Here is a 112,392-nt window from a genome sequence, read left to right as displayed (position 1 = left end):
ACCACTGCGTCAGCTCCTTGCGCTCGACCGTGGCGCCGGACCGCCAGCCCTTGCCGTCGATCACCTGCTCGTTGGCGAGCACGGTCATGTCCACCGGGTCCCAGTTCACCTGCGCCGACTTGCGGGTGATCAACCCGGCGTCCAGCATGTCCAGGAACAGCGCCTGCTGCTGGGCGACATAGGCGTCGTCGCAGGTGGCGAACTCACGGCTCCAGTCGATGGACAGGCCCAAGGGCTTCAACTGGCCGCGCATTGTGGCGATATTGCCGTAGGTCCAGTCGCGCGGATGGCCGCCCTGCTCCATCGCCGCGTTCTCGGCCGGCATGCCGAAGGCGTCCCAGCCCATCGGATGCAGCACGGAAAAGCCCTGCGCGCGCTTGAACCGCGCCACCACGTCGCCCATCGTGTAGTTGCGCACATGGCCCATGTGGATGCGCCCCGAGGGATAGGGGAACATTTCCAGGACGTAATACTTGGGCCGCTCGTCCCGCACCGCGCGGAAGGTCTCCGCGTCGTCCCACGCCTTTTGCCAGCGCGGCTCGCTGATTGCGGGATCATAGGGCATGGAAACCTCCGGGCGTCAGATTGCCCGCAGGGTTTAGCCGCTTGCCCGATGCAGGTCCAGAAGGCTTAAAGCTTGCCGTCCCGCACGCGCATCTGGCGGGCGCGGGTCAGGATCGCGTCCTCGACCGCGCGCACGGTGTCGGGGGCGACCGCCGCGCCGCCGGCGCCCTGCAGCGACAGCTTCAGCGCGCGGGCGTCCAGCGCCGGGTCGGTGATGTTGACCGTGGCGCGATAGGACCGCCCGCCGCCCGGGGGCGTGCCGTAGCCGGTGACGATGACGCCGGTGAACGGGTCGATGGACTGGATCGGCAGGAAGTTCAGCACTTCCAGGCTGGCGTTCCACAGATATTTGTTCACCGCCACCGTGTCGTTCGGGTTGCGGCGATTCGAGAACAGGTCCCAGATCGTCGATCGCTGCTGCGGCTGGCTGGTCTGGGTCGGTCTGTTGCCGCCGCCCATGCCGGAGCTGGCCGAGCCGGCGGACCCGGCCGAGCCCGAGCCGCCGCCCGAACATGCGGCAAGCCCGGCCGAGATAAGCAGGGCGGCGGTCAGCCGTGCGGCGCGTCTGGTCATTTGTCGTCCCCCGGATCGTCCTTGCGCGAGCCATAGCGCAATTCCGCCCCTTGCCACAAGAGAGGGCTGAACCCGGCCGCATCGCTTGCCAGGCGTTTCGCGAAGGTCATATGGCTCGCGCGCGCAAGGCGGGAACGGGGCGCTCAGCGGCCGCGTCGGGCGGGCGCGCCGGGCCTGCAACGCGGGTGTGGCCCATGTGCATCACAGCAACCCCGAAACGGGCTAACCCGATGCGATCCCGTTGCAATGCGAGGGGTAAAGCGCGACACAACATCCATACCCCGGACGGTTTTCTGGCTGGGGCACACGAGAGAGACAAGAGGGAAAACCATGAAAAAGGTTCTTTTCGCCACCAGCGCCCTGGTCCTGACGGCCGGCGTCGCTGCAGCCGAAGTCGCCGTGTCGGGCGACGGCCGCATGGGTGTGATCTATGACGGCGACGACGCGCAGTTCTCGAGCCGCGCCCGCGTGAAATTTACCCTGACCGGTGAATCGGACGCTGGCCTGTCGTTCGGTGGTTCGTTCCGCGTCGACCAGGAAAACTACAACGCCAACGCCTACCGTTCGGCCGCTCGCGGTACCGCTGGCGCCGTCTGGATCTCGGGCACCTACGGCAAGCTCTCGATGGGCGACGTGGTCTCGGCTTCGGAAGCTGCGATCGGTGACCTGTACGAAATCGGCTACACCGAAGGCCAGTTCGCCAACGACATCGAAGAAATCACCTATCTGACCGGTGACGGTGCGAACCTCGACCAGGGTCCGAGCATCCTGTACGAATACACCGTCAACAACATCTCGCTGTATGCTTCGGCTTCGGACGGCGTGAACACCGTGTGGTACACCACCCCGGGCACCAATGCTCACGGTGACGATACCGGCGACACCGCCTACTCGCTGGCCGCCAAATACGACGGCAGCACTTGGTGGGCCGCTCTGTCCTATGCCAAGCATGGCGATGCGAGCGAAATCGGTCTGGGCGCCGAAGGCAAGTTCAACAACTTCGCCGTCAAAGGTGTCTATATGTCCTACGATGACCGTTTCGACGGTCTGGACGAGTGGAAATACACCGCTGGTCTCGCCGCTTCGTATCAAGCCGACGCGGTTCTCGTGAAAGGCTTCTGGCGTCAGGACAAGTTCGACCTGTTCGGCGGCGGCACCGAGAAATACGACTCGTTCGGCATCGGTGCCGACTACGACCTGGGCGGCGGCGCCGTTCTGGCCGGTGGCATCATCGACACCGACTACCTGGACGACACCGTCGTCGACATGGGCATCAAGTTCTCGTTCTGATCCGTCAGAACAACGAACCGGAAAGAGCGGGCCTTGCGCCCGCTCTTTTCTTTTGGGAATCATGCTGACATGGGACTGGATGACATCAAGCGCCGCATCGCCGCGGCCGAGGCGGCCTCGGGCCGCGCAGCCGGCGCGGTCACGCTGATCGCCGTCAGCAAGGTGCAGCCGCAGGGCCGGGTCGAGGCGGTGCTGGACGCGGGCCACCGCACCTTCGGCGAGAATTACGTGCAGGAGGCCGCCGCCAAATGGCCGGCCTGGCGCGACCGCTTTCCGGGCGTCGAGCTGCACATGATCGGCCCGTTGCAGACCAACAAGCTGAAGCCCGCGCTGGAGCTCTTCGACGCCATCCACACCCTGGACCGGCCGTCGCTGGCCCAGAAACTGGCGCGCCAGGTCCAGCAGCGCGGCACCTGCCCGCAGCTTTTCGTGCAGGTGAACATCGGGGCCGAGCCGCAGAAGGCCGGCATCCTGCCCGGCGATGCCGACGCTTTCGTCGCCGATTGCCAAGCGCTGGACCTGACGATCCGGGGGCTGATGTGCATCCCGCCCGAAGACGCCGACCCCGTCCCGCATTTCCGCGCCCTGCGCGGGATCGCCGCCCGCAACGGGCTCGCCGGCCTGTCGATGGGTATGAGCGCCGATTTCGAAACCGCGATCGCCGAGGGCGCCACCCATATCCGCGTCGGCAGCGCGATCTTCGGTGCCCGCGACTACGGCTGACGCCCCTAAATCCAAAGGCCGGCCGCCGAGTCCAAGGTATTCCATCTTCGGTTGAGGGGGCCGGCATCGGGCCGCGTTGCAATTCGGAGTCACGCGCGAAACCGGTATTAACCCTCTCTTAACAAACAGGATGCGCAGTCAGGCGCCAGCGGCTATCGTGCCCGTAAAGGTTGTGCGATTCGTTTATGGTGTCATCATGTTGCTCTTGGGGAGCCTGATCAGTCTGCTGTTTGTCGGTTTGGCTGTCGATGTCACCGCCATGACCCGACCCGACCCCGAGGAAGAGGATCCGGACAACCCGGATCCGACCGATTCCGACCCGGATGGACCCGAGGGGCTGACCGCGGAGGGCACCGAGGGTGCGGACTGGCTGGCGGGCGGCGACGGCGACGACCTGCTGACTGGCCACGGCGGCAATGACGACCTGCATGGCGGCCTTGGCAACGACACGCTGCTTGGCGGCGACGGCACCGACTGGATCTATGGCGACGGCGATTACGGCCCGGGCGGCGACGACTCGATCGAGGGCGGCGCGGGCGACGACTACCTCTCCGGGCAAGGCGGCAACGACACCGTCCACGGCGGCGACGGCGACGACACCATTTTCGGCGGCGAGGGCGACGACTACCTGACCGGCGGTGCCGGCGACGACTGGATCACCGGCAACGCCGGCAACGACACGCTGGTCGCCGGTCGCGGCACCGACGATCTGGACGGCGGCGACGGCGACGACCTGCTGATCGGCTCGGCGCATCCCGATGCGGCCTGGCTGCACGGCGGTGCCGGCAACGACACGCTGATGCCGGGCGCCGGCGATTTCGCCGAGGGCGGCGAGGGCGAGGATCTGTTCGTTCTGGGCGCCCCCGATCCGGCGCTGGAGGATCCGGGCGAACATGTGCCGGTGATCGGCGACTTCAACCTGATCGAGGACCGGCTGGAGCTGCGCTACGAGGATCCGGGCGATGGCACCGTTCCCGAGGTGACGCTGGACCTGCATGCCGACGGCTCGACCCTGATCCGCATGGACGGGCTGGCGGTCGGGCGGTTGCTGGGCGTGCAGGGCCTGCGGGTGGGCGACATCGCGCTGACAGCGATGCAGCCGCGCGCCTGATCCGGCGACGGCAAGAAAAACCTTTTCTTTCCGGCGGATTCCGCCTATACGCCCGCATCCGCCGGATCGAATCCGGCGGTTCTCTCCACGGGCCTGCGCTGGACGACATCCCGGCCGGAGCCATAACCCTTTGACATTGAAGGAGACCCCGATGTCGATCACCGTCGAAGAAAAGAACCGCGTGATGGCTGAATTCGCGACCAAGAAAGGCGACACCGGTTCGCCCGAGGTCCAGGTCGCGATCCTGTCCTCGCGCATTGCCACTCTGACCGAGCACTTCAAGACCCACAAGAAGGACAACCATTCGCGTCGGGGTCTGCTGAAGCTGGTCGCGCAGCGCCGCAAGCTGCTGGACTATCTGAAGCGCAAGGAAGAAGCCCGCTACACCGACCTGATCGGCAAGCTGGGTCTGCGCCGCTGAGGCGCCAGCCTTCTTGCAGCGAACGGACGCCCGGGCCATCGGCCGCGGGCGTTTTTCGTTGCGCAGGGCGTGGCACGGAGTCGCTAAAATACCCGGTAGAGTCTTAATGAACCCTTGATGCAGCTCATTTATTCTGGGGAGGTCCAGGAAAAAGGAGACGCAAAAATGCTACTAGGTTCCATTCTGAACGCGACCGGCTCGCTGTTGGGGGTGGGTGGTTCCGGCGCGGTGACCAAGCCCGCCGCGGCACAATCCACGCAGCCGACGCCGCCCCCCGCAACCCCGCCTGCCGAAAGCGGCGGCGTGACCTTCGACTTCTCCAAGGCCGTGCTTGACGACCTTGCCCCGGCAGCCGATGCCGGGACCGAGGCGGCGCCAGCCGCCGCCTCATCGACCAACACGCCTGAGACGGCCGCCCCGCCGGTCGAGACCCCCGCAGATGGCGCAGCGGCCGCCGCCGGCGCCAGCGTGGCCGCCCCCGTCGTCCAAGGCAGCGCGACCGGACGCGGCGCCGCTGCCGCCCCTGCGACGGAAGCCGCAAGCGACACCTCTCTGCGCCGCACGGCATCCGTCGGAAACGCTTCCGATGAAGAGCGCATCCGGGCTTGGGCCATCGGCATGTTGGCGCGCGAGCGGTTGGGCAGTCTGCCGCTGACTCCGGCCAAGGCTTCGACCACGACCGCGGCGCTGCAGGCCCAACCGGCCAAGTCCCTGGCCGGCGAAAGCGCCAACCTGAACGCCGCGCCGTCGCCCCGGACGCTTGCCCGGACGTGAGGCGGGCGCGAAACGGGTCCCGGCGACCGGCCGGCCTCTGGTGCCGACCACGGAAGCCCGCCGTCCAGCGGGCTTTCACCCTTTTTCAAACACCGTTCCGGCGCTGTTTCCGGGTCCCGACCGCAGGCTTTGTGCGCGGCTCGGGCGAAGACTCCGCTTTGCAAGCGCCTTGTTTTGCGGTATGCGCCGGCCATCTGTGACGTGCCGCCCCCAGCCCTGGGGCACATGCAAAGGATAGGGGCGGCGGCAATGGGGCCGCCATATGACACGGGGCGCGACCGGAAGGGCCGGCGCGTCGCCAGAGGAAATCAGATGCATTTTGACGAAGTCAAGAAATCCATCCAGTGGGGCCAGGAAACGCTCACGCTGGAAACGGGCAAGGTTGCCCGTCAGGCCGACGGCTCGGTCATCGCCACTCTGGGCGAGACCAGCGTCATGGCCAACGTGACCTTCGCGAAGGAACCGAAACCCGGGCAGGATTTCTTCCCGCTGACGGTGCACTACCAGGAAAAATACTACGCCGCCGGCAAAATCCCGGGCGGCTTTTTCAAGCGCGAGGCGCGCCCGAGCGAGAAAGAGACGCTGACCGCGCGTCTGATCGACCGCCCCTGCCGCCCGCTGTTCGCCCCCGGCTTCAAGAACGAAGTGCTGGTGATGTGCACCGTGCTGTCGCATGACCTGGTCAACGACCCGGACATCGTGGCCATGATCGCTGCCTCGGCCGCGCTGACCATCTCGGGCGTGCCGTTCATGGGCCCGATCGGCGCCGCGCGCGTCGGCTTCTCGAACGGCGAATATGTGCTGAACCCCGAGGTTCAGGACATGGACCACCTGCGCTCGAACCCCGAGCAGCGCCTGGACCTGGTCGTCGCCGGCACCAAAGACGCCGTGATGATGGTCGAATCCGAAGCCTATGAGCTTACCGAAGAAGAGATGCTGGGCGCCGTGAAATTCGGCCATGAGCAGATGCAGCCGGTCATCGACCTGATCATCTCGCTGGCCGAGGTCGCCGCGAAAGAGCCCTTCGACTTCCAGTCGCCGGATTACAGCGCGCTTTACGCCCGCGTGCAGGCGCTGGGCGAGGCCGGTATGCGCGCCGCCTATGCCCTGCGCGACAAGGGCGAGCGTCACGACGCCATCGAGGCCACCAAGGCCGCGATCAAGGCCGGCCTTTCGGACGAGGAACTGCTGGACCCGAACCTGGGCTCGGCGCTGAAGAAGCTGGAATCGGGCATCCTGCGCGGTGACATCATCAACGGCGGCGCCCGCATCGACGGCCGCGACAACAAGACCGTCCGCGCCATCGACAGCGAAGTCGGCATCCTGCCGCGCACCCATGGCTCGGCGCTGTTCACCCGCGGCGAAACCCAGGCGCTGGTCGTGACGACGCTGGGCACCGGCGACGACGAGCAGATCATCGACGCGCTGCACGGCAATTCGCGCTCGAACTTCCTGCTGCACTACAACTTCCCGCCCTATTCGGTCGGCGAGGTTGGCCGCGTGGGTTCGCCCGGCCGTCGCGAGATCGGCCACGGCAAGCTGGCATGGCGCGCGCTGCAGGCGGTGCTGCCGGCCGCGACCGACTTCCCCTACACCATCCGCGTGGTCAGTGAGATCACCGAGTCGAACGGTTCGTCCTCGATGGCCTCGGTCTGCGGCGGTTCGCTGTCGATGATGGATGCGGGCGTGCCGCTGAAGGCGCCGGTCGCCGGCGTCGCCATGGGCCTGATCCTGGAAGGCGACAAATGGGCGGTCCTGACCGACATCCTGGGTGACGAGGATCACCTGGGCGACATGGACTTCAAGGTTGCAGGCACTGAAAACGGCATCACTTCGCTGCAGATGGACATCAAGGTCGCGGGCATCACCCCGGCGATCATGGAGCAGGCCCTGGCGCAAGCCAAGGACGGCCGGATGCACATCCTGGGCGAGATGTCCCACGCCCTGACCGAAGGCCGGCGCGAGTTCAGCGCCCATGCCCCGCGCATCGAGACCATGACCATCCCGACCGACAAGATCCGCGAAGTGATCGGCTCGGGCGGCAAAGTCATCCGCGAGATCGTCGAGGTTTCCGGCGCCAAGGTCGACATCAACGACGACGGCGTGATCAAAATCGCCTCGGCCAACGCCGATTCGATCAAGAAGGCCTATGACATGATCTATTCGATCGTGGCCGAGCCGGAAGAGGGCAAGATCTACACCGGCAAGGTTGTCAAGCTGGTCGATTTCGGCGCCTTCGTGAACTTCTTCGGCAAGCGCGACGGTCTGGTCCACGTGTCCCAGATCGCCTCGAAGCGCTTGAACCATCCGAACGAGATCCTGAAGGAAGGCCAAGAGGTCAAGGTCAAGCTTCTGGGCTTTGACGACCGCGGCAAGGTCCGCCTGGGCATGAAGATGGTCGATCAGGAGACCGGCGAGGAAATCGCCCCCGAGAAGAAAGAGGACGCGCAGGCCGAGTGATCCTGGCTTGACTTCAAACTACAATGGGCGCCACTGGCGCCCATTTTAATTCGGTGAGTCTGATATGCGTGACGCTGCCTTCTTTCTGATTGTGGACGACCATTATCTGGGGTTGGGCCGAGCGGTAGCACGGCGGCTGGTGCGTCTGTGGCAGATCGACTGCCATGTCTTCCTGGAAAACGGCGGGCCGCGACAACAGGATGATCTAGGCGAGGACGGGGTCTTTCTGCAACGAAACCTTTTGAAAGGGTTGCGGCCGGAAGGGCTGCCGTCGACCCGTAACTGGCCACCCATCGTCTACGACCGAATTTTCGCACCGGCATTTCTGACCGGCTATCGGCGACTGATCTATCTGGATGCGGATATTTATCCCTGCTTTGCCATGCCCGAATTGTTGAAGATCCCTCTGCCTGGGGGAATCGGCGCCGTCCAGGATACGGCCGCCATCACCGCTCCGCCGCATCTGGCTCGCATGGACGCAGAGACATGGCGGCGTTCCATTGGCCTTGAATCAGGGCGATATTTCAATTCGGGAATGCTGTTGATTGACCCGGAAATCTGGCAACGCACGGACTATGCCGCTGAATTGCGCAGCTATATGGCCATATACGGGGCGGGTGTAAGGATGCCGGACCAGGACTTCCTAAACGCACATTTCCAGGGGCGCTGGACGGAATTGAGCCCGCGCTGCAACTTCCAGAAAGCCCTGTTCAACTATGGCTACGAAAAGGTTTTTCCGCCAGTCTTCCTGCACTTTTCGAGCTTTCAGAAACCGTGGCTTAAACCTGACCACATCGACAGCCCGCATGGGCAGTTTTTTTCCGTCTATCAGGAAATGTTCGCCCAAGCGGGTGTCGATCACTGCTTGTATTTACAGAAGAACCCTGAAAGCGCCCTGCGGAAATGGCGCACCAGCACACGCCACACCTTGTCGCGATGGGGTGTCGTCACCGGAAAGGAGAAGCGCCAGCGTCGAGAATGGGACGAGAAAGCGGCCCTCATGTTCCAAAGCTTCGCCGAGGACGGTGTTGCGCACCATTATGCCGACATGGACTTCCAGCTTGTGGAAATGCCCAGGCCCCGGATTTCCTTCGACGGCCGTTACCTGCGCCGCGCGCTTGAGGTCAGCTATGACCGTATCTGACCGGGGCGGGCCATCGCGGTCCACCCCGTTTGCGCAAGCTTACGCCGGATCCTTCGCGAAGCGCAGATAGGGCAGCTTCTTGTTCAGCGCGCCGTATTTCGCCTCGGCCGCCGCGTCGTCCAGCGCCAGCGCCACGATCACGTCCTGGCCGGGCACCCAGTCGGCGGGCGTCGCCAGCGGCACGCCGTCGGTCTTTTGCACCGCGTCCAGCGCCCGCAGGATCTCGGCGAAGTTGCGGCCCACCGACATCGGATAGGTCATCGTCAGCCGCACCTTCTTGTCCGGCCCGATGATGAACACCGTCCGCACCGTGGCCGAATTCGCGGGCGTGCGCCCCTCGGTCGGCAGGTAGTAGTCGGCGGGCAGCATGTCATAGGCCTTCGCCACCGCAAGCCCGGTGTCGTCGATGATGGCGAAATCGGCCGGGCAGCCGGCGACCGTCTCGATGTCGCGCTTCCATTTGCCGTGATCCTCGACCGAATCGACCGAGACGCCCAGGACCTTGGTGCCGCGCTTCTCGAACTCCGGGACCAGCTGCGCCACGGCGCCGAATTCGGTGGTGCAGACCGGCGTGAAGTCGCGCGGATGCGAGAACAGGATGGCGTAGCTGTCGCCGATCCAGTCGTGGAAGCGGATCTGCCCTTCGGTCGATTCGGCGGTGAAATCGGGGGCGATGTCGTTGATGCGCAGGGACATTCCCGGTCCTTTCGATTGCTTTGCGCCCGCAGCATAGAGCCGGGGCCGCCGCTTGGAAAGCCGGGCGGCGCTTGCAGTCGCGACCCTCCGGTGCCACGCTGCGGCCGAAAAACCGAAAGGAGCCGCTCATGGGCGCACTGGCAGACAAGCGGAGTTTCTATATCGACGGCGCCTGGGTCGCCCCGGCCCGGCCGCGCGACCTGGAGGTGATCGACCCCTCGACCGAAGAGCCGGTGGCGGTGATCTCGCTGGGGGATCAGGCCGACACCGATGCGGCGGTCGCGGCCGCCAAGGCGGCTTTCCCGGCCTGGTCCGCCACCCCGCCGGCCGAGCGGCTGGCCCATGTCGAACGCATCCTGGAAATCTACAACCGCCGCGCCCCCGACATGGCCGCCGCCATCACCGCCGAGATGGGTGCGCCGCAGGACATGTCGCTGGGCGATCAGGTCGCGGCCGGCACGTATCACATCGAGAATTTCATCACCGCCTTCCGCGACTTCCAGTTCATCCGCCCGCTGGGCCCGCATGCGCCGGGCAGCATGGTGGCATGGGAGCCGGTGGGCGTGGTCGGTGCGATCACGCCCTGGAACTGGCCGATGAACCAGGTGACGCTGAAGGTGATCCCGGCGATCCTGGCCGGCAATACCGTGGTGCTGAAGCCCAGCGAGATCGCGCCGCTCAGCTCGGTGGTCTGGACCGAGATCATCGACGAGGCCGGCTTGCCCAAGGGCGTCTACAACATGGTGAACGGCGACGGCGTCGGCGTCGGCACCCAGCTGTCGGTGCATCCCGACGTGGACATGATCAGCTTCACCGGCTCGACCCGCGCCGGCATCGCCATCACCAAGGCCGCCGCCGATACGGTCAAGAAGGTGGTGCTGGAGCTGGGCGGCAAGGGCGCGAACCTGGTCTTTGCCGATGCCGACGACAAGGCGGTGGCGCGCGGCGCGCGGCATTGCTTCTACAATTCGGGCCAAAGCTGCAATGCGCCGACGCGGATGCTGGTCGAGCGCAGCTTCTACGACACCGCCGTCGAGCAGGCCCGCAAGGTGGCCGAGGAAACCGCCGTCGCGACCGCGCACCAGCCCGGGCCGCATATCGGCCCGGTGGTCAGCAAGCAGCAATGGGACAAGATCCAGGACCTGATCCAGAAGGGCATCGACGAGGGCGCGCGCCTAGTCGCCGGCGGTCCCGGCCTGCCCGAGGGCGTCAATCGCGGCTATTTCGTGCGCCCGACGGTCTTTGCCGACGTCAACAACGACATGACCATCGCCCGGCAAGAGATCTTTGGCCCGGTGCTGTCGATCATCCCCTTCGACAGCGAAGAGGAAGCTGTCGCCATCGCCAACGACACCATCTACGGCCTGACCGATTACGTGCAAAGCCAGGACGGCGCCCGGCGCAACCGGCTGGCGCGGCAATTGCGCGCCGGCATGGTCGAGATGAACGGCCAGTCGCGCGGCCGCGGCTCGGCCTTCGGCGGGGTCAAGGCCTCGGGGCGCGCGCGCGAGGGCGGCGTCTGGGGGCTTGAGGAGTTCATGGACAGCAAGCAGATCAGCGGCTGGGACCCCGAGGCCTGACCGGGCTTTCCCTTGGCCGGGGCGGGCGCTAGCATCCGCGCCGGAACGGGGGGAACGATGAAGACCATCCTGATCACCGGCGGCGGCAGCGGCATCGGCCGGCTGACCGCGCGGCGTTTTCTCGATGCCGGCTGGCGCGTGGGCCTGGTCGGCCGGCGCGCGGCGGCGCTGGCCGAGACGGCGCAGGGCCATCCGCAGGCGCTGGTGCTGCCCGGCGACGTGACCGACCCGCAGGCGGTCGATGCGGCTTTTGCCCGTGCCGCCGCCGAATGGGGCCGGCTCGACGTGCTGTTCAACAATGCCGGCGCGCTGCTGATCTCGCGTCTGATCGACGAGATTTCCTGGGACGAGTGGCAGGGCGTGGCGCGGGTGAACATCGACGGCATGTTCCTGTGCGCCCGCGCCGCCTTTCGCCAGATGCGGCGGCAGCAGCCCATGGGCGGGCGGATCATCAACAACGGCTCGATCGCCGCCGAGGCGCCGCGTCCCGGCTCGGTGCCCTATACCATGTCCAAGCATGCGGTGACCGGGCTGACGCGGACGCTGGCGCTGGACGGGCGGCCATTCGGCATCGCCTGCGGCCAGATCGACGCCGGCAATGCCGCGACCGAGATGATCTCTGCCGTCGCGACGGTGGGCGCGCCGCAGGCCGATGGCAGCATCCGCCCGGAGCCGTTGATGGATGCCGCCCATGTCGCCCAGGCGGTGCTGCAGATGGCCAGCCTGCCGCCCGAGGCGAACGTGCTGCAGATGACGGTGATGGCGACGAACATGCCGCTGGTCGGGCGCGGCTAGCGGATTTTTCCAGGGAGGAAGGCGATGAAACTGCTGCGCTATGGCCCGCCGGGCCAGGAAAAGCCGGGGCTGCTGGATGCCGAGGGCCGCATCCGCGACCTGTCGGCCCATGTCGGCGACATCGCCGGCGCCGCGCTGGGTCCCGAGGGGCTGGCGGCGATCGCGGCGCTGGACCTGGATGCGCTGCCCATCGTCTCGGGTCAGCCGCGGCTGGGGGCCTGCGTCGGCGACGTGCGCAAGTTCGTCGCCATCGGGCTGAACTATGCCGACCATGCCGCCGAGGCCGGGCTGCCGGTGCCGGCCGAGCCGGTGGTCTTCGGCAAATGGACCAGCTGCATCTGCGGCCCCGAGGACGACCTTCTGCTGCCGCCCGGCGCGCAAAAGACCGATTGGGAGGTCGAGCTGGGCGTGGTGATCGGCTCGGTCGCGAGCCAGGTCCCGGAGGCGGCGGCGCTGGACCATGTCGCCGGCTATTGCGTGGTCAACGACGTCAGCGAGCGGGAATGGCAGGCCGAGCGCGGCGGCACCTGGGACAAGGGCAAGGGTTTCGACACCTTCGGTCCCATCGGTCCCTGGCTGGTGACGCGCGACGAGGTGCCCGATCCGCAGGCGCTGGAACTGTGGCTGGAGGTGGACGGGGTGCGGCGCCAGCAGGGCTCGACCGCGCGGATGATCTTCGGCGTGGCCGAGATCGTCGCCTATTGCTCGCGGCTGATGACGCTGCTGCCGGGGGACGTGATCACCACCGGAACGCCGCCGGGCGTCGGCATGGGCCAGCGGCCGCCGGTGTTCCTGAAGGGCGGCGAGGTGATGCGGCTGGGGATCGCCGGTCTGGGCGAGCAGCGCCAGAGGGTGCGGCGCCGCGACTGATGCCTCTGGCCGGCCGCCTTTCGGGAAGCCGTGCTTTCGGGAAACGGCGAAAGGACGGCGACCGTCGTGCCGATCGCGGCGCCGGCCCGAGGGTCGCGCTGTCAGGTTTCGGCGGCAAGGGCCTCGGCGAGCGAATCCATCCGGGTGAAATAATCGGGCGAAAGTTGCAGCGCCTGGGGCAGGTCGTGCAGCACCCGGCGCAGGTGCAGGCGGATCGCCGCCTCGGCCCGGTCGGGGTCGCGGTCGGCCACCGCCTGGGCCACGGCGCGATGCTGGTCGATGATCGTGTCGCGCGGGGTGATCGCGGTCAGCAGGTGGCGGGCACGGTCGAGATGCATCTTCATCTGCTGCAGATGCGCCCAGACCATGGTCTTGCCGGCGGTCCCGGCCAGGGTGGCGTGGAATTCCTCGTCCAGCCGGGCAAGACCCGGCACGTCCGGGGCGGCCTCCTGCAGGGCGATCTGGGTGAAGAGCGTCTCGATTTCCGCCGGCGTGGCGCGTTCGGCGGCCAGCCGGGTGATGTCGGCCTCGACCGATTCGCGGATGAAGCGGGTGCAGAGCACCCATTCCAGGTCGATGCAGGTGACGAAGGTGCCGCGTTGCGGGCGGACCTCGATCAGCCCCTCGCCGGCCAAGCGGATGAAGGCCTCGCGCACCGGCTGGCGCGACAGGTGATACTGGTCGGCGACCTCCTGTTCCGACAGCCGGGTGCCGGGGGACAGCTCGCAGCTGACGATGCGTTGCCGAAGCCGGGTTTGCAGCTGGGCGGCGAAAGGCGCCGACGGCGGCGTCGGCGTTGTCGATGCAGGGTCCATGAGTCCTCCCTGCCTCGCAATAATTGGTTAATTTGCTATGCGTCAACCTTCGCCGGGTGCTGAAACCGCAGGAGCGTCACCTGTCGGTAGATCTGTCCTTGTAAGATTCGCGCAGAGGGATAGTCAGGCCGGTTCGGCGCGTCGGGCCAGAGCTGCGATTCCAGCGCGACGCCGGTATGGCGGCCATAGGGCCGGCCGGCAAGGCCCGGCGCGCCGGGGGAAAAGTGGTTGGCCGGATAGATCTGCAGCCCCGGCTCGGTCGAGTGCAGCTGCATCCGCACCGCGCCGGCTTGCAGCACCGCGGCCCTGCGCGGCAGACGGCGGCGTTCGGGCGCGAGGCAGAGGTTGTGGTCGATCGGCGGCCCTTCCAGCCGGTCGCCCAGCCGCACCGGGCGGCGGAAGTCGAGCGGCGTGCCGCCCACCGGGGCCGGGGGTCCAAGCGGGATCAGGTCGGCATCGACGGGCAGGTAGCTTGTTGCGGGAACGGTCAGGCGATGGTCCGCCACCGTGTCGCTGCCGTCGAGGTTGAAATAGCTGTGCTGGGCGAAATTGCACAAGCTCGTCCGGTCCGTGGTGGCGGTGATCGTCAGCTGCAGCGTCGGTCCGGGCAGGATCTGGTAGATCGCGCGCACCGGCATGGCGCCGGGAAAGCCCATATGGCCGTCCGGCAGCAGGTCGGCGAGCGCGACCGATGCCTCGGTCTGCTCGGCCAGGACCCAGTTGCGGGTGCCGCTGCCGTCGCTGCCGCCGTGCAGCATGTTGCGGCCGTCCTGGTTGCGGTCGAGGTCTAGCGCTTGCCCGTCCAGGACGGCGCGGCCATGGGCGATGCGGTTGGCATAGCGCCCGACCACGGCCCCGCAATAGCGGCCTTCGCCCAGATAGGGTCGCAGTTCGGGAAAGCCCAGCACCAGCGGATGCGCGACGCCGTCGAGCCGCAGATCCTGCAGCGAGGCGCCCAGCGTGATGACCGAGGCGGTCAGCCCATGGCCCGAGATCGTCGCCCGCGTCACCGCCCGGCCATCGGGCAGCGTGCCGAAGGGCCGCCGGATCATGCCCGCACCCGGGGTTCGGGGCGGCCGCGGGCCTGGGGGTCCAGCAGCCAGGTGCGGCCGTCCTGCGGGCCGTGGCGGCCCTCGGCGGCGCTGGTGACCAGCAGCTGCGACAGGTTGGGTCCGGCGAAGCAGGGGCAGCTGGGCTGGCTGGCGGGCAGGGCCAGGCGCTTGAGCAGCCGGCCGTCCGGGGCATGGCAGGCGACCGAGCCGCTGCCCCAGCGCGCGTTCCAGAACCGGCCCTGGTCGTCGGTGACCGCGCCGTCGGGAAACTGGTCGGTGCCGGAGAGGTCGAGGAAGAGCCGCGCCTGACCCTTGGGCCAGCCCTGTTCGTCCAGCGCCTGTGCCCAGACCCTCTGCGCCGCGGTGTCGGCGAAATAGGCCAGCCGGCCGTCGGGGGAAAAGCAGATGGCATTGGGAATCGACAGGCCCGCGCGCAACTGGCGCAGCTCGCCGTCGAGGTAGCGATAGAGCGCGCCCTGGCCGGTTTCGGCGCTGCGCGACATCGTGCCGATCCAGAAGCCGCCCTGCGGGTCGGCGCGGCCGTCGTTCGAGCGGTTGCCGGCGCGGTCGGGTTCCAGCGCCACCAGCTTCTGGTGGGCGCCGGTGCGCAGGTCGAAGCGCAAGAGCGCGGTCTCGCTGGCGATCAGCAGATGATCGCGGTCGATCCAGCCGCAGGCCGAGACCATCTCGTCGAACTGCCACTCCAACGGGTTGCCGTCGCGCTGCGACATCAGGCGGCGGCCGAGGATGTCGAACCAGAAGGGCTGCGCGCGCTCGGGGTGCCAGAAGGCGCCTTCGCCCAGCTCGCAGATACGCGGGTCGAAGACCGCGGCGTTCATCCCAGGGCCTGCATGGCGGCGATGATCTCGCGGGCGCGGGTGGCGACGGTTTCGGGGGCATCGCCGGGCTTGTAGAGCGCGGTGCCGATGCCGAAGCCCTGCGCCCCGGCAGCGTGCCATTCGGCGAAATTCTGCGGCCCGGCGCCGCCGACGGCATAGACCGGGATTTCGCGCGGCAGGACGGCGCGCAGCGCCCTCAGCGCCGCAGGGCCGGCCTGGTCGGCGGGGAACAGCTTCAGCCCGGTGGCGCCGGCGGCGATGGCGGCGAAACATTCCGTGGCGGTGAACACGCCCGGCCAGCTTTCCAGGCCGCGCGCCCGGGTCTCGCGGATCACCGCCGGGTCGGCATTGGGCGAGACGATCATGCGGCCGCCGGCATCGGCGACGCGGCCGACCTGTTCCGGCGTCAGCACGGTGCCGGCGCCCAGCGTGGCCTGGCCGCCGAAGGCCGCCGCCATCAGCCGGATGCTTTCCAGCGGGTCGGGCGAGTTCAGCGGCACCTCGATGCGAGTGATGCCGGATTCGATCAGGGCGCGGGCGACGGGCAGGGCCTCGGGCGGGGTCAGGCCGCGCAGGATGGCGATGATGGGCTGGGTCATGGGTCCTCGTGCAGAAGCCGGTGGGCGGCGGTCAGCCCGGCCAGGACCAGCGCAGCGCCGTCCTGTCGCCGGACCCGGACGCCCTGCGCCAGCAAGAGCGTTTCGTAATGCGTCGTCAAGTCGGGGGCGCCGATCAGAACGACCTCGGCCCCGGTCCAGAACGGGCGGGCGGCGGCCAGTTCGGCGCCGATCAGCAGGCCGGAAAGCCGCCCGGCCGCCTGTTCCGGCGCCAGCCCGCGCAGCAGCGCCCCGGCGCGCAGGGCGAAAAGCCCGGCCGGGACAGAGGCAGGGTCGGCCAGCGCCTGCGCTCCGGCCTGGGTCAGGGCCTGGGCGTCTGGCGTGGCTTCGGCCAAGGTCAGGCGCAGCACGGATTGCCGGGCGAGCAGGGCGAAAAGCTCTCCGGTCATGAAGGTGGCGAAGCGGGCGACGGCGCCATCCGCGATCCGGGCCCATTTGCTATGCGTGCCCGGCAGGCAGAGCACGCCGCGAAAGCCCGGGTTCCCGGCCAGGAAGCCGGCGATCTGGGTTTCCTCGCCGCGCATCACGTCGGGCGGGTCGGCCTGCGACAGGCCGGGCAGGATGCGCAGGTCCAGGCGCGGGTCCGTGACCGGGGGGCGGATCGCCTGCCGCGGGTCCAGCGGGGGGCAGGGGACAGAGCGATAAGCGGCCTCGACCCAGCCGCCGCGGGCGCCGACCATGCCGCAAGCCAGGACCGGGATGGTGCCCGACGCCGGCAGCCAGTCGGCGATCAGCGCCAGCAGCGCCGGCTCGAATCCCTCGGGCGCAAGCCGGCCCATGCCCTGGTCCGAGGCGCGCGCCTGAAGCATCTGCGCGCCCTGCATGGCCCAGGCGCGCAGTCGGGTCGTGCCCCAGTCGACGGCGATCCAGTTCGGCGTCACGATTTCGACTTGTTCGAGACGTCGAAGATCACCGCGGCCATCAGCACCAGCCCCTTGATGACCTGCTGATAGTCGATGCCGATGCCCAGGATGGACATGCCGTTGTTCATCACCCCCATGATGAAGGCACCGACCACGGCGCCGATCACCGTGCCGACGCCGCCCGCCATCGAGGCACCGCCGATGAAGACTGCCGCGATCACGTCCAGCTCGAAGCCGACGCCGGCCTTGGGCGTGGCCGAGTTCAGCCGGGCCGAGACCACCAGCCCCGCCAGCGCCGCCAGCATGCCCATGTTCATGAAGGTCAGGAACACCACCCGTTCCGAGTTGATGCCCGACAGTTTCGCCGCCTTGGCATTGCCGCCGATGGCGAAGATGCGCCGGCCGATGGTCGTGCGTTCCGACAGGAAGGCGTAAAGCGCGACCAGCACCGCCATGACGATGAAGACATTGGGCAGGCCGCGGAAATTCGCCAGCGCCCAGGTCATCCAGACCATCGCCAGGAAGATCAGCGCGTTCTTGGCGGCGAAAAAGGCGAAGGGCTCGTCGGCGATGCCCACCGCCTCTTCGCGCTTGCGGCCGCGGATCTGCAGCCACAGGATCACGACCGCCGCACCCCAGCCCAGGATCAGGGACAGGGTGTTGGGCTTGTCCGGGCCGAACAGGTCGGGGATGAAGCCCGAGGCGATCATCTGGAAGCCGCGCGGGAAGGGACCGATGTTCTGGCCCTGCAGGATCCACATGGTCAACCCGCGGAACACCAGCATCCCGGCCAGGGTGACGATGAAGCTGGGGATCTTCCAATAGGCGATCCAATAGCCCTGGATGCCGCCGATCACCGCGCCGGCGACCAGCGCCAGCACCACGACCAGCGGGATCGGCAGGCCCATGCGCACGATCATCAGCGCCGCCAGCGCGCCGACGAAGGCCGCGACCGAGCCGACCGACAGGTCGATGTGGCCGGCCACGATCACCAGCAGCATGCCCACCGCCATGATGACGATATGGCTGTTCTGCAGGAACAGGTTGGTCAGGTTCACCGGCCGGAACAGGATGCCGCCGGTCACCACCTGGAAGAAGGCCATGATGATGATCAGCGCGAACAGGATGCCGTATTCGCGGATGTTGCGGCGGATGAAGCCGAAGGTGTCGCCTTGGCGGGTCTCGGTGGTGTCAGACATGGGCGGCCTCTGCCTCGATTTGCTCGGGCGTGACCGCCTCGTCGGTCAGGTCGTGGCCCGAGCGGATGATGATGGACATGATCTTTTCCTGCGTCGCCTCGGCGGTGCGCAGTTCGCCGACCAGCCGGCCCTCGTTCATCACTAGGATGCGGTCGGTGATGCCCAGAAGCTCGGGCATCTCGGAGGAGATCACGATGATGGATTTCCCCGAGGCCGCCAGATCGCGGATGATGGTATAGATCTCGTATTTGGCGCCGACGTCGATGCCGCGCGTGGGCTCGTCCAGGATCAGGATCTCGGGTTCCGAGAACAGCCATTTCGCCAGCACGACCTTTTGCTGGTTGCCGCCTGACAGGTTCACCGTCTTCTGCTCGACCGAGGGCGAGCGGATGTTGATGCGTTTGCGATAGTCGCGGGCGACGGCGCCCTCGCGCTGCCGGTCCACCACGCCGCGCGTGGAAATCCCGGCCAGGTTCGCCAGCGGGATGTTGCGGCGGATCGTGTCCTCCAGCACCAGGCCCAGCGACTTGCGGTCCTCGGTCACATAGGCGAGGCCGGCGGCGATGGCCCTGGGCACCGTGGTCAGCTCGACCTCGCGGCCGTGGATGCGGACGCTGCCCGATTTCCAGTCGCCCATTGAGCGGCCGAAGATGCTCATGGCAAGCTCGGTGCGGCCGGCGCCCATCAGCCCGGCGATGCCCAGAACCTCGCCCTGACGCAGTTCGAAACTGGCCTTCTTGACCAGCAGCCGGCCCTCGCGCAGCGGGTCGGCGACGGACCAGTCGCGGACCTGCATCACCACCTCGCCGATCTTTGGCTCGCGCGACGGATAGCGGTCGTCCATGGCGCGGCCGACCATGTCGCGGACGATCTGCGATTCCGCGACCATGCCGTCGTGATGGGCCACGGTCGAGCCGTCGCGCAGTACGGTGATGCTGTCGCAGACCTGGCTGATCTCGTTGAGCTTGTGCGAGATCAGGATCGCCGTCATGCCCTGGTCGCGGAACCCCGCCAGCAGGCGCAGCAGCGCGTCGCTGTCATGCTCGTTCAGCGAACTGGTCGGTTCGTCCAGGATCAGCAGGTCGACCTTTTTCGACAGCGCCTTGGCGATCTCGATCAGCTGCTGCTTGCCCATGCCCAGGGATCCGACCTTGGTCTCGGGGCTTTCGCGCAGGCCCACCTTGGCCAGCAGTTCGGCGGTGCGGCGATTGGTTTCCTGGCGGTCGATGATGCCGCGCGTGGCAATCTCATTCCCCAGGAAGATGTTCTCGGCGATGGACATCTGCGGCACCAGCGCCAGTTCCTGGTGGATGATGACGATGCCCTTTTCCTCGCTGTCCTTGATGGAGCGATTGGCCATGGGCTGGCCGTTGTAAAGGATTTCGCCCTGGTAGCTGCCATGCGGATAGACGCCCGAAAGCACCTTCATCAGCGTGGACTTGCCGGCGCCGTTTTCGCCGACCAGGGCGCGGATCTCGCCCCGGCGCACGGTCATGTTGACGTTGTCGAGCGCCTTGACCCCGGGGAATTCCTTGGTGATTCCCCGCATTTCCAGAATGGCGTCCATCATTCCCCCCGGTATGACAGGCGCGCCGCCGCAGGCGTCAGGCCCGCGGCGGCGGCGTGGTTCAGGTCACTTCAGCTGGTCTTCGGTATAATAGCCCGAGCCGACCAGGACCTCCTGAAGGTTCTTTTCCGTCACCGCGACCGGCTCCAGCAGGTAGGAAGGCACCACCTTGACGCCGTTGTCATAGGTCTTGGTGTCGTTCACCTGCGGCTCTTCGCCCTTCAGCATGGCGTTGACCATGCCGACGGTGACTTTCGCCAGCTCGCGGGTGTCCTTGAAGATGGTCGAATACTGCTCGCCCGCCTGGATCGACTTGACCGATTGCAGCTCGGCGTCCTGGCCGGTGACGATGGGCATCTTCATGTCGCCCGAGCCGTAGCCGACGCCCTTCAGCGAGGACAGGATGCCGATCGACAGCCCGTCATAGGGCGACAGCACCGCATTCACATGCTTGTCGGTGTAGTTGGCCGACAGGATGTTGTCCATGCGGGCCTGGGCGGTGGCCGGATCCCAGCGCAGCGTGCCGACCTTATCCATGCCCATCTGCCCCGAGGGGATCACCACCGAACCATCGTCGATCAGCGGCTGAAGCACCGACATGGCGCCGTCGTAGAAGAAATAGGCGTTGTTGTCGTCCGGGCTGCCGCCGAACAGTTCGACGTTCCAGGGCTTCACGTCCGGGAAACGCTCTTTCAGGCCGTCGACCAGCGTGGTCGCCTGCTCGACGCCCACCTTGAAGTTGTCGAAGGTGGCGTAATAGTCGATGTCGGGCGTGTCGCGGATCAGCCGGTCATAGGCGATGACCTTGATGTCGGCGGCTTTCGCATTGGCCAGCGCGTTCGACAGCGTGGTGCCGTCGATGGCGGCGATCACCAGCACGTTCACGCCCTTGGTGATCATGTTCTCGATCTGCGACAGCTGGTTCGGGATGTCGTCGTCGGCATATTGCAGGTCGGTCTTGTAGCCCGCCTCCTGGAACTGCTTGACCATGTTGTCGCCATCCGCGATCCAGCGCGCCGAGGTCTTGGTCGGCATCGAGATCCCGACCATGCCTTCCGCCGCGGCCAGCCCCGGCAGCGACAGCACCGCCACCGAGGCCAGGACCCCGGCGAGTTTCCTGAAGTTCAGCATGACTCCTCCCTATCGATTCCCTGTCGATTTGCCCGCCTTGCGGGTGGCCGCCTCCACGGTCCTGGCCCAGCCGGCGTTCCTGTCGTTTTTCGGCGCGGGACGCCCGCATGGCGGGGCAAACCCCGGCATCAGGCGCCGCAACGGTCCATGGACCGCCGGCCTGAAAACGAGGCTAGCCTTGGCCGATATGTCCGTCAAATATTCTGAAAGTGTATTTGCATATCGAAAATGACATGCCGGTTGGCGCTAACAGCCGCGCCGGGACATCCTGCTCAACCGGCTTGCAGATCCGCCCATTCCGGGTGACGCTCGAACTGGGCGCGGACATAGCTGCAGGCGGGGACGATCATCACGCCGCGCGCCCGCGCGTCGGCGACCAGCCGGCGGACCATGGCCGCGGCGACCCCGGTGCCGCGCATCGAGTCCGGCGCATAGGTATGATCGGCGACGATGATGCCCGGTCCGCCGTTGCGCCAGGTCAGCTCGGCCTCGCCCGGGACGCCAGCCAGGGTGACGACATAGCGGCCGGAACTGCCGTAATCCTCATGCGCGACATGGATGCTGGGTTGGGTCATGCCACTCTCCGTGCTTTCCGGCGCGATAACGCATGAATCGCCGCCCGGGTCCGTGACGTTGCGTCACGAAACCGGGACGGCGCCACCGCGTCAGGCGCGCTCGGAATATTCGAACAGTTCGGTATTGACGACGATGGCCTCGTCCACGCCGACGAAGGGCGGGATCATCACCCGCACGCCATTGTCCAGGATCGCCGGCTTGAAGCTTTTCGCGGCGGTCTGGCCGTTCAGCACCGGCTCGGTCTCGGCGACCCGGCAGATCACTTTCTGGGGAATGCGCACCGACAGCGCCTCGTCGCCGTAATATTCCACGGCGGCCATCATGCCGTCCTGCAGGAACGGGCGGCGGTCGCCCAGCAGGTCGGCGTCCAGCTCGGTCTGCTCGAAGGTCTCGCTGTCCATGAACACCAGCTTGCCGTCGGTTTCATACAGGAATTGCTGGTCCTTGAACTCCAGTTGCACCTGCTCGACCTTGTCCTCCGAGCGGAAACGCTCGTTCAGCTTGCGGCCGTCGCGCAGGTTCTTCAGCTCGACCTGGGCAAAGGCGCCGCCCTTGCCGGGCTTGACATGGCTGACCTTGACCGCGGCCCAAAGCCCGCCGTCATGTTCCAGCACCACGCCGGGCTTGATTTCGTTGCCATTGATCTTGGCCATTCGGATAACCTTGAAAATATTGGGAATTCATTGGCGGGTCGCGGGGTTGAACCGCCCTTGCGCGCACCTATATCCATTGCCGCGGACCGTGGCAACCAAAACGCTTTTCCGGCGTTGTCAAGGGCGGTCGGGGGCCTGTGGATGTCGCAATTTCGTTGCTTTTGACGGTTATTGAGGCTATCCGCTGGGGCTTGCGCCTGACGCATGGCGGTCATGCGGCGGCAGGCATACCGAATCAGGGCGCGGATCGGGTACATCGGCCCGTGCCGCCTAAAGAGGCAGAAATGCAGCGAGTTTGGCAATAACTGCCGAGCGCGGGGCAATACAAGAACAACAGGATACTGGTAATGCGCGATTTCGTGGATGGCTCGGCTTTCAATTTTGAACAAGGTCAACGTGCCCGCAAGCTGTTTGCCGCCGTTGTGCTTGCTGCGCTGGACGATGCGATTGCCGACGACAAGAAATACGGCAACGGTCCCGATCAGATCGCCCGCTGGGCGCGGTCGCGCGACGGCCGCGAGGTGCTGTCCTGCGCCGGCATCGACCCGAACGAGCGGGTGGTGAAGGGGCTGATGGAGTTCGTGTCCAAGGGCGTGCGCACCTCGGTCGCCCTGTCGCGCGAGGAAAGCGAACGCCGCCACGCCGCGGAAGAGGCCGACGCCGCATAAGGGCGCGTCCCTGCCGGCATGCGATGGGCCGTCCCGTGGGGCGGCCTTTTTCGTTGGGGCGGGAGGAATGCCTGAATTGGGGAGGTGCCGTTGAAAACCCATGCTGGTGCCGATGACGCCAAGCGTCGCCTGAAACGGCAATGACAGAAGTGCATCGCGCCTGCTGCGCCGATAAGGACAACGACCTCTTCAACAGGATGCGGCACGAAGTGGACGTAGGCGCTTTCCAGTGGGCCAAAGCCTTATATATGGTCAAAATGAGTTGTTGGGGGGCATCGAGTGGAAACGGCAAGTCGGATCTTTCAGACCCTAGACACCCTCAAAAGCGCAAGCCCAAGTGTGTTTCACTCAGGCAAGGGTCGTGTGGATGATCCTGACCCGACTTACTCAGCATGGCACTTGCGGGGCGCTCTCCCGATCAGCAGTAAGACATACCCGCAGATAAAGCGTTTGTTCCTGCAAGATTGCAAACAACTACGTTCATTCACATGGGCGAAGCGCTTTCCGAATCTCGAAAAACTGTGGGTTTACGGGTCGGACCGGCTCTGTTGCACAAATCCTGTCATGGATTCATCTGATGAAACCCGTACGGTAGCTGGTCTGCATGAGCCGACCCGCATCCCCGACATACAGAACCCGGAACTGGCCAGCCTACAATGAAGCGCTCAAGCGCCGGGGTTCGCTGACGATCTGGTTCGACCCCGAGATGAGCTGGGATGCCGCGCCGACAGGCAGGCGTGGCCGCCAGCAGACCTACAGCGATGCCGCCATTCAGACGTGTCTTTCGATGAAGGTGCTCTTCGGCATGGCGCTCAGGCAGACGACTGGTTTCGTCGAGAGCCTGCTGCAGTTGGTTGGTCTCGACTGGACGGTGCCTGACTTCAGCACCCTGTCCCGTCGCCAGAAGACCCTGGCTGTGAACATACCGTATCGCGGGTCCAAGGGGCCGCTGCACCTGCTGATCGACAGCACTGGCATCAAGGTCGAGGGCGAAGGCGAGTGGCACGCCCGCAAGCATGGCGGCCCGAAACGGCGCGTCTGGCGCAAGATCCATCTGGGGATTGATGAGGAAACGCTGGAGGTTCGGGCGGTGGAGATCACAGGGAGCCACATCGGCGATGCGCCGGTGTTACCCGACCTGCTCAAACAGATCCCGGCGCACGAGCAGATCGGCCGCGTCACAGCAGACGGCGCCTACGACACCCGCAAATGCCACGATGCCATCGCTGACCGCGGCGCCGACGCTGTCATTCCGCCCCGCAAGAACGCCAAACCCTGGAAGACAGTCGCCGCCGGCGCGGGCGCACGAAACGAGGCTCTGCGGGCATCGAAATACCTCGGTCGTGCCCTCTGGCGACGATGGAGTGGATACCACCCCCGAAGCCGCGTCGAGACGAAGATGCACTGTGTGAAACTGCTGGGTCAGCGCCTCATGGCACGGGACTTTGACCGACAGGTCGCCGAGCTTCAGGTCCGTATCGCTATTCTGAACCGTTACACCGCGCTTGGCACCCCCGTCACAGAGGCCGTGGGATAGATCTGTCCGGGGAAAGGGGAAATCCGGCCATCAACTCTTTGGTGCAACAGAGTCGGTCGGACAAGATTGCTGATCTTGAAGGAATTCAAGCTGCCAGGTGTCTCAAGTCTTTGACAATATGGCCTTCGTTCTCCGCTACGATCACTTTGAGCAGTCTTTCCCCGGTAAGCTCTCTCGAAAAACTGGAGGAGTTGATCTACGCGGGAGGGACCCGCGATGGTTCGTTGGAGGCGCTGAACGTCCTCCACAACCTAAAGACGGTGTTCTTCTCAAACTCCTACTCTTGGCAAGAGATTGCCCGATTTGAGGCTCACCATCCTCAGGTCGACTTTCCTTGGAAAGGTGGCATTATTACGGTCGCAAATCCGAGTCTTCTAAAGTGCAAAAATTGTGGGGCGCCACAATCTATGCTGACAGGCAAAGGCCTTCGACTAGCATGCCCAACGTGTGACTCCGCCTATATCGAGAAACATCTCAAGCGTTACACCCAACAACTGTCCACCTAGGGCTCAAATGCCCTTTTCACTGGAACAGATGCAGCACCAGCGGCGCGATGATCGCGGTCAGCACCGCGTTCAGCCCCATACCGATGCCGGCAAAGGCGCCCGCGGTCTCGTTGACCTGAAACGCCCGCGCCGTGCCGATGCCATGCGCCGCTACGCCCAGCGAAAAGCCGCGCGCCCGCCAGTCGCGGATCCCCAGCGCGTTCAAGAGCGGCGTGGCGATGATCGCGCCAAAGATGCCGGTCAGCAGCACCAGCACGGCGGTGATGGTCGGCTCGCCGCCCAGCCCCTCGGAGATGCCGATGGCGACCGGGGCGGTGGTGGATTTTGGCGCCAGGCTGGCCAGCATGACCGGGCCCAGCCCGAAGGCCTTGCCGATCGCCAGCACCGAGATCACCGCCGTCAGTGAGCCCGCCAGTAGCCCCGCCACCAGCGGCAGCGCCGCCTTCCTGACCCGGTGCAGGTTGTCGTAAAGCGGCATCCCCAGCGCCACCGTGGCCGGGCCCAGCATGAAATGCACGAATTGCGCGCCCTCGAAATAGGTCTGGTAGCTGGTGCCGGTGGCCCAGAGCACCACCCCCAGCAGGATCACCGCGGTCAGCACCGGATTGGCCCAGCTCTGCCGGTTCATGCGGCGGAAGAAGCGGTCGCCCAGCACATAGGCGACCAGCGTCGCGGTCAGCCACAGCAGCGGCTCTTGCGACAGATAGCTCCAGATCAGCGCCGCGTCGGTCATTCCTCGTCCCCGCCCATCCAGCGCACCACGGCGGTAAAGACCAACGCCCCGGCCGCGATCGCCAGCGCGGTCGAGACGGTCAGCGCCAGCGCGATGGCCAGCCCGTCGTGGCGGAACTGGCCCAGATGCGCGATCACGCCCACGCCGGCCGGGACGAAGAACAGCGACAGGTTGCCCAGGATGCCGGTCACCACCGGGCGCAGCATCTCGGCCAGGGCCGGGCGCAGCGCGCAGCTGCCGAGCAGCAGCAAAAGCCCGACCACCGGGCCGGGCAGGGGCAGGCCCAGCCCGCGCGAGGCGATCTCGCCCACGAGTTGAAGGAACAGCAGGATGGCAAGCGCGGGAATCATTCCGGCACGTTAGCACTGTCCAAGTCTTGTGTTGACCCCTTAAATCTTGTGGATAACCAGTCATACTTGGCCATATCTGGGCGATTTGGTTGACTTGGCGGGGCGGATGGCCAAAACTCGGCCGATGCTGACCCAGCCGGATTGGTCCCTTTGCGCTTCGACCGCCTTCGCCTGAACGGATTCAAAAGCTTCGTGGACCCGACCGACCTGGTCATCCGCGAGGGCCTGACCGGCGTGGTCGGCCCGAACGGTTGCGGCAAGTCGAACCTGCTGGAAGCGCTGCGCTGGGTCATGGGCGAGAACCGTCCCACCGCCATGCGCGGCGAGGGGATGGAGGACGTGATCTTCGCCGGCACCGCGCGGCGGTCCGCCCGCGCCCATGCCGAGGTCACGCTGACCATCGACAACAAGGACCGCCTGGCCCCCGCCGGCATGAACGACGCCGACTCGCTGGACATCACCCGCCGCATCACCCGCGACGCCGGCTCCGCCTATCGCATCAACGGCAAGGACGTGCGGGCGCGGGACGTGCAGATGCTGTTCGCGGATGCCTCGACCGGGGCGCATTCGCCGGCGCTGGTGCGGCAGGGACAGATTTCGGAACTCATCAACGCCAAGCCCAAGGCCCGCCGCCGCATCCTGGAAGAGGCGGCGGGGATCAGCGGCCTCTACCAGCGCCGGCACGAGGCCGAACTGAAGCTGAACGGGGCCGAGGCGAACTTGACCCGCGTGGACGATACGCTGGACCAGCTCTCGACGCAGGCCGCCAGCCTGGCCCGGCAGGCCCGCGCCGCCGCCCGCTATCGCGAGATCGGCGCCGCGCTGCGCCGGGCCGAGGGCGTGCTGCTGTATCGCCGCTGGGCCGAGGCCGACCAGGCCAAGGCGGCAACCGCCGAGGCGCTGCGCGCGGCGATCCGCGCCGCCGCCGAGGCCGAGGCCCAGGCCCGCCGCGCCATCGCCGCCCGCGAAGGGGCCGAGGCGACGCTGCCGCCGCTGCGCGAAGAAGAGCAGGTGGCCGCCGCCATCCTGTCGCGCGCCACCGTCGAGCGCGAGGCGCTGGACGAGGCCGAGGCCCGCGCCGCGCAGACGATCCAGACCCTGCTGGCGCGCATCGCCCAGCTGGACCGCGACATCGAGCGGGAATCGGCGCTGAACCGCGACGCGGGCGAGGTGATCGCGCGGCTGGACTGGGAAAGGCGCGAACTCGACAAGGCCGGGCAGGGGCATGAGGACCGGCTGGCCCTGGCTTCCGAAACCGCCGACGAGGCGGCCGAGGCGTTGCGCGAGGTCGAAGCCAAGCTGGCCGAACTGACCGACGAATCCGCCCGGCTTGCCGCCCGCCACCACTCGGCCGAGCGGCTGGCCCAGGACCTGCGCCAGATGCTGGACCGCGCCGGCCGCGCGGCGCAGGAGGCCGAAGCCGCTGCCGCCCGCGCGGCCGATGCCGGCACCCAGGCCGACGCCGCCCGAGAGGCTGCCGAAGAGGCGCAGGAGGCCGCCCGCGACCGTGTCGAACAGGCCGAGGATACGCTGGCGGCTGCCGAAGAGAGCCGCGCCGCGCTGGAGGCCGAGGAATCCGCTGCCCGCTCGGCCCGGGCCGAGGCCGAGGGCGAGGTGTCGGCGCTGAATGCCGAGATGGCGGCGCTGAAACGGCTGGTCGAACGCGGCCAGGGCGGCGGCGCGATCCTGGAGCTGGTGCGGGTCGCGCGCGGCCATGAAGCCGCCTTCGGCGCGGCGCTGGGCGACGATCTGGGCGTCGGGCTGGCCGGCGACGGCTCGGGCTGGCACCTGCTGCCGGGCTATGACGCGCCGCAGCCGCTGCCCGCCGGCGCCGAGCCGCTGGCACCGCATGTCGAGGGACCCGAGGCGCTGGGGCGGCGGCTGTCGCAGGTCGGGCTGGTCGCGGATGCGGCCACCGGCGCGGCGATGCAGGCGCAGCTTGCCCCCGGCCAGCGGCTGGTCACCCGCGACGGCGACCTGTTCCGCTGGGACGGCATGCGGGTGATGGCGGGCGAGGCGTCCTCGGCCGCCGCGCTGCATCTGCAGAAGGTCAACCAGCTGGCCGAACTGACCGGGCAGGCCGCGGCGGCGCAGGCCCGGGCCGCCGCGGCGCAGGCCGCGCATCAGGCGCTGCGCGACCGCCATCTGGCCGCGGCCGAGGCCGAGAAGCGCGCCCGCGACGCAAGGCGCGATGCCGAGCGCGGGCTTTCCGAGGCCGTGCGCGCGGTCACCCGCGCCGAATCGGACCTGTCCATGGCGCAGAGTCGCGCCGAATCGGCCCGCGCCGAACTGGCCCGCCACCGCGACGATGCCGCCGACGCGCGCAAGCGTCTGGCCGAGGCAGAGCGGGCGCTGGCCGACCTGCCCGACCGCGGCGCGGCGGCGGCGGCGGTGGAACATGCCCGCACCGGGGCCGAGGCTGCGCGCATCGCCACCCTGACCCGGCGCGGCGCGCTGGATGAGTTGCGGCGCGAGGCGAATGCCCGCACCAAGCGCCTGCAAGAGATCGCCAAGGAGGAATCCGGCTGGCGGCTGCGCCTGGACCAGGCCGGCACCCGCGCCGCCGAACTGGCCGCACGCCGCGACGAAGCCGCCGCCGATCTGGAAGAGGCCGAGGCCCAGCCCGAGATCCTGGCGGAACGCCGCGCGGTGCTGACCGAATCCGAAGCCCAGGCCGCCGCCCGCCTGGCCCGCGCCCGCGCGGCCCTGTCCGCCGCCGACCAGGCGCTGCGCATCGCCGCCGAGGCCGAGCGCGAGGCCGAGCGTGCGGCATCCGACGCGCGCGAGACCCGCGCCGCCCGCGAGGCCCGCGCCGAGGCCGCGACCGAGGCCGAAGCCGCCGCCCGGCTGCGCATCCACGAAGAGCTGGAAGCGACGCCCGAGGCGCTGCTCGACAGCCTGGGTGAGGTCGAGGAGATCGCTCCCGACGCGCTGGAGGACCGGATCGCCCGGCTGCGCCAGCAACGCGATGCGCTGGGCGCGGTCAACCTCCGCGCCGACGAGGACAAGCGCGAGCTGGAAGCCGAGCGCGACCGGCTGGGCGCCGAGAAGGCGGACCTGACCGAGGCGATCCGCAAGCTGCGCCAGGGCATCGGCAGCCTGAACCGCGAGGGGCGCGAGCGGCTGCTGGCCGCCTTCGACACGGTCAACGCCAATTTCACCACGCTGTTCACGCATCTGTTCGGCGGTGGCGAGGCGCGGCTGGTGCTGGTCGAATCCGACGACCCGCTGGAGGCGGGGCTGGAGATCATGTGCCAGCCTCCGGGAAAAAAACTCAGCACGCTCAGCCTGTTGTCGGGGGGCGAACAGACGCTGACCGCGCTGGCGCTGATCTTTGCGGTCTTCCTGGCCAACCCCGCCCCGATCTGCGTGCTGGACGAGGTGGACGCGCCGCTGGACGACGCCAACGTCACCCGTTTCTGCGACCTGATGGACGAAATGACGCGCCGCACCGACACCCGCTTCCTTGTGATCACGCACCACGCCGTCACCATGGCGCGGATGGACCGGCTGTTCGGCGTCACCATGGTCGAGCAGGGCGTCAGCCAGTTGGTTTCCGTGGACCTGAAACGCGCCGAGGCTCTGGTCGCCTGACACGCGATGCGCTATCAGCGCGCAGCTTCCCCGGAGTCCGCCATGCGTGCCCTGTTTCCCCTCGCCGTCCTGGCGTTTCTTCCGGCGTTGCCGGCGATGGCCGAACTTTCCTCTCCGGTGCTGGGCGACCCGAAGCAGATCGGCGAGCTGATGGCGCAAAGCGGGCTGCCGATCAGCCGCGGCGCGGACATCGAGGGCATGCCGGTGCTGGAAAGCCGGATCGACGACATTCGCTTCAACGTCTATTTCTACGGCTGCCGGCCGCTGTGCGAGCGGATGCAATTCGTGTCGGGCTTCACCCTGCCGGCGCCGATGACGCCGCAGCTGGCCAATCAATGGAACCTCTCGAACCCGTTTGCGACAGTTGTGGTGTCGGATAGCGGCGATGCCTTCCTGGAAATGGACATCGGCCTTGCGGGCGACGGCATCGGGCGCAAGAATTTCGACGAGGCGCTGGCCAGCTGGCGCGTCGCCATGAACGAATTCCGCGATTACATCGACTGGTAGGAGAAGAACGCGATGACCATCGAGACGAAACTGGCAGAGCTTGGGATCACGCTGCCCGACGCCCCGGCGCCGGCGGCGAACTATGTCCCTTACGTCATCTCGGGCAATTTGCTGTTCGTGTCGGGGCAGATCTCGGCGCTGAAGGGCCGGGTCGGCGACCAGGTCGGCACCGCCGAGGCGGCCGAGGCCGCGCGCGGCTGCGGGCTGTCGCTTCTGGCGCAGGCCAAGGCGGCGCTGGGCACGCTGGATCGGGTCGAGCGCGTGGTCAAGCTGGGCGGTTTCGTGAACTCGACCGCCGATTTCACCGACCAGCCCGAGGTCATCAACGGTTGCTCGGACCTGATGGTCGAGGTGTTCGGCGACAAGGGCCGCCACGCCCGGGCCGCGGTCTCGGCCCCGGCGCTGCCGCGCGGGGTGGCGGTCGAGATCGAAGCGGTCTTCGAGATCGAATGATCCCGCTGCATCCCGATTTCCTGCGCCTGCCCCTTGCCCATCGCGGGCTGCACGGGCCGGGCGTGCCGGAAAACAGCATGGCGGCGTTCCGCGCCGCCATCGCCCGGGGCTATGGCATCGAATGCGACATCCAGCGCGCGCTGGACGATACGCCGATGGTGTTCCACGACTACGACCTGGCGCGGCTGACCGGCGAGGCCCGGGGCACCGTCGCCGCCAGCACCCCCGCGCAGCTGGCGCGGCTGCGGCTGATGGGCAGCGGCGAGGGCATCCCGACCCTGGCCGACATGCTGGCCGAGGTCGCCGGCCGTGTGCCGCTGCTGATCGAGATCAAGGACCCGACCGCCGATTCGGGACCCGATGTGGGCGCCCTGCCGGGCCGGGTGGCCGCGGCGCTGGCCGGCTACGGCGGGCCGGTGGCGGTGATGTCCTTCAACCCGCATGTGGTCGCGGCCTTCCACGCGGCCGCGCCCGGCGTGGCCGTCGGCCTGACCACCTGCGGCTATGACGCCGAGGAATGGCCGGCGCTCGATGCGCCTGCCCGCGCCCATCTGGCCGCCATCGCCGATTTCGACGCGGTGGGGGCGGGCTTCGTCTCGCACGACCGGGCCGATCTGGCCAATCCGGCGGTCGCGGCGCTGAAGGCACGGGGCGTGCCGGTGCTGTGCTGGACCGTCGGCAGCCCGGAACAAGAGATCCAGGCCCGCCGCGTCGCCGACAACATCACCTTCGAGCATTACCTGCCCGCGAGACCCTGATCTGGCTGCTGCCCGCTGACAAAGCCGGGCGGCATGCCTATGTTTCGCCGCATGAGCGAAATGACCGTCTCCGTCCTGCCCGCCATCTCCGCGATCCCGGCCGCCGATTGGGACGGCTGCGGCGCGGGCGGCAACCCCTTCACCAGCCACCGCTTCCTGGCGGCGCTGGAACAGTCCGGCTCGGTCGGCGAGGGCACGGGCTGGCATCCTTCGCATCTGGTGGCGCGGGTCGGGGGCCGGGTCGCGGGCGTCGCGCCCTGCTATCTCAAGACCCACAGCCAGGGCGAATACATCTTCGACCACGCCTGGGCGCAGGCCTATGAGCGCGCCGGCGGGCGCTATTATCCCAAGCTGCAATGCGCGGTGCCCTTTACCCCGGTCACCGGCCCGCGGCTGATCGCGCCGGACCGTCCGGTGCAGGCGGCGCTGTTGCAGGCGATGGCGCAGCTGGCACGGCAATCGGGCCTTTCGGGCGCGCATGTCACCTTCTGCACCCAGGCCGAGGCGGAACTGGGCGAAGCCGCGGGCTTCCTGCCCCGCGCCAGCGAGCAGTTCCACTGGCTGAACCAGGGCTACGGCACATTCGACGACTTCCTGGCGCAGCTGTCCTCGCGCAAGCGCAAGGCGATCCGCAAGGAGCGCGAGCGCGCCCAGGCCTTCGGCGGCACCATCCGCAGCCTGACCGGGGAGGAGATCCGGCCCGCGCATTGGGACGCCTTCTGGACCTTCTACCAGGACACCGGCGGCCGCAAATGGGGCCGGCCCTACCTGACGCGCGCCTTCTTCGAGCGGCTGCACGAGACCATGCGCGACGATTGCCTGCTGGTCCTGGCCGAGCGCGACGGCCGTCCCGTCGCCGGGGCGCTGAACCTGATCGGGCCGGACGCGCTGTACGGCCGCTATTGGGGCTGCACCGAGGACCATCCGTTCCTGCATTTCGAGCTGTGCTACCACCGCGCCATCGACTGGGCCATCGCGAACGGCCTAGCCCGGGTCGAGGCCGGCGCCCAGGGCGAGCACAAGCTGGCGCGCGGCTATCTTCCCACCCAGACCCATTCGCTGCATTGGGTCCGGGACGAGGGCTTCCACCGGGCGATCAGCGATTACCTGGACCGCGAACGGCAGGCGGTGGGGCAGGAGATGGCGCTGCTGGCCGAACTGGGGCCGTTCCGGCGCGGCGAGATCTCGGGCTAGGTTGCGCGGCCTATCGGGATCCCTCTTCCTGATCTGACGTGCATCCCTGTTTGCGTTGCCGCAGGATGGCGATGGAACTTTGGACCGGCTTTTGGCGCATGTCATGGGGAACGGGCGGACGCGGGGCGGCATCCGGCGTGACAATCGGACGGTTGCCGAGGCGGTGCTGCGGATCGTGCGGACAGGCTGGCCGTGGCGAAAGCTACCGCGCGGTCGCCACCATCGCCGCTGTCGTCCCGCGAAATTCGGCGTGCCGCTGACGGTCTGCGTGGTGAACATCGCCCATGGCGGTGCCCGCGGCCCGGCCGGGAATCGGACAAGCGTCCACTGAACCTAGGTCCGCTTGACCAGCCGGAAGGCGGCCGAGGCGCCCCAGCCGGCGGCGACCGCGATGGCCAGCGACATGATGCCGTAGATCAGCGGCCGGTCCAGCGCCAGCCGATACAGCCAGCGCTCCAGCCCGACCTTGCGCACCTCGATGGGCGCGCGGAAGCTGTCGATCACCGCCCCGTCCCGCAGCAGGAAGATGCGGGTGCTGTAGAAGCCCTCGATCAGGTTGGCGGGCAGGCGGACATCGGCGCGGAACAGCGTCTGCTCGGCCAACAGCACGGCGCCGTCGTCCTGGCGGTACATGTCCGCATTCTCGCGCAGGCGGACGAAAGCCTCGGTATAGGGCACCACGTCGGGCACGTCGGCATTCCCGGCGAAGGCCCGCATCGCCAGCGGGATCGAGATGCGGAATCGCTGGTCCTGTTCCGGCTTCAGGATGCGCTGCAAGGGCCGGGTGGTGGCGACGACATAGAAGCTGGGCGCCGAGCCGATGCCGACGCGGCCGGTGTTGACCCAGACCCCCAGCCGCCGCTCCTTGTGGCGGACGGTGACGGCGCGGGCCGGTCCCTCGACCGTGACGATCACGTCCAGCGGGTTGTCGCGCGGGATCGGCCGCTCGCGCTTGATGGCGCCATAGATGATGATCTCGGACCCGTCGAAATTGGTGGTGATGTCCACGTCCTCGCGCGACAGGCCGGCGACGATCTGCTCGGGCGGGGGCGGCGTCGGGGTGCGCGGCGGCATCAGCCGCTGCTGGGCCGTCGCCGGCAGTGCCAGCGCCAGCAGCAGCAAGGCGGCGCGCAGGATCATTTCAGGATCCCCGGCGTGATCGAATATAGGTCGTCCGGGCGCAGGAACAGGTCCAGCGCCAGCTTGCCGCAGACCGCCAGCACCAGCAGCGCCAGCAGGATGCGCAGCTGCTCGGCGCGCAGACGGGCGCCCAAATGCGTGCCGATTTGCGCCCCGGTGACGCCGCCGACGATCAGCAGCACCGCCAGCATCACGTCCACCGTGTTCGACGACACCGCATGCATCAGCGTGGTATAGGCCGACAGGAAGGTGATCTGGAACAGCGAGGTGCCGATGACCACCTTGGTCGGCATGCCCAGCAGATAGATCATCGCCGGCACCATGATGAAGCCGCCGCCGACGCCCATGATCGCGCCCAGCACGCCCACCGCGCCGCCGACCAGCAGCACCGGGATGGCGCTGATGTAAAGGCCCGAGGCGCGGAACTTCATCTTCAGCGGCCATTTGTGCACCCAGCCGTGCTGATGGCGGCGCATCGGCTTGATCGGCCCGCTGACCCGCATCCGGCGCAGCGCCCGCAGGCTTTCCTGCAGCATCATCCCGCCGATCAGGCCCAGGAAGACGACGTAGCAAAGCTGCACCACCAGATCCACCTGGCCCAGCCGCGACAGCATGTTGAAGAGCAGCACCCCGACCGACGAGCCGACCAGGCCCCCCGCCAGCAAGACCCAGCCCATGCGGAAATCGACGGTCTTGCGCTTTACATGCGCCAGCACCCCCGACACCGACGAGGCCACGACCTGATTCGCCCCGGTGGCGACGGCGATGGCCGGCGGGATGCCGATGAAGAACAGCAGCGGCGTGATCAGGAAGCCGCCGCCGACGCCGAAAAGTCCCGACATCAGGCCGACGATGCCGCCCAATCCGACCAGCGTGAAACCGTTGACCACCACCTCGGCGATGGGAAGATAGATCTGCATATCCTGCCCGACCCGTTTCTTGATCCGATCCTGCCCCGCCCGGATGCGCGCGTCAAACGCTGTGCGCCTGTCGCCTGCGGGTTGTCGCAGGGCTGTGGCAGGGATAAGCATTGTGTCACGGGCAGATAACCGGCGATGATGCGGGCGGCATGGGGGCTGCCGGCGCCCCGCCGAACAGGGACGACATGCGCATTCTGATCACAAACGACGACGGCATCAACGCTCCGGGACTCGAGACGCTGGAGGCCATCGCGGCCGAGGTCGCCGGTCCGGGGGGCGAGGTCTGGACCGTCGCCCCCGCCTTCGAGCAATCGGGCGTGGCCCATTGCATCAGCTATGTCCATCCGACGCTGATCGCCGAACTGGGACCGCGCCGCTTCGCCGCCGAGGGGACTCCGGCCGATTGCGTGCTGGCCGCCATCGCCGACGTGATGAAGGACGATCCGCCCGATCTGGTGCTGTCCGGCGTGAACCGGGGCAACAACTCGGGCGAGAACGTGATGTATTCCGGCACCGTGGGCGGGGCCATGGAGGCGGCGCTTCAGGGCCTGCCCGCCATCGCGCTGTCGCAATACATGGGCAGCCGCACCGCGGCGCTGGCCGACCCGTTCGAGGCGGCCCGCGTGCACGGCCCCCGGCTGGTGCGCAAGCTGCTGGATTACGGCGACTGGACCTCGGACCAGGATTTCCGGCTGTTCTACAACATCAATTTCCCGCCCTGCGACGCGGCCTCGGTGCTGGGGCTGCGGGTCGCGCCCCAGGGTCGCCGCCAGGGCGTCGGCTTCGAGGTCGAGCCCTATCACGCGCCGAACGGCCGGCGGTTCCTGTGGGTGCTGGGCGGTTCGCAGACCGTGCCCGCCACGCCCGAGAGTGACGTGGACGCGAATATGCGCGACTATATCTCATTGACGCCGATGCGGCCGGACCTGACCTGCCATAAGACCCTGGCCGAATTGCGCGGCGTGCTGGACGAGGGCTGAACCTGGGCATGAGCGACGATCCCGAGACTGCCGAACGCAAGATGCGCTTCCTGTTCGCGCTGCGGCAGCGCGGGGTCACCGATCCGCGGGTGCTCGAGGCGATGGAGCGCATCGATCGCGGCGTTTTCGTGCGCGGGCATTTCGAGGATCGCGCCTATGACGACACGCCGCTGCCGATTCCCTGCGGCCAGACCATCAGCCAGCCCTCGGTCGTCGGACTGATGACCCAGGCGCTGCAGGTGGGGCCGCGCGACAAGGTGCTGGAAGTCGGCACCGGCTCGGGCTACCAGGCCGCCATCCTGTCGCTGCTGTGCCGGCGGGTCTATACCATCGACCGCCACCGCCGGTTGGTGTCGGAGGCCGAGACGCTGTTCCGGGACCTGGGCCTGACCAATATCACCGCCATCGCCGCGGACGGCTCTCGCGGGCTGCCCGAGCAGGCGCCCTTCGACCGCATCATGGTCACGGCGGCGGCCGAGGATCCGCCGGGCCCGCTCTTGGCGCAGTTGAAGTTAGGCGGTATCATGGTGGTGCCGGTGGGGCAGTCGGATGCGGTGCAGACCCTGATCCGGGTGCGGCACGGCGAAAACGGCTATGAATACGACGAATTGCGACAGGTGCGCTTCGTGCCGCTGGTCGAGGGGTTGGGACAGACATGACCCCCGGCCGTCCAGAGTGAGGAACGGGCAGATGGTGATGATCAGGCGATGGGCGCTGGTTGCGGGCGCCGCGGTGACGCTGGCGTCCTGCGGGCCGCAGGGCGGACTGGATTTCAGCAATTTCGACCCCGATCTGCGGGGTTGGGGTCGCGGCGGACTGGACACCGCCCCTGCCGCCGCGCGCGCCCAGCCGCGACCGGTGCCGGACCAGCGCGGGGTCATCTCTTATCCCGGCTATCAGGTCGCGATCGCCCGCCAGGGCGACACGGTCGCGACCATCGCCGCGCGGCTGGGGCTGAACGCGGCCGAACTGGCCAGCTATAACGCCATCAACGCCAATACCGTGCTGAATCCCGGCGCCGTCGTTGCGCTGCCGCGCCGGGTGGCCGGCGGCGCGCCGGCGGCGGCCTCCTCGACCGGCCAGGTCAGCGATCCCTTCGCCGGCCAGGGCGTCCGCCAGCCGAACGCGGCGGCGACTGCCGGTGGCGCCGCGGCGGTGATCGCCACGACCCTGCCGGCATCGAGCCAGCCACGTCAGCATGTCGTCGCCGCGGGCGAGACCGCCTGGTCCATCGCCCGCAAATACGATGTCTCGGTCAACGACCTGGCGGCGTGGAACGGGCTGTCCGCGGGCATGACCCTGCGCACGGGGCAGCGGTTGCTGATCCCGGTCGCCGGCAAGGCGCCTTCGGCCACCGCTGTGGTGACCGCGCCCGGCAGCGGCAGCCCGACGCCGCGGCCGCCGTCTTCGACCGAGCCGCTGCCGAACGAAAAGACCAAGCCGGCCAGCAGCGCGGTGGACAAACCCACCAGCCCCGACCTCGGCAAGACCCGCACCGCCGCCTCGGGCAACGGGCGGTTCCGCATGCCCGCAAACGGGGCGATCATCCGCACCTATCAGAAGGGCAAGAACGAGGGCATCGATATCTCGGCCCCGGCCGGCAGCACGGTTTCCGCGGCCGGCAGCGGCACGGTGGCCGCCATCACCCGCGACACCGACAATGTGCCGATCATCGTCGTGCGCCACGACGGCAACCTGATGACCGTCTATGCCGGCATCGAGGATGTCGCCGTCAGCAAGGGCCAGTCGGTCGGTGCCGGCACCGCATTGGGCAAGGTGCGCAGCCAGGGTGTGGTGCATTTCGAGGTTCGCAACGGTTTCGACAGCGTCGACCCCGAGAAATACCTGAACTAGCGCGCGCCCTTTGTCCGCGCCAGACGCCGGCGCCAGAGCCGTCGGGGCCGGTCGGATACCGACCCCTCGCCGCCGGCGCCGGCGTCTGGTGCGGTCATTCTTCTTCGCACATCTGGCGCAGGGTCAGTTCGATCTCGTTGCGGATCATCTGCTGCAGGTTGCGGCTGAGGCGGGTGCCGATCTCGCCCTGCAATTCCTGCCGGATCGCCTCGCGGATCATGCCGCGCAGATGAGCGCCCTTCTGCGTGTCCTTGCCCTGCGGCGCGAACAGATGCGCCTCGTTCTCGCGGTTGAGGGCCTCGGCAGCGGCGTGAGCCTCGGCCAGGGGGTTGATCGGGGTCACGGAAGCATTCACATGCAGCATGGTTTCCTCCATTTGCACGGTTGTGGTGGGGGAGTCTTCAAGGAAAGGGCCGAAAGGCTGGATCGGGACCGGCTCGAAGCCGGTATCCGGCGCGGGCTCCGCCGCTTCTGCCGCGGCGGTCTCTTGCGCTTCGCCCTCCGGCCCCGCAGGGACGGGGTCCGGCTCGGCGGGGGCGGTCAGCGGCATCTTCAGCCAGTCGCTGAAGAAGCGGGCCTCGGCTTCTGCCGTGGTCGCCGAGGTCGGGTCGGCGGTCCCGGCTTCGGGCGCCTCTTCCGATTCGGCCATCGCCGGCGTGGCCACGAGGTCGTTGCTGTCCAGCACCAAAGGCGTCACCGTCGCCGCGGTCCCCGGCACGGCCGACAGCATCGGCTCGGCCAGGATGCGGGGGGCGATGTCCTGCCCGGGCAGCGCGTTCAGCGCCTGGTTCGGAAGGCGACAGCCCACTTCATCCTGCGCGATGAGCCGGCGGATCGAGGCCAGCACGTCGCCGACATTGTCGGCCCCCGGGGGCGGGACCGGATGGCGCATCATCTCATGCTGCATGATGCGCCCCCGGATCGAGGGCGGGCTCAGTCCTTGCCGATCGCGCGCAATACGCGGTCGAGGCTTTCGCCCTGCCTGCTGGTAAAGGGTGCGTTCTGCACCGCGTTGTAATAGGCCGATGGGTCATAGGTCGGTATCCCCAGTTTCAGGTTTTCCACCGTCAACAAACCCATAGCCGACAAAAGTTGATAATGTGCTAATTGCAGATTGGCTTCCGCAGTAATCTTGTTCGCGCGCGCCTCCAACAGCGATTGTTCGGCGTCCAGCACGTCCAAAGTCGTGCGCGCGCCCAGCGTCGCCTCTTCGCGAACCCCGTCATAGGCCTGCTGCGCGGCGACGATCTGCTCGTCGATGGCGCGGATCTGCGCCCGGGCCACGTCGATTCCCGCCCAGGCGGTGCCCACGGCCTGGTCGACCTGGCGCGAGACGTTCAGCAGCGCCGCCCGGACCGAATCACGTTGCGCCATCGCCTTGCGATGCGCGGCGGGCAGCCGGCCGCCGGAATAGATCGTCTGCGACAGGCTCAACGAGACCGAGGCGCTGTCGCGGGTCGTGGACGACGCCCCACCGAAAAGGTTCTGCGACTTGCTGTGCTGCTTCGTCAGCGCGGCGGTGCCGGTCAGCTCGGGGTTGCGCTCGGCCGCGGCGGCGGCAACGCCCAGTTCGGCGGCGGCGGCCTCGCGCTGGGCCTGGCGGATCAGCGGATGCGTGCGGCGGCCGATGTCGCGGGCGGTTTCCAGCGTCGCCGGCAGTTTGGGCGAAGGCGGGGGCGCCGCCAGCTTGCCCGGCATCTTGCCGGTGGCGGCACGATAGTTTTCCCGCGCGATCTGCAGATCGCCCTGGGCCGAGGCCAGGCTGGCACGCGCGGCGGCCAGCGCGGCATCCGCCTGCGAGACGTCGGTCTGGGTGATCTCGCCGACCTCGAAACGGTCGGTCGCGGCCTGCTGTTCCTGCCCGATCACCCGAACGGAATTGGATTGCAATTCAACCTGTTCCGTCGCGCTGCGCACGTTCAGATAGGCCTGGACAGCGCCCAGAAGCACATCCTGTTCCACGCCGACCAGCGCGGCGCGGGTGCCCAGAACGCTTTCCTTGGCGATGTCGATGGCGATGGCATTGCGGCCCCAGTCGTAAAGCGTCATCGAGGCCTGCAGCCCGATGCCGGCGCTGTTGCCGTCGAAACCCTCGATGTTCTGGTAGCTGTATTCGGCGACCCATTGCAACACCGGGCGCAGCGCGGCCAGCGCGGCCGCTGCGTCCTCGTCGGCGGCGCGCAGCACGGCGCGGTTCTGGTCCAGCAGGGCCGAATGCCGATAGGCATCGACCATGGCATCGGCCAGCGTCTCGGCTCCGGCAGGAAGCGCCGTCGCACCTGCCAGCAGCGCCGCCAGCAGCGGCCGCCGCAGTCTTTTCAGCGTATCGCGAAACATGCCATGGCCTTTCCTGTCGGCAGTCACAAGACGAAGCCCCGCCGCCGCGCGAAGCCCGGCAGGACCGGGGCGTCGGCATTGAACGAGAAGCGCCAGTTGATCCGTCCGTCCAGCTTGCGGCCCAGGCGCACGACGCCCAGGTTGCCTTCGCGGAACAAGGCGACGACGCGGCCGCCCTCGCGCAGCTGCTGCGCCAGGACATCCGGGAATTCCTCGATGGCGCCTTCGACCAGAATGGCGTCATAGGGGGCCTGTCCGGGGCAACCCTCGGCGAGCGGGCCCTTGACCACGGCGACGTTGAAGACATCCTGCGCCGCCAGCCGGGCCTCGGCCTCGGCGGCCATGTCCGCGTCCTCTTCGACGGCGACGACGGCCTCGGCGATGCAGGCGATGACGGCGGCGGAATAGCCGTAGCCGCAGCCTAGGTCCAGCACCAGGTCGCCGGCCTGCAGGTCCAGCACATCCATCATCTTGCCGAGCGTGCGCGGCTCCAGCAGCACGCGGTCGGCCGCGCCGAGCGCGATGTTCTGCCCGGCATAGGCCACGTCGCGGCGCGCCTCGGGGACGAACTGTTCGCGCGGGACGGTCAGCATCGCCTCGATCACGGGATAGCTGGTCACATCGTTCGGACGGACCTGAGTATCGACCATCATGGTGCGTCGCTGCGCGAAATCGATCATTCTGCGAACTCTGCTCTCGGTTGGCTCCGCAAACCTCTTGCCACGAAAATACGGGCTCGGCAACGGCGCCCGGCGCCATTGCCGCAAGGATGTGACCGTGGCAAGACTTGTCGGATGAGCGCCTATCTGTTTCCCCCGCCCGCCGTTGCCGCGCTGCCCGTCACCGGGCAGCAGGCCCGCTTTCCGATCAACCGCATCTTCTGCGTTGGCCGCAACTATGCCGCCCATGCCGCCGAGATGGGGGCGGATGTGGACCGCGAGGCGCCGTTCTATTTCACCAAATCCGCCGCCGCCGTGATGGAAAGCGGCGGCGTGCTGGCTTATCCGCCCGGCACCCGCGACCTGCATCACGAGATCGAGCTGGTCGTCGCCATCGGCGCCCCCGCCTTCCGCCTGTCCAAGGCGCGGGCGATGGAGGTGGTCTGGGGCTATGGCTCCGGGCTGGACATGACGCGGCGGGACCTGCAGGCGCGGGCCAAGGCGGCGCAGCGGCCCTGGGACCTCGGCAAGGATTTCGAGGGCTCGGCGGTGCTGTCGGCCCTGACCCCGGCGGCCACGTTCACGCCGCGGGCGCAACGCATCCGGCTGCAGGTGAACGGCGCCGCGCGCCAGGACGCCCGCATCGACGAGATGGTCTGGTCGGTGCCGGAGCTGGTCGCCGACCTGTCGCACTACTATCACCTTGTGCCGGGCGACCTGATCATGACCGGCACGCCGGCCGGGGTGGGCGCGGTGAACCCGGGCGACCGTCTGACCGGCAGCGTCGAGGGGCTGGCCCCGGTCGAGGTGACGCTTGGCCCGGCGGACTAGGCGGGATCCTTCCACTCCAGCACCAGCTGGGTCTGGATCACCACCGCGGCCAGCTTGCCGTCGCCGCGACGGACGTCGGTTTGCCAGATCATCGTGGTGCGGCCCAGGTGCAAGGGCTTCGGCCGCGCCTCGGCCACATCGCCCAGCCGTAGCGGGCGCAGGAAATTGGTCTTGCTTTCCAGCGTCGTGGTGGCGGTGCCCGCGGGCAGGCGCAGATAGGTCGCGGTGCCGGCGGCGTGATCCGCCAGGCTCATGATCGCGCCGCCATGCAGCACGCCGTTGCGGTTGGTCAGCGCATGGGTGACGGGCATGCGTATTACGACCTCCTCCAGCGTGGCCGAGACGATCTGCATGCCCAGCGATTCGGAATAGGGCGAATGGGCTTGGTCAAAGGCAGGCAGGCTGTCGGTCATTGCGGTCCCCCGGTTTTTGCAGCGGCATTTTCGGCACCGCGGCGGACGAGGTCAATGCGATCGCGGAACAGGGTTCAGCACGCTGGCGCGGGATCGGGCCGCCCTTTTAGATCCAGCCCACGTGCGGTCGGTGCGTGCCAGCTTTTGGTGGCATGGCTCGCGCCCGAGGGGTTGGTTCCGATCTGCGAGCCGCCGGTGCCACCGGTCCAGCCGGTCGAGCCGGAATTCTCCGGCGCCGTCCCGTCGGACGAGGCCCCTTCCGGCGTCGCCGGCTCGGCCTTTGCGGCGGTGGGCGGGCATTCGCCCTGGCTCGACGCCGCCGGCTGCGCGGGGCTGGGCTGCGATGGGGGCGACACGCCGTTTTCCGGCGCGGTCTGGGCCTGGGTTTGCGGTGCGGGCTCCGTGGTCTGGGCCGCCAGCGGCGCGGCAAGGACCAGCATCAGGCCAAGCAAGGCGGCGGGCATCGCGATCTGGGTCGTGATCCGGGACATGGGACGATCCTCCTGCCGCCCCAACGCTGGCCGGCGGCAGCGGTTCCTGCCCCCCGCCGGGCTTCTTCGTTCCTCAAATACTCAAAAAGCGTCAGTCGACCGAGATCCCGGCCTCGCCCGCCGCGCAATGTCCGACCACGGCGGCCAGCGGATGACCGGCGGCACGAATCTGCGCCAGCACCGCATCCGCCGCCTCGGGCGCCACGGCGACCAGAAGCCCGCCCGAGGTCTGCGGGTCGGTCAGCAGATGCCGGCGCCAATCGGCCAGCCCCTCGGGCAGCGCCACCTCGGCGCCATAGGCGGCCCAGTTCCGCACCGAGGCGCCGGTGACGAACCCGGCCTCGGCCAGCTCCGCCGCGCGGCTCAGCAAGGGCAGCGCCGCCTGGTCCAGATGCAGCTGCAGCCCGGCGCCGCGGGCGATCTCCAGCCCGTGGCCCAGGATGCCGAAGCCGGTCACGTCGGTCAGGGCATGGACGTCGGCCCGCTTGGCCAGCTCGGTGCCGACCTTGTTCAGCGTGGTGGTCGAGGCGACCATCTCGTCGATGCCGGCCTGGTCCAGCGCGCCCTTCTTGATCGCGGCGGAATAGATGCCGACACCCAGCCCCTTGGTCAGGATCAGCGCGTCGCCCGGCCGCGCATCGGCATTGCGGCGCAGCTCGGACGGGTGGCAGAGGCCGATCACGGCCAGGCCATAGATCGGCTCGGGGGCGTCGATGGAATGGCCGCCCGCGACCGGGATGCTGGCCTGATGGCAGATGTCGCGCCCGCCCTCGAGGATTTCGCGGATCTGCTCGGGCGCCAGCTTGTCGATGGGCATGCCCAGGATCGCCAGCGCCATGATCGGCCGTCCGCCCATGGCATAGACGTCGGAAATCGCATTGGTCGCGGCGATGCGGCCGAAGGCGCGCGGGTCGTCCACCATCGGCATGAAGAAATCGGTGGTGGCGATGACGCAGGTGTTCTCGTCCACCTGATACACCGCCGCGTCGTCCGAGGTCTCGGTCCCGACCAGCAGCTGCGGAAAGGCCTGGGCCACAGGCTGTCCCGCCAGCAATTCCCGCAGCACCGAGGGCGCCAGCTTGCAGCCGCAGCCGCCGCCATGCGCCAGCGAGGTCAGTCTGGGGTGGTCGTTCATCGCGAGGCCCTCCTATCGGTCAGTCGGCGCACCGTAACGTAGAAGGCCGGAACCATGAAGATGCCAAGGAAGGTCGCGGCGATCATCCCGCCCATCACCCCGATGCCGATGGAATTCTGCGCCCCCGCCCCGGCGCCCCGCGCCACCGCCAGGGGCAGCACGCCCAGGATGAAGGCCAGCGATGTCATCAGGATCGGCCGCAGCCGCTGGCGCGCGGCCAGCGCCGCCGCCTCGACGGCCGAGCGGCCCGACTGCTGCAGGTCGCGGGCGAATTCGACGATCAGGATGGCGTTCTTGGCCGCAAGGCCGATGGTGGTCAGGATGCCGACCTTGAAATAGACGTCGTTCGACTGGTCGAAGGCCAGGGCCGCCACCACCGCGCCCAGCACCCCCACCGGCACCGCCAGCATGACCGAGAACGGGATCGACCAGCTTTCGTAAAGCGCCGCCAGCGACAGGAACACCACCAGCGCCGACAGGGCAAAAAGCCAGGGCGCCTGGTTGCCGGCCTGGCGCTCCTGATAGGACAGCTCGGTCCAGGCCATGCCATAGTTGCCGGGCAGGGCGGCGACCAACTCCTCCATCGCGTCCATGGCGCTGCCGGAACTGTAGCCGGGGCCGGGCTCGCCCTCGATCTCGATGGCGTCGATGCCGTCGATGCGCGCCAGCCGCGGCTCGACCGGCTCCCAGCGGGTGGCCATGAAGGCGTTGAAGGGCACCATCTCGCCCTGCCCATTGCGGGCATACCAGCTGTCGATGTCCTCGGGCTGCATGCGGTTCGCCGCCGCCGCCTGCACGATCACCGGACGCAGCTGTGCGCCCAGGGCGAAGTCGTTCACCTCGGTGCCGGCAAAGATCGTCGACAGCATCGAATTCACCGCCGGAACCGAGATGCCGAGGCTTTCCGCCTTCTGCTGGTCGATGTCGATCCTCAGCGCCGCATCGTCCTCGGAGTTCTGCGCCTCGGGGTTCTGCACCCGCGGATCCTGGCCGGCCTGTTCCTCCAGCCGCTCCGCCACCTCGGTCAGCGCCTCGATGCCGGCGCCGGACTGGTCCATGACATACATGGTGAAGCCCGAGGTGTCGCCCAGCCGCGGGATCGCCGGCGGCTGCATGAAGAAGATCCGCCCGGCCCGATGGCCCGAGAAGTGCTGGTTTGCCCGCTGCGCCAAGGCCTTGGCCGATTGCGACGGGTCGCTGCGCTGGTCGAAGGGGTGCAGCCGGACAAAGATCGTCGCCCGGTTCTGCGCCGTGCCCGAGGGGCCGAAGCCCATCGCCACGAAGACCGAGCTGACCGCGTGTTTTTCCTCGGTCAGCATGTAGTCCTCGATCTCGCGCACCACGGCGGCGGTCTGCTGCGCGGTCGAGCCCTCGGTCAGGGTGATGCGCGATTGCAACACGCCCTGGTCCTCGGAGGGGATGAAGGTGGTGGTCAGCCGCCCGAACAGGTCGAAGGCGCCGTAGCTGATCGCCGCCAGCACCAGCATGACCAGCATCGGCCGGCGCAGGCTGCGCCGCACGGTGGCGGAATAGCCCGCCGTCAGCCGCTCGAACCCGGCGTTGAACCAGCGCGCCGGGGCAAAGCGCGGCGCGCCGTGGCCGCGGCGCAGCAGCGTGGCGCACATGGCGGGGGTCAGGATCAGCGCCACGGCAAGCGACAGCACCATGGCGGTGATGATGGTTACCGAGAACTGCCTATAGATCACCCCGGTCGAGCCGGGCATGAAGCCCATTGGCAGGAACACCGCCGACAAGACCAGGGCGATGCCGATCAGCGCGCCGCTGATCTGGCCCATGCTCTTTTCGGTGGCGGCGACCGGGTCCAGCCCCTCTTCGGCCATGACGCGCTCGACGTTCTCGACCACGACGATGGCGTCGTCGACCAGCAACCCGATGGCCAGCACCATGGCGAACATCGTCAGCGTGTTGATGGAATACCCAAGCGCCGCCAGCATGGCGAAGGTGCCCAGCAGCACGACTGGGATGGCGATGATCGGGATCAGCGTCGCCCGCCAGTTCTGCAGGAAGATCAGGATGACCAGAAAGACCAGCACGATGGCTTCCAGCAGCGTGTGCCAGACCTTCTCGATCGACAGCTCGACGAAAGGGGCGGTGTCATAGGCGACGCGCAGCTCGACCCCCTCGGGCAGGGCCGAGGCCAGCCCGTCCAGCGTGGCGCGCACCGCGCGCGAGGTCTCGACCGCATTCGCCCCCGAGGCGAGGTTCACCGCGAAGCCCGAGGCGTTCATGCCGTTGAAGCGCGAATCGCGGCCATAGCTGACCTGGCCGATCGCGACTTCGGCCACGTCGCCCAAGCGCACGGCGGCGCCGTCCTCGCCGGTCTTCAGCAGGATGTTGCGGAAATCCTCGACCGAGGTCAGCTGGCTCTGCGCGGTGACCGTGGCGGTGAACTGCTGGCCCGCGACCACCGGCTGGCTGCCGAGCGCGCCGACCGAGACGGTGCTGTTCTGCTGCGCCACGGCGGTGGTGATGTCGGTCGGCGTCAGCTGGAACTGCGCCAGCCGCAGCGGATCCATCCAGATCCGCATCGCATAGCCCGAGCCGAAGACATTGACCCCGCCGACGCCCTCGGTGCGCTTGACCGGCCCCTCGACCACCTGCTCCAAGAGGTTGCCCAGCTCAATGGTGGACTGCTTGCCGCTGGTCGAGACCAGCGCGCCCACCATCAGCGTCGAGGTCGAGGTCCGGCTGATGCTGACCCCGTCGTTCTGCACCGGCCCGGGCAGCCGGCCCTCGACCGAGCGCACCTTGGCCTGCACCTCGTTCAAGGCATCGGTGGGCGTCACGCTGTCGTCGAAGGTCAGGACGATGGCCGAGCGCCCGGTGGACGAGATCGAGGTGGTGTAGAGCAGCCCGTCGAGCCCGGTCAGCACGTCCTCGATGGGTGTGGTGACGGAATTCTGCACCGCCCGCGCCGTGGCGCCGGAATAATTGGCGGTGATCCGCACCGTGGTCGGCGCGATGTCCGGATATTGCGAGATGGGCAGGCCCAGAACCGCCCAGGCCCCGGCCAGCATGGTGACGATGGCCAGCACCCAGGCAAAGACCGGGCGGTGGATGAAGAACTTCGCCATCAGCCTTCCACCGCCTCGCGCACCACGCCCTCGGCGTCGATGGTGACGGGGACGGTCTTGACCTCGGTGCCGGGGCGCAGGTCCTGCAACCCGTCCAGGATCAGCTGCTCGCCGGGGCTGACGCCCTGGCTGACGATCCAGCTGTTGTTCCAGCTGCCCTGCTCGCTCAGCGTGACCTGCTGGGCCTTGCCCTCGCGCACGACGAAGGCGGTCAGGGTGCCGTCCGTGGCGCGGCGGGTGGCGCGCTGCGGCACCAGCACGGCGCGGGTGCTGCCCTGGGTCAGCCGGACGCGCAGGAACTGGCCGGGCAGGATCAGCGCCTGCGGATTGTCGAAGCGCAGCCGGATCGGCACGGTGCCGGTGGTGGTGGACACCAGGATGCCGGGGCTGACGATGCGGCCGCTGCCAGGGTAGGTCTCGCCGGTCTCCAGGATCAGCTCGGCCGGCGTCTTGCCATTGGTGGTCAGCTGCCCGGCGTCGATCCGTGCCCGGTTGCGCAAGAGCCGGGCCGAGCTTTCGGAGACGTCGACATAGATCGGGTCCAGCTGCGTGATCGTGGTCAGCGCCTCGGACTGGCTCGCCGTGACCAGGTCGCCGACCGAGACCTGCGGCACGTCCGGAACCCCGGCGATGGGGCTGCGGATCTCGGTCCGGTCCAGCGACAGGCGGGCGGCATCGCGGGCGGCCTCGGCGGATTTCAGCCCGGCCTCGGCCTGTTTCAGCGCCACCTCGGCATTGGCGCGCTCCACGGCCGACACGCCCGAACCCTCCAGCCGGCGATAGCGGGTGACGGTGTTCTGCGCCTGGGTCAGGCTGGCCTCGGCCCCGGCCACGGCGGCCTCGGCGGCGGCTAGCGCGGCGGCCAGCGTCTCGGGGTCCAGCCGGAACAGCACGTCGCCGGCCTTGACCGGCTTGCCGGGATCATAGGCGATCTCCAGCACCTCGCCGCCGACCTGCGGCCGGATGCCGGTCTGCTGAAAGGCGATGGCGCGGCCGGGCAGGGTCACGGTATAGGGCACGTCCTGTTCGGCCGCGACCATGACGCCGACCTGGCGCGGCCCCTGCGGCTCGCGCTCGCCCTGCTGGGCCAAGGCCTGCCCGGCCAGCAGCAAGGCCAGCGCCGCCTGTCTCAAGATCGCTTGCCCGAAGGCCATCTGCCGTCCCTTGCGGTTTGGTGGTTTTCGGCATTGTTTAGCGGCCAAATCCCAATGGCAAGTAAACGACCGCCGCGCAGCGGATCACGGATTCGCCAGCGGCTGGGTTCTTTCCGTTTTCCAAATACCCACGCCGACCGTGCGGCCGGGCGAAAGCGGCTCAGAAATCGACGCAGAGGCCCTTTTTCTCGTAATCGCCATAGCGCACCGGCTCCGGCCCGTCGCGGCCGCCCAGCTCGACCGGCAGGTCCAGCGGCGCGGCGGCCTTGCGGCGTTCCTCGGCCTCGGCCAGCGCGCGTTGCGCGGCGGGCGGCAGATCCTTGCGGTCGGTCATGGCGATTTCCCCTGCTTCACGCTAGACCCTGCCAATCTAGGCAAGGGGTCGGGTTTGGACAAGTCACAGGACAGGTCGGGCAGGGACGGCGCCCGTTCGGGCGCGCTGCGCCTGCTCGCCGCGGTGGAAGAGGGCGCCACGCTGGACGAGGCCGCGGCGCTGATCGAGGGCGCCGCCCCGCCCGACCGCGCCCGCGCCCGCCGCCTCGCGCGCGAGGTGCTGCGCCGCCAGGCCCGCGCCGATGCGTTGCTCGCCCCCTTCCTCGCCCGCCGCCCGCGCCCCGAGATCCAGCGCATCCTGCGCCTCGCCACCGTCGAGATGCTGGCCTTGGGCGAGGCGCCGCATGGCGCGGTCAATGCCGCCGTGGCGCTGGCCCGCGCCTCGGGACCCAAGGGCCAGGCGGCCTCGGGCATGGTGAACGCGGTGCTGCGCAAGGTGTCGGCTTCGGCCGAGACCTGGGTCGGGCTGCCGCCGCAGCACATGCCCGGCTGGCTGCGCAAGCCCATCGTCGCCGCCTGGGGCAAACCCGCCGCCCGCGCCATCGAGGCCGCGCATGAGGCCGGCGCGCCCTTGGACCTGACCCCCAAGGCCGCGGATTGCCCGGGCGATGCGCTGCCCACCGGCTCGCACCGGCTGCCGGCCGGCACCCAGGTCTCGGCCCTGCCGGGCTATGATGCCGGCGACTGGTGGGTGCAGGACGCCGCCGCCGCCATGGCGGTGCGCGTGCTGGACCCGCAGCCGGGCGAGACCGTGGCCGATCTCTGCGCCGCGCCGGGCGGCAAGACGCTGCAACTGGCGACCGCCGGGTCACGGGTCACGGCGCTGGACATCTCGGAATCGCGGCTGGCCCGCGTGGCCGAAAATCTTGCCCGCTGCGGCCTTGCCGCCGAAATCGTCGCGGGAGACGCGCTGACCTGGCGGCCCGAGGAGCCGCTCGACGCGGTGCTGCTGGATGCACCCTGCTCGGCCACCGGCACCATCCGCCGCCACCCCGAACTGCCGCTGATCCGCGACGGCGCCGGCCTGCGCGACCTGACCGCGCTGCAAGCCCGGCTGATCGACCACGCCCTGACCCTGCTCAGGCCCGGCGGCCGGCTGGTCTATGCCACCTGCTCGCTCTTGCCGGCCGAGGGCGAGGAGCAACTGGCCGCCGCCCTCTCGCGCCATCCCGGCCTGACCGTCGAGCCGCCGCAGGCGCCGGGGATCCAGCCCGGCTGGATCACCGAACAGGGCGGCTTGCGGCTGCGGCCCGACCTGTGGCCGGAACGCGGCGGTATGGACGGCTTCTTCATCGCGCGCTTGCGGAAATCCGCTTAGCCGCCCTAAGGTTGCATCGTCCTAGTCAATGCGTTGCCCATGACCGAAATCGCTGCCGCGCCACGGGGCTTTTTGCGCCGCCCCGAACCCAAGGCCATAGGACATCCCGGCCGGGGCGAGCATATCGTCGCCGGCGAGATGCACCTGGGCGGCATCGCCGTCAGCGGCGATTTCTTCGCCGCCGATCTGCCCCCCAGCATCGCGGCCGAGCTGAACGGCTTCGGCTGGCTCGACGACCTGGCCGCGGTCGGCACGCCCAAGGCCCGCGCGGTGGCGCAGGATCACGTGCTGCGCTGGATCCGCCGCCACCCCGAGGCCCGGCCCGACGCGCCGGAATGGGCTCCCGAGATCGCCGGCCGCCGCGTGCTGCGCTGGATCTTCCATGCCGGCATGATCCTGCCCGGCCTCGACCGCGACGGCGCCGGGCCCTATTTCCGCGCCCTCGACCAGCACCTGAACCACCTGCGCGACAGCTGGTATGACAGCGAGGACGGGCTCTGCCGGCTCGAGGCGCTGGCCGGGCTCGCCATCGGCGCCATGTATCTGCGCGACCGCCAGGCGCTGGCGCTGCCGGCGCTGATCGCGCTGGCCGAAGAGGCCGACGCCATGGGCCTGGACACCCTGACCGAGGCGCGGGCACCCGAATCGCTGCTGGATGCCATGGCGCTGCTGGTCTGGGCGCAGGAGGTCGCGGACGAGGCCGGGCTGGATGCGCCGGCCGAGCTGCGCGGCATCATCGGCCAGATCGCGCCGGTCCTGCGGGCGCTGCGCCATGCCGACGGCGCGCTGCCCTGTTTCCACGGCGGCGGGCGCGGCGCGGCGGGGCGGCTGGACCGCTGTTTGCGCGCGGCCGAGGGCGCGGCACTGCCCGCGCACGGGCTCGCCATGGGGTTTGCCCGCATGGCGCGGGCGCGCACGACGCTGATCCTGGACGCGGCGCCGCCGCCCGGCGGTCCGGCGGCGGTGCGGGCGCATGCCTCGACGCTGGCCTTCGAACTGACCGTGGCCCGCCAGCCGCTGATCGTGAACTGTGGTCCCGGCGACGGCTTCGGCCCGCTCTGGGCCAAGGCGAGCCGCGCCACGCCCTGCCATTCGGCCGTGTGCCTCGCCGGCCTGTCCTCCTCGCGGCTGAACCCGAACCGGCAGGAGGGCGAGCCCGACATCCTGACCGAGCGCCCGGACCTGGTCTGGGCCGGCGATTGCGACGCGCTGGGCAATCTGACCGCGCCCGATTTCGGCCCCGCCCACGCGCCCGAGCCCGCGCATCTGCTGGCCGGCCACGACGGCTGGCTGGCGAGCCACGGGCTGACCCATCTGCGCGAGCTTTGGCTTGACCCCGACGGGCTGGGCCTCAAGGGCGAGGATTCGCTGGCGGCGCTGGATGCCAGCGCGCAGGCGCGGCTGGACCGGGTCCGCCCCGAGGAAGGGCTGGGTTTCGACATCCGCTTCCACCTGCACCCCGAGGTGCAGGCCCGCATCGAGGGCGCCGAGGTGCATCTGACCCTGCCCACCGGCGACGCATGGGTCTTTTCCCATGACGGCGTCGGGCAGGCGCGACTCGAGGCCTCTTGCCTGCTGGACCGGGCGCTGGCCGAGCCGCGCCCGTCGCGCCAGATCGTGATTTCCGCCAGCTTGCAGGGCCGCGCCATCCAGATCGGCTGGACCTTGGCCCGTTCCGGCGCTAGGTGACGGGCCAAATCCGCCATTCCATCACGGGGCCCGAGACCGATGACCGACCGCATTCCGCTGAAGCGCGCGCTGATTTCCGTTTCCGACAAGACCGGCCTTCTGGACTTCGCGCGGGCGCTTTCGGCGCGGGGCGTCGAGCTGCTCTCGACCGGCGGCACCGCCAAGGCGCTGCGCGAGTCCGGGTTGACGGTCAAGGACGTGGCCGAGGTCACCGGCTTCCCGGAAATGATGGACGGCCGCGTCAAGACGCTGCATCCGGTCGTGCATGGCGGGTTGCTGGCGCTGCGCGACAACGAAGAGCACATGGCGGCGGCGCGCAGCCACGGCATCGAGATGATCGACCTCTTGGTGGTGAACCTTTATCCGTTCGAGGCCACCGTGGCCAAGGGCGCCGATTACGACGACTGCATCGAGAACATCGACATCGGCGGCCCGGCGATGATCCGTGCGGCGTCGAAAAACCACGCCTTCGTCACCGTGGTCGTGGATGTGCAGGACTACGCCGCCGTGCTGGCGGAACTGGACGCGAACGACGACATGACCAGCTACGGCTTCCGCCAGCGGCAGGCGCAGATCGCCTATGCGCGGACGGCGGCCTATGACGCGGCGGTCTCGACCTGGATGGCGGCGCAGATCGGCGAGGCGGCGCCGCGCCGCCGCGCCTTTGCCGGCGAGCTGGCCCAGACCCTGCGCTATGGCGAGAACCCGCATCAGCAGGCGGCCTTCTATCGCGACGGTTCGGACCGTCCGGGGGTCGCCACCGCCCGGCAATGGCAGGGCAAGGAACTGTCCTACAACAACATCAACGACACCGACGCCGCCTTTGAGCTGGTGGTCGAGTTCGACCCCGCGCAAGGCCCGGCGGTGGCGATCATCAAGCACGCCAACCCCTGCGGCGTGGCCCGCGGCGACAGCGCCGTCGATGCCTATCGGCGCGCCTTCGACTGCGACCGCACCTCGGCCTTCGGCGGCATCATCGCGCTGAACACCCGGCTCGACGGCGAGACGGCGAAAGCCATCACCGAGATCTTCACCGAGGTCGTGATCGCCCCCGACGCCACCGACAAGGCGAAGGAGATCTTCGCGGCCAAGAAGAACCTGCGGCTGCTGACCACCGGCGGGCTGCCCGATGCCAAGGCGCCGGGCCTGAGCTTCCGCCAAGTCACTGGCGGCTTCCTGGTGCAGGGCCGCGACAATGGCGTGATCCTGCCCTCGGACCTGAAGGTGGTGACGCAGCGCCAACCCAGCCAGGCCGAGCTGCAGGACCTGCTCTTTGCCTGGACCGTGGCCAAGCATGTGAAATCGAACGCCATCGTCTATGCCAGGGACCTGGCGACGGTCGGCATCGGCGCCGGCCAGATGAGCCGGGTCGATTCGACCCGCATCGGCAAGCGCAAGTCCGAGGACATGGCCGAGGTACTGGGCCTGGCCCAGGCGCTGACCATCGGCTCGGCCGTGGCCTCGGACGCCTTCTTCCCCTTCGCCGATGGCATCGAGGCGCTGGCCGAGGCCGGCGCCAAGGCGGTGATCCAGCCCGGCGGCTCGATGCGCGACGACGAGGTGATCGCGACCGCCGACCGGCTGGGCCTGGCGATGGTCTTTACCGGCCAGCGGCACTTCCGGCACTGATGGCGACGACGACGACCCCCAAGGCCCGGAAAAGCCCGGTGGCCCCGAAGCGGCGCGGCAGGAAGGTGCCGCCGCCGCGCGTCTGGCGGCCGGTCCTGCTGACGGCGGGGCTGGTCTTCCTGCTGGACCAGGCGCTGAAATACCTGGTCGTGCATGTGATGCGGCTTGATCGGGTGCGCGAGATCGACCTCGTGGATCCCTGGCTGAACCTGCGCATGGCATGGAACCAGGGCATGAACTTCGGCCTGTTCGCCAGCGACGTGGACGTTATGCGCTGGGTGCTGATCGCCATCGCGCTGGCGGTCTGCCTGTGGGTGGCGGTCTGGATCGGGCGGGCCAAGCCTTCGCGCTTTGCCCAGGTCTCGGCCGGGTTCCTGATCGGCGGAGCGCTGGGCAATGTCGTCGACCGGCTGATCTATGGTGCGGTGGCGGATTTCCTGAACATGTCGCTGCCGGGCTGGCAGAACCCCTACAGCTTCAACGTCGCCGACATCGCGATCTTTGCCGGGGCGCTGGGACTGGTGCTGCTGCCGCCGAAAGCCAAGTCGCAGCCGAAGAAACGCCGCGCGCCCAGCAAGCCGCGCGCCCCGAAACCCCAGGCCGCGGCCGAGCCTGCGCCTTTGCCGGGCGACGAGACCCAGCCGGAACTGGCCCTGGACGACAAGACCCGTGACGGGGCCGGCAATTCACGCTAGAACGGCGCCAGAAGAACGTGAGGGACGGAAGATGCGGGCGATCGCGCTGATGATGACCATGCTGGGCCTGGCGGCCTGCAGCACCGATCCGCATCTGATGAACATTTCCTCGGGGCGTTCCAGCCCCGACGAATTCGCCATCCTGCCGACCAAGCCCTTGCAGATGCCCACGGACCTGGCCGCCTTGCCCGCGCCGACGCCGGGCGGCAGCAATGTCACCGATCCGACGCCGCAGGCCGATGCGGTGGCGGCGCTGGGCGGCAATCCCGGGCAACTGTCGGCGCAGGGCGTCGGCGTGGCCGATGGCGCGCTGATCTCTTACGCCTCGCGGCTGGGTCGCGATGCGGCGATCCGCCAGACGACGGCGCAAGAGGACGTGGAATGGCGCAGCCGCCACTCGCGCCGCCTGCTGGAGGTGTTGGCGCGCACCAATGTCTATTACCGCGCCTATGAGCCGATGACGCTGGACAGCTGGGCCGAGGCGGAACGCTGGCGCCCGACCGGCGTGCTGCTGCCCTCGGCGCCGCCGCCGGGTGGCCGGGATGCGGCCACGGGGGCGCCGCTTCCGGCCCGGAAATACCAGGAAGACCGCCTGGCGGACTGACTCCGCCCCGCCCGGCGATCACGGTTAGATGACGGGGGGCGGGCTTGCGCCGCGATGCCCGCCGGGGCAGGGTCTGTGCGCGACCCCGACCCGGAGCCTGCCCATGAAGATTTCCCTTCGCCTTGCGCCGCTTGCGCTGATATTGGCCGTCTCGCCCGCCCTGGCCGCGCCGCCCGAAGGCATCAGCCATTTCACCCTGCCGAACGGCCTTGAGGCCGTGGTGATCGAGGATCACCGCGCCCCGGTGGTGGTGCAGATGGTCTGGTACAAGATCGGCTCGGCCGACGAACAGCCGGGCAAGTCGGGCATCGCGCATTACCTGGAACACCTGATGTTCAAGGGCACCGACAAGCTGGGGCCGGGCGAGCTGTCCAAGACCGTGACCGCCAATGGCGGCATGGACAACGCCTTTACCAGCTACGACTACACCACCTATTTCCAGCGTATCGCCGCCGACCGCCTGCCGCTGGTGATGGAGATGGAATCCGACCGCATGGCGAACCTTAAGATCGGCGAGGACGACTGGCAGGCCGAGCGCCAGGTGGTGCTGGAAGAACGCTCGCAGCGCACCGACAGCGACCCCGGCGCGGAATTCTCCGAGGAACGCAGCGCGGTGCAGTTCTACAACCACCCCTATGGCCGGCCGGTGATCGGCTGGCGGCAAGAGATGGAGGGGCTGACCCGCGACGACGCCATCGCCTGGTATGACGCGCATTATGCCCCGAACGACGCGGTGCTGGTCATTGCCGGCGACGTGACGGCCGAGAAGGCCCGAGAACTGGCCGAACAATATTACGGCCCCATCGCCACCAAGCCCGATTCGACCAGGCTGCCGCGGCCGCAAGAGCCGGTGCAACGCTCGCCCCGCCGAATGGAGCGGGTCGACGCCCGCGTCGCCCAGCCGGTGATGCTGCGCACGGTGATCGCGCCGCAGCGCCGGCACGAGGATCAGAAGACCGCCGCCGCGCTGACCGTGCTGGCCGAGCTGCTGGCCGGGTCCAGCCAGACCTCGGTGCTGGCGCGCGAGCTGGTGCTGACCGGCAAGGCGCTTTACGTCGATGCCTCCTATGACGGGTTCTCGGTCGATCCGACCACCTTCGGGCTGTCGCTGGTGCCGGCGTCGGGGGTCGAGAATGCCGATGCCGAGGCGGCGCTGGATGCGGCGCTGAAGACATTCCTGCAGGACGGCCCGGATGCGGCGCAGCTGGAACGGGTCAAGACCCGGATCCGCGCTGCCCGGGTCTATGCGCAGGATTCGGCGCATGGCCGCGCCTATGACTATGGCCAGGGGCTGGCGACCGGGTTGACGGTCGAGGACGTGAACGACTGGCCCGACGTGCTGGCCGCCGTCACGCCCGAGGACATCACCGCCGCCGCGAAACTGGTGCTGGAAAACCCCGCGACCGTGACCGGCTGGCTGCTGCCGCAGCCCGGCGCCGATGCCTCGGACGCGCCCCAGCCCCTGCCCGCCGCCCAGACCGGAGATGTCGAATGATCCGCGCGCTTGTCACCTTCGTCTTCGTCGCGCTGGCCAGCCTGCCCGCCAGCGCCATCGAGATCCAGCAGATCACCTCGCCCGGCGGCATCAAGGCCTGGCTGGTCGAGGATCACTCGATCCCCTTCACCGCGCTGTCGCTGATGTTCAAGGGCGGCGCCAGCCTCGACGCGCCGGGCAAGCGCGGCGAGATGAGCCTGATGACCGCGCTGCTGGAAGATGGTTCGGGCGCAATGGATTCGGTCGCCTATGCCGAGGCGGTCGAGGGGCTGGGCGCGCAGAACCGCTTCGACGTCGGCGACGACGCGCTGACCGTCAATGCCCGGATGCTGACCGAGAACCGCGACCAGGCCGTCGATCTGCTGCGCCAGGCGCTGGTCGAGCCGCGTTTCGACGCCGATGCGGTCGAGCGGGTGCGGGCGCAGCTGCAGGCGGTGATCCGGTCCGAGGCGACCGATCCGCAAAGCATCGCCACCAAGGAGCTGGCCCGGCTGGCCTGGGGCGAGCACCCCTATGCGACCTCGATCAACGGCACCGCCGAATCGGTGGCGGCGCTGACCCGCGACGATCTGGTCGCCGCCAAGGACCGGGTGCTGGCCCGCGACCGCGTGGTCGTGGCCGCCGCCGGCGACATATCGGCCGAGGACCTGGGCAAGCTGATCGACACGCTGCTGAGCGGGCTGCCGGAAAAGGGCTCGGCGCCCTTGCCGCAGCCGGCCACGCTGGCGCTGAAGGGTGGCGTGACGGTGATCGACTGGGACAGCCCGCAGACCGTGGTGAGTTTCGCCCAGCCTGGCCTGCCGATGTCCGATCCGGATTACTTCGCCGCCTATGTCGCCGACCATATCCTGGGCGGTGGCGGGTTTTCCTCGCGTCTGATGGACCAGATCCGCGAGAAGCGCGGGCTGACCTATGGCGTCGGCACCGGCCTTGCCAACGGGCTTTACGGCGAGACCTGGCAGGGCGGCATGGCCAGCGCCAATGACAAGGTGGCCGAGGCGGTGGGCCTGATCCGCAGCGAATGGGACCGTTTCGCCGAGGGCGGCGTCACCGAGAAGGAACTGAACGACGCCAAGACCTATCTGACCGGCGAATACCCGCTGCGCTTCGACGGTAACGGCAAGATCGCCGGCATCCTGGCCGGGATGCAGTTGATCGGCCTGCCCGCCGATTACGTCAACACCCGCAATGCCAAGGTCGAGGCGGTGACAGCGGCGGACGTGCAGCGCGTGGCGAAGCGGCTGCTGCATTCCGACCAGATCCGCTTCGTGCTGGTCGGGCGGCCCGAGGGCGTGACCGCTACCGATTGACGGCGCGGCGGCTGGGGTATTTGGAAAACGGAAAGACGGGGCGTGTCGCGCGGGCGGCTAGCGAATCTGTGGCCGAGATGCTAGATCTGGGGGCATGAACAGTCACGCAAACAAGATGCGCCCTGTGATCCGGCAGTTGGACGAGTCCGCCGCCAACCGCATCGCGGCGGGCGAGGTGGTCGAGCGTCCGGCCTCGGCGGTCAAGGAACTGGTCGAGAATGCGCTGGATGCCGGCGCGACCCGCATCGACGTGGCCATCGCCAAGGGCGGCAAGGCGCTGATCCGGGTTTTGGACGACGGTTGCGGCATGACGGGCGACGACCTGCCGCTGGCGCTGGCCCGCCACGCCACCAGCAAGATCGACGGCAGCGACCTTCTGGACATTCGCAGCTTCGGCTTTCGCGGCGAGGCGCTGCCCAGCCTGGGCGCGGTCGGCCGGCTTGCGATCACAAGCCGCGCGCAGGGGTTCGAGGCGGCGCAGATCGCAGTCTCGGGCGGGCGCATCGGGCCGGTCAAGCCCGCCGCCGGCAATCGCGGCACCGTGGTCGAGCTGCGCGACCTGTTCTTCGCCACCCCCGCCCGGCTGAAATTCCTGCGCAGCGAGCGGGCCGAGACCCAGGCCGTGGCCGAGGTGATCCGCCGCCTGGCCATGGCCGAGCCCTTTGTCGGTTTCACCCTGACCGACGAGGACGAGGGCAAGCTGCTGTTCCGCACCGATGCCGAACAGGGCGAGTTGTTCGACGCCTTGCAGACCCGGCTATCGCGGGTGATGGGGCGCGAGTTCATCGACAATGCCCTGCCTATCGGCGCCGAGCGGGACGGCATCAGCCTGACCGGCTTCGCCGCGCTGCCGACCTATTCGCGCGGCGCGGCGGTGGCGCAGCATCTGTTCGTGAACGGTCGGCCGGTGCGCGACAAGCTGCTGACCGGGGCGTTGCGGGCGGGCTATATGGACGTGCTGCCTTCGGGCCGGCATCCGGCGGCGGTGCTGTTCGTGGCCTGCGAGCCGCATGCGGTCGATGTGAACGTGCATCCCGCCAAGGCCGAGGTGCGGTTCCGCGAGCCCGACATTGCCCGCGGGCTGGTGGTGAGCGCCCTGCGCCACGCGCTGGCCGGGGCCGGGCATCGCAGCTCCACCACTGTGGCGGCCGAGGCGCTGGCGGCGGCGCGGCCAGAACCGGCGCCGCGCGCCTATCAGGCGAGCTATGCGCCGGCGCGGCCTTCGGGAGTGGCGATCGCGACGAGCCTGGCCTTCCAGGCCCCGGGCTTTGCCGAAACCCCGACCGCCCGTGTCGAGCCCGAACCCGAGACACCGGCCGAGGATGCGCCGCTGGGCGCCGCCCGGGCGCAGCTGCATGAGAATTGGATCATCGCCCAGACCGCCGGCGGCATCGTCATCGTCGACCAGCATGCCGCGCATGAGCGGCTGGTCTATGAGCGGCTGAAGGCGCAGATCGAGGCGAATGGCATCGCATCCCAGGCGCTGCTGATCCCCGAAATCGTCGAGCTTTCCGATGCCGATGCGCAGCGCATCCTGTCCATTGCCGACGACTTGGCCCAGATGGGGCTGGTGATCGAACCCTTCGGCGGCGGCGCCGTCGCGGTGCGCGAGGTTCCGGCGCTGGTCCGGCGGCTGGATGCCCGGGCGCTGATCCGCGACATCCTGGACGATCTGGCCGACCAGGGTGCCTCGGACCGGCTGCGGGCGCGGGTGGATGCGGTGCTGAGCTCCATGGCCTGCCACGGCTCGGTGCGCTCGGGCCGGCGCATGTCCGGCGACGAGATGAACGCCCTGCTGCGCGAGATGGAGCGCACGCCGAAATCCGGCCAGTGCAACCACGGCCGCCCGACCTGGATCGAGCTGAAACTTTCCGACATAGAGCGGTTGTTCGGGCGCTAGGCGTATCGTCCCGGCAGCACGATGTCCTCCTGCATACTTCCGAAAGCCGGCAGCATTTTTCTGACCTTGGCGCTTGAGGCGCTGGTCTGAAAGGACGATATCATCCTGTCCGACACGCCCAAGGGCCGCAATCGCCGCAGCGGGTCAGGGATGTGCCGACGCGGGGACGGCTGCGGAAACATTCGAGGCCGATATCGAGGGCCTGGTCGATCCGGCGATCTTTGCCGACTATCTGGCGCTGAACCCCTGGGTGCGGGCGGTCCGCTATCGTCGCTGGCTGGCGAGCAAGGCTTCGACTCTCTCTCGATCCGGCTGGCCAAGGCGGCAAAGTTCGGCGATTTCCTGCGCCATCCGTTGAGGCAGCGCCATGCCGGTGCGCCATGACCTGGCCGCGATGCCGTTGTGGTCGCTGGACTCTGACTGCGGCTCGCGCATCTGGACGCCGGCCGCCGCTGGAATTGCATCCAGGTTTCTCCCGCGCCCCTCGCCGCATGAGAATCGCTCGGGCCGCGGCGACTAGACGGCCTATGACCAACTACGACGCAGCTCTGCTGGCGGCCGAGGACATCGCTCGCCCGGCTATCGCTTCGATCCCGATTGACCCCGGCGCGGCATGGGGCGACAGTCGGGAAAGAGAGGTGCCGCCATGCTGGAAATCAGTCCCGAGAAACTTGCCCATGTCATCATCCGCGCCCGCGAATACGACAGCGGGGTGAATGCCTGGGCGCATAGCGGCCAGCGCACCGGGCGGGGCACCCAGGCCGAGCTTGCGGAATTCATCGCCAGCCTGAACGAGGACGAACAGGCCAGCCTGGTCGCGGTGATGTGGATCGGCCGCGACACCTTCGGTCCCGAGGACCTGGCGGAGGCGATCGAGACCGCCAAGACCGAACGCCGCAGCCCGACCGAGGATTACCTGATGGGCGAGCCGCAGCTGGCCGACTATCTGGAGGCGGGCATGGAGGCGCTGGGTATTTCCCCCGAAGAGGCCGAGGACGACCTGCAGCGCCCGGTCTGACCGGTGACGCGGGGCGCTAGCGCCCGCGCCGCGTCAGCCGCAGCAAACTGCCGGATTCGCCGTCGATCAGCACCAGCAGCGCGCCGTCTGGCGCCACCTCGATGTCGCGGACGCGGCCGATGCCCTCGGCGAGGCGCTGTTCGCCGGTAACGCGGTCGCCCTCGATCTTCAGCCGCACCAGCGATTCGGCGCGCAAGCCTCCGATCAGCGCGTCGCCCTGCCATTCCGGGAACATCTCGCCCTGATAGAAGATCATGCCGCTGGGGGCGATCACCGGGTCCCAGTAATAGACCGGCTGCTCCATCCCCTCTTGCGCGGTCAGCCCGGCGCCGATGGGATTGCCGTCGTAGTTCTGCCCATAGGTGATGACCGGCCAGCCGTAGTTGCGCCCCGCCTGCGGCAGGTTCAGCTCGTCCCCGCCGTTCGGACCGTGTTCGATCGTCCACAGCCGGCCCTGCGGGTCCAGCGCCGCGGCTTGCAGGTTGCGGTGGCCATAGGACCAGATCTCCGGCAGGCCTTGGCCGCCGGTGAACGGATTGCCGGCCGAGGCTTTCCCTGTCGCCGGGTCCAGCCGCAGCACCTTGCCCGGGTGGGTGTTGAGGTCCTGAGAGATCGGCTGCTCGGGCGGCAGACCGCGGTCGCCGGTGGTCACGAACAGTTGGCCGTCGCGATCGAAGACCAGGCGCGAACCGAAATGATGGAGTGCCTCCATGCCGGGTTCGGCGGTGAAGATCACCCGCATCTCTTCAAGCGCGGTGCCGTCCTGCGACAGCCGGCCGGTGCCGACGGCGGTGCTGCTGTCGCGCCCGCCGCGGGGCTGGGTAAAGCTGAACCAGACCTGGCGAGTGCTGGCGAAGTTCGGCGCCACCGCCACGTCCAGAAGCCCGCCCTGGCCCTCGTCGTCCACCTCGGGCAGGCCTTTCAGCGGCGGGGACAGCTTGCCGTCGCGGTAAAGCCGCATGGCGCCGATCTTTTCGGTGATCAGCAGGCTGCCGTCGGGCAAAAGCGCCATGCCCCAGGGATTGCGCAGCCCCTCGACCAGCGGCGTTTGCGCAAGCCGCAGGGCTTGCGGGATCACCGGCGCCCGGGTCTGGCCCTGGAAGGCGGGGGTCTGGCCCTTGGCGTTGGGGGGCGCATCGTTGAAATCGGCCAGCGCGGCCGAGCCGGTCAGCAGACCGGCCAGCAGCGCAAGGATGGCGGCAGGGGCGCGAAAAGGCGTCATGTCGTCTTCCGTCATTGGGGGCGCCGGCATGGTGGCGCCGAGAGGGTCCGGCCCAATCCGCAGCATCGCGGGTAGGCCGGCAAAGGGTGCAATCAGGCCGGTGCGGCCAACTGCGCGGCGAAGATCTTGCGGGCACGACGCCGGCCGCTGCCGGGTCCTGCAGAGCAGGCACTTTCCGGGCGTGGTCCGGTGCGCCGTCCTGCGGCGGCAGCGCGCCGATCGCCGTCGCCTCTGGCGGCGTTCCGCGTCGCCGATCGCGACCGCTCGGTAGATTGTTCAGAAGCCCGGAGCGGGTTGAAAGGGCTGCCGGCGTCGCTCATCGCCCGCGGCAGCCGGCCAGGACCTGCCGCCTTTGGGATCGCTCGGCTGGCAGGCTGCCCTTTGACCGTTGCGTCGAGGAAAGGCGCAGGGGTTTCAGAAAAGGATCCGCTACCGGCTTTCTGCGCCAGTTTCCGGCGCGTCGCCGGCATCCCGGTCGGCGTCATCGATCCGCAGTCGCCGGAGCCGATCTGTCCCAAGGCGTCAGTGACGACGATGCCGGGCCGCGCCGCGCCGAGGGGCCCAAGCGCGTCCCGCACGTTTATCAGAAGCGCCTTTCCGACGCGTGCGCCGACCGGGCCGCATATGTCGTCGCGCCTTTGCGGGGCCCAGAACGCGCCGGCCGCATCGATGAAGCCGGAGCGGGGACGGGTGGCCGCAGAGCGGCGTCCATGCGCGTCGATTTGGTAGTCCGGCTCTGGCGGTGGTGCGCTGTCACGACAGCTGCGCAACTGTTGCCTCGCGGGCTGGCCCTTGAAGATACGGCCGAACAGAATGCGTTGTCGTAACCGTGGGTTGACCTCTGCCGGCAGGGGTTCGACGCCACGGGCAATGGTTTCGGCCAGGGCCGGTCCGTTGTCGTCGGGCGCGATCTCTGCCCCGACGACGGTGCGACCGGCAGGCAGGAGGCGGCGCGGACTTTCTTCGGTCGCGAGGAATCCGCGCATGACCGGCCCGCGCCTTTCCGTAAAGGCCAAACCGGCGCACCGCGTGTTGGCGCGCAATTCGCTGTGAAACCGGGGATGGACCATGACCGCCTTTCCTTTCCGCGAGGCTAGGGGAACTGTCCCGTGGCGGCAAGCGGGGGGCGGCGTGCGCCTCGGAACGGTCCCTGGCCGGCGGCGTCGATGCGGGCGATGGCTTGCTGGATCGGTTCCAGGATGACGGCCATGGCAAAGGCGGTGGCGTGGATCATGTTCTGACCGTCCAGCGCAAGCGCGACATGGCCGGGCCAGAACAGCAGGTCGTTGCGCCGGATCCCGTCCGCGGCCGGCGGGAAGGCGGCCTCCTGCAGGTCGCTGTCGCCGGGGCAGGGCTGGGCGCAGGCCGAAAGCGCCGCCTGCGCCAGGCCCGAGCAATCGATCCCCCAGCGGCTGTTTCCGCCCCAGAGATAGGGTGTGCCCAGCAGCGTCTGCGCCACCGCGCCGGGGTCGGACGCCGGCTGGTCCGAGATATGCTGGACCGGCACCCAGCCGCCCTGCGCCAGCCGCGCAAAGCCGGCTTGCAGCGCAGTCACCGACAGCCGGGCACCCAGGGACAGCGACATCAACTCGCGCGCCTTCAGGTCGGGCTGGGCATAGACATGGGTCGCGGGGGCTCTGACGCGATGGGTGATCGCGGGCAGATCCTGGCCCAGGTCCTCGGCGCGCAGCCAGCCGCAATAACCGTCGGCCGCCGCCTGGACGAAGGCCCAATCCTGCTGCTGGTCCAGCAGCGTAAGGTCGGCGCCGAAATTCACCTGGCGGTCGCGCGGACCCTGCGGCGCGCGGCAGAGATCGGCCAGGGGCACCGCCAGCCGAACCGGCCGGCCGGGGGTATAGGCCGGGCGCAGCACCACGCCGCGCAGTGATTCCAGGGCGATACGTTCGGTCGCGGGGGTCAGGCGGCGGTCCATCGCGGTGCTCATGCCAGGATCCCGGGCAGAGCGTGCAGCAAGGCGCGCATGCCCTGTCCGGCGCCCCCCTTGGGACGGCCCGGCGCGCTGCTGGGTTGCCAGCCGTAGATGTCGAAATGCACATATCGGCGGGCGCCCGCGGCGAAGCGGCGCAGGAACAGCGCCGCGGTGATCGCCCCGGCAAACCCGCCCGAAGGCGCGTTGTCGAGATCGGCAATGCCGGGCTCGATCATCGACTCATAGGGCTCCCAGAAGGGAAGGCGCCAGATCGGGTCGGCATGGGCGTGCCCGGCGGCCTGCAAGGTCGCGGCGACGGCATCGTCGTCGCAGAAGAACGGCGGCAGCTCCGGCCCCAGCGCCACCCGCGCCGCGCCGGTCAGGGTCGCCATCGACACCAGCAGGTCCGGCGCCGCCTCGCAGGCATAGGCCAGCGCATCGGCTAGGACCAGCCGGCCCTCGGCATCGGTGTTGTTGACCTCGACCGTCGGGCCCTTGCGGCTGGCCAGGATGTCGCCCGGGCGGAAGGAACTGGCAGAAATGGCGTTTTCCACGGCGGGGATCAGCACCCGCAGCGCCATTCCCCGGGTCAGGCCCAGTCGCGCCAGCGTCTCGGCCAGGCCCAGGACATTCGCGGCGCCGCCCATGTCCTTCTTCATCAGCGCCATGGATGAGGACGGCTTGATGTCCAGACCGCCGGTGTCGAAACAGACGCCCTTGCCGACCAGCGTGACTTGAGGGCCGCTGCCTGGGAAACGCATGTCGATCAGCCGGGGCGCCTGGGCTCCGGCACGCCCGACGGCGTGGATCATCGGAAAATTGCGCGCCAGCAGGTCCTCGCCGCGAATGGTTTCGATTTCGGCGCCATGCCGGGCAGCCACGTCGCGGGCCGCCTGCTCCAGCTCGGCCGGACTCATGTCCGAGGCGGGGGTGTTGATCAGGTCCCGCGCCAGGTATTCGCCCGCCGCCATGGCAATCAGGCGCGGTCCGTCCACGCCCTCTGGACAAAGCAGCCGAGCACGGGGCGGCTCGGCCTTCTTGTAGCGGTCGAAGCGGTATTCCGCGAAAAGCCAGCCCAGGGCGATCAGGGCCGGGTCGATTCCCTGGGGCAGGTTCGCCAGGCGCCAGTTGCCGGCAGGCAGGCTTTCGGCCGCCCGTGCCAGCGGAAAACGCTCGCGGGGCGGGCGGTCGCCCCGATCGGGGCCGACGCCGAACAGCGCACCGGCAAGCGCTCCTTCGGCCGAGGGGATCAGGCAAAGCTGACCGGGCTTCCCCGAAAAGCCCTGCGCCTTGGCCCAGCGTCCGGCGAGGTTGCCGATGTCCGCTGGAAGTTCGGGTCCGTCCTCGCCGCTTCGCACCAGCCACAGCGGCAGCGAAGGCGCATGGGGGTCGGCGAATTGGGGAATCATCGGCATGCTCGCGAAGGGTTTCATGGGCCGCAGCCTAGCGACGCGCGCCTGCTCCGCAAGATGCGGGCGACACGGTGCTGCCTTCTAACAGGCTGCTGCAATAGTCAGCGCTCGACCAGCCACGCTGAACATGATCACCCTTCGGAGGTTTTTGGCGGAGGCGGTGACGCGCAGGACAGAGGCGAGCGGGTCGCTGTTGAGCGATGTGGATCTTGAGGCGCGCATTCCGGGGCGCCACCCGCTGCGGACGATCCGGCAGGTGGTGAACGAGGCGCTGGCCAGCCTGGATGCCGCATTCGATGCTCTCCGCCGACTTTGGTCGCCCCTCGATCCCACCGGAGCGGCTGATCCCGGCGAGCCTGCTGCAGGTCCTCTATTCGGTCCGATCCGAGCGCCAGCTGATGAAGCGGATGCAGTATGACCTGCTGTTTCGCTGGCTTGTCGGTCTCGGCATTGATGATCCCGCGTGGGTGCCGACCGTTTTCACCAAAAACCGCGACCGGCTGCTGACGACCTAGATGTCACGCAAGATCATGGCTGCGATCCTGGCACACCGCCAGGCAGCGCCGCTACTGTCTGACGACCACTGCTCGGTCGACGGCACGCTGGTCAAAGCCTGGGCCTCGATGAAGAGCGTCCAGCCGCGGACGGACGAGGCCCCGCCCGATGACGACCCCGGCGATCCTCCCGACCCCCGGGCCGCGCCAACCGATCCATTCGCTTCGACCGCAGCAGCCAAAACCGATCCGATGCCCCGCAACCGACGCCACAGCCGCAATGCCGAGATCGACTTTCGAGGTCAAAGGCGGACGAATGCGCCCATGGCTCGGTCACCGACCCTGATGCGCGGCTCTACGGGAAGTCGCCCGGAACCGGCGCGATACTGTGCTTCATTGGCCATGCGTTGATGGAGAACCGGTCAGGCCTTATCGTGCAGAGCGATCTCCACGGGCCGATGGCCGAGCCGAACGGCGCTCGACATGATCCACCGCCATTCTCCGGGATCGACCCGGAGGCTGACGCCGGGTGCCGACCGGGCTTTGATGCTGCGGGCTTTGTTGCCGACCTGCGCGAGGCCTGCGTCACTCCTCATGTCGCGCAGAAATCGCGACATTCGGCGATAGACGGGCGAACCACGCCGACACAACGGCTACGCCAAATCTCAGCGTCATCACAAACGCATGGAAGAGGCTTTCGGCTGGGCCAAGACTGTCGGCGGTATGGTCCAGACAGTCCATCGCGGCCTCGAAAAGGTGCGCTCCAGCTTCGTTCTGACCATGGCCGCAAAAAATTCTGCCCGCCTCCCGAGGCTGCTTGCCGCCTGAGCATGGCGACCGGAAGGATACAGCGCGCGCGCTGAAGCAGCGGCAAGGCGCCAAGCTCCGGAAGGCCGGAAGAAGAAAACACCCCGGCAGCGAGACTATTTCAGCGCCATATTAAGGGTCGGTAGCGGGATCCCAGAGCCTGGTCAGCGACAGGTTTCCGATTCGTTCTAGACGGGCCGCCGTCGAGGCCAGTGCGATGCGGTCGCGGCTTTCGGCGCAGGCGCCGACGTCGACCGCGACTCCGGCCAAGGTGACAAGCCCGACCTGCCACGCCAAACGGGACAGCTGGTCGGCCGAACTGACCACCACGCCCAGGTCGTCCTGTTGCGCGGCCGTGGTGGTGCGGCGCAGAGTCCGGGCAAGCTCTTCCAGAGCCGCGCCGATCACCTGTGCTGCGCAATCCTCGCCCAATTCGCGGACGATCTGCTCCAGCCGCTGGACGTCGATACGGATGGCGTCGTTCACGGAGAGGAGGGCGATCTTGGACATCGGATCTTTCCAGCTGGGCCTTCGGGCTGTCCTGCGCAACCTTGCAGCAATCCCTCAAGAAAAGGTTATGGGCGGGGCGCTAAAACTCTCGAACTTTATCGGTTCAGCGGTTATCAAGCGGCGCGAACGTTAGGTGAGGAAAGCCATGAACGAAGCGGGTCCGCTGCCGCAATATCTGGTGCAGCGCTATCACGGATGGCGGGCGACCGCCTTTCTCGAGAATCGGGTCTGGTATCGCCGGCTGGCCGAGGATGGACAGCATCCGCGGGCGATGGTCATTGCCTGTTGCGATTCGCGCGTCCATGTCACCTCGATCTTCGGTGCCGATACCGGCGAGTTCTTCATTCACCGCAATATCGCCAATCTGGTGCCGCCCTACGCCCCGGACGGACAGCAGCATGGCACCTCCGCCGCGGTGGAATACGCCGTCAACACGCTGAAGGTCGCGCATCTAGTCGTGCTGGGCCACACCAATTGCGGCGGCGTCCAGGGATGCCATGCGATGTGTTCGGGCCATGCGCCCGCCTTGGAGGAAAAGACGAGCTTTGTCGGCCGTTGGATGGACATTCTGCGGCCTGGGTATGAGCGGGTTGCCGGCTTGCCGCCGGAACGGCAGATCCGTGCGTTGGAGCACCAGGCGGTGCTGGTGTCGCTGGAAAATCTGCTGACCTTCCCGTTCGTGAAAAATGCCGTCGCCTCGGGTGATCTGTCGTTGCATGGGGTGCTGCATGACATCGCCGAGGGAACGCTCCAGCAATATGACAATCAAGTCGACGGCTTCGTGCCGGTCGTCTGATGCTTCTTGTCGGTGCAGGCGCTGGCTGCGGTGTGTGCCGATGAGCGGCGGCGTACCCGACTTTTCGTGAGCGTTCATCCTGTTGGGCACAGGGCTGGCGCGTTTTCATCCGGGCGCGGTTCTCGTACTGGGGCTGCGGCGCTGCCCGGACTGTTGGTGATGGCATTTGCCCTTTCGCTCCGTCCGGGCGTCGGAGTTCGACCGACATGAGCAGAGGCCGGCCAAAGGTTCAGTTCACGATGAATTCGGCATGCAGGGCGCCGGCGGCGTGCACGGCCTTCAGAATGTCGATCATGTCACGCGGCCGGATGCCCAGGGCATTGAGGCCGGACACGACCTCGGACAATGATGATTCACCTGAAATCTCGGCGAAGCCGATGCCGGGTTCCTGGGTGATTTCGGCCTGGGTCCGCGGCACGACTACGGTTTCGCCCGGAGCGAAAGGATTGGGCTGCGACACCATGGGCGCCTCGCGGACCCGAAGCGTCAGATTTCCCTGTGAGACCGCGACACGCGAGATGCGCACGTCCTCACCCATGACTATTGTTCCCGACTTGTGATCGATGACCACACGCGCGGCGGCTTCGGGTTCGACGGTTATATTCTCGATCTGTCCCATCAGCCGTGCCGGATTGACCTTGCCCAGCACTGTCGAATCGATGGCGATGGTTCCCGAATCGACAAGCTCAGCCAATCCACGGCCAAGCTTTCGGTTGATCGCGGCCTCGACCCGGGCGGCGGTAGTGAAATCGGGATTGCGCAATGCCAGGCGAAGGTTGGTCATTTGCGAGAAGTCGAAGGCCACTTCGCGTTCGACTCGGGCGCCCGAGGGAATCGTGCCCGTCGTCGGCACCCCTTGGACGACAGAGGCGGCCGCGCCCGAAGCTTCGGCCCCGGCGGCCAGGACGGCCCCTTGGGCGACGGCGTAGATTTCGCCGTCGGCGGCGTTCAGCGGTGTCATCACCAAGGTCCCGCCTAGGAGGCTTTTCGCATCCCCGATCGCCGCGACACTGACGTCGATCTGTGAACCTGCACGCGCAAAGGCAGGCAATGTCGCCGTAACGATCACCGCCGCGACGTTTTTGGGACGGAATGCCTCATCGGTGACGTTCACGCCCAATCGTTCCAACAGACCCGCCATGATCTCTTCGGTGAAGGGCGAGTTGCGTAAGCTGTCGCCCGAACCGCTCAACCCGACCACAAGACCATAGCCGACCAAGTCGTTGCCGCGGACCCCATCGATATTCGCCAGATCCTTGATGCGAACCGGCGCCGCCCAGCCCATCTGGGCAAAGCTTAGCAAGGCCAGCAGGAAGCAGAGTATCCTCATTACAGATAATCCGTCAGGTTGAGGCGCGACAGGCGCGAGGTCAACGCATAGAGGCTTTTGATATTCGCTTCGGTCTCTTCCAGAGCGGTGACGGTTTCATAGGAATCGGCGTTGATCAAATTCGAGCGCGCGACGGAAAGCGCGGTCACTTCGGCAGCATTCCGGGACTGGGCCTGGGCGACGACGGCTTGCCGTTGCCCGAGATCGGTTTGCGCGCGGATCAAGCCGGTGCTCCCCTTGATCAGCCGCGCCCCGGCTTCGGTGAAAAGGTTCCGCAGAGTCGTTCCATCCAGGCCCGTGCCGGCATCGGCAGCATATGCCATGATCGCCATGCCCTTCAGCGTGTCCCGCATTGCGGGCGAGTTTGCTGTCAGGCTTAGGCTGACCTGTCGGTCCGGGGCGACCGACAACTGCGTGCTGCCTGTGTCGTCACCCTGGAAAGTGGTGTCGGCAAAGCCGCCGCTGCCCGCCGGCGCGTCGAACCAAGCATCGATTCGGGCCGCAATATCCGTTGCCGTACCGGCGCCGGCCACGGCTACGCCAAGCGCTGTCACCATGTCGTCGAAACTGCCCAAGGGCGCGGTATCGCTGCGGCTGCCCGCGAACACATACCGGCCGGCGACACCAGAATTTAAAGTATCGAACATGGACCGGAAGCTCTGCGAGATGCCGTCCAGCTGTGCCCTCAGGCCATCTTCGCCGGCGCTTCCGGCCTGGGTCAGCAGGCTTGGTCCCAGATCGTCCACTGTTTTGCGCATGCTGTCCAGCGCCGTCTGCATGCCCTGGAACTGGGCCTGCGCTTCCGAGATGTTCAGTTGAAAGGTGCTGAGCATCGTCAAGCGCGCCTCGATATGCGAGATCTTCGTCAGGTCACCGCCAAGCGCCTTCGGAACGTCGGACTTCACCCCCGTCATCATTTCCTGGGTTAGTCGGTCCAGCTTGCTTTTCAGCGAGCTTTGGCCAAGCCGCAGTTGGAAAGAGCGGGAAAGGTCGCCGATGGAGTTGAAGGATGTCATGTCAGCCTCAGGATTGCGTCGAGCATGTCGTTGGCGGTCTGGAAAACCTTGGCATTCGCCGAATATGCACGCTCCAGAGCGAGCAGGCTTTCCATCTCTTTGTCGGTATCCACCCCGTCCGCCAGAAGGGCACTTTGAAGGCTGGTTTGGTGCGTGCTGTCCTGCAAGGCTCCGGCCTCGGATTGGACCCGCTTCGACGCCGCCAAGGAAGCAAGATCGGAGGCCAGCAGTTGCAAACTTCTGGGTACCTGCGACACATTGCCAGATGCGGGAAGCCGTGAATCCGACAGTGCGCCCGCCAGGCGGCCAAGCAGCCCGCTGTCGCCCGAATTGCCGGAGCCGGTCGCGTTGATGCCGGCACGGATGCGCCACAGGTCCCCACCGGCAACAGGATCGACAAGGGCGGTGACCGCAATGCGGCCCGCGAAGCCGGTTTCATCACTGGGGTCAAGTGCGGCCTGGGCGTCGCTGAACAGACCGGGCCCGCCAGAATTCAGTGATGGGTCTACGGCGGGATCGGACAGCCGGTCGTAGAGGTCTCGCGCGAAGGCGTCGATCTGCTTCTGGTAGTCCGGGGCAATCTGATCGCGAATGGCAAAGTTTGCGCTGATCGTGCCGCCGTCGAACATGTCCATCTGCCCGTCTGTCAGCAACTTGCCGTTCATGGTCAGCCGCGCCAAAGATCCGTCCAAGACGGACATTCCAGGCGTGATTCCCGTCGCGCTTTCGAAGGCGATAATGGACGGCTCGGTGCCGTCGAGAAGCACCGCGCCGCCGGTGGTAAACAGGGCCACGCGGCCGTTTTCTCGCGGAACTTCCTTGATCGGGACGATGTCGGTAATGCCGTCGATTACGGTCTGGCGCGCATCGGCAAGCGACGCGGTGTCCTTGCCTTGTGCGGAAAGGCTGACGATCTGCTTGTTCAAAGCTGCGACCTGTTCCAGCGCGGCATTCAGGCGCGAGACATCCTTGGCGATTGACTTGTCGGCCGCGGCGCGCTCGGCCTGGATCGTGTCCGAGACAGCATTCAGCTTTTCGGCCAGGTCCGTGGCCGCGGTCAGGACATTCCCCAACCGCGTTTCGCTGTCCGGGCGCGCCGCCGCGCTGGTCAGGGCGGATTCAAAGGCCGTGAGGGTCTGGCCAAGCGACGAGGCCTCCTGCCCCGTGCCCAAGAGCTTTTCCATGGCGGCATGGAAGGCCGAAGTGGTACCCGATGCGCCGACGCTGGCCTGCGCAAGCCGGTTGTCGGCCAAAAGCCCCGAATTGACCATCCGGTTGACGCCGTTGACGCTGACCCCGCCGCCGCGTTCGACGATGCGCGAGGACAAGTCCAACTCGCGCCGGGCATAGCCCGGTGTCAGCGCGTTCGCGATATTGGACGAGACAAGCTCGGTGCCGCGGGAGGCTGCGGTCAGGCCCGAAATGGCGTTGGAGATTGCGGATGAAATGCTCATGGGACGGCTCCGGTTGGCGGCACCCAGGGCGCGGAATCGCCCCGGTCAATGTCAGCGTTTCAGGTTGGTGGTTTCCTGAAGCATCTCGTCGACCGTCTGGATGACCTTGGCGTTCGAGGTATAGGCGCGCTGGGTCTGGATCAGGTCGGTCAGTTCGGCCGCGACATCGGTGGTCGAGGCTTCGCGCGCATAGCCCGCGATCGCTCCGGTGGGGCCGTCGCCCGAGTCCCAGAGATAGAAGGCCCCGGAATTGGGCGATATCTTGTAGGTCTGGTTGTCCATCGCGATCAGGCCGTTGGGGTTCGGCACATCCACCACCGGCACCTGGTAGAGGGTTCGTGTGAAGCCGGTGTCATAGGTAGCCCGCAGATAGCCGTTCTCGTCGATAGCGAGTGCGGTCAGGCTGCCGACGGGGGAGCCGTTCTTGGTCACGTTGGCAGGCGAGAACGCGCTGCTGAGCTGGGTGATGCCCTGGCTCGCGCCGTAGCGGCCGAGGTCGATGGACATGGGGCCGTTGGCGCCGGTGACGGTCAACATGCCCGTCGCCGCATCATAAGCCCCGCCAGAGATCGTGGTCACGTTGGCCAGCCGCCCGCCGGTGGGCTGGCTGTCGTCGAATTCGAGCGTATAGGTGCCGATCAGCGATTCATCCGCCGCAGTGGCGGGATCGTCGATGATGGCGGAATCGCGGACCTCCATCGTCCAGCTGTTCGACCGGGCGCCGGCGGCCCCGGATACATCCGGAGTGAAGCTGAAGGTCATCTTTTCGGAATTGCCGAGATTGCCGAAATACTCGACCTCCATTTCGCGGACGTCGCCAGTCGCGCCGCCGATTGCGTCGTTGGCGGGCAGGTTGACCCCCAGCGTGATGCGGGTGGTCGGATCGGCCGCGGTCTGGCTGCCGTCGATACGGATCGGCCGCAGGCCGGTGGCGGAATCGCGCGGCTGCGCCGGGATGGTGCCGTCGGCATTGGCCGGCCAGCCCATCAGAACCAGGCCCGAGGTCGTGCGCAGGTAGCCTTCGTCATCGGTGCGGAACGATCCGGTCGTGGTCATCGTCAGATCGCGCGGCGTGCTGTAGCCCGACTGCACCGCCGCCGCACTGACCACCGGCAGCATGCCGCGCCCGGTGATGGCGATGTCGAGCGGATGCGAGGTCGTGACCAGGTTGCCGCGCTGGTCCACGTCACGAAACGTGCTGGCCCTTACGCCGCCGGCGGTATAGAGGCCGCCGCCGCGGCCCTGGTTGATCACCATGCTTTCAAAGCTGGTATCCACGCGCTTGTAGCCATAGGTGCTGGAGTTGGCGATATTGTCCGAGATATTGGCCAGCCGCGTCGAATTGGCGGAGAGGCCGGATACCCCGGCGCTGAGGGCGGAAGAGATCGACATGCTGTAGTCACCCTGTGTGAGTCGTTCCTGTGGAATTCTGCCGGACGGGGATTAACGGCCCCCTAACATCCTCCGGCCGGGGCCTTGTCATCTGAGTAAAATCACTTCGATCCGGTTGTTGTTCGGATCCATGGGATTGACCGACCGGTTGCGCCGGTCGGCATAGGCGGTCACGCGCTGGATGCGCGTGCCGTCGAAGCCCGATCCGTCAAGCAGGTTGCGCAAGGCATGCGCGCGGGCGTCGGAAAGCGCCCAGACCGGGGACTGGATCAGCATTTCCGGATAGGCGCGGACGTGGCCCGCCAGCGCGATCTCGTTCTTGACGCGGCCGAGCACGCCCGAAAGCACCTCGGCCAATTCCTTCATCGCCGGAGTAGGCTGGGCGCTGTCACCCACGAAGAGCGGTTCGTCCATCAGATCGGTCAGCTCGATCACCAGCCCCTCGTCGGTCATCCGGGTGACGACATGGCGCAGCAGATTGACCTTTTGCATGGATTCGGCGCCGCTGCCGGTCAGCTGGTTCTGGACGCTGCGGGCCATTTCTTCGAACCCGGACTGCTGGCCTTCGCGGGCCTGAGCCATCAGCGTGTCGCGGGAAGCGCCTGCCCCTTGGCCGGTATTGGTGTCGGAATCCTGCACCTCGCCCCCGAAGGGGCCGTCGCTGCCGCTGGCGGGGGATTGCACGATGGTCGGGTTGAAATAATCCGCCAGGCCTTGGCGCTGCTTTTCCGTGGTCGCGTTCAGCAGCCACATGAGCAGGAAAAAGGCCATCATCGCGGTCACGAAATCCGCGTAGGCCACCTTCCAGGCGCCGCCGTGGTGGCCGGCTTCGCCGCCGCCTTGGACCCGCTTGATGATGATCGGGGCGCCGCCCCCATGCCCGGCCATCTGCCGTTCCTTTCCGTTGCCTGCCGGAAAGGTCTATGCGCGCCGCGCTAATATCCAGTTAACGGCTCAAATGCGCGCTATTTCCCGGGCCCGAGAACCACCCCTGTGCAAGGTAATTCTTTGTAATGTCGTGATTGACCTGCGATTACCTCGCGGCGCCCGTCCCGGTGGCGGCCCGCACTATCGGTCCTGTCACCGAAAAAGCCCGGTCGCGAATCATCCGCGCGGCCCGGACGCGACATCTTGCGCCGGCCCCGGCCGCCGATATTCTGGCGCGATGTTGACCGAGGGCGCATATGATCTGGCCAGCGGCGCGGGGCTGATCGCCTGTCCGCGCTGCGACGCGCTGCATGTCGAACGCGAACTCGAACCGGGCGAGACCGCGCGCTGCGTGCGCTGCAACACCGTGCTGGCCAGTCCCCGCGCCGGCGCCTTCACCCGGATCATCGCGCTGTCCTTCGCCTCGCTGGTGCTGATGGTAGGAGCGGTGTTCTTTCCCTTCCTGGAAATCTCGCGCATGGGGTTCGGCAACCAGACCTCGCTCTTCGGGGTGGCGATGGCCTTTTCGCACGGGGCGCTGATGCCGCTGACCGTGGCGCTGCTGGGCAGCATCGTCGGATTGCCGGTGCTGCGGGCGCTGCTGCTGGTCTATACGCTGCTGCCGCTCAGCCGGAACCGCCGGCCCTTCGCCCATGCCGTCCCCGCCTTTCGCCTGTCCGAGGCGCTGCGGCCCTGGTCGATGGCCGAGATCTTCGTCATCGGCACCGCCGTCGCGCTGGTCAAGGTCGGCGGGCTGGCGAATATCAGCTTCGGCCCGGCCTTCTGGGCGTTCTGCGGGCTGATCATGGTCAATGCGGCCAGCAACGCCTTCACCAGCGCCGCGACGATCTGGGACGCCATCGAGGATGCCGGCATGGCCACCGACGGCCGCGAGATCGTGCCGGAGCCCCGCGCATGACCGAGGCCCGCAAGCATTCCGACCCGGTGATGACCGCCCATCGCGCCGGGCTGGTCGGCTGCCGCGGCTGCGGCCGGGTCTGGCCGGAATCCGAGACCATCTGCGCCCGCTGCGGCGGCGCGCTGGTGCCGCCCGACCGGCGCTGCCTGAACGCGGTCTGGGCCTGGCTGGCGGCGGGAATCATCTTCTATATCCCCGCCAACCTGTTCCCGATGCTCAAGACCTCGACCTTCGGCGGGCTGCGCGGCAACAGCGAATCCACCATCCTGGGCGGCGTGGTCGAACTGATGCATTACGGCAATTACGGCATCGCGGCGGTGATCTTCGTTGCCTCGGTCATGGTGCCGATGGGCAAGTTCATCGCCATCAGCTGGCTGGCGCTGGTGGCGGGCCGGCCAGCGACGGTCAAGGCGGCGCACAAGCGGCTGGTACTTTACGAGGTGGTCGAATTCATCGGCCGCTGGTCGATGATCGACGTCTTCGTGGTCGCGATCCTGTCGGCGCTGGTGCAACTGGGCTTCGTCGCCTCGATCCACCCGGGGCCGGCGGCGGTGTCCTTTGCGCTGTCGGTTGCCTTCACCATGCTTTCCGCGCAAAGCTTCGATCCAAGACTGATCTGGCGCGGCCTTCCGCTGCGCAGCCGCAAGGACCAGGAATGACGGACACGCCGCCGCCCAAAGACGCCCCCCTGAAACCCGCCGAACCCGCCCGCACCCCCGCGGCCCGCGCCGTGCGCCGGGGCCTGCCGCTGGTCTGGCTGGTGCCGATCCTGGCGCTGGTGGTCACGCTGGGCGTGGGCTGGAACATGATCGCCGGCCGCGGCACGCTGATCTCGGTCGCCTTCAAGGATGCGACCGGCATCACCCCCGGCGAGACGGCGCTGAAATTCCGCGAGATCACCGTCGGCAAGGTCGAATCCGTGCGCTTCACCGAGGATCTGCAACGGGTGCTGGTGAACATGCGCGTGGACAAGGATCTGGCGCCCTATATCGACAAGGACGCGCAGTTCTGGATCGTGCGGCCGCAGGTCTCGGCCCAGGGCATCTCGCGGCTGGATACGGTGCTGACCGGCGCCTTCGTCGAGGGCTATTGGGACGACAAGGTCGACCAGCCGCAGACCGAATTCGCCGGTCTCGACAAGCCGCCGCTGACCAGCTTCGGCGAAAAGGGCACCTGGATCGTGCTGTCCGCCGAGCGCTCGCGCGGAATGACCGAGGGCGCGCCGGTGCTGTTCCGCGGCCTGCCGGTCGGGCAGATGCAGAACCTGCGCCTGGCCGAGAACGAGGAGGGCGTGCTGACCGACGTCTTCATCGCCGCGCCCTATGACAAACTCTTGACCACCCGCACCGTGTTCTGGGACACCTCCGGCTTTTCGGTCTCGCTGGGCGCGCAGGGGCTGTCGCTGAACGTGAATTCGCTGGCCTCGGTGCTGCAGGGCGGGGCGGAATTCGCCACGCTGCACTCGGGCGGGACGCCGGTCGAGGACGGGCATGTCTTCGCGCTGCAGCCCGACCAGACCTCGGCCGAGGCGAACCTCTTCGACGACCAGGGCAATGCGCTGCGCCTGACCATGCTGGTCGATGAATCGGTCAGCGGCCTTGCGACCGGCGCCAATGTCCAGTTCATGGGCCTGACCGTCGGCCGGGTCACCAGCCTGGCGGCGCGCACGGTCAAGGACGATCAGGGCCGGGACCATGTCGAGCAAGAGGTGACGCTGGCGCTGACGCCCGAACGCCTGGGCCTGCCGGCGGGCGCGACGCCCGAACAGGCGCTGGAGTTCGTCGACGGCCAGGTTCGCCAGGGCCTGCGCGCCCGCCTGGCCAGCGCCGGCTTCTTCGGCACCTCGCTGGAGGTCGAGCTGGTCGCGCTGCCAGACGCCGCGCCGGCCGAACTGGACCGCGACGGCAAGCCGAACCCGGTCATCCCCTCGGCGCCGGGCGACATCTCGGATTTCTCGGGGACCGCGCAGGGCTTCCTGGCCCGGGTCGGCAACCTGCCGATCGAGGAGGTGCTGAAATCCGCCAGCGACATGATGAACTCGGTGACCGCCATCGCCAGCAGCGAGGACACCCGCGCCCTCCCCGGCGCGCTGCGCCAGACGCTGGACAACGCCCAGGCCGCGGCGGGAGAGATCCGCTCGGCCACCGCCGAACTGCGCGATTCCGGCGCCCTGACCCAGATCCGCGGCATGGTGGACGAGGCGCAGGCGGCGGCCGAGGCGGTCAAGCTGGCCGCGGCCGACGTGCCGCAGATGGTCGACCAGATCGACGCTGCCGCCGCCAAGATCGAGGCGGTGGACTTCGCCGCCATCGGCACCGAAGCCGAAGGCATCCTGAAGGACGTCCGCGCGCTTCTGGGCACCAAGGACGCCGAGCAGCTGCCGAAAAACCTGTCCGAGACGCTGAAATCCGCCACCGGCCTTCTGAACGACCTGCGCGACGGCAATGCGGCCGGCAGTCTGAACGCGGCGCTCGCCTCGGCCAGCACGGCGGCGCAGGACGTCTCGGCCGCATCCAAGCGGCTGCCGCAGCTCTCGGCCCGGCTCGAGGCGCTGGCGGCGCGGGCCGACGCGGTGCTGGCGGCCTATGGCGACCGCTCCAGCTTCAACACCGAGACCATCAACCTGATGCGCGAGATGCGCCGCGCCGCCAATGCCTTCGGCAGCCTTGCGCGCACCATCGAGCGCAATCCGCAAGCCTTCATCCTGGGACGTTGAGATGCGCCTGACCCTTGCCCTTGCCGCCTGCCTCGCCCTGCTCGGCGCCTGCTCGAACGGTGAAAAGACCGCCCGCTACCTGATCGACCCGCCCTCCGGCGGCCAGCGCGTCGCCGACCGGCTGGGCACTGCCGAACTCAAGGACGTGTCGCTGCCGGAATATGCCTCGGGCGGCGAGGTCAGCTGGCAGACCGCCGACGGCGCCGTGCGCTCGAACACGAAGCAGCTCTGGGCCGACAATCCGCAACGCGCCTTCACGCTGACGCTGGCGCGGACGATCTCGGACATGTCCGGGGCGACGGTGATCGCCGAGCCTTGGCCGCTGTCGGAACCGCCGCGCCGCACGCTGGAGATAAGGGTGGAAAAGGCGCTGGCCCAGGCCGACGGCGTCTATCGGCTCTCGGGCCGGTATTTCGTCGGCGATTCCGCCTCGGGCGGCGCGAACCAGGCGCGCAGCTTCGACATTTCGGTGCCGCTCGGGGGCGAAGGTCCGGCCGCGATCGCCCGGGCGCAATCCCTGGCCATCGCGCAACTGGCGGGCCAGATCGCCACGCTCTCGGGCCCGGGCCGGTCGATCCGCACCAGCGCGACGCCGATGCCCCGCATCGACGACATCTTCTCTCAGCCGCTGCCGGCGCTGGAAGGAAGCTGACCGCGTTTTTTTCCGTTTTCCAAATACCCCAGGGGAACGCTTTTGACACCCCGTCGAGGGGTGGCAAAAGCGTGGGGGCGGAGCCCCCTTTCGCCTCAGCCTTCGGGCTGGAACTGGCCGAAGCGGCCGGCGGCAAAGACCAGCGGATGGTCGCCCGGCCCGGCCACGGTCACCCGCAACACCCGGCCGATCAGCACGGAATGATCGCCCGCCGGATGTGCGGCATGGCCGGCACAGTCGAAACGCGCGGCGGCGCCGGGCATCACCGGCACGCCCTCGGGAGTCGCCACCGGGGTCAGCCCCTCGAACTGCCGCCCGCCCTTGGTGAAGCGCAGGCAGGTTTCCAGCTGTTCCGAGCCCAGCACATGCACCGACCAATGCGCCGCGTTCACGAAGACATCGTGCCGGGTCGAGGCGCGCGCCGGGCACCACATCACCAGCGGCGGCTCCAGCGAGACGCTGGCGAAACTGTTCACGGTCATGCCCACCGGCCCCAGCGACCCCGCGGTGGTAACGACGGTCACGCCGGTGGCGTAGCGGCCCAAGGCCTCGCGCAGCAGCCGGGCCTCGGCATTGGCGGGGTGGAAGGTGATCTCGTCGGCCAGCCGGTCACGGCTTGCGGGGGGAAGGCGGCTCATGCGCGGGGCCTGTCACTTGCGGGGCGTCATCTGCGGGGACGAGGCCGGTCCGGCCCTCGCCCCTTCTTAGCCGCGACGCGGCAGGGCATCAAGTTCAGCCGCCCAAAGGGGTAAAGGGCGTCATCGCGGCCAGCAGTTCCGCGTGCAGCGGCCGGCCGGCGACCACCAGTCCCTCGGTCTGCGCCCGGGGCGTGTTGAACCGCATCGCCGCGCCGGCCAGGTCGCTGACCGCGCAGCCGGCGCGGGCGGCGATCAGGCTGCCGGCCGCCACGTCCCATTCCCAGGCCGGGCGGGTCGACAGCGTGGCGTCAAACTGCCCATCCGCCACCAGGCAGAAGCGCCAGGCCAGCGAGGGGCGAAAGGCCCGCCGCAGCGGCGGCGCCACACCGCGCCAGTGCCGGGGATCCAGGCTGGGCTTGCCGGTCAGCACCTGCGCGTCCCTGAAGCCATGCGTCGCGGCGGCGATGGGCGTGCCGTCGCGCAGCGCCGGTCCCGCCTCGGCCGCGGCATAGGTCACGCCGGTGGCCGGCAAATGCACCACGCCCGCGACCACGCGGCCGGCGCGCGCCACGGCCAGCGAGACGGAAAACCCCTGCTGCCCGTCGATGAAGGCGCGGGTGCCGTCGATCGGGTCGACGATGAAGCAATGCTCGGCGGCAAGCCGCTCGGGCGTGTCGGCGCTTTCCTCGCTCAGCCAGCCGTAATCCGGCCGGGCGCCGCGCAGCAGGCTTTCCAGATGCGCGTTGACAGCCAGGTCGGCCTCGGTCACCGGGCCGGCGCCGCCGGGCTTTTCCCAGACCTGCGGGGCGTTGCGCCAGAAGCGGCGGGCGATCTCGCCGGCCTCGCGCGCGGCCTGCTCCAGAAGCGCAAGGTCACGCGCCGGCAAGGGTCATCCCTTCGACCAGCAGGCTGGGCACCCGCATCCCGCGCCATTCCGGCGCGTCGTTCGCCGCCGTCAGCCGCAAGAGCATGTCGCGCAGGTTGCCGGCGATGGTGCATTCGTTCACCGCATAGGCGATCTCGCCGTTCTCGACCCAGAAGCCGCCGGCGCCGCGCGAATAGTCGCCGGTGGTGGCGTTGACCGAGGCGCCCAGCATCGAGGTCACCAGCAGCCCGCGTCCCATCTCGCGGATCAGTTCGTCGCGTGTCCGGCTGCCGGCGGTCAGTTCCAGGTTGGTGACCCCGGGCGAGGGCGGGCTGCCGGCGCCGCGCATGGCATTGGCGGTCGAACGCATGCCCAGCTTGCGGCCGGTGGCTAGGTCCAGGGTCCAGCCCTGCAGCACGCCGTCGCGGACCAGCAGGCGCGGCGCGGTCGCCAGCCCCTCGGCATCGAAGACGCGCGAGCTGCCGTGACGCGGCAGATGCGGGTTTTCCAGGAGGTCGAACCCCTTGGGCAGCACCTGCTCGCCCAGGGTATCGCGCAGCCAGCTGGCGCCGCGCGCCACGGCGCTGCCGTTCGCGGCACCGACCAGATGGCCGATCAGCCCGCCGGAGACGCGCTCGTCGTAAAGGATCGGGAAGGCGCCGGTCGGCGGCTTGCGGGCCCCGCGGCGGGCGACGGTGCGCTCGCCGGCGAGACGGCCGATCTCTTCCGGCGCGGGCATGTCCGCGGCGTGGACGCGGCTTTCCCCGGCCCAGTCCCGCTCCATCCCCAGCCCCTCGCCGGTGATGACCACGGCCGAAAGCCCGTGGCCGCTGCGGCCGTAGCCGGCCGAGAAACCGTTCGAGCCTGCGATCCACATCCGCCGCCGGGAATGGCTGGCGCCGGCGGATTCGATCTGCGACACGCCTTCGACCGCCAGCGCCGCGGCCTCGGCGCGCAACGCCAGGTCCTGCAATTCTTCGGGGCTTGGCTCGGGGCCGGGGTCGAAGAGTTCCAGCCGGCCGCTGTCGGTGTCGCGGGTCAGCTGACCGGGCTCGGCCAGGCCCAGGTTGTCGTCCACCGGCGCTTCGCGCGCCATGGCGACGGCGCGCGCCGCCATTTCCCCGATGGTCCGGTCCGAGCGGTCCGAGGCCGACACGCAGGCCTGCCGCCCGCCGATCAGCACGCGCAGCCCGATCTCGACCCCCTCGGCGCGTTCGGCGTGCTCCAGCCGGCCGCCGCGCACGTCGACCGAGACCGCCGCCGCCTCCAGCGCCACGGCATCGGCCTGGTCGGCGCCGGCCTTGCGAGCCGCGGTCAGAAGCCGGTCGGTCAGCGCCTGAAGCTCAAGGAATTCGGACATGCGTTCACCCCTGGTCAGCGCAGGGGCCGGGACGAATCGCCCGGCCCCCGCAATGGTTCCGTCGCGGCACGGCGCAGGGCCGCGCCGGCGCCGGGATTACTTGATCTGCTGGCCGTTGGCAAAGATCGAGCCGTCTTCCTTGAATTCAAGCTGGGTGGCCAGCTTGTCCTCGCCCTCGGTCACCGGCTTGGCGAACATGGCCAGCATCATCCGCACGCCCATGATCTGGTCCTGCGGGATCAGCCCCATCGCGCCCAGCTTGTCGACCAGCCCGTTCACGCCCTCGTATTGGGCCTCGATCTGGCCGACCGGCGCGGTCATGTCGCCACCTTCGGGCGCCTTGAGCGCGCCCTGCGCGTTCACCTTGGCCCCCAGCGCGTTCAGGGCGAACTGGTTGATGGTCACGTCCACCGGCTCGAAGGGCTGGGGCTCGGCGGCATCCGCCTCGGCCGCGGCCTCGGCGTCGTCGGCCGGCGCGGCCTCGTCCATGCCCTCGGCCGTGGCGTCGTCGGTGGCATCGGCGGGGGCGGTCGCGTCCTCGGCGGCGCTGGCGGTCTGGTCGAACAGATCCCGCGTCACCTTGGTGGTGCCGGTCAGGTCCAGGTCCAGCGAGGCCGGATCGCGCGGCAGCTGGCCCTGGGCGTCGAACAGGTTCCAGATCGCATCGCCCAAAGTCAGCCCGGTCAGCGAATAGGCCAGCTTGAAAGGCTGCGCCTCGTCCGAACGCATCACCGGCATCTGCATGTCGAAGCTGCCGCTTTCGATGGAATAGTTGACCGGGAAGGGCATGTCGCTGCTGGTCAGCTGAAAGCTGCCCGCGTCCGAGCCGGCCTGATAGGACATCCCGTCCTGCGACACCCCATAGCTCAGGTCGAAGCCCTTGCCGTCATATTTGCCCGAACCGGTTTGCGGCTCGCCTTCGTCCGACTGGCCGGCGAAGTCGAAGCTGGCGACCAGCGCCCCGGCCTTCAGCACGCCGTTCATGGCCAGCCCGGCCTTCAGCGCGGCGTTCATGTCCTCTTCCAGCTTGCTGCCGGCGGGCACGGTCATGTCGCCCGAGATCTCGGTCCCATCCATGCTGCCGTCGAAGCGCAGGCTTTCGCCCTCCTTCTCGGAGACGTCGCCGCTGAAGGTGATCTTGCCCGACTTCATCGCATAGTCGTATTTCGCCGGCGATCCGGCGACGGTGTGGAAGCTGCCGGTGGAATCCGCCACGCCCAGCCTGATCGGCAGCGGCGTCTCGGTGTCGCCCGATTTCATCGTCGTCAGCGCCAGGTCGATGGTCGGATAGTCGAACTCATGCGTCATGTCCCCCGGCGCGCCCGAGGTCACCATGCTGTTGCCGGGCATGGCGACGGTGAAGGGCACCTCGTAGGCCTCGCCCTCGGCATTGCTGCCGGTGGCGGTGCCGGTCATGCTGTCGGCAAAGACGGTGGTGACCTTGCCGCCGTCCTCGGTCAGCGCGACCTGCGGGATCTCGAAGGCGACCTGGCTGTCGGCGCCGCCGCTCTTGATGGCGATGTCGGACAGGGTCAGCGTCTGGCCCGCCTTGTCGCGCTTGCCCTCGGTGACGGTATAGCCCAGCGACTGATAGTAATCGACCCAGGACTGCCAGACCTGTTCCGAGGTCACGTCGGCGAAGGCCGGGGCGGTCATCGCGGCCAGGGCCAGGGCAGAGCTTGTCAGTCGCAGCTTCATGTCATTACCTTTCGGGCGGAAATTGCATCGGAAACGCCTGCCGGCTTTTGCCACAGGCCGCGCGCGGGTCCAAGGAGGGATTGATGATCGCAACGGAATATGCCGGCGGAATCGGCCAGGTGACGATCGCGCGCCCGGCCAAGGCGAATTCGTTGACCGAGGCCATGCTGGCCGAACTGACCGCCGCCTTCGAGGCGCTGGCCGCCGAGCCCGGGCTGCGCGCCGTCATCCTGACCGGCGCGGGCACGGTGTTTTCCGCCGGCGCCGATCTGGAAGCGGCGCGGGCCGGGCTCGCCCTCTCGCCGGAATGGGAGCGGCTGTCGTCCCGAGTCGCCGCCATGCCCTGCCTGACCATCGCCGCGCTGAACGGCACCGTGGCCGGCGGCGCGCTGGGCATGGTGCTGGCCTGCGACCTGCGACTGGCGGTGCCCGAGGCGAAATTCTTCTATCCCGTCATGCGCTTGGGCTTCCTGCCCCAGCTCAGCGACCCGGTGCGGCTGCGCGCGCTGATCGGCCCGTCGCGGGCCCGCATGATCCTGATGGCCGGGCAGAAGATCCCGGCCGAGGAGGCATTGGCCTGGGGCCTGGTCGACCGGCTTGTCCCGCGCGAAGAACTGCTGGACCAGGCCCGCGCCCTGGCCGCCGACGTCCTGGGTGCCGATGCCGCCCAGGTCGCGGCGATCAAGCGGATGCTGGACTGACCCCGGCGCGGTCCCAGCGGCCGGCCGGCGCGCGGCCCGCAGCCGCACCGTCCCGGCCTCGGGACGGGCGGGTCAAAATCCCGTGACCTGCGGCTTTCGGACGCGGCTCCGCGCCTCGGCCGTGCCGGTCAGGCGTAGACGGCCTGCTTCTTGAAATGGGTGCAGAGCAGGTAATAGACCACTGCGCGATACTTGTGGCGGTTCGCGCTGCCGTATTGCGCCACCACGTCCTGGATCGCCGCCATTAACTCGGGCCCGTCGGGCAGGCCCAGTTTCTTGACCAGATAATTGGTCTTGATGCGCTCCAGTTCGGACTTGTCCGAGGCCGCGACGGTCTCGGCATCGGCGTCGTAGATCGAGGGGCCGCAGCCGATGACCACCTTGGTCAGCAGCTCCATGTCGGGCGTGATGCCCAGCTTGTCCTTCAGATCGGCGGCGTATTTGGCGATCAGATCGTCGCGCTTGCTCATGCTCTGTCCCCCAGAGTGGTGTGCCTTCGCGACAAAGCCTAGCGCGGGATAGACAAATATCAACCGAAACCCTGCACCGTCGGCTTGGGGGTCCCTTTTGGGCTCTGACGCAGATTGTGTGATGTCCGTATGCGCCAGTTCTACATTCAGCGTGTTTGCTCCACGATGTGGATATCATGCAGGCACGCTACGATACCAAGCTCTTGCCCGGGGGGGTGCGCGTAACCGGATGCAGGCTCGACGGCGCCGTGATTTCGGTTGATGCGGAGATGATCCGGTCCGAAGCATCTGTCCGGAGTGCGGCTTCCAGTCGGTGCGTCGACATGGGCGCTATGTCCGCAGTCTCGCAGATCTGCCCGCCCACGGCCGAACTGTTCAGCTGCGCCTTTCGGTGCGACGGTTCCGATGTCTGATTGCGCAATGCCCGGTCAAGACGTTTGGCGAAGCAGTCCCGGTCTCTCTCGCGCAGCCGCATGGTCGGCGAACAGGCCGCTTCCAGGATCTTGTTGGTCGGGCCATGGGGGCGGACCTGCCCAGGCCACTTGGGCGTCGCATTCTGCTGCACGTCAGCAAAGACACCTTCCTGCGCGGCGCAGTGCGACCGGCGAATGAGCCGTTTCCGCGACCGCGTGTCGTCGGCATTGACGACTGGGCGTGGCGCAAGGGGCAGCGCTACGGCACCCTGGTCCGTGATCTCGAGCGCGGCGCTGTCATCGACCTTCTGCCGGATCGAGAGCCCGCGACTGTGGCCGCCTGGCTGGGTATGGCCGGGCAATCTCACAAGCTCTTCCGGACGCTATGCAGGTCGCCGACCGCAGGCACTTCCTCCAATTGCAAGCGCTGCGTTCCTGTCTGCAGTCCGCCGCGCGCTGTCGCAAATCCGCAAGGTGGCCTATCCTGCCGAACTCGCCCCTGGCATCCTGACCGCCGCAGAGCGCCCTCAATATCAAGGGCTTCAGAGACGCCAACAGACCAACGCACTGATCCAGTGCATGGGGCGGGAAGGCGTGCACCTCAAGCGGATCGTCCATATCACCGGCCTCAGCCGCGGGCTCGTCCGTCGCGTGCTTCGCGGCGAACGTGAAGACGTTTTCCGCCTTCGGTAGAACAGCCTGACACTCTGGTTCCCGGCTCTGGAAAGGGATTGGCAGGACGGTTGCCGGAATGGCGCGGAACTCTGGTGCAGGCTGTGCGCGGACGGCTTCCAAGGGAGCCTCGGCGTCGTCGGGGAGTGGGCGCCGCGCCAGCGCCGCGCCGAGGCGGCAATCCCGGCCGGATCGGAAAAATGCCCTCCAAGCCGGAAGATCGCACGAATGATGCCAACCGGTCGCCATCATCTTTCCAAGTCGGCTTGTCACCCAAGTTGAGCACGCCCTGCCGGCCCTGCCGGCCCTGGCGGCTTTGTCGCGGGCACGCTGGCTTCTTGATGCTTTCACGACGATGGTCCGCAACGACGCCGCCGCAATGGCAGGCTGGCTGGAAGAAGCCAGCGGATCCGAGATGGCCGCATTCGCGCGGGGTCGCACTGCCGACTTGGATGCGGTGATGGTTGCGCTCCGCGAGCCATGGTCAAACGGTCAGACCGAGGGACAGATCAACAGGCTGAAGATGCTGAAACGGCAAATATATGGGGCCGCAGGCATTGCCGGCGCATGGTTGCTCTGCCGCTGCGGATTAAAGCGAGGTGTAACAGGCATGGAAACTGTCGCCGGACTGGTCGTATCGGAGACCACGGCCCGAACGCATCCGGGCTCAATGGATGGTCTCTCGATGAGATTGCGATAGCGTGTCCGGTGGGAGGCCGGGATGGGCTGGCGCTTCGGAAGAGGCTTGACCGCGGCCATCGCATTCCGTGTGCCGGTGAGTGAGGAAGCTGCTCAAAAAGGGTTCCAAGGTATCGTGGCGAAAATCGTCCTGAAGTCGGCTTGAAAACAGGGTATCCGAAGGCAGAGGATGCCCCGGTTTCCGCCCCAGGCCGTTCTTTCGCAGTGAGCGTTTCAGCAGCACGCCGACAGGCTGCCCAAAAAGACCCTGCGACGTTGGCACAATGGGCAGAAAGTGGGAAAATCGCCTCGACTTGCCCGCAAATGACCTGTTTTTCAGCGACCCAGGTCGAACCGGAACGATTTTCCGTTCCGACGCCCTGGCGGCCTGCTTTTCAGCAGCCTTCTAAAGGCTCGCGGCCAGTTCGGCGGCGATGCGCGCGCCGTCCTCGGGCCGCAATTGCGGGGCGTTGGCGAAGTCCAGCACGCCGTCCTTCAGATAGGCCTGCGACGACAGGTCGTGGAGGTCGTGCATCGGCACCACATGGGCATGGGCATGGGCGACATGGGCGCCGCTATAGAGCAGACCCACCCGCTCGACCGCGTAAAGCGCCTTCATGCGCCGGGCCAGGCGCTGGGCGCAGCCGGTGATGCGGGTGGCCAGCGCCTCGGGCAGGTCCTCGAACCAGGGGTAATGCCGCTTGGGGATGATCAGGCAATGGCCGGGCCGGATCGGATGCAGGTCCAGGAAGGCCAGGATATGCGCGTCCTCATGGACCCGGTGCACGGGCAGTTCGCCCCGCGCGATGCGGCAGAACAGGCAATCCTCGGACATGGCACCCTTCCTCTTGCGGCGCGCGGCCCCGTCCTTCGGGGCCGCGCGGCCGGCGTTCAATAGCGGTAATGTTCGGGCTTGAACGGGCCTTCGCGGGTGACGCCGATGTAATCGGCCTGCTCGGAGGACAGCTCGGTCAGCTTGACGCCGATCTTGGCCAGGTGCAGGCGGGCGACCTTTTCGTCCAGCGCCTTCGGCAGGATATAGACGCCGGGCGCATACTCATCGCCCTTGGTCCACAGCTCGATCTGCGCCAGCACCTGATTGGTGAAGCTGGCGGACATGACGAAGCTGGGATGGCCGGTGGCGTTGCCCAGGTTCAGAAGCCGGCCCTCGGACAGCAGGATGATGCGGTTGCCCGAGGGCATCTCGATCATGTCCACCTGTTCCTTGACGTTGGTCCACTTGTGGTTCTTGAGCGCGGCGACCTGGATCTCGTTGTCGAAATGGCCGATGTTGCCGACGATGGCCATGTCCTTCATCTCGCGCATGTGCTCGATGCGGATCACGTCCTTGTTGCCGGTGGTGGTGACGAAGATGTCGGCGCTGGCGACCACATCCTCCAGCAGCACCACCTCGAACCCGTCCATGGCGGCCTGCAGGGCGCAGATCGGATCGACCTCGGTGACCTTGACCCGGGCGCCGGCGCCGCGCAGGGACGCGGCCGAGCCCTTGCCGACGTCGCCATAGCCGCAGACAACGGCGACCTTGCCGGCCATCATCACGTCGGTGGCGCGGCGGATGCCGTCCACCAGCGATTCCTTGCAGCCGTATTTGTTGTCGAATTTCGACTTGGTGACGCTGTCGTTCACGTTGATCGCCGGGAAGGGCAGCAGCCCCTTCTTGTGCAGGTCGTAGAGGCGGTGCACGCCGGTGGTGGTTTCCTCGGACACGCCCTGGATCGCGTCGCGCTGCGCGGTGAACCAGCCGGGCGAGGCTTCCAGCCGCTTGCGGATCTGGGCGAACAGCGCCTCTTCCTCTTCGCTGGTCGGGACGTCGATCAGCCCGGTCTCGCCGGCCTCGACCCGCGCGCCCAGCAGGACATACATGGTCGCATCGCCGCCGTCGTCCAGGATCATGTTCGCGGTGCCCTCGGCGAACTGGAAGATCCGGTCGGTATAGGACCAGTATTCCGGCAGCGTCTCGCCCTTGATGGCAAAGACCGGGATGCCGGCGGCCGCGATCGCCGCCGCGGCATGGTCCTGGGTCGAGAAGATGTTGCAGGACGCCCAGCGCACCTCGGCGCCCAGCGCCACCAGCGTCTCGATCAGCACGGCGGTCTGCACGGTCATGTGCAGGCTGCCGGCGATGCGGGCGCCCTGCAGCGGCTTCGCCTCGCCATATTCGGCGCGCAGCGCCATCAGGCCCGGCATTTCGGTCTCGGCGATGTCCAGTTCCTTGCGGCCGTAGCCGGCCAGGGAAATGTCGCGGATGATGTGGTCGGTCATGGGGTTCTCGCGCAGATGGGGTCGGCGCGGGCTTACCATTCCCGACCTACCGGCGCAAACCCAAGCTGCCGGGCGCTTCAGCCGTTCAGGCCGGCGCGGGTGAAGAACACCCGCGGATTGGCGCCCTCGCTGAAGCCGATCCCCGAGGCGATGACGCAGCTGGTCGCGTCCGGCCGCTCCAGGACCATGGTCCATGTGCCCATCAGGGCCGAGCCCCACAGCGCGGTGCCCTCTTCGCCGGTCGCGACCTTCTGCTCGTCGAAGTCGTGGCGCAGGGTGGATTCGATCTCGGCCTTGCGGTCGCACCAAGGCTGGTCGCCGCCGGCATTCGCGGAAAGGGGTAGGGTGCGGGCCATCTCGCGCACCTCGCGCGGGTCCATTCCGGCGACGGCGGACCAGCCGCGCGGATTGGCCAGGTTCTCTTCGCGGCTCTGGGTCGCGGCCAGCGCCGGGGCGGCCAGCGCCAGGGCCAGAACGGCGGGAACAAGGCGGGGCAACAGCGTCTTCGTCATCTCGTCAACCTTTCGCTTGGCAGCGGGTTCGCCGGAAAAACGCGCCCGCGGGGCCGGGGTTCCCGAAAGGTTCCGTGCCGGGCGCTGGCCGGGACCCCGGGAATGCCCTAGAACCGCCCGAGGGACGGCTGCGGAGGAGCGACGGAATGGCGATCTTGCTGGCGGATGTGGGCGGCACCAATGCGCGGCTGGCGCTGGCGCGCGAGGGCGCGCTGGACATGGGCTCGATCACCCGTTTCCGCGGCGACGACCATGCCACGTTCGACGCGGTGGTGACCGCCTATCTGGCGCAGCAGGGCAGCCCGCGGATCGAGGCCGTCTGCGTCGATGTCGCCGGCCCGGTCTGGGGCGACGAGGCGCGGCTGACCAACCGCGACTGGGATTTCTCGACCGCCCGGCTGCGCGCGCTGACCGGCGCCCCGCGCGCCCGGCTGATCAACGACCTGACCGCGCTGGGCTACGCCACGCCGGCGCTGAAGGGCGAGGCGGCGGGTTTCCTGCGCGGCCCCTCCGGCGCGGCGCGGCCGAACGGCCAGCGGCTGGTGGTGAATGCCGGGACCGGCTTCAACGTCTGCGCGGTCAAGGTGCTGGAGGGCGGCGGCATCGCCTGCCTGGAGGCCGAGGAAGGCCATACCCGGCTGCCGGTCTCGGTCGCCGCGCCGCTGGCCGAGGCGCTGGGCGACAAGGCCGCGCAGATCGATTCGGTCGAAGAGCTTTTCGCCGGGCGCGGGCTGGCGCGTCTGCACGCGCTGCGCACCGATACGCTGCCGGCCCGGGCCGAGGCGGTGACCGCCGCCGCCGCCCAGGGCGATGCGGCGGCCGAAGAAACGCTGGCGCTTTACGCCCGGCTGTTCGGCCTGCTCTGCCGCGAACTTGCCTTGCGATTCATGCCTATGGACGGAATGTTCCTGTTCGGCAGTGTGGCGCTGACCTGCATCGACCGGTTCGGACTCTTCGAGCAGGCCTTTCTGTCGGACCCGCTGATGGCGCGGATTCCGCAGGCGGTGCCGGTGGGCGTGATCCGCGACGACTTGGCCGCATTGCATGGCTGTCTTGCCGCTATCCGGTGAAATCTGGCTAAAATCGGCCCGCTGCGCTGGATTTTGTTAACCTTCCCTGCGATGCTGCCGCAAAACCGGCAAAAAGCAGGGCAGACAGGCAATGAGAAGCTGGATTACGGCAGGCGTATCCGCCGCAATCGTGCTTGGCACGGGCGCGGGCATGGTGTGGGCGCAGTCCTCGGGGTCGTCCTCATCCTCGTCCTCCTCGCCGTTTTCGGGCCTGTTCGGCGGCAAGAAGGGCAATGATTCCTCGCCCGTGGACCTGGATTTCAACGTCTCGGGCGGCGATGACGACCTGCTGCCGCAGATTCGTTCGACCTCGCTGCTGGTCTCGGCCCAGGACGAGGGGCGGGTGACCGGCCAGGACATCCTGGCCGCCGCGCGCGGCGATTATGCCCGCATCCTGGGGGTGCTCTACGACAACGGCTATTATTCCGGGCTGATCGACATTTCGCTGGACGGGACCGAGGCCGCGGCCATCGCCCCGCTCGACGCGCCCGCCGTGGTGCACAAGGTCGTGGTCCATGTCCAGCCGGGGCCGCGCTTCCGCTACAGCCGGGCCGAGATCGCGCCGGTGGCGCCGGGCACCGTGCTGCCCAAGGACTATCGCACCGGCGCCATCGCCCGCACCGGCGACATGAAATCGGCCGCCACCGCCGCAGTCTCGGGCTGGCGCAACGTGGGCCATGCCAAGGCGGACGTGGCCAAGACCGAGATCGTCGCCGACCACGCCACCAACAAGATCGACAGCCAGATCCTGCTGGCCCCCGGCCCGGAACTGCGCTTCGGCCAGCTGACCATCCGCGGCGAAAAGCGCATGGACCCGCGCCGGCTGCGCAAGATCGCCGGCTTTCCCGAGGGCGAGAAATTCGACCCAGAAAAGCTCGAGGATGTCAGGAAGCGCCTGCGCCGCTCGGGCGTGTTCTCGGCCATCACCCTGACCGAGGCCGATTATATCGGCCCCGGCAATACGCTGGACGTGGACCTGCTGGTGGTGGAGCAGAAGCTGCGCCGCCTGGGCGCCGGCTTTGAATATTCCAACACTGACGGGCTGGCGCTGACCGCCTATTGGATCAACCGCAACCTGTTCCGCGGCGGCGAGCGGCTGCGCGTCGATGCCGGCGTTTCCGACATCGGCGGCGACACCGGCCGCGACTATAACCTGGGCGTCCGCATCGACCGGCCGGCGACGATCACCGCCGACACCACCGGCTATGTGCTGGCCCAGGTCGTCAGCCAGCAGGAAGAGGATTACGACCTCAAGTCCGGCACCTTCGGCCTGGGCTTCACCTGGCTGCCCAGCGACCAGCTGACCGCCGACGTGGCGCTGCAATATCGCGCGCTGCGGGTGGACGACGATTCGGGCCAGACCGACTTCCGGCTGTTCGCGCTGCCGGCCTCGGTCACCTGGGACAAGCGCGACGACAAGAACGATGCCAAGCACGGCTATTGGCTGTCGGGCGGGGTGATCCCCTTCGTCGGACTGCAGGACGAGACCGGCTCGGGCGCGCAGATCACCGCCGAGGGCCGGGCCTATTACAGCTTCGGCAAGGACGACAAGTTCACGCTGGCCGGCCGGGCGCGGCTGGGCACCGTCGCCGGCCCAGACATTCAGGAAACCCCGCGCGACTATCTGTTCTGGTCGGGCGGCGGCGGCACCGTGCGCGGCCATTCCTATGAATCGCTGGGCGTCGAGGTGATCCAGGGCCCCGAGGGCCCGGTCAAGACCGGCGGCATGTCCATCGTCACCCTGACCGCCGAAACCCGCATCCAGGTCCGCGAAAAGATCGGCCTCGCCATCTTTGCCGACGCCGGCCGGGTGTGGGAGGACAGCGCTTGGTCCGGTGCCAGCGGCTGGCAGGCCGGCGCCGGTGCCGGCATCCGCTACAAGACCCCGATCGGCCCGCTGCGCTTCGACGTTGCAACGCCGGTCGGCGGCGGCGATGGCGACGACGGCGGGGTGCAGGTCTATATCGGTCTGGGGCAGGCATTCTGATGCGCGATCTGGCTTACCGTTTCCTCTTCGCCCTTTGCCTCGTGCTGGCCGCGCCTTTGGTCGCCGCCGCGCAGGACAGCGCCGCCGAGATCTCGCAGCAGGTCGAGGACGACAAGGGCTTCATCACCCGCTTCCTGCAGGAAAAGCTGTCCGGCGCCGGCCGCGAGGTGCAGATCGACGGCTTCCGCGGTGCGCTGTCGTCCCGCGCGACCTTCGACCGCATGACCATCGCCGACGACGACGGCGTCTGGATCACGCTGGAAAACGGCGCCATGAGTTGGAGCCGCTCGGCTCTGCTGTCGCGCCGCATCCAGATCGACGAGCTGTCCGCCGAACGCATCATCCTGCCGCGTCTGCCCGGCGGCGGCGACAGCGCGCCGCAGCCCGAGGCGCGCGAGTTTTCGCTGCCGCAGCTGCCGGTCAGCGTGAACATCGACAAGATCCAGGTCGGCCGGGTCGAGCTGGGCCAGCCGATCATCGGCCAAGAGGCGGTGATCGCCATCGACGGCTCGATGAACCTCGCAAACGGCGAAGGCGCCACCAAGCTGACCATCGACCGCGTCGACGGTCCGCGCGGCCAGTTCCTGCTGGACGCGGGCTTTTCCAACGAGACCCGGGTGCTGGCGCTGGACCTGAAGCTGGACGAGGCGAAGGACGGCCTTTTCACCAATATCGTCAAGATGAACGGCCGCCCGGCCGTGCAGGCCGAGATCTCGGGCACCGGGCCGCTGTCGGATTACACCGCCAAGATCGCGCTGATGACCGACGGCGAGCCACGCGTGCAGGGCAGCGTTTCCGTGCGGGCCGAACCGCGCGACGGCGCCCCGGGCACGGCCTTCCTGGCCCAGCTCGACGGCGACATCGCGACCTTGACCTCGCCCGAGAACCAGCAGTTCTTCGAGGGCACCTCGCAGATCCGCGCCGAGGGCTGGCGCGGCGCCGACGGCCGGCTCTTGGTGCCGGAACTCAAGGTCACCACCGGGGCGCTGGACCTGGCGGGCTCGGTCGCCACCACCGCCCAGGGCGCGCCGGAAAGCGCGCATCTGACGCTGCTTCTGGGCCAGGACGCCGGCGCCACGCAACTGCCGGTCGCGGTGCCCTTCGGCGACAAGCCGATGACCGTGACCTCGGGCAATCTGCGGCTGGACTACGACGCCGCGCAGGGCGCGGGCTGGGTCTTGAACGGCCGCGTCGGCGACATGACGCGGCCCGACCTGTCGCTGTCCGAGCTGCGGCTCGACGGTCGCGGCCGGGTGCTGCTGACCGACGTCCAGGCGCTGTCCGAGGTGCGCGGCTGGGTCGCCTTCGGCATGGACGAGGTCAAGCCCACCGACCCCGGCCTGGCCGAGGCCCTGGGCGACACGCTGAACGGCGGCCTGAACTTCGCCTTCACCCCCGGCAATGCGCTGAAGTTCTGGGGCATGAACATCAACGGCAAGGGCTACGGCTTCCAGGGCGAGGCCGAGGTCTCGGGCCTGAAAAGCGGCCTTGCCGTTTCGGGTGACATCACCGCAACGCACGACGACCTGTCGCATTTCTCGCGCCTGGCCGGGCGAGCCTTGGGCGGACGGGCCGAGGCGGCGATCAAGGGCCGCTATGTCCTGCTGGGCAAGGGTTTCGACCTGGATACCCAGGTCAAGGGCCATGATATCCGCATCGGCCAGGATCAGGCCGACCGCATGCTGGCCGGCGAATCGACCATCGACCTGTCGGCCAAGCGCGACGGCACCGGCATCCAGCTGCGCAACCTGACCGTCAATGCCCAGAACCTCACGGCCGAGGCGCAGGGTTACCTGAACAGCAATGCCAGCGACGTGACGGCGACGATCTCGATGCCCGATCTGTCGGTCGCCGACCCGCGCTATGCGGGGGCGGTGCGGACCCAGGCGCATCTGACCGGCCCGCAGGGCGGCCGCAAGCTGGCGCTGCAGGGCAAGGCGCAGGACCTGACCCTGGGCCGGCCCGAGATCGACGGCGCCTTCAAGGGCGAGACCGACCTGGTGGTCGAGCTGCTGGAAAGCGCCGGCGCCTATCAGCTGCAGCAGTTCAGCCTGCAGAACCCGCAGCTCGACGCCCAGGGCAAGGGCAGCTTCTCGATGCAGGCGCTGGACGGCGAGCTTTCCGTCGCCATGCCCGACCTTGCGGTGCTGGGCCGCGGCTTCTCGGGCGGGGTGGTGCTGCAAGGCACCGCGTCCAAGCAGGGCAATGCCCGCCGGCTGGAGCTGAGCGGGCGCGGCACCGACCTGCGCTTCGGCCAGCAGGACGTTGACGGGGCGCTGACCGGCGTCACCGACCTGAAACTCTCCGCGCGCGAGCAGGGCGGCGAATTCACCATCGACAGCTTCAACCTGCAGAACCAGCAGATGCAGGCCACCGCGCAGGGCACCATCGGCAAGGCGACCGACATGACCGGCGCGGTCAACATCAAGTCGCTGGCCAGCTTCGGCCGCGGCTGGCGCGGGTCGCTGGATGCGCAGGGCAGCTTCAAGGACGCGGGTGACGGCGCGCGGCGGCTGGACGTGACCGGCACCGGCACCGACCTGTCCTTCGGCCAGGCGCAGGTCGACGGCGCGCTGGCCGGCCAGACCCGGCTTGCCGTGCAGGGGACCGAGCGCGGCGGCGTCTTCACCATCGACACCGCGACGGTGCAGAACCCGCGCCTGAACGTGGACGCCGCCGGCAAGCTCGGCAAGGGCGCCACCGACCTGACCGCCAACCTGCGCGCCGACGACCTGCGCTTCCTCGGCCGTGGCTTCCGGGGCGCGGTGCAGGCCCAGGGCCGGGTGCAGGACCAGCAGGACGGCACCCGCGCGATCACCGCGACCGGCAATGCCAGCAACCTTGCCGTCGGCAATGCTCAGGCCGATGCCGTGCTGGCCGGCCGGACCCAGATCGAGCTTGCCGCGACCCAGCGCGCCGACGGCAGCGTGACCGTCAGCCGGTTGCGGGCGCAGAACCCGCAGCTTTCCGTCACCGGCGACGGCAGCCCGTCCGAGGGGCTGAACCTCGACGCCCGGCTCGCCGATCTTGGCTTGCTGGTGCAGGGCTTCCCGGGGCCGGCGACGGTCAAGGGCACCATCCGCAACGCCGGCCGGAACTACGACGTGAACCTGATCGCGACGGGACCGGGCGATACCCGGGCCCGCGTCACCGGCACCGCCGCGACCAGCTTCGCCACCGCCGACATTCGCGTCGAGGGCACCAGCAACGCCGCGGCCGCCAACCCCTTCCTGCGCACCCGCTCGGTCGAGGGGCCGCTGAGCTTCGACTTGCGGCTGAACGGCAAGCCGGCGCTGGAATCGCTTTCGGGCCGGGTGGCGCTAACGGGTGGCCGGCTGGCCGAGCCGCGCTTCGGCCTGGCCGTGGGCAGCCTGAACGCCAATGCCGATTTCAACGCCGGCCGCATCGACGTGGACGTGCGCGGCGCGGTCGAGGCCGGCGGCACCATCTCGGTCACCGGCCCGGTCAACCTGACCGGCAGTCGGCAGATGAACCTGGACGTGCGGCTGGCGAATGTCGTGCTGCGCGACCCGAACCTGTACGAAACCCGGGTCAACGGCGCCATCACCGTCGCGGGCACGGTAGGGCAGGGGCCGCTGGTCTCGGGCCGCATCGACGTCGGCCATACGGAACTGCGCATCCCCTCGACGGGTCTCGGCGGCGCGCGGGCGATCCCCGACATCATCCACCGCTCGGAACGGCCGCCGCAGCGCCAGACCCGGGCCAAGGCCGGGCTGCTGGAGTTCCCCAGCCCCGACGCCACCGCCGCCGGCATGACCTCGCCGCCGGCGATCCCGCCGGCCAATCCGGCGCGCTTCGACCTGCTGATCTCGGCCCCCGACCAGGTCTTCGTGCGCGGCCGCGGCGTCGATGCCGAGCTGGGCGGCGAGATCCGCCTGACCGGCAACGCCCGCCAGCCGATCCCCATCGGCAAGCTGGAACTGATCCGCGGCCGCGTCGACCTGCTGGGCAAGCGCTTCGACATGACCGAGGGCATCATCGAGCTGCAGGGCAGCCTGATCCCGGTGATCCGCCTGGTGGCCGAGACGCAGCAGGACGACATCACCACCCGCATCATCATCGACGGCGAGGCCTACGACCCCGAGATCACCTTCGAATCCTCGCCCGAGATGCCGCAGGAAGAGGTGCTGTCGCAGCTGCTGTTCGGCCGGGGCCTCGACAATATCAGCGCCTTGCAGGCGGCCCAGCTTGCCAGCGCCGTGGCGACCCTGGCCGGCAAGGGCGGCGAGGGCATCATCGGCCGGCTGCGCGCCTCGACCGGGCTGGACGATCTGGACCTTGCCACCGACGACCAGGGCAATGTCTCGGTCCGTGCCGGCAAGTATCTGTCGGAAAACCTTTATACCGACGTGCAGGTCGGCGGCGACGGCAAGACCCAGCTGAACCTGAACCTCGACATCAACAAGGCGCTGACCGCGCGCGGCTCGGTGGACAGCGAGGGCGAAAGCTCGATCGGCCTGTTCTACGAACGCGACTACTGACGCGCCCCGCGCCCGTTCGGCCCAAGGCCCCGCCCGCGATACCCGCAGGCGGGCCTTGATCTTGGCGGCGGTTTTCATTAGTTAGCTAACTAACGAAAGCGACTCGCCCCCGGCGCCGGATTCTGCCATGCCCGAAACCATGATCTTCGACACGCTCATCGCGCTGACCCGCAGCATCCGCGCCGCCTTCGAGATGCGGGTCGAGCGTTACGGCCTGACCTTCGCCCGCGCCCGCCTGCTGACCGCGATAGGCCGCGACGAGGGCGCGAGCCAGGCCAAGCTGGCCGCCACGCTGGGGATCGAGACGCCCACGCTGAAGCGCCTGCTCGACGCGCTGGAACAGCAGGGCCTGGCCGAGCGCCGCGCCCTGCCGGGCGACGCGCGCAAGCACGCCGTCCACCTGACCGACGCCGCCCGCATCGAGCCCCTGCTGGGCTTCCGCGCCGAGGTCGATGCCGCGCTGTCCGAGGGCATCCCCGAGGGCGATCTTGCCGCCACCCGCCGCACGCTGGCCCGCATGGCCGAGAACGCCGAAAAGCTGCGCCAGTCATGAGCGACGCCGCCACCCCGGCCGCCGCCCCGGGCACTCCGGCCACCACCCCCTCTGCCACGCCGGCCCCCCCGGCCGCCCCGCCGCCCTTCGTGCCGAAATCCCTGCCCATGACGCTGGGCTATATCGGCGCCTCGCTGACCATCGGCATGACCCAGGGCCTGGCGCAGGGATTCGTCAGCAGCAACATCCCGCAGATCGCCGGCGACCTCGGCGCCACCCAGACCCAGACCACCTGGCTGATGGCGGCCTTCCTGATCCCGCGCGCCTCGCTGCCCCTGATGCTCATCAAGATCCGCACCCAGTTCGGCCTGCGCCGCTTTGCCGAGGTGGCCATCGTGCTCTACCTGCTGGTCTCGCTGGCGGCGCTGGCGATCTCGGACCTGCGCTCGGCCATCGTGGTGCAGTTCTTTGCCGGCGCCGCCGCCGCGCCGCTGTCCACGCTTGCCTTCATGTACATGCTCGAACCGCTGCCCCCGGCCTGGAAGATGCGGCTCGGCCTGCCCATGGTCATGGCCATGCTCTCGGCGGGACCGTCGCTGGCGCGCGTGATCTCGCCCAGCCTGATGGGAGACCTGGGCTGGGGTCCCCTGCACCTGATGTCGCTGGGGCTGGCGGCGGTGTCGCTGGCGCTGGTCTATGCGCTGCCGCTGACCTCGCTGCCGCGCGTCAAGGTGATCGCCGCCATGGACCTGGTCAGCTGGGTGCTGATCGCCATCGGCTTCGGCAGCCTGACAGCGGCCTTCACCATGGGCGCCACCTTCTGGTGGACCGACACCCCCTGGATCGGCTGGGTGCTGGCCCTGGCCGCCGTCGCCCTGACCGGTGCCGTGGTGATCGAGCTGCACCGCAAGACGCCGCTTCTCGACATCCGCTGGCTCGCCAGCCCGGCCATGGTGCACCTGACCGTGACGCTGCTTATCTTTCGCCTGGTGCTGTCGGAACAAAGCTCGGGCGCGCCGCGCATGTTCACCATCCTCGGCGTGACGCAAGGTCAGCTGGTGCCGCTTTTCGCCATGATCACCGCCGCCACCGTGCTGGGAGGGCTGGCGCTGATCCCGGTGATCAAGCCCGAACGCGTGCCGGTGCTGCACCTGATCGCGCTGGTCCTGTTCTGCACCGGCGCCTTCATGGACAGCCATTCGACCATCGACACAAGGCCGGCGCAGATGATGCTGAGCCAGGCGCTGATCGCGTTCTCGGGCACATTCTACCTGGCGCCGGCGATGATGCAGGGGCTGGTCGCGGCGCTAGCCAAGGGGCCGAACTACCTGCTGTCCTTCGTCGTGGTGTTCATTTCAACCCAGTCGCTGGGCGGGGCCATGGGCTCGGGCCTGTTCTCGACCTTCATCAACCACCGCCAGGCCCTGCACCTGCAGGTCCTGCGCGAAGAGCTGACGGCAGCCGACCCGGAAACCACCGCCGCCATCGCCGCGCGCATGGCGGCGCTGGCCGCGCAGATGCCCGACATCGCCGCCCGCAAGGCGCAGGCGGTGGCGCTGATCGCCCAGGACGCCAGCAACCAGGCCTATGTCATGGCCTATAACGACGCCTATCTTCTGACCTTCCTGGTGGCGGCGACGGCGCTTTGCGCATTGCTGCTCCACATCTTCCGCGACTGGATGGCCGCGCGCCGCCAGCCTGCCGTTCTGCCCGCCAACCCCGAGCCCGCGAAATGACCAAGAACCACCTGATCCCCACGCTGATCGCCCTCGTCGCCGGCCTCGCCGGCCTCTTGATCGTGCTTTACGCCTGGCACCTGCCGCCGTTCAATTCCTCGCATCCGCAGACCGAGAACGCCTATATCCGCGGCAAGATCACCACCGTCGCGCCGCAACTCTCGGGCTATGTCGCCGCGGTCGAGGTGCAGGACTTCCAGACCGTGCGCCAGGGCCAGGTCGTCGCCCGCATCGACGACCGGCAATACCGCCAGAAGCTGGCGCAGGCCCAGGCCGCGCTGGAAGGCGCCGAGGCGGCGCTGAAGATCCAGCAGCAATCGGTGCATTCCGCCCAGGCCAGCTTGCAATCGGCCGAGGCCGCGCTTTCCGCCGCCGAGGCCGCCCGCGACACCGCGAAATCGACCTGGGACCGGGCCAGCGCCCTGCAATCGCGCGGCGTCACCGCGCAAAGCTCGGCCGACCAGTCCGAACTGGCGCTGCGCCAGGCCGAGGCCGGCGTGACGCAAGCGGAAAGCGCCATCGCCGTCGCGCGGGAAACCGTCAACGGCGCCGAGGTCGGGCTGGCCGCCAAGCGCGCCGAGATCGCCTCGGCCAAGGCGGCGGTGGAACTGGCGCAGATCGACCTCGACAACACCGTGATCCGCGCCCCCTCGGACGGCCGGCTGGGCCAGCTCGGCGTGCGGCAGGGGCAATATGTCACCGCCGGCACCGCGCTGGTCAGCCATGTCGGCCCCGAGGTCTGGGTGATCGCGAACTTCAAGGAAACCCAGCTGCACGGCGTCCGCATCGGCGACCGCGCCACCTTCACCGTGGACGCCATGCAACACCGCAGCTTCACCGGCCGCATCGAAGCCTTCTCGCCCGCCACCGCCTCGGAATTCAGCCTGCTCTCGGCTTCGAACGCCACCGGCAACTTCACCAAGGTCGCGCAGCGCCTGCCGGTGCGGATCGCCATCGATCCGGGGCAGGAGATGTCGGAATATCTGGAACCCGGGCTGTCCGTAGTGGTGACGGTGGACGAGGGCTCGGGCGGGCGCGAGAAAAGCGCCGACGCCGGGCCGCTTGTGATGGGACATGAGGGGTAGGGCCTTCCGGTTCAGGGCCTTGCCTATCCTGCGCTGCTGGTCTTGCCGGGATTCGGCGGAGAAGGATGATGCTGCTTTCCGCAAGCCAGCGGCGCGGCTTTGACGGCGCCAATGCGATCCGTCGCCATATGGCGCGAACCGGCTGCACCCTCGGCGGCCATCGTCTCTGGACCGAGGTCGAGCTTTCGACGCTGCGCAGGCTCTTTCCGGGCGATCCGCATCTGCACGACCTGCTGCCCGGCCGCACCACCTGCGCGATCCGCCACAAGGCCCGGCAGCTTGGCCTCGTGCCGCCGCTGCGCATATGGTCCGAGGCCGAGGCGCAAAAGCTGCGCCGCCCCTATGCCAAGGGCGAACCCATGGCGGCGCTGCTGGAGATGTTTCCCGGCAAGACCAAGCGCCAGATCTGGAGCAAGGCCAACCGGATCGGAATCGTCCGGCCCCGCCCTGCGCCAAAGCCGACCGGTTTCGCGCTGCTCGATCAGGTTCGACTGCGGGCGCATCAGCTTGGGCTGACGATGCGGGATCTCGACAGCTATACGGGCGGGAGGGGGTATTTCTGTGCCCCGCGTCGCCATGACTTGCGACTGGTCGGTCGCGCGGTCGCCGTCATGGGTGGGCGCATCCATGTCCGATGGACAACGACGGATGGTTCGATGGACCGGCGCCGAGGATGACCTGCTGCGTTGCGGCTATCCCGATTACAAGCAGATGCAGGCCAGCCTGCCGCATCGCTCGCTGAATGCCTTGAGATACCGTTGCCGTTGTCTTGGCATGACGTCCTCTCGCCATATCTGGACCAACCGTGAAGTGCGCTGCCTGCTGGAGCTGTTCCGGCGCGGCGTCTCCGACCGCGATCTCCTTGCCAGCTTTCCCGGCATGAGACTGGCCCAGCTGAAAGGCAAGGCACGCCATGTCGGGGCCGAGCGTCGTTACCGGCCGCGTCCGCTTGATGATCCTGCGCTCGACGCGATCCGAGCGCGAGCCTTTGCCGCCGGCGTCTCGCTGGTGGATCTGGACCGCCGCCTCAAAACCGGCAGCTATTATCAAAGCTGTCGTCGCGACGTGAAGCTCAAGCCGGTTGCTCGGGCGGCGGCCTTTTTCGGAGGCGAGGTCACGATCGAATGGCCCGAAGAGATCTGATCTCCTTGACGGCATACGCCCTATGTACGCGCGGTGTACGCCCCCTTGCACGGCCGTCACAGCGAAAACCCCCAGCATTTTCCGGGTTTTCAGCGGCAGGGCAGGGGCCATGAGCACCGCACAACGCACGCAGTTGCCCGCGCAACGAAAAAGGCCGGGCATCGCGCCCGGCCCTTGTCCCGCGAAACTTTGCGATCACACTTCCGGGACGAGCACTTCGCGCTTGCCGACATGGTTCGCCGGGCTGACGACGCCCTGCTCCTCCATCTGCTCGACCAGCCGCGCCGCCTTGTTGTAGCCGATGGCAAGCTTCCTCTGGATATAGCTCGTCGAGCACTTGCGGTCCTTGGCGACGATGGCCACGGCCATGTCGTAAAGCTCGGCATCGCCGCCCTCGCCGGTGGACAGCCCCAGCACCATGTCGATGCTGTCGGCGCGCTCCTCGTCTGGGCCCTCGACCACGCCCGACATATAGCTGGGCGGGCCGAAGCTTTTGAGATGATTGACGACTTCCTCGACCTCCTCGTCGCTGACGAAGGGGCCATGCACGCGGGTGATCTTGGACCCGCCGGCCATGTAAAGCATGTCGCCCTGGCCCAGCAGCTGCTCGGCGCCCTGCTCGCCCAGGATGGTGCGGCTGTCGATCTTGGACGTGACCTGGAACGAGATCCGGGTCGGGAAGTTCGCCTTGATCGTGCCTGTGATCACATCGACCGAAGGCCGCTGCGTCGCCATAATCAGGTGGATGCCGCTGGCCCGCGCCATCTGCGCCAGCCGCTGAATGCAGGCCTCGATCTCTTTTCCCGCGACCATCATCAGGTCGGCCATTTCGTCAACGATCACAACGATATAGGGGAAGGTCTCGGGCTGGAATTCCTCGGTTTCGAACACCGGCTCGCCGGTATCCTCGTCGAATCCGGTCTGCACGGTGCGCTTGAACAGCTCGCCCTTGTCCAGCGCCTCGCGCACGCGGCCATTGTAGCCCTCGATGTTGCGGACGCCCATCTTGGACATCTTGCGATAGCGTTCCTCCATCTCGCCCACGACCCATTTCAGCGCGACGACGGCCTTCTTGGGGTCGGTGACGACCGGAGACAGCAGATGCGGGATGCCGTCGTAGACCGACAGCTCCAGCATCTTGGGGTCGATCATGATCAGCCGGCATTCGTCCGGCGACAGCTTGTAGAGCAGCGACAGGATCATGGTGTTGATGGCTACCGACTTGCCCGAGCCGGTGGTCCCGGCGATCAGCAGGTGCGGCATCTTGGCGAGGTTCGCCACCACCGGCCCGCCGCCGATGTCCTTGCCCAGCGCCAGCGGCAGCGGCTGGGTGCCGTCGCCATAGGCTTTCGAGGCCAGGATCTCGCGCAGGACGACCTTTTCGCGGCGCGCATTCGGCAGCTCGATACCGATGACGCTGCGCCCCGGCACGGTCGAGACCCGCGCCGACAGCGCCGACATCGACCGCGCGATGTCGTCCGCGAGGCCGATCACCCGGCTGGCCTTCAGACCCGGCGCCGGCTCCAGCTCGTAAAGCGTCACCACCGGGCCGGGGCGGACCTCGGTCACCTGGCCCTTGACGCCGTAATCGTCCAGCACCGCCTCCAGCATGCGGGCGTTTTCCATCAACGCCTCCTGGCTCAGCTGATGGCGCTGCACGGTTTCGGCCGCGGCCAGCAGCGACAGCGGCGGATTCTCATAGGGGTTCGAGACCTCGTCGAACCGCATCGAGGGCTCGGCCTCGGCCAGCGCCTGGCGCGAGGGCGCGGGCTTTTTCGGCGGCACCACCACGCGCGGCGTCTCGGCGCCGAAGGGGTTCGCCACGGCGGGGCCAGGCAGGTCGTCGTCCTCGGCGGACAGCGGCGGCTCGACCCGCGGCGCCGCGGCCAGGGCGCCGCTCAGGCGCGAGGTCACGGCCGACAGCAGCGAGCCCTTGCCTTCGTTGCGGCTGCGGATCGCGTCGCTGATCCGGGCGCTGATGGTCGCGTCCGACGGCGCCTCGTCATCCTCGGCGTAATGGGTTTCGGGCTCGACCAGTTCGGATTGCGGCGCGAACTCATCGAAATCCTGGCGCGAGGCGGGCATGGCCGGGATGGCCGTGCGGCGCGCAGAGACCGGCAGTTCGGCCGAGGCTTCGCGGCCGATCCGCTCGCGCCGGGCCTCGGCCCGGGACTTGATCCCCCGCGCCGCGCCCGAGGACAGCCGCGCGCCGCGGTCCACCGCCTGCAGCGCCAGGATGCGGGCGGTCGCCAGCCCTTCGCGCAGGAAATTCCCGATGACGGTCAATTCCTTGCGGTCGAAGCCCAGCACGAAGGCCAGGAAGGCGGTGGCGCCGGCCGCGGTCAGCAGCGCCAGGACCTTGATCGCGATTGAGGCCTTCATCGGCATCGCCGACAGCATCCCGCCCATCAGCATGTCGCCCAGGTGCCCGCCCAGGCCGAAGCTTTGCCGCCAGTCGGCCGGCGGCGCCATCGAGGTCGCATAGATCGAGACCAGCACCATGGCGATGGGCAGGAAGATGCCGCGCATCAGCCGTTCCTCGCCCCGGTGCAGCATCAGCCGCAGCCCCCAGGCCACGGCGCCGACCACCAGCACCCAGGTGCCGTAGCCGGTGATCATGAACAGCGCCGAGGCGACATAGGCGCCGAAACGGCCCAGGTAGTTCTCGGCCGGCTGGTCGGTGGCGGACATGAAGCTGGGATCGTCGGGCGAATAGCTGACCAGCATCATCGCGATCAGCACGCCCAGGATGACCAGGCCCGCGCCCAGCAATTCCTTGCCGCGCCGTTCCAGCGCCGCCTGCGTGCTTTGATCGAACAACGGATCGCGGTGTTTCGCCTGCCAGCTCGCCATGCGTCAACCCCCTTGATACAAACAATTTTTCAGGCGGTTCAGCGCCGCCTCGGTCTGGTCCGCCGGGGCGACCAGCGCCACGCGGATGAAATTCCGGCCCGGATTGCCGCCTTCGGCGTCGCGCGCCAGATAGGCGCCGGGCAGGACCTGGATGCCGGCCTCGGCCCACAGCTTCCTGGCCGCGTCCTCGCCGGTGCCGACGCTTTCGGGGACCGGAAGCCACAGGAAGAAACCGCCTGCCACCGGCTGATAGCCGGGGATATTGCCCAGCACCCGGTCGGCGATCCGGTATTTCTGCTGATAGAGCGCCCGGCTTTGGTCCACATGCGCCTCGTCCGCCCAGGCGGCGGCGCTGACGCGCTGCACCGGCAGAGGCAGGGGCGCGCCGGCATAGCTGCGCAGCCGCCGCATCTGCGCGATCTGTTCCGCGCCGCCCGCCGCGAAGCCCGAGCGCAGCCCCGGCAGGTTCGAGCGTTTCGACAGCGAATTGAACATCACCACCCGGTCGGGCAGGCCCATCCGCGTCGCCACGGCCAGCGCGCCGGGCGGCGGGGCGTCGCGCCAGATCTCGGAATAGCATTCGTCGGAAAAGACCAGGAAATCGTGCTTTTCCGCCAGCGCGATCAGCTCTTCCAGGTAGTCCTCGGACGCGATGCTGCCCTGCGGATTGGCGGGCGAGCACAGATAGGCCACCGTGGCCCGGTCCAGCACTTCGGTGGGCAGATCGGCGAAACGCGGCATATGGCCTGTCTCCGGCGTCGCCGGGACAAAGACCGGCTCGGCGCCCACGGCGGCGGCGGCGACGGCATAGACCTGGTAGAACGGGTTCGGCACCAGGATCGCCGGGCGCTGGCCGTTCTTGCGTTCCGGCGCCAGCGCCAGGGCGGCGTTGAACAGCCCCTCGCGGGTGCCGTTCAGGGCCATGATCCGCTCGGGCGCGACCTCCAGCCCGTGGCGGCGCGAAAGCCAGCCCGAGATCGCCGCCAGCAGGTCCGGCGTGCCCTCGTTCGCGGGGTATTTGCCGAAATCGGCGATGCTTTCGGCCATGACCCGGCCGACGAAATCGGGCATGGCATGGCGCGGCTCGCCGATGGTCAGGATCAGCGGTTCCCCCCCGGGCGCGATGCCCGAGAGCAGTTTCCGCAGGCGCGGAAACGCGTAATCCGGCAGGTTCGAGAACCGCTCGGGTAGTGCCATGGCTGCCTCTCAGTCGGGGTCGTTGCGCCCCGTTTGCGGCCAGACTACCGGCATTCCCCCGATGCGTCCAGAGTTTCGCGGGCCGCAAGGCCCGGTCTTTCCCGGATTTGCCCGGAAAATCCGGGGCTCAGCGCAATGCGGCCTCGGCCGCGGCGGCGGCGACCAGCAGCGCGCGGTCGCCCTGCGCCGCGCCCATCAGCATCAGCCCGCAGCCGGGATGGCCGGTCGGCAGGCTGATCGCGGGCAGGCCCAGCAGGTTGCCGATGCGGGTATTGCGCAGCGTCAGCATGTTTTCGCGGGCAAAGAACACCGGGTCGGTCTGCAGCCGGTCGATCTCGGGCGGCAGCAGCGGCGCGGTCGGCAGGATCACCGCGTCGAAACCGGCGACCAGCCGCGTCCAGGCGGTGCGCAGCCGGTCGAGCTCTTGCCAGCCGGCGATGTAGTCGGCGGCCAGCACCTCGCGCCCGCTGCGAAAGCGTTCCAGGATCGGCGGATACATCAGGTCCGGCGCGTCCTCGATCTGCTCGCGCCAGAAGCCATAGGCCTCGGGGGCGAAGAGGATCGGCGCCAGCGCCATGGCCTCGGCCACGCAGGGCGGGGCGGCATGGGTGACGCGGGCGCCGGCCCGGGCCAGCCGGTCCACCGCGTCCTCGAAGGCCGCGACCGGCGCCGCGCGGGCATCGTCGAAGGGGACGCCTTCCAGCACCATCAGCCGCAGTCCGCGCGGGTCGGCATCCGTCAGGTCGACCGCGGGCTCGCCGCGCAGCACGGCGAAAAGCTCGGCGCAATCCTCGACGGTGCGGGCGATGGGGCCTGCCACGTCGAAGCGGGGGCACAGCGGCAGCACACCGCGGGACATCACCGCGCCGGTGGTCGGCTTGAAGCCCACCAGCCCGTTCCAGGCCGCCGGCACCCGGATCGAGCCGCCGGTGTCGCTGCCGATGGCCGCCGCCGCCAGCCCCAGCGCCACCGAGACCGCCGCCCCGGAACTGGAGCCTCCGGGCGCCAGCGCCGGGTCGATGCTGTTCGGCGGCGTCGCGGTCATCGGGTTCACGCCCAGGCCGGAAAAGGCCAGTTCGGTCATATGCGTCTTGCCCAGGCAGACCAGCCCGTCCAGCGTGGCGCCGGCCAGGATGGCGGCGTCGTGTTCGGGCACCCGGCCGCTCAGCAGGCGCGAGCCGGCCTCGGTGGCGATGCCGGCGCTGTCGATATTGTCCTTCCAGCTGATCGCCACGCCGTCCAGCAGGCCGCGGCGCAGACCGGCGCGGGCGCGGTCATGGGCGGCGATGGCCTCGGCCCGGGCGCGTTCGGGGGTCAGCCGGGCATAGATTCGCTTGCCGTAGGGGTGGCGGGCCGCGGCGTCCAGATAGGCCTCGACCTGCCCGAGCGGGCTGATGAGTCCGGCGAGGATCGCCCGCCCCTGTTCCGCAGCCGTTGCCTTGAGCCAGTCCATGCCGTTCCCCCAAAAGTCCTGTGTCGCAATAGCCGTCACGCTAGCCCGGCGAGGGTGCGCCCGCAATGGCGCAGGCGGGCGGCGATGACGCATGGACAAAGCCCGGGCAAGCGGCATAGTGCGGGGCCATGACGACGGATTTCGACATCGTGATCGCCGGCGGCGGGCTGAACGGCCCCGCGCTGGCGCTGGCCCTGGCGGATGCGGGGCTGCGCGTGGCGGTGGTGGACGCCCGCCCCGCCGACGCCCGCGCCGGCGAGGCTTTCGACGGCCGCGCCTATGCGCTGGCCCTGGCCTCGCAGCGGCTGCTGGCGGCTCTGGGGCTGTGGTCCGAACTGGCGCCGAACGCGCAGGAGATCCGCAAGGTCGCGGCCAGCCAGGGCGTGGCCGGCGACGGTCCCGGCCCTTTCGGCCTGCATTTCGACAGTGCCGAGATCGAAGAGGGCCGCCTGGGCTATATGCTTGAAGACAGGTTCCTTTATCGCGCGCTGCTGGGGGCGATGGCCGGGCGGGTGACGCATCTTTCCGGCACCGCGGTCTTGGACCAGGCCGTCGAGGACGCCGGCATCCGCGTCGCGCTGTCGGACGGCCGCAGCCTGGACGCGCGGCTGCTGGTCGGCGCCGACGGCCGGCAATCGGGCGTGGCGCAGCGGGCCGGCATCCGCCGCACCGGTCATGACTATGGCCAGATCGCGCTGGTCGCGGCGGTGGATCACGACCTGCCGCACCAAGGCGTCGCGCATCAGTTCTTCATGCCCGGGGGGCCGTTGGCGATCCTGCCGCTGCCCGGCAACCGCAGCTCGATCGTCTGGTCCGAACCCGAGGACAGCGCCCGTGCCATCATGGCCCTGCCGGATGAGCAATTCCTTGCCGTCCTGCGGCCGCGCTTCGGCGATTTCCTGGGCGCGATCCGGCTGGCCGGTCCCCGATTCTCCTATCCGCTGAACCTGACCCTGGCCCAGCGTTACGCCGCCCCGCGCGTGGCTCTGGTGGGCGATGCCGCGCATGGCGTGCATCCCATCGCCGGGCAGGGCCTGAACCTGGGCCTGCGCGACGTGGCCGCGCTGGCCGAGGTGCTGGTCGCCGCCCACCGCCGGGGCGAGGACATCGGCACGGACCCGGTGCTGGCGCGCTACCAGGACTGGCGCCGGCCCGACGCCACCGCGCTGGCCCTGGGCATGGACGGGGTGAACGCGCTGTTTTCCAATGCCAACCCGCTGCTGCGCGCCGCGCGCGAACTGGGCATGGGCGCGGTCAACGCCGTCCCCGCCCTGCGGCGCGGCTTCATGCGCCAGGCGGCGGGGCTGAGCCTGAAGCCGATGCCGCGGCTGCTGACCGGCCGGCGGCTGTAGGGCATTGCCCGCAACGGGACGCCCGCTTTGCGCCCGGACGGGCGAAACCCGGGGCTTGGCGGCGAACGCCGCATGCCGCAGGGAACGCTCACGCCGCCGTCAGCGTTGAGCGGCCGCGCATCCAGCGAACGTGATGTGCAAGACCTTGGAGAGACGCTATCATTCCCGGCATGAAACTGAAAACGCTCGCCCTCGCGCCCGTCCTTGCCCTTGCCATGGCCTTTCCCGCCATGGCCGAGAAGATTCCGCTGAACGAGATCTCGCGCTATCTCAACGGCCTCAAGACCGCGGTGTCGGATTTCACCCAGGTCAATGCCGATGGCAGCATCACGACCGGCACGGTCTATATCCAGCGCCCGAACCGGGTGCGCTTCGAATACAAGGGCGACCGGACGCTGGTGCTGGCCTCGGCCGGGCAGGTCGCGGTCTTCGACGGCAAGTCGCGCAGCGGGCCGCAGCAATATCCGCTGTCCAAGACGCCGCTGTCGCTGATCCTGGCGCCGAACATCAACCTGGGCCAGGCGCGGATGGTCACCGGCTATACCGAAAAGAAGAACGCCACCGTGGTCACCGCGCAGGACCCTCAGCACCCGGAATACGGCAATATCCAGATGGTCTTCACGGCGAACCCGACCCAGCTGCGGCAATGGGTGGTGACCGACGACGCGGGCAAGCGCACCACGGTCATCCTGGGCGACATGAAGACCGGGGTGTCCTTCAAGCCCTCGACCTTCGCCATCGAGAACGAGATCGCCCGCCGCAAATAGGCGGGCGACCCCCGGTCTCAGCGGCAGGAGGCCAGCTGCATCCGGTAAAGCTCGGACCGGGCCTGCACCTTGCCGGCCACGGTCATCAGCCAGGGCTTGCCGCGATGCGAACCGTTGGCAAAGCCCGAGCGGCCCTCGTGATAGGCCAGGTATTGCGAGGCGGCGTCCTGTTTCGACACGCCCAGCCGGCGCGCGGTGCCGTCCATGTACCAGCCCATGAAATCGGTGGCGTCGCGGATATTGTCGCGGCGGGCGCGGCGATTGCCGGTTTCCTTGCGATAGTCGTCCCAGGTGTTGTCCAGCGCCTGGCTGTAGCCATAGGCCGAGCTTTGGCGCCCCATCGGGATGATCCCCAGCGCATAGCGATGCGGCGTGCGCGCGTCGCCGATGAATTTCGATTCCTGGTGGATGGTCGCCATCTGCACATGCACCGGCACGCCCCAGCGCCGCTCGGTCTGCTTCATCGCGCGCATATAGGCCGGACGCTCGCTGGCGAGCATGCAGGCGTTTTCCAGATTGCGCGGTGCCTTGTAGTTCCCGCCGCCCCCGCACGAGGCGACCAGCCCGACGATGGCGAGCTTGAGAAACCTGTTCATACTGCCCTCATGTTTTTTGCGGCCAGCATAAGCGGAATCCCGGGCGGCGCGCAAATGACAAAGCCGCGCGCCGCCTAGCCGGGCAGGACCGAGACCGATTTCACGATGGCGTGGCAGGCGGTTCCCGGCCGCAATTCCAGGGCCTTGACCGAGCGCGGGGTGATCTGCGCAAGCATCCGCTCATCCCCGGCGACAAGCTGGACCAGCCCGCCGTCGATGCGCGCGACCGTCACCGGCAGCACGTTCAGCGCCGAAAGCCCGCTGGGCACCGCGCGCGACAGGATCACTTCGTGGGCGAGGATTCGCAACCGCAGCTCGCGCCCGGCGGGCAGGGGGCCGGGCAGCAGGATCGGCCCGGCGGCGGTGGCGACGCGGATCATGCCGTCGGGTTCGGTCGCTTCGACGCGGCCGCGGATCAGCGCCCCGGCCTCGCGCGCGCCAAGCTGCGGCGCCAGCGCGGCATCGGCCAGGATCCCGGCCAGCGGCCCGGCATGGCAGACTCGGCCCCGCTGCATCAGCACCACGGTCGTCGCCAGCCGCAGCACCTCGGGGACCGAGTGGCTGACGTAAAGGATCGGCAGCCGGATCTCGTCCCGCAGCCGCTCCAGCCAGGGCATGATCTCGGCCTTGCGGGCCTCGTCCAGCGCGGCCAGCGGCTCGTCCATGACCAGCAGCGCCGGGTCCGACAGCAGCGCGCGGCCGATGGCGGTCCGCTGGCGCTCGCCCCCCGACAGCGTGGCGGGACGGCGCTTCAGCAGCGGGCCAAGCGCCAGCATCTCGACGATACGGTCGAAGTCGCGCGCCGCGCCGCGCCGCCAGCGCGAGGGGTAGCGCAGATTCGCCGCCACCGTCATATGCGGAAAAAGCCGCGCATCCTGGAACACATAGCCGATGCGGCGGGCCTGCGGCGGCAGGTCGATGCCGTCGCCGAACAGCACCCGCCCGTCCAGCGCGATTCGCCCCGCGTCGGGCCGCATCAGCCCGGCGATGGCGTTGATGGTGGTGGTCTTGCCGCAGCCCGAGGGACCGAACAGCGCCGTCACCCCGACCGGGGCGCGAAAGGCGACATCCAGCGACAGGCCGGGAAAGTCGCGACGAAAGGCGACCTCCAGCATCAGCGCCCCCCGGCCATGCGCCGCGCCAGCCATTCCGAGACCAGCACCGCCGCCATGGCGATCACCACCGAGACCAGCACCAGCCGCAGCGCCGCGCTTTCGCCCAGCGGCGTCTGCAGCAGCGCATAAATGGCCGAGGGCAGGGTCTGGGTCTGACCGGGAATGTTGCTGACGAAGGTGATGGTGGCGCCGAATTCGCCCATCGCCTTGGCGAAGCCCAGTGTGGCGCCGGCCAGCATGGCGGGCAGGATCAGGGGCAGGGTCACGGTCAGGAAGATCCAGATGCGCGGGGCGCCCAGGGTGGCGGCGGCCTGTTCCAGCCTGGGGTCCACCGCCTCGAACCCCAGGCGGATGGCGCGGACCATCAGCGGAAAGGCCATGATGCCGCAGGCCAGCGCCGCGCCGGTCCAGCGAAAGGCAAAGACGATGCCCAGGGGCTTCAGCAGGCTGCCCACCGGCCCCTGCGTGCCGAAGGTGACCAGCAGCAGATAGCCGGTGACGACCGGCGGCAGGATCAGCGGCAGGTGGACGATGCCGCTGACCAGCCCATGCCCGGGAAAGCGCCGCCGCGCCAGCAGCCAGGCGACGGCGACGGCAAAGGGCAGGCTGGCGAGGGTGGCGACGCCCGCCACCCGCAGCGACAGCCGCACCGCCTGCCATTCCTGGGGGCCGAGCCAGTCGGTCAGGTTCATTGCGTGACGGTAAAGCCCTGCGATTCGAACACCGACTTCGCCGGCTCTTGCGACAGGCTGTCGAGGAAGGCGGCGGCCTGGGGCGTGTCGGCGGCCTTGGTCACGGCGGCGGGATAGGTGATCTTTTCATGGCTGTCCTCGGGGAAGGTCGCCACCACGCCCACGCCCGGCTCGGCCACGGCGTCGCTGCCATAGACGATGCCCAGCGGTGCCTCGCCGGTCGCGACCAGCTTCAGCGCGGCGCGGACGTTGTCCGCCTGGGCGACCTGGCCCTCGACCTTGTCCCACAGGCCCAGCTTGGTCAGCGCCTCCTTGCCGTATTGGCCGGCGGGCACGGAATCGACCAGCGCCATGGCCAGCTTGCCGTCGCCCAGCAGCGCGGGCAGGTCGGTTGCGGGCGCCTCGGCCGGCTTGCCGGTGCCGACCAGAACCAGCGTATTGCCCAGCAGGTCCTTGCGCGTGGCCGGGTCGATGTCGCCCGATTCCTGCACCGCATCCATCCACGAACTCGAGGCCGAGATGAACAGGTCGGCCGGCGCGCCCTCCTGGATCTGCTTGGCGAGCTGCGAGCTGCCGGCGTAGGAAATCACCACCGTATCGTCGTGGCTTTCCTGCCATTTCGCGGCGATGTCATCCAGCGCGTCCTTGAGGCTGGCGGCGGCGAAGATGGTGATCTCGTCGGCATGGGCGGCGGGGGCGGCCAGCGCGATCAGCGCGGCGGCGACCAGAGGCAGGCGCATGGGTGGCTCCATTCGTTGTGTCAGAATGGACATAACCAGCCCCGGCTGCGGCTGGCAACCGCTATTTACACCGAAACAGGACGCTGTCCGTGGCGCATCCGCGCCAGGATCCCGGCGCCCTGCTGGCGCAGCAGGTCTTCCAAGGCGCGATAATCGTCCAGCACTTCGCGGCCGCGCTCGGTCAGCACGGCGCCGCCGCCCTTGGCGCCACCGCGGCTGCTGTCCACCAGCGGGGTGTCGAAATGGCCGTTCATCTCTTCGACCAGCGACCAGGCGCGGCGATAGCTCATCTTCATGCGCCGCCCCGCGGCCGAGATCGAGCCGTCCTCGTCGATGAATTGCAACAGATCGGCCTTGCCGCGCCCGAAGGTCAGGCCGGAGTCGAAATGCAGGCGCAGGCTCAGTCGCGGATCGTCGCTCATGCCGGCATTCTGCCCAGATTCCGCGGCGTCGCAAGAGGGCGGGCTTTCCCACGCGCCGGGCGGCGGCTACGACTGGTGCAGGTCTGGCCTTTTGCGGAGGGGGAATCATGTCCGGAAACGAGATCGTCATCCTGTCGGGGGCCCGCACGGCCATCGGCACCTTCGGCGGCAGCCTGGCGGGCGTGCCTCCGATCCAACTGGCGGCGACCGTCACCCGCGCCGCCATCGACCGCGCCGGCATCGCGCCCGCGCGCATCGGCACCGTGGTCTTCGGCCATGTGCTGAACACCGAGCCGCGCGACATGTACCTGTCCCGCGTGGCGATGCTGGAGGCGGGCGTGCCCGACACCACGCCGGCGATGAACGTGAACCGGCTCTGCGGTTCGGGCGCTCAGGCCATCGTCTCGGCCGCGCAGGCGCTGATGCTGGGGGACGCCGATTTCGCGGTGGCGGGCGGCGCCGAATCCATGAGCCGCGCCCCCTATGCCGTGCCGGCCGCCCGCTTCGGCGCCAAGATGGGCGAGGTGCAGATGCTGGACATGATGACCGGCGCCCTGACCTGTCCGATGGGCACCGGCCACATGGGCGTCACCGCCGAGAACGTGGCGCGCGAACATGACATCTCGCGCCAGGCCCAGGACGCCTTCGCGCTGGAAAGCCAGGACCGCGCCGCCCGTGCCATCGCGCAGGGGCATTTCAAGGACCAGATCGTCCCGGTCGAGGTCAAGGCCCGCAAGGGCATGGTCGCCTTCGACACCGACGAGCATCCCAAATCCACCGACCTGGACCGGCTCGCCGGGCTGAAGGCGGTGTTCCAAAAGGACGGTACGGTGACGGCGGGCAATGCCTCGGGCATCAACGACGGCGCCGCGGCCCTGGTGCTGGCCCGGGCCGACGCGGCCCAGGCGGCGGGCGCCAAGCCGCTGTTCCGGGTGCTGGGCCATGCCGTCGCCGGCGTGCGGCCCGAGGTCATGGGCATCGGGCCGGTTCCCGCGGTCGAGGCGCTGCTGAAACGCACCGGGTTGAAGGCCGGCGATTTCGACGTGATCGAATCGAACGAGGCTTTCGCGGCCCAGGCGCTGGCGGTCAACAAGAGCCTCGGCCTCGATCCCGCCAAGGTGAACCCGAACGGCGGCGCCATCGCGCTGGGCCACCCGGTCGGTGCCACCGGCGCCATCATCACCGTGAAGGCGATGTATGAACTGATGCGCACGGGCGGCCGCAAGGGGTTGATCACCATGTGCATCGGCGGCGGGCAAGGCATCGCGCTGGCCATCGAACGTCTCTGACCCCGAAGGCGGCGCGGCCGAGCAGGGCATTCGGAAAGCGGTGAAACTGCACCAGATCCTGGTCTTTTCACCGTTGCGCAAATACCCATCCGGGGCTTCGGCGATGCGAAGCGCGATCCGCCGCAGCCGCTGTTTCTGATCGAGAAGGTCGCATGATGCCCGAGCCTCCGCCTGTTTCGTCGAGTTGCCTGGTCTGCGGCCGGCCGAAGGAGCCGCGTGATCTCAGCGCCGCCTCCGACGTGCGGCAGACGCTGGCCGAACTGATCGTGAAGGATGTGCCCGACTGGAACGAAAGCAGCCGGATCTGCAGCGAGTGCCTGCAGAAATACCGCCAGCTCTACCTGACCCAGCTTCTGGCCGACGAGACCGGCGAGCTGGGCGAGCTGGAGGCCGAGGTGGCGCAGGTGCTGTCGCGCGGCG

General features: G+C 68.4%; 103 protein-coding genes and 1 pseudogene (2 of these 104 only partly in view). 52 read left to right on the top strand and 52 right to left on the bottom strand.

From position 1 onward, the window contains the following. Both leuS and JCM7685_RS15145 read right to left on the bottom strand, forming a co-directional pair. Positions 1–565 carry the 5' end (the start) of a leucine--tRNA ligase gene (leuS, locus tag JCM7685_RS15150; RefSeq protein ID WP_074968289.1) on the bottom strand. It extends 2,108 nt beyond the left edge of the window, so only the first 565 of its 2,673 coding nucleotides appear in the window; the start codon lies at positions 563–565; the stop codon falls past the left edge of the window. Positions 566–630: 65 nt separating this feature from the next. Then, a complete protein-coding gene (locus tag JCM7685_RS15145; protein ID WP_074968291.1) occupies positions 631–1,137 on the bottom strand; it encodes a DUF3576 domain-containing protein in 507 nt (168 codons plus the stop codon). A 330-nt stretch (positions 1,138–1,467) separates the two neighbouring features. On the opposite strand from JCM7685_RS15145, the gene JCM7685_RS15140 reads away from it, so the two are divergent. The 7 genes from JCM7685_RS15140 (at position 1,468) to JCM7685_RS15110 (ending at position 9,060) form a co-directional block, all read left to right on the top strand. Then, positions 1,468–2,427 (top strand): porin, encoded by a 960-nt coding sequence (locus JCM7685_RS15140; RefSeq protein WP_074968293.1) that lies wholly within the window; start codon positions 1,468–1,470, stop codon positions 2,425–2,427. Between the two features lie 69 nt (positions 2,428–2,496). Continuing rightward, on the top strand, positions 2,497–3,150 hold the full coding sequence (locus JCM7685_RS15135; RefSeq protein WP_074968295.1) for a YggS family pyridoxal phosphate-dependent enzyme: 654 nt from the start codon (positions 2,497–2,499) through the stop codon (positions 3,148–3,150). A 259-nt stretch (positions 3,151–3,409) separates the two neighbouring features. After that, on the top strand, positions 3,410–4,261 hold the full coding sequence (locus JCM7685_RS15130) for a calcium-binding protein (RefSeq protein ID WP_231964656.1): 852 nt from the start codon (positions 3,410–3,412) through the stop codon (positions 4,259–4,261). A gap of 151 nt (positions 4,262–4,412) precedes the next feature. Further along, positions 4,413–4,682 carry a 30S ribosomal protein S15 gene (rpsO, locus tag JCM7685_RS15125; RefSeq protein ID WP_074968297.1) on the top strand — a complete coding sequence of 90 codons (270 nt, stop codon included), beginning with the start codon at positions 4,413–4,415 and terminating at the stop codon, positions 4,680–4,682. A gap of 117 nt (positions 4,683–4,799) precedes the next feature. Continuing rightward, entirely contained in the window at positions 4,800–5,456 is a 657-nt protein-coding gene (locus JCM7685_RS15120) for a hypothetical protein (RefSeq protein WP_145981080.1), read from the top strand. Positions 5,457–5,768: 312 nt separating this feature from the next. Next, positions 5,769–7,916: a polyribonucleotide nucleotidyltransferase gene (gene pnp / locus JCM7685_RS15115; RefSeq protein ID WP_074968301.1), complete on the top strand. Its 2,148-nt coding sequence runs from the start codon at positions 5,769–5,771 to the stop codon at positions 7,914–7,916. 64 nt (positions 7,917–7,980) lie between these two features. Continuing rightward, positions 7,981–9,060: a glycosyltransferase family 8 protein gene (locus JCM7685_RS15110; RefSeq protein WP_074968303.1), complete on the top strand. Its 1,080-nt coding sequence runs from the start codon at positions 7,981–7,983 to the stop codon at positions 9,058–9,060. 39 nt (positions 9,061–9,099) lie between these two features. On the opposite strand, the gene JCM7685_RS15105 is transcribed toward JCM7685_RS15110, so the two are convergent. After that, positions 9,100–9,756, bottom strand: a complete 657-nt coding sequence (locus JCM7685_RS15105) for a peroxiredoxin (RefSeq protein ID WP_074968304.1) — start codon at positions 9,754–9,756, stop codon at positions 9,100–9,102. 137 nt (positions 9,757–9,893) lie between these two features. Between JCM7685_RS15105 and JCM7685_RS15100 the strand changes: the two genes are divergently transcribed. From JCM7685_RS15100 to JCM7685_RS15090, 3 genes are read left to right on the top strand one after another with little or no spacing between them, the layout of a single operon-like run. Then, entirely contained in the window at positions 9,894–11,336 is a 1,443-nt protein-coding gene (locus JCM7685_RS15100; RefSeq protein ID WP_170848932.1) for an aldehyde dehydrogenase family protein, read from the top strand. A gap of 57 nt (positions 11,337–11,393) precedes the next feature. After that, positions 11,394–12,131 carry an SDR family oxidoreductase gene (locus tag JCM7685_RS15095; RefSeq protein WP_074968307.1) on the top strand — a complete coding sequence of 246 codons (738 nt, stop codon included), beginning with the start codon at positions 11,394–11,396 and terminating at the stop codon, positions 12,129–12,131. A gap of 24 nt (positions 12,132–12,155) precedes the next feature. Further along, entirely contained in the window at positions 12,156–13,001 is an 846-nt protein-coding gene (locus JCM7685_RS15090) for an ureidoglycolate lyase (RefSeq protein WP_074968309.1), read from the top strand. A 101-nt stretch (positions 13,002–13,102) separates the two neighbouring features. Here the strand turns inward: JCM7685_RS15090 and JCM7685_RS15085 are convergent, their stop codons facing one another. The 10 genes from JCM7685_RS15085 to efp all read right to left on the bottom strand — a co-directional run bounded on the left by JCM7685_RS15085 (position 13,103) and on the right by efp (position 22,313). Then, positions 13,103–13,816, bottom strand: coding sequence for a GntR family transcriptional regulator (locus JCM7685_RS15085; RefSeq protein ID WP_074968311.1), 714 nt, complete (start codon positions 13,814–13,816; stop codon positions 13,103–13,105). Positions 13,817–13,851: 35 nt separating this feature from the next. After that, a complete protein-coding gene (locus JCM7685_RS15080) occupies positions 13,852–14,868 on the bottom strand; it encodes an aldose epimerase family protein (RefSeq protein ID WP_074968314.1) in 1,017 nt (338 codons plus the stop codon). Next, a complete protein-coding gene (locus JCM7685_RS15075; RefSeq protein ID WP_074968317.1) occupies positions 14,865–15,707 on the bottom strand; it encodes an SMP-30/gluconolactonase/LRE family protein in 843 nt (280 codons plus the stop codon). Before JCM7685_RS15075 ends, JCM7685_RS15080 begins: the two co-directional genes overlap by 4 nt. Continuing rightward, positions 15,704–16,306 carry a 2-dehydro-3-deoxy-6-phosphogalactonate aldolase gene (locus tag JCM7685_RS15070; RefSeq protein WP_074968319.1) on the bottom strand — a complete coding sequence of 201 codons (603 nt, stop codon included), beginning with the start codon at positions 16,304–16,306 and terminating at the stop codon, positions 15,704–15,706. The genes JCM7685_RS15075 and JCM7685_RS15070 overlap by 4 nt, the downstream gene beginning before the upstream one ends. After that, complete coding sequence (locus JCM7685_RS15065; RefSeq protein ID WP_074968321.1) at positions 16,303–17,205, bottom strand: 2-dehydro-3-deoxygalactonokinase; 903 nt, start codon at positions 17,203–17,205, stop codon at positions 16,303–16,305. Before JCM7685_RS15065 ends, JCM7685_RS15070 begins: the two co-directional genes overlap by 4 nt. Further along, a complete protein-coding gene (gene mmsB, locus JCM7685_RS15060; RefSeq protein WP_017999142.1) occupies positions 17,202–18,386 on the bottom strand; it encodes a multiple monosaccharide ABC transporter permease in 1,185 nt (394 codons plus the stop codon). Before mmsB ends, JCM7685_RS15065 begins: the two co-directional genes overlap by 4 nt. Beyond that, positions 18,379–19,953 (bottom strand): multiple monosaccharide ABC transporter ATP-binding protein, encoded by a 1,575-nt coding sequence (gene mmsA / locus JCM7685_RS15055; RefSeq protein WP_074968336.1) that lies wholly within the window; start codon positions 19,951–19,953, stop codon positions 18,379–18,381. Before mmsA ends, mmsB begins: the two co-directional genes overlap by 8 nt. A gap of 66 nt (positions 19,954–20,019) precedes the next feature. Further along, positions 20,020–21,084, bottom strand: a complete 1,065-nt coding sequence (gene chvE / locus JCM7685_RS15050; RefSeq protein ID WP_074968322.1) for a multiple monosaccharide ABC transporter substrate-binding protein — start codon at positions 21,082–21,084, stop codon at positions 20,020–20,022. A 272-nt stretch (positions 21,085–21,356) separates the two neighbouring features. Further along, the gene (locus JCM7685_RS15045) at positions 21,357–21,659 is read right to left on the bottom strand and encodes a GNAT family N-acetyltransferase (RefSeq protein WP_074968324.1); all 303 of its coding nucleotides are present in this window, start codon (positions 21,657–21,659) and stop codon (positions 21,357–21,359) included. Positions 21,660–21,749: 90 nt separating this feature from the next. Then, positions 21,750–22,313, bottom strand: a complete 564-nt coding sequence (gene efp, locus JCM7685_RS15040) for an elongation factor P (RefSeq protein WP_074968328.1) — start codon at positions 22,311–22,313, stop codon at positions 21,750–21,752. A gap of 347 nt (positions 22,314–22,660) precedes the next feature. Here efp and JCM7685_RS15035 point away from each other — a divergent pair, with 347 nt between their 5' ends. Both JCM7685_RS15035 and JCM7685_RS15030 read left to right on the top strand, forming a co-directional pair. Next, entirely contained in the window at positions 22,661–22,981 is a 321-nt protein-coding gene (locus tag JCM7685_RS15035; protein ID WP_074968330.1) for a DUF6280 family protein, read from the top strand. Between the two features lie 604 nt (positions 22,982–23,585). Then, on the top strand, positions 23,586–24,518 hold the full coding sequence (locus JCM7685_RS15030) for an IS5 family transposase (protein ID WP_100526019.1): 933 nt from the start codon (positions 23,586–23,588) through the stop codon (positions 24,516–24,518). A 522-nt stretch (positions 24,519–25,040) separates the two neighbouring features. On the opposite strand, the gene JCM7685_RS15025 is transcribed toward JCM7685_RS15030, so the two are convergent. Both JCM7685_RS15025 and JCM7685_RS15020 read right to left on the bottom strand, forming a co-directional pair. Then, complete coding sequence (locus JCM7685_RS15025) at positions 25,041–25,757, bottom strand: LrgB family protein (protein ID WP_074966396.1); 717 nt, start codon at positions 25,755–25,757, stop codon at positions 25,041–25,043. Continuing rightward, positions 25,754–26,107, bottom strand: coding sequence for a CidA/LrgA family protein (locus tag JCM7685_RS15020; RefSeq protein WP_074966397.1), 354 nt, complete (start codon positions 26,105–26,107; stop codon positions 25,754–25,756). Before JCM7685_RS15020 ends, JCM7685_RS15025 begins: the two co-directional genes overlap by 4 nt. A gap of 150 nt (positions 26,108–26,257) precedes the next feature. Between JCM7685_RS15020 and JCM7685_RS15015 the strand changes: the two genes are divergently transcribed. Genes JCM7685_RS15015 through JCM7685_RS14995 form a run of 5 tightly spaced genes read left to right on the top strand, consistent with a single transcriptional unit; the run spans position 26,258 to position 32,613 of the window. Continuing rightward, a complete protein-coding gene (locus JCM7685_RS15015; RefSeq protein ID WP_074966398.1) occupies positions 26,258–29,701 on the top strand; it encodes a chromosome segregation SMC family protein in 3,444 nt (1,147 codons plus the stop codon). A 42-nt stretch (positions 29,702–29,743) separates the two neighbouring features. After that, complete coding sequence (locus JCM7685_RS15010) at positions 29,744–30,208, top strand: YbjN domain-containing protein (RefSeq protein WP_074966399.1); 465 nt, start codon at positions 29,744–29,746, stop codon at positions 30,206–30,208. A 12-nt stretch (positions 30,209–30,220) separates the two neighbouring features. Further along, positions 30,221–30,661, top strand: a complete 441-nt coding sequence (locus tag JCM7685_RS15005) for a RidA family protein (protein ID WP_074966400.1) — start codon at positions 30,221–30,223, stop codon at positions 30,659–30,661. Further along, positions 30,658–31,419 carry a glycerophosphodiester phosphodiesterase family protein gene (locus JCM7685_RS15000; RefSeq protein WP_074966401.1) on the top strand — a complete coding sequence of 254 codons (762 nt, stop codon included), beginning with the start codon at positions 30,658–30,660 and terminating at the stop codon, positions 31,417–31,419. The genes JCM7685_RS15005 and JCM7685_RS15000 overlap by 4 nt, the downstream gene beginning before the upstream one ends. Positions 31,420–31,470: 51 nt before the next feature. Continuing rightward, on the top strand, positions 31,471–32,613 hold the full coding sequence (locus tag JCM7685_RS14995) for a GNAT family N-acetyltransferase (protein WP_074966492.1): 1,143 nt from the start codon (positions 31,471–31,473) through the stop codon (positions 32,611–32,613). Positions 32,614–32,946: 333 nt separating this feature from the next. On the opposite strand, the gene JCM7685_RS14985 is transcribed toward JCM7685_RS14995, so the two are convergent. Together JCM7685_RS14985 and JCM7685_RS14980 are read right to left on the bottom strand one after the other, a co-directional pair. Continuing rightward, complete coding sequence (locus tag JCM7685_RS14985) at positions 32,947–33,753, bottom strand: TIGR02186 family protein (protein ID WP_083412577.1); 807 nt, start codon at positions 33,751–33,753, stop codon at positions 32,947–32,949. Further along, positions 33,750–34,673 (bottom strand): sulfite exporter TauE/SafE family protein, encoded by a 924-nt coding sequence (locus JCM7685_RS14980; RefSeq protein WP_074966403.1) that lies wholly within the window; start codon positions 34,671–34,673, stop codon positions 33,750–33,752. Before JCM7685_RS14980 ends, JCM7685_RS14985 begins: the two co-directional genes overlap by 4 nt. Before the next feature lie 185 nt (positions 34,674–34,858). Between JCM7685_RS14980 and surE the strand changes: the two genes are divergently transcribed. From surE to JCM7685_RS14965, 3 genes are read left to right on the top strand one after another with little or no spacing between them, the layout of a single operon-like run. Then, positions 34,859–35,653, top strand: a complete 795-nt coding sequence (gene surE, locus JCM7685_RS14975; protein ID WP_074966404.1) for a 5'/3'-nucleotidase SurE — start codon at positions 34,859–34,861, stop codon at positions 35,651–35,653. Positions 35,654–35,661: 8 nt separating this feature from the next. Then, positions 35,662–36,312, top strand: a complete 651-nt coding sequence (locus JCM7685_RS14970) for a protein-L-isoaspartate(D-aspartate) O-methyltransferase (protein WP_074966405.1) — start codon at positions 35,662–35,664, stop codon at positions 36,310–36,312. Positions 36,313–36,343: 31 nt separating this feature from the next. Continuing rightward, a complete protein-coding gene (locus JCM7685_RS14965; RefSeq protein WP_083412579.1) occupies positions 36,344–37,507 on the top strand; it encodes a M23 family metallopeptidase in 1,164 nt (387 codons plus the stop codon). 94 nt (positions 37,508–37,601) lie between these two features. Here JCM7685_RS14965 and JCM7685_RS14960 read toward each other — a convergent pair whose 3' ends face one another. Genes JCM7685_RS14960 through JCM7685_RS14950 form a run of 3 tightly spaced genes read right to left on the bottom strand, consistent with a single transcriptional unit; the run spans position 37,602 to position 40,524 of the window. After that, positions 37,602–38,414, bottom strand: coding sequence for a hypothetical protein (locus tag JCM7685_RS14960; RefSeq protein WP_074966406.1), 813 nt, complete (start codon positions 38,412–38,414; stop codon positions 37,602–37,604). Between the two features lie 26 nt (positions 38,415–38,440). Continuing rightward, on the bottom strand, positions 38,441–39,844 hold the full coding sequence (locus JCM7685_RS14955; RefSeq protein ID WP_074966407.1) for a TolC family outer membrane protein: 1,404 nt from the start codon (positions 39,842–39,844) through the stop codon (positions 38,441–38,443). A gap of 23 nt (positions 39,845–39,867) precedes the next feature. After that, positions 39,868–40,524 carry a protein-L-isoaspartate O-methyltransferase family protein gene (locus JCM7685_RS14950; RefSeq protein WP_074966408.1) on the bottom strand — a complete coding sequence of 219 codons (657 nt, stop codon included), beginning with the start codon at positions 40,522–40,524 and terminating at the stop codon, positions 39,868–39,870. Between the two features lie 114 nt (positions 40,525–40,638). Here JCM7685_RS14950 and JCM7685_RS14945 point away from each other — a divergent pair, with 114 nt between their 5' ends. After that, positions 40,639–41,334 carry a fumarylacetoacetate hydrolase family protein gene (locus tag JCM7685_RS14945; protein ID WP_074966409.1) on the top strand — a complete coding sequence of 232 codons (696 nt, stop codon included), beginning with the start codon at positions 40,639–40,641 and terminating at the stop codon, positions 41,332–41,334. On the opposite strand, the gene JCM7685_RS14940 is transcribed toward JCM7685_RS14945, so the two are convergent. The 6 genes from JCM7685_RS14940 to JCM7685_RS14915 form a co-directional block, all read right to left on the bottom strand. After that, positions 41,331–41,747: a PaaI family thioesterase gene (locus JCM7685_RS14940; protein ID WP_074966410.1), complete on the bottom strand. Its 417-nt coding sequence runs from the start codon at positions 41,745–41,747 to the stop codon at positions 41,331–41,333. The two genes, JCM7685_RS14945 and JCM7685_RS14940, sit on opposite strands and share 4 nt — an antisense overlap. Before the next feature lie 74 nt (positions 41,748–41,821). Continuing rightward, a complete protein-coding gene (locus JCM7685_RS14935; protein WP_231964655.1) occupies positions 41,822–42,238 on the bottom strand; it encodes a hypothetical protein in 417 nt (138 codons plus the stop codon). A gap of 91 nt (positions 42,239–42,329) precedes the next feature. Continuing rightward, positions 42,330–43,373: a selenide, water dikinase SelD gene (gene selD, locus JCM7685_RS14930; protein WP_074966411.1), complete on the bottom strand. Its 1,044-nt coding sequence runs from the start codon at positions 43,371–43,373 to the stop codon at positions 42,330–42,332. Beyond that, positions 43,370–46,468: an efflux RND transporter permease subunit gene (locus tag JCM7685_RS14925; protein WP_074966412.1), complete on the bottom strand. Its 3,099-nt coding sequence runs from the start codon at positions 46,466–46,468 to the stop codon at positions 43,370–43,372. The genes selD and JCM7685_RS14925 overlap by 4 nt, the downstream gene beginning before the upstream one ends. Beyond that, positions 46,468–47,622, bottom strand: coding sequence for an efflux RND transporter periplasmic adaptor subunit (locus JCM7685_RS14920; RefSeq protein ID WP_074966413.1), 1,155 nt, complete (start codon positions 47,620–47,622; stop codon positions 46,468–46,470). Before JCM7685_RS14920 ends, JCM7685_RS14925 begins: the two co-directional genes overlap by 1 nt. A 160-nt stretch (positions 47,623–47,782) precedes the next feature. Continuing rightward, on the bottom strand, positions 47,783–47,956 hold the full coding sequence (locus JCM7685_RS14915) for a DUF1674 domain-containing protein (protein ID WP_074966414.1): 174 nt from the start codon (positions 47,954–47,956) through the stop codon (positions 47,783–47,785). Positions 47,957–48,010: 54 nt separating this feature from the next. On the opposite strand from JCM7685_RS14915, the gene JCM7685_RS14910 reads away from it, so the two are divergent. From JCM7685_RS14910 to JCM7685_RS14870, 9 genes are all read left to right on the top strand, one after another. Then, entirely contained in the window at positions 48,011–49,273 is a 1,263-nt protein-coding gene (locus JCM7685_RS14910; protein ID WP_074966415.1) for an RsmB/NOP family class I SAM-dependent RNA methyltransferase, read from the top strand. Positions 49,274–49,312: 39 nt separating this feature from the next. Then, positions 49,313–50,962 carry a heparinase II/III family protein gene (locus JCM7685_RS14905; protein WP_074966416.1) on the top strand — a complete coding sequence of 550 codons (1,650 nt, stop codon included), beginning with the start codon at positions 49,313–49,315 and terminating at the stop codon, positions 50,960–50,962. A gap of 39 nt (positions 50,963–51,001) precedes the next feature. Next, positions 51,002–52,591, top strand: a complete 1,590-nt coding sequence (gene purH, locus JCM7685_RS14900) for a bifunctional phosphoribosylaminoimidazolecarboxamide formyltransferase/IMP cyclohydrolase (RefSeq protein WP_074966417.1) — start codon at positions 51,002–51,004, stop codon at positions 52,589–52,591. Continuing rightward, positions 52,591–53,286 (top strand): signal peptidase II, encoded by a 696-nt coding sequence (gene lspA / locus JCM7685_RS14895; RefSeq protein ID WP_074966418.1) that lies wholly within the window; start codon positions 52,591–52,593, stop codon positions 53,284–53,286. Before purH ends, lspA begins: the two co-directional genes overlap by 1 nt. A 31-nt stretch (positions 53,287–53,317) precedes the next feature. Beyond that, positions 53,318–53,890: a DUF3035 domain-containing protein gene (locus JCM7685_RS14890; RefSeq protein WP_074966419.1), complete on the top strand. Its 573-nt coding sequence runs from the start codon at positions 53,318–53,320 to the stop codon at positions 53,888–53,890. A 103-nt stretch (positions 53,891–53,993) separates the two neighbouring features. Then, entirely contained in the window at positions 53,994–55,385 is a 1,392-nt protein-coding gene (locus JCM7685_RS14885; RefSeq protein ID WP_074966420.1) for a M16 family metallopeptidase, read from the top strand. Continuing rightward, the gene (locus tag JCM7685_RS14880; protein WP_074966421.1) at positions 55,382–56,695 is read left to right on the top strand and encodes a M16 family metallopeptidase; all 1,314 of its coding nucleotides are present in this window, start codon (positions 55,382–55,384) and stop codon (positions 56,693–56,695) included. Before JCM7685_RS14885 ends, JCM7685_RS14880 begins: the two co-directional genes overlap by 4 nt. 115 nt (positions 56,696–56,810) lie before the next feature. Further along, positions 56,811–58,595 (top strand): DNA mismatch repair endonuclease MutL, encoded by a 1,785-nt coding sequence (gene mutL / locus JCM7685_RS14875; RefSeq protein WP_408634314.1) that lies wholly within the window; start codon positions 56,811–56,813, stop codon positions 58,593–58,595. 646 nt (positions 58,596–59,241) lie between these two features. Next, positions 59,242–59,613, top strand: a complete 372-nt coding sequence (locus JCM7685_RS14870) for a DUF3775 domain-containing protein (RefSeq protein WP_074966423.1) — start codon at positions 59,242–59,244, stop codon at positions 59,611–59,613. 16 nt (positions 59,614–59,629) lie between these two features. On the opposite strand, the gene JCM7685_RS14865 is transcribed toward JCM7685_RS14870, so the two are convergent. The 4 genes from JCM7685_RS14865 to JCM7685_RS14855 form a co-directional block, all read right to left on the bottom strand. Beyond that, positions 59,630–60,835, bottom strand: a complete 1,206-nt coding sequence (locus JCM7685_RS14865) for a PQQ-dependent sugar dehydrogenase (protein ID WP_074966496.1) — start codon at positions 60,833–60,835, stop codon at positions 59,630–59,632. Between the two features lie 92 nt (positions 60,836–60,927). Next, a complete protein-coding gene (locus JCM7685_RS19660; RefSeq protein WP_139218064.1) occupies positions 60,928–61,905 on the bottom strand; it encodes a Rossmann-fold NAD(P)-binding domain-containing protein in 978 nt (325 codons plus the stop codon). Between the two features lie 23 nt (positions 61,906–61,928). Continuing rightward, complete coding sequence (locus JCM7685_RS14860; RefSeq protein ID WP_100526097.1) at positions 61,929–62,780, bottom strand: C40 family peptidase; 852 nt, start codon at positions 62,778–62,780, stop codon at positions 61,929–61,931. Beyond that, on the bottom strand, positions 62,777–64,174 hold the full coding sequence (locus JCM7685_RS14855; RefSeq protein ID WP_074966497.1) for a leucyl aminopeptidase family protein: 1,398 nt from the start codon (positions 64,172–64,174) through the stop codon (positions 62,777–62,779). Before JCM7685_RS14855 ends, JCM7685_RS14860 begins: the two co-directional genes overlap by 4 nt. A 163-nt stretch (positions 64,175–64,337) precedes the next feature. Here JCM7685_RS14855 and JCM7685_RS14850 point away from each other — a divergent pair. Continuing rightward, positions 64,338–65,499: pseudogene (locus JCM7685_RS14850) on the top strand (IS5 family transposase). A 111-nt stretch (positions 65,500–65,610) separates the two neighbouring features. Here the strand turns inward: JCM7685_RS14850 and JCM7685_RS14845 are convergent. Further along, a complete protein-coding gene (locus JCM7685_RS14845; protein WP_074966425.1) occupies positions 65,611–65,988 on the bottom strand; it encodes a hypothetical protein in 378 nt (125 codons plus the stop codon). A 145-nt stretch (positions 65,989–66,133) separates the two neighbouring features. Between JCM7685_RS14845 and JCM7685_RS14840 the strand changes: the two genes are divergently transcribed. Next, entirely contained in the window at positions 66,134–66,784 is a 651-nt protein-coding gene (locus JCM7685_RS14840; protein ID WP_074966426.1) for a carbonic anhydrase, read from the top strand. Positions 66,785–67,013: 229 nt separating this feature from the next. Here JCM7685_RS14840 and JCM7685_RS14835 read toward each other — a convergent pair whose 3' ends face one another. The 5 genes from JCM7685_RS14835 to JCM7685_RS14815 form a co-directional block, all read right to left on the bottom strand. Further along, complete coding sequence (locus JCM7685_RS14835) at positions 67,014–68,114, bottom strand: flagellar basal body P-ring protein FlgI (protein WP_074966427.1); 1,101 nt, start codon at positions 68,112–68,114, stop codon at positions 67,014–67,016. Then, a complete protein-coding gene (locus JCM7685_RS14830) occupies positions 68,114–69,130 on the bottom strand; it encodes a flagellar hook protein (protein WP_074966428.1) in 1,017 nt (338 codons plus the stop codon). Before JCM7685_RS14830 ends, JCM7685_RS14835 begins: the two co-directional genes overlap by 1 nt. Beyond that, the gene (flgK, locus tag JCM7685_RS14825; protein WP_074966429.1) at positions 69,127–70,584 is read right to left on the bottom strand and encodes a flagellar hook-associated protein FlgK; all 1,458 of its coding nucleotides are present in this window, start codon (positions 70,582–70,584) and stop codon (positions 69,127–69,129) included. Before flgK ends, JCM7685_RS14830 begins: the two co-directional genes overlap by 4 nt. A gap of 51 nt (positions 70,585–70,635) precedes the next feature. Further along, entirely contained in the window at positions 70,636–71,976 is a 1,341-nt protein-coding gene (locus JCM7685_RS14820; protein WP_074966430.1) for a flagellar hook protein FlgE, read from the bottom strand. Positions 71,977–72,063: 87 nt separating this feature from the next. Then, entirely contained in the window at positions 72,064–72,864 is an 801-nt protein-coding gene (locus JCM7685_RS14815; protein ID WP_074966431.1) for a flagellar motor protein MotB, read from the bottom strand. Positions 72,865–73,141: 277 nt separating this feature from the next. On the opposite strand from JCM7685_RS14815, the gene JCM7685_RS14810 reads away from it, so the two are divergent. From JCM7685_RS14810 to JCM7685_RS14795, 4 genes are read left to right on the top strand one after another with little or no spacing between them, the layout of a single operon-like run. Beyond that, positions 73,142–73,822, top strand: a complete 681-nt coding sequence (locus tag JCM7685_RS14810; protein WP_074966432.1) for a paraquat-inducible protein A — start codon at positions 73,142–73,144, stop codon at positions 73,820–73,822. Continuing rightward, the gene (locus tag JCM7685_RS14805) at positions 73,819–74,481 is read left to right on the top strand and encodes a paraquat-inducible protein A (RefSeq protein ID WP_074966433.1); all 663 of its coding nucleotides are present in this window, start codon (positions 73,819–73,821) and stop codon (positions 74,479–74,481) included. Before JCM7685_RS14810 ends, JCM7685_RS14805 begins: the two co-directional genes overlap by 4 nt. Then, on the top strand, positions 74,478–76,538 hold the full coding sequence (locus tag JCM7685_RS14800; protein WP_083412581.1) for a PqiB family protein: 2,061 nt from the start codon (positions 74,478–74,480) through the stop codon (positions 76,536–76,538). Before JCM7685_RS14805 ends, JCM7685_RS14800 begins: the two co-directional genes overlap by 4 nt. 1 nt (position 76,539) lies before the next feature. Next, on the top strand, positions 76,540–77,190 hold the full coding sequence (locus JCM7685_RS14795) for a PqiC family protein (RefSeq protein WP_074966434.1): 651 nt from the start codon (positions 76,540–76,542) through the stop codon (positions 77,188–77,190). A 95-nt stretch (positions 77,191–77,285) separates the two neighbouring features. On the opposite strand, the gene JCM7685_RS14790 is transcribed toward JCM7685_RS14795, so the two are convergent. The 4 genes from JCM7685_RS14790 to JCM7685_RS14775 form a co-directional block, all read right to left on the bottom strand. Next, entirely contained in the window at positions 77,286–77,828 is a 543-nt protein-coding gene (locus JCM7685_RS14790) for a flavin reductase family protein (protein ID WP_074966435.1), read from the bottom strand. A gap of 94 nt (positions 77,829–77,922) precedes the next feature. Then, entirely contained in the window at positions 77,923–78,714 is a 792-nt protein-coding gene (locus JCM7685_RS14785; protein WP_074966436.1) for a 3'(2'),5'-bisphosphate nucleotidase CysQ, read from the bottom strand. Further along, entirely contained in the window at positions 78,701–80,053 is a 1,353-nt protein-coding gene (locus JCM7685_RS14780) for a TldD/PmbA family protein (protein ID WP_074966437.1), read from the bottom strand. The genes JCM7685_RS14785 and JCM7685_RS14780 overlap by 14 nt, the downstream gene beginning before the upstream one ends. Before the next feature lie 96 nt (positions 80,054–80,149). Beyond that, entirely contained in the window at positions 80,150–81,751 is a 1,602-nt protein-coding gene (locus tag JCM7685_RS14775) for a DUF2125 domain-containing protein (protein WP_074966438.1), read from the bottom strand. 83 nt (positions 81,752–81,834) lie between these two features. Here JCM7685_RS14775 and JCM7685_RS14770 point away from each other — a divergent pair, with 83 nt between their 5' ends. Next, positions 81,835–82,452: an enoyl-CoA hydratase/isomerase family protein gene (locus JCM7685_RS14770; protein WP_074966439.1), complete on the top strand. Its 618-nt coding sequence runs from the start codon at positions 81,835–81,837 to the stop codon at positions 82,450–82,452. 128 nt (positions 82,453–82,580) lie between these two features. On the opposite strand, the gene JCM7685_RS14765 is transcribed toward JCM7685_RS14770, so the two are convergent. Beyond that, on the bottom strand, positions 82,581–82,922 hold the full coding sequence (locus tag JCM7685_RS14765) for a DUF2853 family protein (protein WP_074966440.1): 342 nt from the start codon (positions 82,920–82,922) through the stop codon (positions 82,581–82,583). Between the two features lie 313 nt (positions 82,923–83,235). On the opposite strand from JCM7685_RS14765, the gene JCM7685_RS20825 reads away from it, so the two are divergent. The 3 genes from JCM7685_RS20825 (at position 83,236) to JCM7685_RS20560 (ending at position 84,851) form a co-directional block, all read left to right on the top strand. After that, positions 83,236–84,006 carry a transposase family protein gene (locus JCM7685_RS20825; protein WP_074966441.1) on the top strand — a complete coding sequence of 257 codons (771 nt, stop codon included), beginning with the start codon at positions 83,236–83,238 and terminating at the stop codon, positions 84,004–84,006. A 356-nt stretch (positions 84,007–84,362) separates the two neighbouring features. Next, on the top strand, positions 84,363–84,707 hold the full coding sequence (locus JCM7685_RS20375) for a hypothetical protein (protein WP_100526096.1): 345 nt from the start codon (positions 84,363–84,365) through the stop codon (positions 84,705–84,707). 21 nt (positions 84,708–84,728) lie between these two features. Next, the gene (locus JCM7685_RS20560) at positions 84,729–84,851 is read left to right on the top strand and encodes a hypothetical protein (protein ID WP_269458817.1); all 123 of its coding nucleotides are present in this window, start codon (positions 84,729–84,731) and stop codon (positions 84,849–84,851) included. Between the two features lie 240 nt (positions 84,852–85,091). Here the strand turns inward: JCM7685_RS20560 and JCM7685_RS14750 are convergent, their stop codons facing one another. From JCM7685_RS14750 to JCM7685_RS14740, 3 genes are all read right to left on the bottom strand, one after another. Next, a complete protein-coding gene (locus JCM7685_RS14750) occupies positions 85,092–85,520 on the bottom strand; it encodes an HIT family protein (RefSeq protein WP_074966442.1) in 429 nt (142 codons plus the stop codon). Between the two features lie 56 nt (positions 85,521–85,576). Then, positions 85,577–86,968, bottom strand: a complete 1,392-nt coding sequence (gene ahcY, locus JCM7685_RS14745) for an adenosylhomocysteinase (protein WP_074966443.1) — start codon at positions 86,966–86,968, stop codon at positions 85,577–85,579. Between the two features lie 77 nt (positions 86,969–87,045). After that, positions 87,046–87,480, bottom strand: coding sequence for a hypothetical protein (locus JCM7685_RS14740; protein ID WP_074966444.1), 435 nt, complete (start codon positions 87,478–87,480; stop codon positions 87,046–87,048). 146 nt (positions 87,481–87,626) lie between these two features. Between JCM7685_RS14740 and JCM7685_RS14735 the strand changes: the two genes are divergently transcribed. The 8 genes from JCM7685_RS14735 (at position 87,627) to JCM7685_RS14700 (ending at position 99,496) form a co-directional block, all read left to right on the top strand. Continuing rightward, entirely contained in the window at positions 87,627–88,550 is a 924-nt protein-coding gene (locus JCM7685_RS14735) for a glucokinase (protein WP_074966445.1), read from the top strand. A 91-nt stretch (positions 88,551–88,641) separates the two neighbouring features. Further along, positions 88,642–90,537 (top strand): autotransporter assembly complex protein TamA, encoded by a 1,896-nt coding sequence (locus JCM7685_RS14730; RefSeq protein WP_074966446.1) that lies wholly within the window; start codon positions 88,642–88,644, stop codon positions 90,535–90,537. Further along, a complete protein-coding gene (locus tag JCM7685_RS14725) occupies positions 90,537–95,039 on the top strand; it encodes a translocation/assembly module TamB domain-containing protein (RefSeq protein ID WP_074966447.1) in 4,503 nt (1,500 codons plus the stop codon). The genes JCM7685_RS14730 and JCM7685_RS14725 overlap by 1 nt, the downstream gene beginning before the upstream one ends. Positions 95,040–95,166: 127 nt before the next feature. Continuing rightward, positions 95,167–95,592 carry a MarR family winged helix-turn-helix transcriptional regulator gene (locus JCM7685_RS14720; protein ID WP_074966448.1) on the top strand — a complete coding sequence of 142 codons (426 nt, stop codon included), beginning with the start codon at positions 95,167–95,169 and terminating at the stop codon, positions 95,590–95,592. After that, positions 95,589–97,268, top strand: a complete 1,680-nt coding sequence (locus JCM7685_RS14715; RefSeq protein ID WP_074966449.1) for an MFS transporter — start codon at positions 95,589–95,591, stop codon at positions 97,266–97,268. The genes JCM7685_RS14720 and JCM7685_RS14715 overlap by 4 nt, the downstream gene beginning before the upstream one ends. Further along, complete coding sequence (locus JCM7685_RS14710) at positions 97,265–98,353, top strand: HlyD family secretion protein (protein WP_074966450.1); 1,089 nt, start codon at positions 97,265–97,267, stop codon at positions 98,351–98,353. Before JCM7685_RS14715 ends, JCM7685_RS14710 begins: the two co-directional genes overlap by 4 nt. A gap of 68 nt (positions 98,354–98,421) precedes the next feature. Continuing rightward, on the top strand, positions 98,422–99,030 hold the full coding sequence (locus tag JCM7685_RS14705) for a hypothetical protein (protein ID WP_074966451.1): 609 nt from the start codon (positions 98,422–98,424) through the stop codon (positions 99,028–99,030). Further along, positions 99,002–99,496: an SANT/Myb-like DNA-binding domain-containing protein gene (locus JCM7685_RS14700; RefSeq protein WP_074966452.1), complete on the top strand. Its 495-nt coding sequence runs from the start codon at positions 99,002–99,004 to the stop codon at positions 99,494–99,496. The genes JCM7685_RS14705 and JCM7685_RS14700 overlap by 29 nt, the downstream gene beginning before the upstream one ends. Positions 99,497–99,691: 195 nt before the next feature. Here JCM7685_RS14700 and JCM7685_RS14695 read toward each other — a convergent pair whose 3' ends face one another. The 3 genes from JCM7685_RS14695 to JCM7685_RS14685 all read right to left on the bottom strand — a co-directional run bounded on the left by JCM7685_RS14695 (position 99,692) and on the right by JCM7685_RS14685 (position 104,999). Next, the gene (locus JCM7685_RS14695; protein WP_074966453.1) at positions 99,692–102,349 is read right to left on the bottom strand and encodes a DNA translocase FtsK; all 2,658 of its coding nucleotides are present in this window, start codon (positions 102,347–102,349) and stop codon (positions 99,692–99,694) included. A gap of 3 nt (positions 102,350–102,352) precedes the next feature. Next, complete coding sequence (locus JCM7685_RS14690; RefSeq protein WP_074966454.1) at positions 102,353–103,546, bottom strand: aminotransferase class I/II-fold pyridoxal phosphate-dependent enzyme; 1,194 nt, start codon at positions 103,544–103,546, stop codon at positions 102,353–102,355. Positions 103,547–103,673: 127 nt separating this feature from the next. Continuing rightward, positions 103,674–104,999, bottom strand: a complete 1,326-nt coding sequence (locus JCM7685_RS14685) for an amidase (RefSeq protein ID WP_074966455.1) — start codon at positions 104,997–104,999, stop codon at positions 103,674–103,676. Positions 105,000–105,127: 128 nt separating this feature from the next. Here JCM7685_RS14685 and JCM7685_RS14680 point away from each other — a divergent pair, with 128 nt between their 5' ends. Continuing rightward, positions 105,128–106,351 carry a UbiH/UbiF/VisC/COQ6 family ubiquinone biosynthesis hydroxylase gene (locus JCM7685_RS14680; protein ID WP_074966456.1) on the top strand — a complete coding sequence of 408 codons (1,224 nt, stop codon included), beginning with the start codon at positions 105,128–105,130 and terminating at the stop codon, positions 106,349–106,351. Between the two features lie 170 nt (positions 106,352–106,521). Then, positions 106,522–107,118 (top strand): LolA family protein, encoded by a 597-nt coding sequence (locus tag JCM7685_RS14675; RefSeq protein WP_074966457.1) that lies wholly within the window; start codon positions 106,522–106,524, stop codon positions 107,116–107,118. 17 nt (positions 107,119–107,135) lie between these two features. Here JCM7685_RS14675 and JCM7685_RS14670 read toward each other — a convergent pair whose 3' ends face one another. The 5 genes from JCM7685_RS14670 to JCM7685_RS14650 all read right to left on the bottom strand — a co-directional run bounded on the left by JCM7685_RS14670 (position 107,136) and on the right by JCM7685_RS14650 (position 110,683). Continuing rightward, positions 107,136–107,714 carry a transglycosylase SLT domain-containing protein gene (locus JCM7685_RS14670; RefSeq protein ID WP_074966458.1) on the bottom strand — a complete coding sequence of 193 codons (579 nt, stop codon included), beginning with the start codon at positions 107,712–107,714 and terminating at the stop codon, positions 107,136–107,138. Positions 107,715–107,788: 74 nt separating this feature from the next. Beyond that, positions 107,789–108,829 (bottom strand): molybdenum ABC transporter ATP-binding protein, encoded by a 1,041-nt coding sequence (gene modC, locus JCM7685_RS14665; protein WP_083412591.1) that lies wholly within the window; start codon positions 108,827–108,829, stop codon positions 107,789–107,791. After that, the gene (gene modB, locus JCM7685_RS14660) at positions 108,829–109,521 is read right to left on the bottom strand and encodes a molybdate ABC transporter permease subunit (RefSeq protein ID WP_074966459.1); all 693 of its coding nucleotides are present in this window, start codon (positions 109,519–109,521) and stop codon (positions 108,829–108,831) included. Before modB ends, modC begins: the two co-directional genes overlap by 1 nt. After that, positions 109,518–110,261: a molybdate ABC transporter substrate-binding protein gene (gene modA, locus JCM7685_RS14655; RefSeq protein ID WP_083412585.1), complete on the bottom strand. Its 744-nt coding sequence runs from the start codon at positions 110,259–110,261 to the stop codon at positions 109,518–109,520. Before modA ends, modB begins: the two co-directional genes overlap by 4 nt. Positions 110,262–110,326: 65 nt before the next feature. Next, a complete protein-coding gene (locus JCM7685_RS14650; RefSeq protein WP_074966461.1) occupies positions 110,327–110,683 on the bottom strand; it encodes a winged helix-turn-helix domain-containing protein in 357 nt (118 codons plus the stop codon). A gap of 107 nt (positions 110,684–110,790) precedes the next feature. Here JCM7685_RS14650 and JCM7685_RS14645 point away from each other — a divergent pair, with 107 nt between their 5' ends. Next, positions 110,791–111,972: an acetyl-CoA C-acyltransferase family protein gene (locus JCM7685_RS14645; RefSeq protein ID WP_074966462.1), complete on the top strand. Its 1,182-nt coding sequence runs from the start codon at positions 110,791–110,793 to the stop codon at positions 111,970–111,972. A 155-nt stretch (positions 111,973–112,127) separates the two neighbouring features. Continuing rightward, positions 112,128–112,392, top strand: the start of a protein-coding gene (locus JCM7685_RS14640) for a DUF1003 domain-containing protein (protein WP_074966500.1). 446 nt of this gene lie beyond the right edge of the window; only the first 265 of its 711 coding nucleotides appear in the window; it begins with the start codon at positions 112,128–112,130; its stop codon lies beyond the right edge, outside the window.

The organism is Paracoccus aminovorans (genome assembly GCF_900005615.1).
In the GTDB taxonomy this organism is placed as follows: Bacteria; Pseudomonadota; Alphaproteobacteria; order Rhodobacterales; family Rhodobacteraceae; genus Paracoccus; species Paracoccus aminovorans.
This window is presented reverse-complemented; position numbering and strand designations above follow the sequence as displayed.

Bases quoted from the DNA above. Each gene is read 5' to 3' on its own strand.
- JCM7685_RS14940 (WP_074966410.1), bottom strand. From the start codon at position 41,747: ATGACCGACAGCCTGCCTGCCTTTGACCAAGCCCATTCGCCCTATTCC.
- JCM7685_RS14965 (WP_083412579.1), top strand. From the start codon at position 36,344: ATGGTGATGATCAGGCGATGGGCGCTGGTTGCGGGCGCCGCGGTGACG.
- JCM7685_RS14845 (WP_074966425.1), bottom strand. From the start codon at position 65,988: ATGTCCAAGATCGCCCTCCTCTCCGTGAACGACGCCATCCGTATCGAC.
- JCM7685_RS15010 (WP_074966399.1), top strand. From the start codon at position 29,744: ATGCGTGCCCTGTTTCCCCTCGCCGTCCTGGCGTTTCTTCCGGCGTTG.
- JCM7685_RS14650 (WP_074966461.1), bottom strand. From the start codon at position 110,683: ATGAGCGACGATCCGCGACTGAGCCTGCGCCTGCATTTCGACTCCGGC.
- JCM7685_RS14680 (WP_074966456.1), top strand. From the start codon at position 105,128: ATGACGACGGATTTCGACATCGTGATCGCCGGCGGCGGGCTGAACGGC.
- modA (WP_083412585.1), bottom strand. From the start codon at position 110,261: ATGCGCCTGCCTCTGGTCGCCGCCGCGCTGATCGCGCTGGCCGCCCCC.
- JCM7685_RS15085 (WP_074968311.1), bottom strand. From the start codon at position 13,816: ATGGACCCTGCATCGACAACGCCGACGCCGCCGTCGGCGCCTTTCGCC.
- JCM7685_RS14950 (WP_074966408.1), bottom strand. From the start codon at position 40,524: ATGATCGATTTCGCGCAGCGACGCACCATGATGGTCGATACTCAGGTC.
- JCM7685_RS15145 (WP_074968291.1), bottom strand. From the start codon at position 1,137: ATGACCAGACGCGCCGCACGGCTGACCGCCGCCCTGCTTATCTCGGCC.
- JCM7685_RS15090 (WP_074968309.1), top strand. From the start codon at position 12,156: ATGAAACTGCTGCGCTATGGCCCGCCGGGCCAGGAAAAGCCGGGGCTG.
- JCM7685_RS20375 (WP_100526096.1), top strand. From the start codon at position 84,363: ATGGTCCGCAACGACGCCGCCGCAATGGCAGGCTGGCTGGAAGAAGCC.
- JCM7685_RS14935 (WP_231964655.1), bottom strand. From the start codon at position 42,238: ATGTCCCGGATCACGACCCAGATCGCGATGCCCGCCGCCTTGCTTGGC.
- purH (WP_074966417.1), top strand. From the start codon at position 51,002: ATGACCGACCGCATTCCGCTGAAGCGCGCGCTGATTTCCGTTTCCGAC.
- mutL (WP_408634314.1), top strand. From the start codon at position 56,811: ATGCGCCCTGTGATCCGGCAGTTGGACGAGTCCGCCGCCAACCGCATC.
- JCM7685_RS14970 (WP_074966405.1), top strand. From the start codon at position 35,662: ATGAGCGACGATCCCGAGACTGCCGAACGCAAGATGCGCTTCCTGTTC.
- JCM7685_RS14750 (WP_074966442.1), bottom strand. From the start codon at position 85,520: ATGTCCGAGGATTGCCTGTTCTGCCGCATCGCGCGGGGCGAACTGCCC.
- JCM7685_RS14855 (WP_074966497.1), bottom strand. From the start codon at position 64,174: ATGATTCCCCAATTCGCCGACCCCCATGCGCCTTCGCTGCCGCTGTGG.
- JCM7685_RS15135 (WP_074968295.1), top strand. From the start codon at position 2,497: ATGGGACTGGATGACATCAAGCGCCGCATCGCCGCGGCCGAGGCGGCC.
- JCM7685_RS14955 (WP_074966407.1), bottom strand. From the start codon at position 39,844: ATGTTTCGCGATACGCTGAAAAGACTGCGGCGGCCGCTGCTGGCGGCG.
- JCM7685_RS14685 (WP_074966455.1), bottom strand. From the start codon at position 104,999: ATGGACTGGCTCAAGGCAACGGCTGCGGAACAGGGGCGGGCGATCCTC.
- JCM7685_RS14735 (WP_074966445.1), top strand. From the start codon at position 87,627: ATGGCGATCTTGCTGGCGGATGTGGGCGGCACCAATGCGCGGCTGGCG.
- JCM7685_RS14880 (WP_074966421.1), top strand. From the start codon at position 55,382: ATGATCCGCGCGCTTGTCACCTTCGTCTTCGTCGCGCTGGCCAGCCTG.
- mmsB (WP_017999142.1), bottom strand. From the start codon at position 18,386: ATGTCTGACACCACCGAGACCCGCCAAGGCGACACCTTCGGCTTCATC.
- JCM7685_RS14780 (WP_074966437.1), bottom strand. From the start codon at position 80,053: ATGTCCGAATTCCTTGAGCTTCAGGCGCTGACCGACCGGCTTCTGACC.
- JCM7685_RS14995 (WP_074966492.1), top strand. From the start codon at position 31,471: ATGAGCGAAATGACCGTCTCCGTCCTGCCCGCCATCTCCGCGATCCCG.
- JCM7685_RS14945 (WP_074966409.1), top strand. From the start codon at position 40,639: ATGAGCGCCTATCTGTTTCCCCCGCCCGCCGTTGCCGCGCTGCCCGTC.
- chvE (WP_074968322.1), bottom strand. From the start codon at position 21,084: ATGCTGAACTTCAGGAAACTCGCCGGGGTCCTGGCCTCGGTGGCGGTG.
- JCM7685_RS14885 (WP_074966420.1), top strand. From the start codon at position 53,994: ATGAAGATTTCCCTTCGCCTTGCGCCGCTTGCGCTGATATTGGCCGTC.
- surE (WP_074966404.1), top strand. From the start codon at position 34,859: ATGCGCATTCTGATCACAAACGACGACGGCATCAACGCTCCGGGACTC.
- JCM7685_RS14920 (WP_074966413.1), bottom strand. From the start codon at position 47,622: ATGGCCTTCGGGCAAGCGATCTTGAGACAGGCGGCGCTGGCCTTGCTG.
- flgK (WP_074966429.1), bottom strand. From the start codon at position 70,584: ATGAGCATTTCATCCGCAATCTCCAACGCCATTTCGGGCCTGACCGCA.
- JCM7685_RS14820 (WP_074966430.1), bottom strand. From the start codon at position 71,976: ATGTCGATCTCTTCCGCCCTCAGCGCCGGGGTATCCGGCCTCTCCGCC.
- JCM7685_RS14645 (WP_074966462.1), top strand. From the start codon at position 110,791: ATGTCCGGAAACGAGATCGTCATCCTGTCGGGGGCCCGCACGGCCATC.
- JCM7685_RS14870 (WP_074966423.1), top strand. From the start codon at position 59,242: ATGCTGGAAATCAGTCCCGAGAAACTTGCCCATGTCATCATCCGCGCC.
- JCM7685_RS14980 (WP_074966403.1), bottom strand. From the start codon at position 34,673: ATGCAGATCTATCTTCCCATCGCCGAGGTGGTGGTCAACGGTTTCACG.
- JCM7685_RS15030 (WP_100526019.1), top strand. From the start codon at position 23,586: ATGAGCCGACCCGCATCCCCGACATACAGAACCCGGAACTGGCCAGCC.
- JCM7685_RS15140 (WP_074968293.1), top strand. From the start codon at position 1,468: ATGAAAAAGGTTCTTTTCGCCACCAGCGCCCTGGTCCTGACGGCCGGC.
- pnp (WP_074968301.1), top strand. From the start codon at position 5,769: ATGCATTTTGACGAAGTCAAGAAATCCATCCAGTGGGGCCAGGAAACG.
- JCM7685_RS14775 (WP_074966438.1), bottom strand. From the start codon at position 81,751: ATGAAGCTGCGACTGACAAGCTCTGCCCTGGCCCTGGCCGCGATGACC.
- ahcY (WP_074966443.1), bottom strand. From the start codon at position 86,968: ATGACCGACCACATCATCCGCGACATTTCCCTGGCCGGCTACGGCCGC.
- JCM7685_RS14960 (WP_074966406.1), bottom strand. From the start codon at position 38,414: ATGCAGCATGAGATGATGCGCCATCCGGTCCCGCCCCCGGGGGCCGAC.
- JCM7685_RS14720 (WP_074966448.1), top strand. From the start codon at position 95,167: ATGCCCGAAACCATGATCTTCGACACGCTCATCGCGCTGACCCGCAGC.
- JCM7685_RS14675 (WP_074966457.1), top strand. From the start codon at position 106,522: ATGAAACTGAAAACGCTCGCCCTCGCGCCCGTCCTTGCCCTTGCCATG.
- modC (WP_083412591.1), bottom strand. From the start codon at position 108,829: ATGCTGGAGGTCGCCTTTCGTCGCGACTTTCCCGGCCTGTCGCTGGAT.
- JCM7685_RS14835 (WP_074966427.1), bottom strand. From the start codon at position 68,114: ATGAGGATACTCTGCTTCCTGCTGGCCTTGCTAAGCTTTGCCCAGATG.
- selD (WP_074966411.1), bottom strand. From the start codon at position 43,373: ATGAACGACCACCCCAGACTGACCTCGCTGGCGCATGGCGGCGGCTGC.
- efp (WP_074968328.1), bottom strand. From the start codon at position 22,313: ATGGCCAAGATCAATGGCAACGAAATCAAGCCCGGCGTGGTGCTGGAA.
- JCM7685_RS14730 (WP_074966446.1), top strand. From the start codon at position 88,642: ATGAGAAGCTGGATTACGGCAGGCGTATCCGCCGCAATCGTGCTTGGC.
- JCM7685_RS14810 (WP_074966432.1), top strand. From the start codon at position 73,142: ATGTTGACCGAGGGCGCATATGATCTGGCCAGCGGCGCGGGGCTGATC.
- JCM7685_RS15070 (WP_074968319.1), bottom strand. From the start codon at position 16,306: ATGACCCAGCCCATCATCGCCATCCTGCGCGGCCTGACCCCGCCCGAG.
- JCM7685_RS14800 (WP_083412581.1), top strand. From the start codon at position 74,478: ATGACGGACACGCCGCCGCCCAAAGACGCCCCCCTGAAACCCGCCGAA.
- JCM7685_RS14770 (WP_074966439.1), top strand. From the start codon at position 81,835: ATGATCGCAACGGAATATGCCGGCGGAATCGGCCAGGTGACGATCGCG.
- JCM7685_RS15020 (WP_074966397.1), bottom strand. From the start codon at position 26,107: ATGATTCCCGCGCTTGCCATCCTGCTGTTCCTTCAACTCGTGGGCGAG.
- JCM7685_RS14915 (WP_074966414.1), bottom strand. From the start codon at position 47,956: ATGACCGACCGCAAGGATCTGCCGCCCGCCGCGCAACGCGCGCTGGCC.
- JCM7685_RS15130 (WP_231964656.1), top strand. From the start codon at position 3,410: ATGACCCGACCCGACCCCGAGGAAGAGGATCCGGACAACCCGGATCCG.
- JCM7685_RS14985 (WP_083412577.1), bottom strand. From the start codon at position 33,753: ATGATCCTGCGCGCCGCCTTGCTGCTGCTGGCGCTGGCACTGCCGGCG.
- JCM7685_RS14790 (WP_074966435.1), bottom strand. From the start codon at position 77,828: ATGAGCCGCCTTCCCCCCGCAAGCCGTGACCGGCTGGCCGACGAGATC.
- JCM7685_RS14705 (WP_074966451.1), top strand. From the start codon at position 98,422: ATGCTGCTTTCCGCAAGCCAGCGGCGCGGCTTTGACGGCGCCAATGCG.
- JCM7685_RS14925 (WP_074966412.1), bottom strand. From the start codon at position 46,468: ATGGCGAAGTTCTTCATCCACCGCCCGGTCTTTGCCTGGGTGCTGGCC.
- JCM7685_RS15075 (WP_074968317.1), bottom strand. From the start codon at position 15,707: ATGAACGCCGCGGTCTTCGACCCGCGTATCTGCGAGCTGGGCGAAGGC.
- mmsA (WP_074968336.1), bottom strand. From the start codon at position 19,953: ATGGACGCCATTCTGGAAATGCGGGGAATCACCAAGGAATTCCCCGGG.
- JCM7685_RS14830 (WP_074966428.1), bottom strand. From the start codon at position 69,130: ATGACATCCTTCAACTCCATCGGCGACCTTTCCCGCTCTTTCCAACTG.
- JCM7685_RS15095 (WP_074968307.1), top strand. From the start codon at position 11,394: ATGAAGACCATCCTGATCACCGGCGGCGGCAGCGGCATCGGCCGGCTG.
- rpsO (WP_074968297.1), top strand. From the start codon at position 4,413: ATGTCGATCACCGTCGAAGAAAAGAACCGCGTGATGGCTGAATTCGCG.
- JCM7685_RS15025 (WP_074966396.1), bottom strand. From the start codon at position 25,757: ATGACCGACGCGGCGCTGATCTGGAGCTATCTGTCGCAAGAGCCGCTG.
- JCM7685_RS15000 (WP_074966401.1), top strand. From the start codon at position 30,658: ATGATCCCGCTGCATCCCGATTTCCTGCGCCTGCCCCTTGCCCATCGC.
- JCM7685_RS20560 (WP_269458817.1), top strand. From the start codon at position 84,729: ATGGGCTGGCGCTTCGGAAGAGGCTTGACCGCGGCCATCGCATTCCGT.
- JCM7685_RS14670 (WP_074966458.1), bottom strand. From the start codon at position 107,714: ATGAACAGGTTTCTCAAGCTCGCCATCGTCGGGCTGGTCGCCTCGTGC.
- JCM7685_RS14700 (WP_074966452.1), top strand. From the start codon at position 99,002: ATGGTTCGATGGACCGGCGCCGAGGATGACCTGCTGCGTTGCGGCTAT.
- JCM7685_RS14840 (WP_074966426.1), top strand. From the start codon at position 66,134: ATGAACGAAGCGGGTCCGCTGCCGCAATATCTGGTGCAGCGCTATCAC.
- JCM7685_RS14795 (WP_074966434.1), top strand. From the start codon at position 76,540: ATGCGCCTGACCCTTGCCCTTGCCGCCTGCCTCGCCCTGCTCGGCGCC.
- JCM7685_RS14690 (WP_074966454.1), bottom strand. From the start codon at position 103,546: ATGGCACTACCCGAGCGGTTCTCGAACCTGCCGGATTACGCGTTTCCG.
- JCM7685_RS14695 (WP_074966453.1), bottom strand. From the start codon at position 102,349: ATGGCGAGCTGGCAGGCGAAACACCGCGATCCGTTGTTCGATCAAAGC.
- lspA (WP_074966418.1), top strand. From the start codon at position 52,591: ATGGCGACGACGACGACCCCCAAGGCCCGGAAAAGCCCGGTGGCCCCG.
- JCM7685_RS15105 (WP_074968304.1), bottom strand. From the start codon at position 9,756: ATGTCCCTGCGCATCAACGACATCGCCCCCGATTTCACCGCCGAATCG.
- JCM7685_RS15110 (WP_074968303.1), top strand. From the start codon at position 7,981: ATGCGTGACGCTGCCTTCTTTCTGATTGTGGACGACCATTATCTGGGG.
- JCM7685_RS14765 (WP_074966440.1), bottom strand. From the start codon at position 82,922: ATGAGCAAGCGCGACGATCTGATCGCCAAATACGCCGCCGATCTGAAG.
- JCM7685_RS14805 (WP_074966433.1), top strand. From the start codon at position 73,819: ATGACCGAGGCCCGCAAGCATTCCGACCCGGTGATGACCGCCCATCGC.
- JCM7685_RS15080 (WP_074968314.1), bottom strand. From the start codon at position 14,868: ATGATCCGGCGGCCCTTCGGCACGCTGCCCGATGGCCGGGCGGTGACG.
- JCM7685_RS19660 (WP_139218064.1), bottom strand. From the start codon at position 61,905: ATGGTCCATCCCCGGTTTCACAGCGAATTGCGCGCCAACACGCGGTGC.
- JCM7685_RS14725 (WP_074966447.1), top strand. From the start codon at position 90,537: ATGCGCGATCTGGCTTACCGTTTCCTCTTCGCCCTTTGCCTCGTGCTG.
- JCM7685_RS14815 (WP_074966431.1), bottom strand. From the start codon at position 72,864: ATGGCCGGGCATGGGGGCGGCGCCCCGATCATCATCAAGCGGGTCCAA.
- JCM7685_RS14740 (WP_074966444.1), bottom strand. From the start codon at position 87,480: ATGACGAAGACGCTGTTGCCCCGCCTTGTTCCCGCCGTTCTGGCCCTG.
- JCM7685_RS14905 (WP_074966416.1), top strand. From the start codon at position 49,313: ATGACCGAAATCGCTGCCGCGCCACGGGGCTTTTTGCGCCGCCCCGAA.
- JCM7685_RS15045 (WP_074968324.1), bottom strand. From the start codon at position 21,659: ATGACCCAACCCAGCATCCATGTCGCGCATGAGGATTACGGCAGTTCC.
- JCM7685_RS14715 (WP_074966449.1), top strand. From the start codon at position 95,589: ATGAGCGACGCCGCCACCCCGGCCGCCGCCCCGGGCACTCCGGCCACC.
- JCM7685_RS14890 (WP_074966419.1), top strand. From the start codon at position 53,318: ATGCGGGCGATCGCGCTGATGATGACCATGCTGGGCCTGGCGGCCTGC.
- JCM7685_RS14865 (WP_074966496.1), bottom strand. From the start codon at position 60,835: ATGACGCCTTTTCGCGCCCCTGCCGCCATCCTTGCGCTGCTGGCCGGT.
- JCM7685_RS14710 (WP_074966450.1), top strand. From the start codon at position 97,265: ATGACCAAGAACCACCTGATCCCCACGCTGATCGCCCTCGTCGCCGGC.
- JCM7685_RS14860 (WP_100526097.1), bottom strand. From the start codon at position 62,780: ATGAGCACCGCGATGGACCGCCGCCTGACCCCCGCGACCGAACGTATC.
- JCM7685_RS15005 (WP_074966400.1), top strand. From the start codon at position 30,221: ATGACCATCGAGACGAAACTGGCAGAGCTTGGGATCACGCTGCCCGAC.
- modB (WP_074966459.1), bottom strand. From the start codon at position 109,521: ATGAACCTGACCGACTGGCTCGGCCCCCAGGAATGGCAGGCGGTGCGG.
- JCM7685_RS15035 (WP_074968330.1), top strand. From the start codon at position 22,661: ATGCGCGATTTCGTGGATGGCTCGGCTTTCAATTTTGAACAAGGTCAA.
- JCM7685_RS15120 (WP_145981080.1), top strand. From the start codon at position 4,800: ATGCAGCTCATTTATTCTGGGGAGGTCCAGGAAAAAGGAGACGCAAAA.